This is a genomic window from Enterococcus sp. GPZ-007, from assembly GCF_059374735.1.
Window position 1 is genome coordinate 1 of record NZ_JCAFYN010000008.1, and the last position, 115343, is coordinate 115343.

Consider the following 115343-nt stretch of genomic DNA (forward strand, 5'->3'; position numbering starts at 1 on the left):
TATGGAGTCGCGACAAAGCAAAAGACAATCAAGCACCACGGAGACAATTAAGAACGTTGCTTATTTAATTATTAGATATAACGAATAGACTGTGCTCGAAAAAAGTGATTAACGGTCAAGTGATTATAATTCACTTTCTTTTTCGCTATATTCATCTTTTTTTCTAAAAAATTTTTAATGTTGATCTGATTAAATTTATGAAGATTATGGTACACTGATAGTAGTATACTGTTGGAATGAAGGTGAGAAGTTGGTTCACAAGATACACACGATCGAGCATCACAAAATTATTTCTGATTTCCGTCTCTTGTCAGGGCTAACCGTCTCAATTGAAGACTGTGCCAACCTGACGAAAGAGCTTCGAAAATATGGTGTAGAAGACTATTATATCAGCGATTACGAAGGAAATAGCTATCTGACACGCTACGTTGACTACTTTATCGATGGGATCCCTTGCTTGAAATATAAGAAACAGTATTTGGTTCCGTTGATTTTTCGTGATATGCCCGACACGCAGAAAATGTTCCGCGATACCTATCGCTGGAAAGCTTTTTTTATTCTTCTAGATTGGTATTTAGAATACAATCCTGAAAGGGTCATCATTCGATGTAAGAAGAAAAAGAAACGAATGGAAGTGATCGACACAGCCTTTTTAGTCTTCCGTTTGTGGGAGATTTGTGATGGCGCAGCATTTCCGATCGCTAATCTCAATAACCTCTCTGAATTTGAGCAATGGAATCAAATCTTCCATTTAATCGATACCGGGAAATCTTTTAAACGAACCAAGGAATTTGATGCGACCAAAGTTGAAGATTTAACCCAGCTAGAAGCGGTCATTACGATCATCAAAATGAAATATCAATCACTCTTGCAAAAACAAGGCTACCAGGTATAATCCGGTGGCCTTGTTTATTTGCGAGTCCAACTTTTCACAGTTTACTTTTGTTCGAGGAAAATAAAGATTAACGGATCAGGTAAGTTAGGTGCGCTTTCGTTGGATCGTATGCGTACGACAATAAAATTTTTTCTGGTTGTTAGAAAAAAAAGACCGTAGCAGGAGCTAGCTGTCAGTCGATCTTTTCGCAATGAGCGCATTTTTTCAGGAGAGATGGTAAAATGAAGATAAGAAATAGAATTCGTTTGTAGGTGATTAGAATGAAATATTTTATATCAGATACCCATTACTTTCACGAGAATCTTTTAGGCAATAATGATTTTGCGCCACGCTTATTTGATACGGTTGAAGAGATGAATCAGCAAATGATCAATGCCTGGAATGCCGTAGTGAATGAGAAGGATACGGTCTATCATATGGGCGATGTGGCGATGCATCCGTTATATGAGAAGGGCTTTCCAGATATCCTGGATCAGCTAGTACAGTTAAAAGGAAAGATCGTTTTTATCAAGGGCAATCATGATACGCGAACGTTTTTCAAATATTTAGCCGCGCATGATCCAAAGCTCGTAAATGGGGAGAATAAATTTGAATTCCATGATGTCGGAGCGATCGTCAAGTTCAATCATCATCAATACTATCTAACTCATTACCCGATGCTGCTGGGAAAAACAACGAATATTCGCAATATGCATGGACACATCCACAATTACAGTATGCCAATCGCAGAAGATATCAATGTTGGTGTGGACGCTCCCGAGCGAGACTTCTTGAAGACACCATTGCCATTTGGCACTCCAATCTCCGAGAATTTAATCGATGAGATTGCGGCTTATAAGGAAGCGGAGATAAAGAAATTGAAATAACGAGAGACATCGAGGAATCGATGTCTTATTTTTTAAAATCCTTGTGAAAAGTGAACTAGCGGTATTCACGATAGATTGACTGTGGTAAATTGAAAGTAAGCGATAACGGAAAATATTTAAAGGAGGATGAAAATGAAAGCGAAGGAAATAGCGAAAACAGTTCTTTTATACGTGGTCATGCTCTGTGCGGTGTTCGCGCTGCGTCATTATGTATTTACACCTGTTGAGGCAATCGGGGATTCCATGAAGCCGAATCTAAATGATGGAGAGCGGATGTTTGGGCTGAAGCATGCGGAGATCAATCGATTTGATGTCGTGACTTTTCCAGCACCCGATGATCCTGGCGCTGATTATGTGAAGCGTGTAATCGGCTTGCCGGGAGATACTGTGGCTTACAAAAATGATCAGCTGTATATTAACGGCAAGAAATATGATGAGCCTTATTTGGATGAGTACAAGGGAAAACTGACAGATGGACAGCCATTGACCTTTGATTTTGATCTGCAAGGGTTGTTTGGTTACGAGAAGGTCCCAGAAGGTCAGCTATTTGTTTTAGGTGATAATCGGCGCATTTCAAAGGATGGTCGAATCATCGGAATGATCAATCAAAAAGATATTTTGACCAATGTAAAATTTGTCTTTTGGCCGATCAATCGGATCGGTGTCGTAGATTAATAAGTCATCCCTCTTCAAATAGATGAAGAGGGATTTGTTTTTGTTATTGATGTGCTCGAACCTTTTGATAGACCTGTTTTGTTACAGAGGAATCTGTGTTGGTGTAATAGTAATCTCGTTCCTTCGTCTTAATCTGCAGGATCGGCTTCGATTGGTGATCCACGAAGAGGGAAGCGGACTTACCGTTAATTTTAAAGCTGCCGATGGCGTAATTCTCTGTTGCCATTCCGTTAGTCCTCAAACCAGAATCGGGGAGCTGATTTAGCAGAGCTACTTTTTCCATCTCATCGTATGGAATTTGTCGTTCTCTCGTAAAAGGACCGTCCAAGAGAAGAGAGTCGCTTTTTACTTCGTAGGTCAGTGGATCAGGGTGATAATCCAAAATGTACAAAGGAACAACCGTAATGATCATGGCAATGATCAAAATGATTGGCACAATGGCGAGAAAGATTTTGCCGCCGATCCTTCCTAGATTCACAGTGATGTTTAAACCAACACGATCAGGGATCATAAAACGATGGTCGTCTGGATTAATGTAAAAGCCATAGCGCCAGTAATAATCATCACCGGCATAACGAAAACTTGGTGTTTGCGCTAATAATTGGTCCTGTTTTTTTCGCAGCTGCAGTAACCACCAGACTGTGGCGCCGCAGAAAAGGAAAACCAATAAAAACTCTGCGATGACCAAACCGTTAAACAAGCGCGCACTCAGCTGCATCGTCAATAATGGAATGTAAATGATTAGGTTGATGACAAAGCTCGTGACTACCGCAAAGGCTGACCAGTAAAATTTTGTCAGGTCGTTGTATTGCTGATTGATTTTTTGATCGTCTGTCAAAGCACGAACCGGCAGTCGACGAATGATCCACCAAACAAAGACAAACAAGGCTAAAACAATTCCGGCAGTGATAGACAAGATCCACGCCACATTTTGCAGATCATTTTGAAAGAGCAAAAGCGAAAACAAAATGAGCGTCGCAAAAGAAAGAATAAACCACCAGGGCGAAACGATCTTTTTGTTTTTTTCCAGCACGAGCTTAGTATCAATCTGGATTGGCTGCTCCGTCAATTGCCAATCGTTGTCTACGATCAGCTGATGACCTTTACGAATATAGCGAATTTTCAGCAAATAGCCCGCACCAAGAGTGATATATAAAAGAATGAAGAAAAGAAGCATGAAGATCGAATCCTTCATCGGAATTAGCAAAATTAAATCTAAAACCGTCAAGATTCCAGCTAATTGAAATTGACGTTTGCGATAGTTTTTTCTAAAAGCCAGCACTTGCGGATCATCGATCCTATCCGCTGGAAAAGTATTTTCCACGATCACATAATTGTGGGGCTTAGCTGCCAGCGAGTTCGTAAATGCCATGATAAAATTGCAAAAAATTAAGATAATCAAAATAAATGGGGATAGCATCAGACATCATCCTTTCTGAAACTCGTCAAAATCGTTTGAACTTTTTCTTGAACTGCATTTTCATCAGGTTCGGCTAAGTAAAGTTCGGCCAATAGTAAAGTCAGGTTTTCTTCGCTGGTCTGTTTAGTAGTGACGGGTAAGGGCGCAACCAATGTTCCTTTGCGGCGATCGGTAATCAAGTAGCCTTCTTCCCGCAATTGCTGGTACCCCTTTGAGACCGTCATCGTATTAACACCCAGTTCATCCGCAAATTGCCGGACGGTTGGCAGCTGTTCGTTTGGTTTTAATTCGCCGCGAGCAATACCGATAATAATTTGCTTGCGTAGTTGTAAATAGATCGGTTCTTCCGAATGAGGATCAATTTCTAAGATCATGTATTCGCCCTCCTTTGTATTATTTATATTGATACAAACAATACAAAAAGACAATAAAAATTGGTCCTCAAAGAATTATCTATCGAAAATTTAAGATTTATGTTGTATAATGCGACATACTGAAAAGTTGCGACCTTCAAATCGTAGAGTTTTCGGAAATCTATTTTGAAATGATGGTGATACTGTGTCTAACAGCAACACAAGAGTCGTCGTAGGAATGAGCGGCGGCGTCGATTCATCTGTAACAGCTTTGTTGTTAAAGGAACAAGGCTATGATGTAGTCGGCATTTTTATGAAAAATTGGGACGACACTGATGAAAATGGTGTTTGTACCGCGACAGAAGATTATAAGGACGTGGCGAAAGTCGCTGCCCAAATTGGCATTCCTTATTACTCTGTCAACTTTGAGAAGGAATATTGGGACCGTGTCTTTGAATATTTCTTAGCGGAATACCGTGCAGGCCGCACGCCAAATCCAGATGTGATGTGTAACAAGGAAATCAAGTTCAAGGCTTTCTTAGATTATGCGATGGACTTAGGTGCGGACTATGTAGCTACCGGACATTATGCTCAAGTCGAAAAAGACGAAAATGGCGTGGTTCATATGCTGCGTGGTGTTGACAACAACAAGGATCAAACGTATTTCTTGAGTCAACTTTCACAAGAACAATTAGCTAAGACAATGTTTCCTTTAGGCGGCATGCAAAAACCAGAAGTTCGTGCAATTGCTGAACGCGCTGGCTTAGCCACTGCCAAGAAAAAGGATTCGACAGGCGTCTGCTTCATCGGCGAAAAGAACTTCAAGCAATTTCTAAGCAACTACTTGCCAGCGAAAAAAGGCAAGATGGTCACTTTAGACGGTGAAGAAAAGGGTACCCACGATGGGTTGATGTATTATACTATCGGCCAACGCCAAGGCTTGGGAATCGGCGGCGGTGGAAAAACCAATGATCCATGGTTCGTTGTTGGGAAAGATTTATCTACCAATACGTTATATGTCGGTCAAGGCTTCCATCACGAAGCGCTCTATGCGACAAGCTTAGATGCAAGTGAAATCCACTTCACGACGAACGAAGACCGACCAAAGAAATTCAAATGTACCGCAAAATTCCGTTATCGTCAGCAAGATGTCCCTGTAACGGTTCGTTTATTAGACGACGATCGGGCAGAAGTAATCTTCGACGATCCAGTTCGTGCTATTACGCCAGGACAAGCTGTTGTTTTCTATGATGGCATGGAATGTTTAGGCGGCGGCTTGATTGATCATGCTTATCAAGAAGCAAAAGAATTACAATATATCTAGATAGAATGACTGAGGCTGCTCTGCAAAGAGTGGTCTCTTTTTTATGAATAAGTATTCCTTGTGGTTACACTTAAAGAAAAGGGGAACGCTGACTCCTGATATTTTATTCTCTAATAATATAGATATAATTATCAGCGACCCGAATACTATAACATGCGTTATATAATTAATGTCAAACTTTATTTATAAATGCTTCTTGATTATAAATAAGAAATAGATTAGAATATTTTTTAATTAATATTACTTTTAATAGAGAGGAACTTGATCAAGACGTGAACACAAAATTAAAAAGAGAAATGTCGGCTGCTCAAAATTTAAAACGCTTTATCCCATTATGCGTCTGTGTATTAATGATAATCAATCTTACAACACCTACATTTGTCTATGCGCAGGAAAATCAAACAGTCGCTGTTGTAGCAGAGAATAATGTGAATAAAGCAGCAGAAAATGTTGCATCTGGAGTTTTGGGTACCTGTAACTGGCGAATCTCTTCAGATGGTATTCTGACTATTGATAGTGGGAATTTACCTAATAATTTCATTGCTTCTCCATGGGGACAGTATAGCAGCTTGATAAAGGAAGTAAGGCTTTCTGGCGAGATTATTGCGGGTGATTATCTTAATTACTTATTCGATGGACTAAGCAATGTTACAAATATTCAGAATTTAAACTATTTGAACACTTCTAAGACGACGAGAATGATGTACGTTTTTAGAAATTGTTCTTCATTACAAAGCTTGGATTTATCCTCTTGGGATACATCTAAGGTGGTAACCTTTACCGCTATGTTTAATGGCTGTAGAAGTATCTCTAATTTAGATTTATCTACGTTTGATACATCTAGTGCCAATTCATACTACATGATGTTTAATAATTGCCCGGCACTAAAGGTGCTTAATATTCAAAGCTTTGGGAAAAATGGAACAACTTCAGCCTATAATATGTTTGATGCTTCAAATGTAAATCTTTACAGTATTACAGTCGGCAACTTTACTCCCTTTAAGTCGGATAGCAGCGGGCTGCCTGAACATGCTGAATCAGGTGCAATTACAAAAGGGTGGATCGGAGTAAATTCAAAGAAATATTACTCAACGACTAGAGAATTCACTCGGACATATGATGGATCAAATCCAGATACCTATGTTTGGGCTGCTTTCGTGTCGGTAAATTATCATGACGAATTAGGAAACTCGATTCACAAAGAGAATAAATTGTTTGGTTCATTAGGAGAGACATACGATACTACAACAAGTGATTTAAAATTGGATATCCCTGGCTACCAGCTTGATACCAATCAACTTCCTATAAATGCTGTCGGAACATTTCAAAATGATCCACAAACAGTTACCTATATTTACAAAAAAGATTCAGTCAAAGCCAAGGACTTGACTGTTAACTATCAAGATACCGATGGCGAAACAATCGCCGAATCGAAAACTATTTCTGGTAGCATCGGGGAGGTCTTTGATGTCTCTACTGATGAATACAAGTTAGATATTGCGGGATATTCCTTCAAAGAAATAAAGGGAGAGCCCACAGGAAAGCTATCTGATGTTGAGCAAACAGTAACATTTGTGTATAGCAAAGATAAAAATTCGATCAAAGCCAAAGACCTGACCATTAACTATCAAGATACAGATGGCAAAACATTAGCCAAAACAAAAACGATTTCTGGAGATATCGGAGACAGTTATGATGTTTCAGGTGATGAATATAAACTAGCGATTGAAGGCTACACCTTCAAAGAAGTCCAAGGAGACTTGATAGGTGAGCTATCTGATATTGAACAGGCAGTAACATTTGTGTATAGCAAAGATAAAAATACGATCAAAGCCAAAGACCTGATTATTAACTATCAAGATACAGCTGGCAAAACATTAGCCAAAACAAAAATGATTTCTGGAGATATCGGAGACAGTTATGATGTTTCCGGTGACGAGTATAAGCTGACGATCGATGGCTATTCTTTCAAGGATGTTCAAGGAGAAATGGTAGGCGAGCTATCTGACACTGAACAGACGGTTACTTTCGTCTATATCAAGGATAAAAGTGTGATAAAAGCGAAAGACCTAACGATTAACTATCAAGATACAGAAGGAAGAACTATCGCAGAGTCGAAAACGATTTCTGGAAATGTTGGAGACAGCTATGATGTATCTGCTGCTGAGTACAAATTAACTATTGAAGGCTACACTTTTAAAGAAGTTCAAGGTGAAGCAATAGGCACTTTATCTGTTGTGGACCAGACAGTTACACTTGTCTACAGTAAAAATAAAACATCAATCAAAGCTAAAGATTTAACAGTAAATTACCAGGATGAAAATGGAAAGACCTTAGCCGAATCAAAAACAATATCTGGAAATATTGGCGATAAATATGATATTTCAGGTAGCGACTACAAATTAACCATCAAAGGCTATACTTTCAAAGAAGCTAAAGGTGAGCTTAAGGGAATGTTGTCTGACATTAACCAAACAACAACGTTTGTCTACAGTAAAGATATTGTCAAAGATTTGAATAAACCGGTCGACAAAGGCAACAGTAGCAATAAGACGAATATTAGTACTAAGAATAATCTAAATACTAAGAAAACTTTCCCTAGTTCAGCTCAAAAGATATTGCCTCGCACCGGCGAAGCAACGAATCAATGGTCCACGATTCTTGGGCTAGTCCTTGTTGCTCTTACAATCTTTATATGGTTTTTCAAAAACAAAAGTGGAAAAAGAACAAATTAGACGAATGACGAAAAATAGTCCTTAATAGGGCTATTTTTTTCTGCACAATACACAGTTAGAAAAATGTTCACTCAATCAATTTACAGAAAATTCTTGAAAATTAGAATGATTCTCTTTACATCCACATGTAGTTGTGGGAATATACTAATTAAATATTTATTATAAAATGAAGAGAGTTGGGTGAGTGTATGAATGGTGTTGTTCTTTTAGTATTTGCAATTATTTGTTTTATCGCTGCTTATTTTGTTTATTCTCGTTGGTTGGAAAAAAAGTGGGGAATTAATCCTAAGGCTGTGACACCAGCGATTGCCTTGGAGGACGGCGAGGCTTATGTTCCAGAACCGGCTTTTGTCGTGTTTAGTCATCAATTTTCATCGATTACGGGTGCGGGGCCTGTAACTGGTCCGATTATTGCGGCGATGTTTGGCTGGCTGCCGGCCTTTTTATGGATTCTGTTCGGCGGGATTTTTTTCGGAGCTGTACATGACTTTGGAGCGTTATACGCGTCGGTCAAAAATGAAGGAAAATCAATTGGTTTGATTATTGAAAAATACATTGGAAAAGTTGGGAAGAAGCTGTTTCTATTATTCTGCTGGTTGTTCGCTCTATTAGTTATTGCGGCATTTGGCGACATCGTTGCAACGACATTCAATGGATTGACGCCAGACGTTCCAGCAGCAGTAAATACAGCTAATGCCTCGGCGGCTTCGATCTCGATGTTGTTTATCATTTCCGCTGTAGCGGTCGGCTTCTTTATGAAGAAGGTTCATTTAAAGGGAATTCTGATGCATGTTTTTGGAATCGCTGTTCTGCTGGTGACACTGGCTATTGGGATTATGTTCCCAATTTTTGCCGACAAACAGACATGGCTTTTGATCGTATTCGCGTATTTGTTCTTAGCTTCTGTGATGCCGATTTGGCTGCTGATGGCGCCACGGGATTTTCTTAGCACCTACATGCTGCTGGGAATGATCATCGCCGCTGTTTTGGGGCTGTTGGTGGAAGCACCGATGGTCGAGTTGAATGCCTTCAATGGTTTTGCGGTTCAGGATGCAACCGGAAATGTGAAATACCTATTTCCGATTCTATTTATCACCGTTGCCTGTGGTGCGGTCTCAGGCTTCCATAGCTTGGTATCGTCAGGAACCTCATCTAAACAAGTAACCAATGAGAAACATATGCGTCCGATCAGCTATGGCGCAATGATGTGTGAGTGTGTATTGGCGGTGGTTGCTTTGGTAGTAGCAGGTGCTGTTGCGCAAAATGGGCAACTGCCAGCAGGAACGCCTTTCCAGATTTTTTCTGGATCAGTCGCTGGTTTCTTAACAAAATTTGGGCTGCCGCTGAATGTTGCGCAAGCCTTCATGACGATGTGCGTTTCGGCACTGGCTTTAACTTCTCTGGACTCAGTCGCACGTATTGGTCGGATGTCGCTGCAGGAATTCTTCTATGAAGAAGGGGTTGAGCAAAAGGGCTTGGCGAAATTATTGTCCAATAAATATGTTGCGACGGTAGTTACCTTGGGTGTAGGCTTTGTGTTGGCACTTGGCGGATACAACAGTGTTTGGCCGCTCTTTGGATCAGCGAATCAATTATTGGCTGCGATGGTTATGATCGCTGTGGCAGTCTATATGAAAACCTCAAAAAAATCGGGTGTTATGTTCTATATTCCAATGGGGATTATGTTGGCAGTCACCTTTACAGCATTAGGCATGTCGATCTACGGATTAGTAACAAAATTGATCAATGCGACGCAATACCTTGTAACGATCCCGGCAGCTCCTAAGGCAGGACAATTTGTCTTCTTGTCCGATGGGCTGCAGCTCGTTTTCGCCTTCCTGTTACTAGGTTTAGGAATCATGGTAGCGACTAAGTGTCTGCGTTCTTTATTTAATGTAGAAACGAAAAGCTCTGAGAAAATAGTAGCTGAATAACGATAAATTGTCTCAGAATTGAGGCACAAAAAAATCATCGTCGAGAAGTGACGATGATTTTTTTCTATGAAAGGCTTTGGGCAAAATGCGCCATAGCGACTTTCACTTCATTTAATTTTTCTGGTTTGATCAAAGGAAAAAGTCTTTCCTGAAGCTGTTTAAACTCCTGCAAGCTCAAAGCATCTGTTTTTTGATCAGCAAAGCTTTTGATCAAGATTTCCTTTGCCTCGTCTTCTTTTCCTTCTATCGTATTGTTAAGGAAAAAGTCGAGAAATTTTAATTGTCCATCAAGCATATTATTCACTTCTTTCATTAGAATCCTTTTCTAGTATAAAAAACTAACGAAAAACTTGCCATTAATAAGCCTTGGAAATTAATGGGCTTGTTGCGATTCCTGCAACTTCTCGTCAATTTCCTTCGTATTATGATGAACTAGCAGATAATTTGTCAACACGAGTGCGGAGGTAGAGATAAAGACACCACGATAACCAAAGATCGAAGACACGCTGGAGCCGATCATCGGACCGACAACATTTCCTGCTGCTTGGAAGGATTGATTGTAGCTGAAAATCCTGCCAGCCGCTTCTTGTGGTGAGTATTTTGTGATTAAGGCTTGCACAGCAGGTAATAGACAGGCATCTGAAATACCGACCAAGAACCGTAAAAAAGCTAGCTGCCAGACATTGGTAACGATCGACATGGGTAGAAAGACCAACATGGCAAAGATCAGGCCAATCCCTAGTACTTTTTCGCTGCCGATTTTATCACCAAGACGACCAAAGCGAGGTGCGGCGATCAAGGTAGCGATCCCAGGAATCGACGCGATGATCCCGCTGACCAAGGTAATGTTTCCGTGACCATGCATCAATTGCCGAATATAAAGGCTGATGATCGGACTGATCGAATTGTTTGAAGCTTGAATGATCAGAGTCGTAATGAACATACCGATCACAACATGCGGATATTTCAAACTATGAAAGATTTCCTTCGCAGGAAGCATATCCTTTTTCTCAACTGGGGTAAATTCTTCATGTACGAAGAAAAGACTTAGTAGAAAGACTAAAAACAAGATACTGCCGGTGATAAAGAAGGTTAGACGATAACCAAATATTGAAGCAGTGACACCGCCGACTAATGGGCCCAGCAGGTTTCCAGTGACAGCACCGGTTGCCAGAGTCCCAAGCACCTGTCCGCTTTTTTCTCGTGGAGTTCCTGTGGCTACGAGGGCAGTCGCATTACTGATGTACCCGGAAAAGACGCCTTGAAGCAAGCGCAGACCAATCAGTTGATAGACATTTCCAACAGTGCCCATCAAACTGATGACAATCGCCATACCAAGTGAAGCGCGCAGCAGCATGAGCTTTCGGCCCTTTTGGTCAGCCAATCGCCCCCATAAAGGTGAAACGATCGCGGTGATCAAAAAAGTCGAAGAAAAGGTAATCCCGCTCCAAAAGTTTAATTGCTGATTCGTGTAGCTGCCTAATGAATCAATGTATAGGGACATAAACGGCATGACCAGACTGAAGCCGATGCCAGCCATGAAAGTGCCAAACCATAAAACGATCAGATTCTTTTGCCAAGTGGGACGAGGTTGAAATAATTTATTTTTGATTTTACTCAAGCTAAAACATGCCTTCTTTCAATTTCTATGAAATTTTCAAAAACCGTTTTTCATTATAACTCTCTAAAGAGTCATATAAAATTCTTCCGCATTGTGGTACGATAGAATTAAGAAAAAATCAATTTTTTTCTGCAAAATTTTTGTAGATATCTGGATTTTTCTTGAATTTGTTTCAGCTGGAAACATTATTCTTGAATTTTTATTTCATGAAACTTATGATTGAGATGGAAAGAAGGGTAGCGGGATGTATCAAGTAATAACCATGTATGGCGATAATGAACCTTGGTGGTTCTTTGAAGAATGGCAAGAGGATATTCAAGAGACCGCGGCTTTTGAGGATTTTGACGCGGCTGTAGCATATTATGAACATCGTTGGAGCGAGCTCCAAAAGACTAATACATATAGCAATGCAAAACATAACTATTTAAGCGCATTTTGGAAAGAACAGGACGAACGCTGGTGTGAAGAGTGTGATGATTATTTGCAGCAGTATTGGGGACTGGCGCTATTAAGGGATGAGCAGCCATTAACGGTTGACAGCAGAAAGGAATTTTATGAAACAGCTAATTATAGCGGAAAAGCCAAGTGTTGCAAGAGACTTGAGCAAGGTGCTTAACGCCAATCAAAAGAATAAGAATTACTTTGAAGGACCCAATGTTGTTGTGACTTGGGCCCTTGGTCATTTATTGAGTCTAAAAATGCCAGAGGATCTGAATAAGGAGTGGCAAAGCTGGCAAATGGAAACTTTGCCGATGATACCAAAGCATATCGGAATCAAACCTTTGCCGAAGACACGTGGACAATTAAAATCAATTCAGCAGCTGGCTAAGCGCAAGGATATCTCAGAAGCGGTTATCGCCACCGATGCCGGACGTGAGGGAGAATTAGTTGCACGTTGGATCTTAGAATATGTCCGATTTGAAAAACCAGTTAAGCGGTTATGGATCTCTTCTCAAACTACGAAGGCGATCAAAGATGGCTTCAAAAATCTAAAGCCTGCTAAAGAGTATGACAATTTGTATTACTCTGCATTGGCGCGTGCAAAAGCGGACTGGCTAGTCGGACTGAATGTGACACGTGCATTAACGGTAAAATATGAAGACAGTCTGTCTGCTGGTCGGGTACAAACACCGACGCTTGCGATGGTCCGTCAGCAAGAGAAGAAGATTGAAAAATTCCGTCCGCAAAACTATTTCGTCATTTCTTTAGAAGTCGATGGACAGAAAGCTAAGCTCAATCAAAAAAATCCGTATGGCATCACAGATCGCGAAGCAGCTGAAAAGCTAGTCAAAGAACTGTCTCAGCAAAAAGGGACAGTCACTGACATTTCAGAAAAAGAAAAGACAGAACCAGCACCTTTGCCTTATGATTTAACTGAAATCCAACGGGAAGCGAATGCCCGTTATCAATTTTCTGCGAAAAAAACTTTGTCATTGGTTCAAAGCTTGTATGAAACGCATAAAATCGTGACCTATCCACGAACAGATAGTAAATATCTGACCAACGATATGAAGGCGACCATGAAGGAACGTTTGCAGGCAGTGATCGACTTTGCGCCAGAGGTCAAAACCTATATCAAGAACGGCGCACAAGTGAAGCAAAAACGCGTGTTTCAGGATAACAAGGTAACGGACCACCATGCCTTGATCCCAACAGAACAGCGCCCACGCTTTGAAAAGTTGTCGACCGATGAACAACGCATCTACAATATGATCGTGACTCGCTTCTTAGGGTTATTTGCTGATGCTCACAAAGAAAGTCAACAAAAAGTGACAGTAACATTCCAAAAGGAAACCTTCACCTTCCGCCAGAGCAAAGTCTTAGTGGCTGGCTGGAAACCGGTAGAAGAAGCGAAGAAAGCTGTTCAATGGACAGATGGGATGAAGATCGTACCGAATTTTACGATTGAAAAAGCCTTAACCACACCGCCGAAGCCATTAAATGAAGGAACATTGCTGGCTCAAATGGAAAAGCATAGCTTGGGTACCCCAGCGACTCGGGCGGAAATCATCGAGAAACTGATCAAATCAGAACTGATGGAACGGACGAATACAGGATTACTGGTTTCACCGAAAGGCAAGCAATTGCTGGAACTAGTGAATCCATCATTAGTAACGCCAGAGCTGACTGAAAAATGGGAAAAGCAATTAGAATCGATCGCCAATGGCAAATACAGCAGCAAGCAATTTCTTCAGGAGATCGAGGCGGATACCAAAAAATTAGTCAGTGAAGTCAAACACAGTGATAAAAAATATCAAGACTTCTCAATCACAGCCAAGAAATGTCCAGAGTGTGGTTCACCACTACGAGAAAAAAACACCCGCGATGGGAAAATCTACATTTGTACCAATCCAGAGTGTAATTATCGTCGCCGTAAAGATCCAAAAGTCTCGAATCATCGCTGTCCACAATGCCATCGCAAAATGGAGATCATTGATGGAAAGAACGGTTCTTACTTCCGTTGCAAGTATGACGGAACAACAGAAAAGATGTTAGACAAAAAGGAACGCTCGAAGAAAATGACGAAACACGAAGAACGTCGTTTATTGAAGAAGATTAATGATCAAGAAGAGCCACAAGAAAGTCCATTAGCTGCAGCGCTAAAAGCAGCAATGAAGGACCAAGACTAAATAGCAGCCGCCAAGCCCGAATGGACTTGGCGGTTTTACTCATTTATGAAGCCGAGGATACTTGTCCTTGGCTTTTTTCGTATTTTTCTTTTGCGGCTTGTAACACAGAGTCGAGTCTAGGGCTAGGCTCTATATGGTATTACTCAAAATTAATGATCAAATCATAGACTTCTTTAAAATTACCTTGAACCATTTTACTAATCGGCAAGCGATAATAGAGTGTGTAAAAGAGTTTGGCAAGAAGGGGATGTTGAAACATAGTATTTTGTCCCTTAGGCAAAATTTGAATCCCGGCAGCTTTTAAGTGTCCGATTCCTTCCTTTTGTATTTGAGAGAGTATCGAAAGGTCGGCACTTTTTCGAATAGCAACGGCTGAAAAATCATAAAGGTACTCAAAAGAATTCTGGACCATGACCATCGTCGCATGACTCTTCAACCAATCATCCATTTTTGGTTCAAAGCGCCAAGCATAATTCGTTCCATTAAACACTTCATCCAAAATTTGGGTAATATCGAACTTAGTGTGCAGCGAACCGATTTTCATCTGTCCCTTCCCAAAACGCAGAACAGTGATCCCTTTATCAGTATTCATTCCGCCAGTCAGTTGAAAGCCGAAATAGATTTCTTTTGGTTGTTTACTTTTTTGTTGTAACTCAGCTTCTAACCCAGTGGCGTCAATCTGATTGCCAATGAAAAGAATCGTTGAGCTGCAATTCTCTGCCAACGGTTCAATGATTGTCGGAAAATCGCTGTACTTCATCGTCACAAAGATCAAATCATAGTGATCATCAGGCTGAAGTGTTTCGATTACCTGTACTGTGTCTTTTGTTTGCTTACGTTGAAGGGAATGGTGCAATACCAATCCATCTTTTTGCAACTCTTTTTTTCTTTGACCTCGTGCTAAGAGTGTAATCTGATTGTTGCCTTTAATAAGCGAATGCGCGAGATAGCTTCCTTGAATACCAGCACCGTAAACGAGTATTTTCATATCTTCACTCCTTTCTTAATCAACAAGTGTTGATTAATCAACTTGTGTACATTATAATAAGAGGACTATTCAGAAGTTTCAATCAACAAAATGTCTTTTGTGTTGATAATTGAACAGAAATCAATAAATGATTGGAGTATAATGATGGATCGACGAAAACGCAAAACTCAAAACGCAATTACGGCAGTTTTCTATCAGCTTCTAATGAAAAAAAGCTATGAAGAAATATCAGTCAGCCAGATTTGTCAGGAAGCTGATATTAATCGCGGCACGTTCTATCTTCATTTTATTGATAAGGATGATTTGCTGGAGAAGAGTATCGCTTATGAAATGCAGGAGTTGTTCAATTATTGCGATCGAAATGACGAGGCTAGCAACCAGAGTAAATTAGAGAGAACCTTCGAATATATCTCGGCACATCACGATCGTCTAAAGCGACTTTTCAGCGCAGACAAGCAAGGCTTCTTCGCGCGTTTTCAAATTAATTATCTTATGGCGCAAATGACCGATCAATCTCAGCTGACAAGTATTTTCTTTGCCCATGGAGTTGTGGGTCTTCTGGAGCATTACTTAATGAATGATATTTCAGAAAAGGAAATCGCGCAGGAATTAGATAGAATCACCCATTCACTTCGTTAAACAAATCTAAATTTTTTTCACAGGTATTTAGTAGATATTCAAAAAGAAAAGGGTTACAATGTAAATGGTTTATACCACTTTCGGGAGGGATTTTTTTGAAATCAAGAAAAGATGAAGTATTAGAAGCATTGAGAGCAAATCCTAACGAACAGACGGCACAAGAGCTGGCAGATCAAATGGGGGTTGACCGTACCAACATCAGCCGCTATTTAAATGAATTAACGAAGGACGGAACAGTCAAGAAAATCGATGGCCGACCAGTCAAATTTCAAATTGCGACTGTGTCTACTGAAAAACATATTAACTTTGACAATTTAATCGGTCGCGAGGACTCTCTGAAGAGTCAGATTCAAAAATCAAAAGCGGCCATTTTATATCCGCCTCGCGGATTGCATACAATCATTTTTGGTGAGACCGGAACAGGGAAGACCATGTTTGCGGAGTGTATGTATCGTTTTGCTGTGTCAGCCAAAGTTTTAGATGAGAGTGCACCATTTATCACCTTCAACTGTGCTGATTACGCTCAAAATCCTCAACTGCTTTACGGCCATATTTTCGGTGTGAAGCGCGGTGCTTTTACTGGGGCTGAAGAAACTCGTGTAGGTTTGATGGAACAAGCAGATGGCGGGATTCTATTCTTGGATGAAATTCATCGCTTGCCGCCAGAAGGACAGGAGATGCTCTTTACCTTTATTGACAAAGGGACGTTTCGTTCTTTGGGTGATGGGGAAGAGAAGCAGGCTTCTGTACAAATTATTGGAGCAACGACAGAAACTAGCTCGATGTTTCTTTCTACGTTCAACCGACGGATTCCAATGCAGATCGAGCTGCCTTCCTTAGCCGAACGATCTTTGGATGAACGATTGGCGATTATCAAGGAATTTCTTCAACAAGAAGCCAATCGATTGATGCAGGAAATTGCGATCGATAAACGCAGCTTGTTGGCGTTTCTTCTATATAAGGCAGAAGGAAATATTGGTCAATTAAAACGGGATCTGAAACTCGTTTGTGCCAAAGCCTTCCTTCATCATCAAACCAGCAGCGAATCAGAAAAATTAATGATCGTTGAAGAAGATTTGCCGTTAGTCGTGCAAAAGGGTCTTCTACGCATGAATGAAGTTCAGGATAAATTAACTCCGTTTATGGATAAGAAAAATCTTTATTTAACTTTGAAGCCAGGTACAGAAGAAGTTGTTTGGGGGCAAGACCCGAATAAGGATATGGAAGTCTACCATTCAATTACCTATAAGTTGGAAAAGCTGGGTCGTGAAAACTTATCAGAGATCGATCTGGAAGAATTGATTTCGGATGATGTCGATCAGTATTTTGAAACCTATGTTGAAGAGCTTTCCCATAGCAACGCCTATCGCGAGATTATTTCCGATGATATGTGGAAGCTGGTGAATGAACTATATGATTTTGCTTCAAGTAAAATGAATCGTGAGTACGATGAAAAAGTTCGTTTTGCTTTTGCGCTCCATATCAATTCAACGATCGAGCGAATTCGCGGCAATCAGTTTATATCACATCCGAATTTAAATGATATCCGCCGCAACTACTCGAAGGAGTTCCAGTTAGCGATTGAATTCTCGAATCGCATCGAGGAAGCCTATAACATTATGATTCCGCTAGATGAGATCGGCTTTATCACCATGTTTCTGACGATGGATAATCAGGAAACACAGGAGGTTGATGAACGCCAAGTCGCCGTCTTAGTGGTTATGCATGGAAAATCAACGGCTTCAAGTATGTTGGAAACAGTCCAAGAACTTCTTGGTACAACGAACGGCATTGCCTTTAACATGCCCCTGACTTTGCGAACAGAGGCTATGTACGGACAAATCAAGAATTATATCCAAGGCAAACAGGAGGAGTTCTCCGAGGGGATCATCCTGTTGACGGACATGGGTTCACCGAATAATTTCGGTAATCTAATCTTTCATGAGATGGGTATCCGCACGCGAGTGATTTCGATGGCTAGCACGATGCTGGTGCTGGAAAGCTTACGTTTAGCGACATTAGGTCGTTCATTGGAAGAGATTTACACGAGTGTGATCTCGATGTTCCAAACGATGGTACGACTGGAAGAGCCCACCCAAAAGGATGAGAAGAAAGTTATTATCGTTGCTTGCTTCACTGGTGAAGGGGTCTCGAAGCGATTGAATGAAGTCGTTTCCCAGATCGTTAATCTGGAAGAATTTGAGATTATTCAGATGCAGTCATTGGAACGAGAGAGCTTCAAGCATCGGATCGATCAGCTGATCACTCATAAGGATATCGTAGCGATCGTCGGAACGATGGAGATCCATTATCAGAAGATTCCTTTTATCCCTGCAATGAATTTATTTAAACGAGATAAAATTTTAGAATTTCAGGATCTGCTAGGTAGTACGATCACACTGCCGGAGATGGTCGATTCATTGACCAAGAATTTTTCACCTGAACTAGATGTTAAGACTTTATTCTTATTAATAGATGATGTTTTGCAGCTGATCCGCAAAGATCAGGAACTAATCATTGAGAATACAGCGATGCAGGCGTTGAGCGTCCATATCGCCTTCTTAGTCGATAAAATAAAAAAAGGCGAAGAACGTCCGCCATTTGAGAACGTTAAGTATTTCCATCAGCAGCACCGGATTCGCTTTAATCAAACCGCTGCTAATCTAGCGTTGATTGAAAAACAATTTGGTGTCCGCTTTACAGAAGACGACATCGCTTACATCGTTAAGACTCTTGAGGATAATCGAGTTGAACTGGGATTGCACAGTGTGTAATCCTAGTTTTTTTGTGTGTAAGTTGAAAACCTTATCACAGCAGCTTCTGTGCGACAGAAAAGTTGGCACGCGACTTGCTTTATATAAAGTGTACATTAAAAAAATTAGGGAGTGTCACTTATGAAAAGAATTATGTTAGTTTGTGCAGCAGGAATGAGCACTAGTTTATTAGTAACAAAAATGGAAAAAGCAGCAGCTGATCAAGGATTAGAATCAGATATCTTCGCAGTTTCAGCTTCAGAAGCAGATGCAAAATTAGAGGACGCAAGTAAACCAGTTGATGTTTTACTATTAGGCCCACAAGTTCGTTTCATGAAGAGCCAGTTCGAAACAAAATTAGCTGACAAAGGAATTCCAGTTGATGTTATCGATATGAAAGATTACGGCATGATGAACGGTGAGGCTGTTTTAGGTACTGCACTGAAACTTATGGACTAAGAATTTAAAGGGGAGCTAAGCAAATGAGCGATACAATGAGTCAAGAACAATTGGAAGCAGTAATGGGATTGATCATCAATGCCGGCAACGCCAAGAGCGATGCAATGGAAGCGATTCAAGCAGCGAAAGACGGCAACTTTGATTTGGCGCAACAAAAGCTTGAAGCAGCTGATCAGGCATTGGTTGAAGCACATCATTCTCAAACAGGGCTGTTAACAGAAGAAGCTAGCGGAAATCCAATGACCGTGACACTTTTAGCCGTTCATAGTCAAGATCATTTAATGACTAGTATTACCTTCAACGATATGGCAAAAGAAGTCGTAGACCTTTACAAACGTATGGGGAATGAATAGGAAGTGATTCCATGAAATTAAGTCGTGATCATGAATCGTTGAAAGCGATCACAGGTTTAATTGAATACGCTTTTAGGAAGCAGCAAACGATCATCGATGATCCGCTTTTCTTATCCCGTTATGAACATGCTGATAGTTACGGTTTGTATCAAGACGGTGAGCTGACTAGTCTAGTCATGGCGAATCACTTTGAGATCCAACTTTTTCAACAAAGAGTCAAAATGGCCGGTGTTGGTTATGTTGGCAGTTATCCAGAATATCGAGGTCAAGGGGGCGTCAGCAGTATCATGCCCGAACTTTTGGCCGATCTTCATAAACAAGGTGTGGCAGTGTCTCAACTTGCCCCCTTCTCCGAAGATTTTTATCGACAATTTGGCTACGAGCCCACAAGTCGCAGAAAAACCTACCGTATACCAGCGCTAGCCTTTAATTATTTGTCAAGTGAAAGAAGGGGGAGTGTTAAACGCGGAACCTGGCAGCAGATGAAGCCGGTGATCCAATCGGTATATCAGCGCTTATTAATGCAACAGCAGGTCGGCACGGTCGTTCGTGAAGACTGGTGGTGGGAACGTCTAAATGAGTATTACCCACACCGCTTTTATGCAATTGTATACGATGATGCTGGTGAAGCGAAGGGCTACATTATCTATCGAATGCAAGGCAACACACTAGTAGTAGATGAACTCGCTTATGAAAATGAGTTCGCTCTGCGAAAATTATTAACGTACTTGAAATCCCATGTCTCATCATTTGAAGAATTTCTTTATTATGCACCTGTTCATGAGCTCATTGAAAAATGTTTTCGTGAACAAGAGCAGCTGACAATTACTCTAGAACCTTATATGATGAGTCGAATTATCGACATTGAGCAATTATTACCGAAACTTCCAATGAATCAAAAAGAAATTATTTTAGAAGTAACTGAAGATAAGGAATGTCCTTGGAATGTTGGTAGCTGGCTAGTTAGCCAAGGGAGTTGTCAAAAAGTACAACAAGCAGGCGATATCAAAGCGTCCATTCACGGATGGAGCGAGTTATTATTAGGAGAATTAACTTTAGCCGAAGGAGTTTTTCTCGGCAAGGTGACAGCAGTAAAAGGGTTTACAGCTGAAATTTTTCCTAAAGGTCGACAAAGTTTCTATGATTATTTCTAATTAAATAGGGGGAACACAAAAATGGATAAATTTATTGCTTTTATGGAGAAACACTTTATCCCGCATGCATCAAAGATCGGTAACCAACGTCACTTGGTAGCGATTCGGGATTCATTTACAACAACCATGCCGTTAATGATTTTAGGGGCACTAGCGGTAATGCTTAATAACTTGTCACTGAATTTCCCAGCTTTTGGTAAATTCATGGATGGTATTTTCGGGGGCGAGGCATGGAAAGGCTTTGGCGGCTCTGTTTGGAACGGAACATTTGGCGTTCTTTCAGTCTTTATCGCTTTCTTAGTAGCGTATAACTTAGCAAAACATTATGGTAAAGATCCAATTGGAACTGGTGTCGTTTCAGTTGCTTGTTTCTTTACATTAGGTGCAGCAACAAGTGGAATGAACTCTACTGGTCTGTTCGTTGCATTGATCGTGGGTATCGTCGTTGCTGAATTATTCACTCGCTTGGTTGGTAATGAAAAATTAGTCGTTAAAATGCCAGAAGGCGTGCCACCAGCAGTTGCACGTTCATTCGCATCTTTATTCCCAGCAATGATCACTATTTCTATCTTTGGTGTGATTGCAGCCATTATTGCCGGCTTCGGAATTGAAGACATGTTTGCTGAATTCTACGCACTAGTTCAAGAACCATTCATGGGCTTGGCTAACTCTTACGGTTCAGCATTGTTAATTGCATTTATTACGCCATTCTTATGGTTCTTCGGTTTGCACGGTGCAAACATGATCGACCCATTCATGCAAGCAATCAATGCACCAGCTATCGAAGCAAATGCAAATGCGCTTGCAGCAGGTAAAGTAGCTCCTTATATCGTTAACAAACCATTTGTTGACTCATTTGTAAACATGGGTGGTACTGGTGTAACGATTGGTTTAATCATCGCTATTTATTTAGTTGGACGCAAAAACAAACCATTTATGGTTATCAATAACTTGGCGGCAGCTCCTGGTATTTTCAATATCAATGAGCCATTGATGTTTGGTCTGCCTTTAGTATTGAATCCAATTATGTTCATACCATTTATTTTGACACCGATGGTTTGTATTTCAACTGCTTATTTTGCAACGAAGTTCGGCTGGGTGCCAGCAGCGACTGTAATGCCACCATGGGTAACACCACCGATTGTGGGTGGCTTCTTAGCAACTCAAAGCATCTCAGGCGCGATCCTAGCAGCAGTCAACTTAGTAATCTCAATCGCAATGTACGTACCATTCGTATCATTGGCAACTAGACAAGAACTTAAAAAAGTAACTGAAGCATAATAATTGATTTAAGGGGGTGCGGATCACTGGATTCCACCCCCTAAATTTTTGCAAAACAACTATTTATTAGAATGAGGTAGATCTACAATGAAAACTTTTCCAAATAACTTCTGGTGGGGAGCAGCCACTTCTGGTCCACAAAGTGAAGGGCGCTTTAACAAAAAACACGCAAATGTCTTCGATTATCATTTCGAGATCGAGCCAGAGAAATTCCATAATCAGGTAGGACCGGATGTGGCATCAAACTTTTATAATAGCTACAAAGAAGATATTCACATGATGCGTTCAATTGGTATGAATAGCTTGCGCACAAGCATCCAATGGAGCCGACTGATTGATGACTTGGAAACCAATACGGTCAATCAAGATGCTGTGGATTTTTATAACGATGTGATTGATTCAATGATTGCTGAAGGTATGACTCCAGTAATGAATCTGCATCACTTTGATTTGCCAGTAGAATTATATGATAAGTACGGAGGCTGGGAATCGAAAAAAGTCGTAGATCTATACGTTGGTTTTGCTCAAAAATGCTTTGAATTATTTGGCGATCGTGTCAAATTTTGGGCGACTCACAATGAACCAATGGTAGTTGTTGAGGGTGAGTATCTATTCCAATTCCATTATCCAAACATCGTAAATGGGAAAAAAGCGGTGCAGGTAGCTTACAACTTGAACTTAGCTTCAGCCAAAGCGATTCAAGCTTTTCGAAAATTAGCGATTGCTGATGCGCAAATTGGTACCATTTTAAATCTGACACCGACGTATGCAGCCTCTGATGCTCCTGAAGATCAGGAAGCAGCGCGAATTGCTGAACTTTGGAATAACAAAATGTTCTTGGAGCCAGCAGTTTATGGACATTTCCCAGCAGAATTGGAAGAGTTGCTAACGAAAGACAAAGTCTTGTGGGAAACGACTGACGAAGAGAAGGAAATCTTGAAAAACAACACGGTTGATTTCTTAGGCGTGAACTTCTACCATCCAAATCGGGTAAAAGCACCAGATGTAGCACCAAATTCGGTAGGTGAATGGATGCCGGATCGCTATTATGATGCGTATGATATGCCGGGCCGTCGGGTAAACTTGGACCGCGGTTGGGAAATTTATCCAAAAGCACTTTATGATATTGCAGTGAACATCAAAGAAAACTATAAAAACATTCCGTGGTACGTATCTGAAAATGGGATGGGTGTTTCAAATGAAGACCGCTTCAAAAATTCTGAAGGCATGATCGAAGACGATTATCGGATTGATTTTGTTCAAGAGCATTTGGAATGGCTGCACAAAGGAATCGAAGAAGGTTCAAATTGTTTTGGCTACCATATGTGGACACCAATTGATTGCTGGTCTTGGTTGAATTCATATAAAAACCGGTATGGTTTCATTTCAAACAATATCCATACGCAAATCAAAACAATCAAAAAATCAGGTTACTGGTTCAAAGAAGTGACTGATAGAAACGGCTTAGCAGATTAATCCAATTAGGAGGAAATTAAGTGAAACGTGAACTAGGAATTTCGGTTTATCCCGATCATAGTGATCCGCAGGCGGATCGTGACTACATCAAAAAAGCAGCAGAGCTTGGTTATACGCGGATTTTTATGAGCATGCTGGAAGTGACTGAGGGGAAAGAAAAAGTCAGTGAGAAATTCGGCAGTATCATTCATTACGCGAAGGATCTTGGCTTTGAAACGGTCTTGGATATTGCACCATCAATTTTTGACGATTTGGGCATTTCCTATGATGACTTAAGCTTCTTTGCCGAGCTGGGTGCGGAAGGGATTCGTTTAGATGAAGGCTTCGATGGCAATAAGGAAGCGATGCTGAGTTACAATCCTGAAGGCTTGGCGATTGAACTGAACATGAGTAACAATGTCGCTTACCTTGATAACATTTTATCTTATGAAGCGAACGAGCCATTTATCTATGGTTGTCATAATTTTTACCCGCAAGAAGGTTCAGCGTTGCCATATGATTTCTTCATCAGCTGCAGCGAGCGCTTCAAGGGTCATGGAATCAAAACGGCGGCTTTCATTACTAGTCATGATGCAAAATATGGTCCGTGGGATGTGAATGATGGACTGCCAACTTTAGAAATGCACCGTCATATACCGATTGATCTGCAAGCACGTCACATGTTTGCGACTGGCTTGATTGATACTGTAATTATTGGAAATGCCTATGCCTCCGATGAAGAGCTGGAGAAAGTGGCAGCTGTTGATCGCTACAAGTTAAGTCTAGGAATTGAGTTTGTGCCAGAAGCCACTGAAATTGAGCGTAAAATTGTCGCTGATCCAAAACATTTCCGTCGTGGAGATATAACATCTACAGCTGTTCGTTCAACGATGGTACGGGTAAAATACGCGGATGTCGCAAATCCAGTTCATGACAATACACAAGAATTCCAAATCGGCGATGTGGTAGTCGGCAATGATGAGTTTGGTAAATACAAAAACGAATTACAAATTGTTTTAGAACCCCATAGTGATTCAAGAAAAAATTTAGTTGGTAAGATTCCGCAAGAAGAATTGATCATGCTGGATTTCTTGAAGCCTTGGGCGAAGTTTCAGTTTGTTTCTAAAAACTAAATTTGAGATCGATTATAAAAAGATGAAGGTTCGTTATTGACAAACGCTGAAAAGGCGTGTAAAGTATGACTCAACTTAATCAAATGACAATGAAAAGAAGAGTAGCAGTTCATTTGTTCTCAGAGAGTCTCTGGTAGGTGAGAAGAGGCAGCAATGATTTGTGAACCACATCTTTGAGTCGGTCAGCTGAATCTAGTAGGTTGATCCGGGAGAGCCCGTTACAGCAGAGGTCAGATTGACCAGTTGAGATCGCTCGTTGTGAGACGACGATGAAAAAAGGTGGAACCACGTAATTACGTCCTTTAGCCCTAGCGGCTAAAGGACTTTTTTGTTTTTACCTGCTGGACACTACTGACTCGTAGAGGTTCTTTTTGCGAGAAAAGGACAAAGATGAGGTGGAACCGCGTATATAACGCCCTCTGGTATTTTTACCAGAGGGCGTTTTTGCCAGTCCAACTTTTCACAGTTTGCTAAGATAGGCGATGGGTAAAGATTGACACATCAAATAACTATAGAGAACCGTATAGTTGGATAGTATGCGTGATGAGAAGCGGGTTAACTTTTTAGTTTTTTAAAAAAGTTATTTCATTAAATTGAATTAGCTGTCAGTTACGCTTTTCGCAGTTCAATTTGATGGTAAGTAGTTCCAGAATTTTTAACTAAACAATAAATAGAACTGTTTAGCGGAATCGTATGCGTACGAAAATAAAATCATTTTTCACGGTTTTGAAAAATGAATTCTTCTATAATGAGCTAGCCGTCATTCAGTCAAACTCTAAAAACTAGGTGTCGACCGCTATTTTCATAGTTACTAGAACTACTTTAGTCACGATTAAGATCTTTCGAAAGGCCGTGCAACTTTCGAAAAAAATGGAGGGATATTGGGATGAATTACTTGATCGACGTCATGCCGCAATTATTACAAGGGGCAACGACAACACTGAAATTATTTGCTTTTACAATATTAGGCTCATTGCCGCTAGGGATTTTGCTATCTTTTGGACTGGCAAGTAAGTTTAAGCCGCTGCAATGGATCTTGCGTTTTTACGTTTGGATTATGCGCGGTACACCACTGCTTTTACAATTGATTTTTGTCTTTTATGGTCTGCCGTTAGTTGGTATTATCTTTGATCGCTTTGATGCGGCGCTTTTCGCGTTCGTCTTGAATTACGCCGCTTATTATGCCGAAATTTTTCGTGGTGGGATTCAATCCATCCCCGTTGGACAGTATGAAGCGTCAAAAGTTATCGGATTAACGCCTGTTCAAACAATCACCCGAATCATTATTCCGCAGGTAGTGAAGATTGTCTTGCCATCTGTAGGAAATGAAGTGATTAACCTGGTGAAAGATACCTCACTGGTATACATCCTAGGCCTATCAGACGTGATGCGTGCCGGAAAAATCGCGATGGAGCGTGACACCACATTGCTTCCATTATTCGGAGTAGCCATTATTTACTTAGCACTGACTGGTGTTACTTCAGTCATTCTGAAACAACTCGAAAATCGTTTGAATTATTATCGTTAGGCAGGTGGAAAAAATGATCGAATTAAAAAATGTAAATAAATCGTTTGGCAGTAAGAAAGTGATCAATAATTTAGATTTAGTCATTCCAGAGGGACAGATATTAGCGATCGTTGGACCATCTGGCGGTGGGAAAACGACTTTGTTACGAACGTTGGCTGGATTGGAGACCGCTGATAGCGGTACGTTTTTACTTGATGGAGAGCCTTTTGATCCGACTAGTTCGAAACAACAGGAACAAGTCGTCGGAGTTGTTTTCCAAGATTTTCAATTATTTCCACATTTGAGTGTACTGGAAAACATTACGATCGGCCCACGATTAGTTCTAAAGCAGGACAAAGAAACATATACGGAGAAAGCGAATCATCTAGCAAAACTGTTGGAAATCGAAGAGTTGTTAAATAATTACCCCTATCAGTTATCTGGTGGGCAAAAACAACGTTTAGCGATTGCTCGGGCGATGGCAATGAATCCTAAAGTTTTAGCGTACGATGAACCAACGAGTGCTTTAGATCCTGCCTTGCGTCAGCAGGTAGCGAGTTTGATCTTAGGTTTAAAAGCGGATGGTGTGACTCAGATCGTGGTTACCCATGATCTGGATTTTGCAGAAGAGATTGGTGACAAGGTATTGAAGGTAGAACCTATCAAATAAATAAAAACATTGGAGGAGTTAGTATGAAATTGAAAAAATTTGTTTTGGGAATGGTCGCTGTTTTAGCATTGGTAACGTTAACTGCTTGCGGAAAGAAAGAAGCCAGCGGTGACGACAGCTGGAAAACCATCGAGAAGGATAAAAAAATCACGATTGGTTTAGATGATACCTTTGTGCCAATGGGCTTCAAAGATGAAGATGGAGAGATCGTAGGTTTTGATATTGATTTAGCGAAAGCTGTCTTTGAACAATATGATATTAAAGCTGATTTCCAACCAATCGATTGGTCAATGAAGGAAAGTGAGCTAGAAAACGGAACGATTGATTTGATTTGGAATGGCTATACGGTGACGAAATCGCGGGAAAAGAAAGTGTTGTTTTCTGATCCGTATGCACAAAACGAACAAGTGTTAGTGACTAAAAAAGATAGCGGGATCACAAAAGCAGCAGACATGAAGGATAAAGTCTTAGGTGCTCAAGAGGGTTCTTCTGGTTACGAAGCCTTCAATAATGAAACTAAAACATTGAAGGATATCGTCAAAGATAACGATGCAACACTATACGCTAGCTTCAATGAAGCTATGATCGATTTAGAAAATGGTCGGATCGATGGCGTATTGATCGATAAAGTTTATGCGGATTACTATTTGAAGAAAGCAAATAAGCTAGATGATTACAATATCTTCAGTGTCGGATTCAAAAATGAAAACTTCGCGGTGGGTGCTCGTAAGGGTGATAAAGAGTTAGTAGAAAAAATTAACAGTGCCTTCAAAGAATTACAAGATGACGGCAAATATGCAGAAATCTCTAAGAAGTGGTTTGGTGAAGAATTGTCTTTACCAAAAGAGTAAGCAGAACAGCCTCTTAAATTTTAATTAACCAAAAAGAAAAGGCGAGCAAAACTTTTGTTCGCCTTCTTTTTTTTGTATAATGGTACAGAATGGAAAGAGGGATAACATGGCGCAAAAAAAGCGTACAAAGAAAAAAAGAAAAACGAAAAAGCAAAAACAACTTCAAGAACAGCGCCTGATCATCGGTCTTGGGCTTTTATTTATTTTATTTACTGTCTTTGCCATATTTAAATTAGGATTTTTAGGGAATCTGATTGCGAATGTCTTGCGAATGATCGGTGGCAACACCTATCAATTTTTGGCGCTGCTGTTGGGACTATACGGCGGATTGCTGGTAGCCAAAAATACGAAGCTGAGAATCAGCAAGCCGCGGCGATGGATTGGGATCGGTGTCTTTTACTTAGGAATCCTATTGATTCTTCATGCTCGTTTATTTATGAAGGTTGAAAGTCAGGATCCGAATATTTTGAAAACGACATGGGATCTTTTGATGATCGATTTTTTAGGAAATCAAATCAGCCAAAATGTCGGCGGCGGGATGTTGGGCGGTGCAATTTATAATTTAACCCACTTCCTAGTGTCGCAGGTCGGCAGCTATCTGATCGCTGGATTGTTATTGATCCTCGGCGTATTTTTGTTCAGCCAGTTGGAATTCAATCAAGTGACCGATTACTTAGCAAATTTTGTCGATACGATGAGGGAGAAATTCTCTGAATCAGATGAAAAAAAAGCCCTAAAAGCCGCTAAAAAAGAAGAGCGGCAAGCTCAAAAAGCCCAAGCCAAAGCGGAGAAACAAGCAGCTGAAAAGGCGAAGATAGAGGCAGAACTGGCAGAACGTGAGAAAAATAGAGTGCGTTCGTTAACACCAGGTGAACAGCTGGCAAAAGAGAGTCAAGAGCATTTAGAGAAAGAGCCGGAGCAAATGACCTTAGTGCCGATTGAAGGCTTCCAAGAAAATCTGGAGCCAACAACAACGCCGCTTGCCAAGACAAAACCCGAGGTTGATGAAGAGGAGATTGACGATCCTGGAGATTTGGAATTTGAAATCAATGCCGAACCGGAGGATCATGATTATCAATTACCGCCTTCAACTTTACTGGATTCGATACCTGCAGCGGATCAAAGTGACGAGTACAAAAAAATTGAACAAAATATCAAAGTACTGGAAAAAACCTTCAACAGCTTTGGCGTAGATGCAAAGGTCGTTAAAGCCAGCTTAGGTCCATCTGTTACGAAATTTGAAGTGCAGCCGGCAGTCGGTGTGAAAGTCAGCAAGATCGTCAACTTAACGGACGATATCGCTTTAGCTTTAGCCGCTAAAGATGTGCGGATGGAAGCACCAATTCCTGGTAAATCATTGATTGGGATCGAAGTACCAAATAGTACGATCAGCATGGTTTCGTTCCGAGACATCATCGAGGCTCAGCCAAACCATCCAGATAAATTGTTGGAAGTTCCATTAGGTCGAGATATTTCTGGTATGGTCCAAACAGCTGATCTATCGAAAATGCCTCACTTGCTAGTTGCAGGGTCAACTGGTAGTGGGAAGTCCGTCTCTATTAATGGGATCATCACAAGTATCTTGATGCGGGCGAAGCCGAATGAAGTAAAATTAATGATGATCGACCCAAAAATGGTCGAGTTAAATGTCTATAATGGGATTCCACATTTACTGACCCCGGTTGTAACGAATCCGCGAAAAGCGGCACAGGCGCTGCAAAAAGTGGTACAGGAAATGGAAGAACGTTATGAAAAATTCGCCGCAACTGGTGTGCGGAATATTTCTGGCTTCAATGAATTAGTCATTCAGAAAAACTTGGAGGATGGACAAAATCGTCCAATCTTGCCGTTTATTGTTGTTATCGTGGATGAATTAGCCGACTTGATGATGGTAGCAAGTAATGAAGTCGAAGATGCGATTACTCGCTTGGCCCAGATGGCTCGGGCGGCCGGTATCCATATGATTCTTGCTACTCAACGGCCAAGTGTTGACGTTATTACCGGGATCATTAAAGCCAATGTGCCGTCTCGGATCGCCTTTGCTGTATCTAGTGGTACAGACTCACGGACGATCATTGACAGCAATGGTGCTGAAAAACTTCTAGGTCGTGGGGATATGCTGTTCTTGCCAATGGGTGAAAATAAACCGATTCGAGTTCAGGGCGCGTTCATTTCTGATCACGAAGTAGAACGAGTGGTAGAATTCGTTTCCGATCAGCAGGAAGCCCATTACGAAGAAAAAATGATGCCAACAGAAGAAACTTCTTCCTCACCATCAGAAACACCACAAGACGAATTGTACGAGGAAGCGAAAGCATTGGTAGTCGAGATGCAGACCGCCAGCATTTCCTTGCTGCAACGCCGTTTCCGCATCGGATACAACCGTGCAGCTCGTATTGTTGATGAATTGGAAGAACGTGGAGTGATTGGGCCTTCTACCGGCAGCAAGCCGCGAGAGGTCTTCATAGAAAAAGCGGAAGAAGAACTAGAAAATCCATTAGATGAATAGTTAAGAATAGTAACAGTCTTGCCAAAAATCCGTTTGGCAAGACTGTTTTTTTCTATAAAACAGCAACGCAGAAAAAGATTCACCGTGTCGCAGCCTATTTTAAACTTTATATAGAATTGCACATATGTGCGAAACAATTGTAAGTTTTGATTGAAAAAGGTTCTTCTTCTGGTTTTTTATCTATTTAATCTCTTTGCGTAAAAGCGCGTCATTGTCAGCTTTGTGTGAAAAATAAGTCAACCTGTTTTGTTAGAAGGCGAACAGAATGAATAAATTTCAACATTAATGTGTAACTTTTATGTGTTATACAATAGAAAAAGTCTGTGCTATCTTTTTGTTAGATTGATAAGCGCTTACAATTGGAGGGCAAAAAAATGGAGGAGTTGAATCCACGTCAGAAAAAATTGATTCATTTACTTGTTCAGAATGAGCACTATTTACCAGTAGCCTTTTATTCTGAGAAGCTTGGAAAGTCGAGCCGAACGATTTATTCAGATCTAAAAAAAATCCAAACGGTTCTATCAAATGACTCACTTATTTTGGAAAAGAAGCCGCGAGTCGGGATACAACTATGCGGGACTGTCGCGGAAAAGCTAGTGGTATTGGAGCGGATCAATGGGCATTCGACAGAGCCGAAAGTAGGCACACAAGAACGGCAATGGTTGATCGCCAAACGATTACTGATTGACGAGGAGACAGTAACACAGCAAATGCTGGCGCAACACTTTCATGTGAGTCCCACTTCGATCGCCAGTGATTTAGAAAAACTGATTGAGAAATATCGCTTTACACTTTCTGCGTCAAAACGAGGAACAAAGATTAGTGGAAGTGAAGAGGAGATTCAACACGCGTTATTTCGTTTTTGTGAAGAGTATTTGGATTCTAATGAGATTATTTCAGAAGACTTGTTTCAAGAAACAACCAAAAAAACTTTGAGCAACCTGTTTCCGCAGCAGCTGATTACAGTCATTTTTGAACAGCTGAAAAAGGTAAAGCAGCAGCCGGAATTCTATTTTCCGGAACAATATATGAAATCATTACTTATTCGTTTAGTTGTCTTTTGCTTTCGATTAATGAAGGGCAATCACATCGAGGAGAAGGAGTTCCTATTCGATCAAATAAAAATGATCGATACGTATTTGATCGCCAATGAGCTGCTGAAAAAAGTTGCGGAATCAATTGTTATTGATTATGACGAAGAGGATATTTCCTATGTAAACCGCCAACTAGTTGGTTACGGTGTAAAGCTCCATACTAAAGAGCAAGAAGGTCATGAGCGGTACGCTGAAACGATTCATAAGGTTTTGAAAAATATGAGTGAGATCATGCAGGTGGACTTTTTATCAGACGTACAATTGTCCGAGCGATTTACCAGCCATTTTATTCCGATGATCTATCGACTGAAGATGGGTATTGTAATTACCAATCCGTTAGTAGAGGAGATCAGGACTCAATATGCGATTACCTTCAGTGCAACTTGGTACGCATTAGCCAATGCTGAGAAAAAATTGGGTGTTCATTTCAATGACGAAGAAGTCGCATTAGTGGCAATGTATTTTCAAGTTTCATTGGAAAAGAGTCAAAATGGCAAAAAGATTTTGATTGTTTGTCCAAACGGAATGGGGACTTCAGAATTGATTTTCAATAAGATCAAGCGTATTTTACCGGCTCAGGACATCGCTGAAATCACAACGATCGACAAGTTGTATAGGAAAAATCTTGATAATGTCGATCTGATTATTTCTTCAGTTAAGCTGGAAAATGTCAACAAACCCGTCATTAAGGTCTCGACTCTAGTTACACAAGAAGATATTAAAAATATCACATCGCTTTACTCAAACCTTTTTTATTCGGAAGAGCCAGATGAAGCAGAGATTTTGGACTTTCCCTATTTAAGAGATGTTATTGATCTAGATTTTATTTACACTCATAAATGCTTCTCGGATAAACAAGCTTGCTTGAACTGGCTAATCAATCAGTTGGAGAAAAAACAAGTCGTGACGAAAGAGTTTCGCAAAGAGGTATTTGCGCGCGAAGCGATCGGCGAGACGGCATTAGCAACAGGAGTAGCGATTCCGCATGCATCGCCGCAAAATGTTTTACAATCAAAAATTGCCATCGTCACATTGGCGCAGCCGATTATGTGGGACCAGCGAAAGATACACTATGTTTTATTGATGTGTATCGCAAAAAGTGATCGCAAACTGGTTCGGGGAGTCATCACAGATATTCATAAAATCGTCCAGTCAGAAAAAAAGTTAACGCGTTTCTTCTTTGAAAGAAATGCAACAGAAATATATCAAGCGATTAGCAGGAGGTAGAAAAAATGCAAGTGATTAACGAAGAATTAGTTGATTTAGCGATTGACGCCGATTCAAAAATGACAGCTATCAATGTCTTAGCGGATCGGATCAATCAAGCAGGACGGTTACATGACCACGCTGGTTATGTAGAAAGTGTCGTTGAGCGTGAAAATTTAACAACGACTGGAATTGGCTTTGGAATAGCGATTCCTCACGGAAAGAGTCCGCATGTCAAAGAGACAACCGTAGCTTTTGGTCGCTTAAACAATAAAGTCGATTGGCAAAGTTTAGACGGAGAAAATGTGGGACTGGTCTTTCTGCTGGCGGTACCTGAGGAATGCCAAGGAGACCAGCATCTAAGAATCATTGCCGGACTGTCAAGAAAATTAGTCCACCAAGAGTTTCGTGACACGCTGCAGCAAGCATCAAGTGATCAAGAAATTGTGAATTTACTAAACGATAGCCTAGCAGGCGTCGTAGCATAAAAAATACTAGGAGGAAATTACTATGAAATTAGTCGCAGTAACAGCATGTCCATCAGGAGTTGCCCATACGTATCTTGCCGCTGAAAGTTTAGAAGTTGCCGCAAAGAAAAACAGCGTGGATATTCACGTAGAGACTCAAGGTTCAATCGGGATTGAGAATGAATTGACAATGGATCAGATCAACGGTGCGGACGCAGTAATTTTGACTAATAATATCGGCATCAAAAATGAGGATCGCTTTAAAGGCAAGCCAGTAGTCCGTGTCAGTGCAGGAGATTGCATCAACAAAGGCGAAGCGATCGTTAAGAAGATCCAGCAAAAATTAGCGAAATAGACTGTTAACTCCGCTTGTCAGAGTAGAAAGGGCTATACTTTAGCGGAATGATGAACATAGTGAAAATGATTCTGAAGGATGAACTAGGAGGTACGGGAATGATTGAATTATTAAAAAATACAAGAAAAAACATGATGACAGGTGTCTCATACATGATTCCATTTGTTGTTGCTGGTGGGATTTTACTCGCATTAAGTGTCTTACTTTCAGGGAATGCATCTGTACCGGATAAAGGCTGGTTAGCAGATATCGCAAACATTGGGATCACAGGACTTGGCATGATGGTGCCGATTTTATCTGGCTATATTGCCTTCTCAATGGTGGACCGCCCAGGTCTAGCTCCAGGGATTATCGGCGGATTGATCGCCAGCAATATTGGAGCTGGTTTTCTAGGCGGGATATTGTCAGGGATCGTCGCCGGTATCGTGGTCTTTTACTTAAAGAAAATCAAATTGCCCTCCAGTTTACGTTCACTGGGTCCGATCTTTATTATTCCATTGTTTGGAACGCTGATCGTTGGAGTCCTGATGTATTGGGTGATTGGCCAGCCGATTGCTTCGATGATGACAGCATTAACAAAGTGGTTGGAGTCGATGGGAACAGGGAATCTGGTTGTTCTTGGATTGATTTTAGGTGCGATGATTGCTTCAGACATGGGCGGACCGATCAATAAAGTAGCTTTCAGTTTTGGCTCAGCAATGGTTGGAACGATCAATCCAGCAACTGGCTTGCCCAGTGATACAGCTTTGACGATTATGGCTGGGATTGGTGCGGCAATTTGTATCCCGCCGCTGGCAATGGGTCTGGCGACGATTGTTGCTCCCAAAAAGTTTACAGTTGAAGAAAGAAACTCTGGCAAGGCTGCAATTGTGATGGGAATGGTAGGAATCTCAGAAGGAGCGATCCCGTTTGCTGCGGCGGATCCGTTGCGTTGTATTCCGGCGAACATGATTGGTAGCGCGATCGGCGCAGCTATTGCCATGGTGCTCGGTGCAGGCAATCCAGCACCATGGGGTGGTTGGATCGTTGCACCTGTCGCACAGAATCCATTGGTTTATATTCTTGGAACATTGATTGGCTCGGTGATTACTGCTGGAATTGTAATTGTCCTGAAAAAACCAGTCATTGCGGAAGGCAGCCAAACTGTTGGACTTGATGATGACTTTGATTTAGATATTGAGATCATGTAAAAAGCTGTGCCGAATACATCTTCGGCACAGCTTTTTTAAACTAAAACCAATTTTGCATTTGCACGGATCATGCGTTCATAATCTAGCGGCAAACCTTTACTAGTAATAACGATATCAACTTCGGACCATGGAGCGACCTGTACAAGAGAGGTTCGCTCAAACTTCGTGTGATCCAGCAGCACGATTTTTTTGGTGGATTTTTTTAGCATTCGGCGTTTGGCTTCGGCATCAATTAAGGAAGAGGTACAAAAGCCTTTGCGATTTTTCACACCGCTTGAACCGAAAAAGCAGAGATCAAATTGGATATCAGGAAAAACCTCATTTCCACTATTGCGAAAAGCCATGTCGGCAGGTGAATATTCACCGCCAAAGCAAAAAAGTTTATGCTGGCTGATGGAAAGTTGAGTAATCGCCGCTAATGAGCTGGTAAAAATTTGTTTTTTTTCTAAGGAAAGCATCTTCTTGGCTAGCAGGGCTATAGTACTCCCGTGATCCAAACCGATCGTAAAATCTTCAGATGTGATGAAATCTAAAGCAGCATGGGTGATGCGATCCTTTTCGGCAAACTGAGTGGTTCGTTGGAAAACAGGGGCTAATTCCTTTTCTTTAACCAGTATTGCTTTGCCATGATGCTTCTCCAAAATACCTTCTTTGGCAAGATAGGTTAAGTCTTTACGAATAGTTTCATCAGAGACTTGAAATATTTTCACTAAGTCGCATACTTTAAGTTCGTTTTGTTGATACAAAAGCTCAGTAATCTCTTTTCGACGTTGAGCGATTTCAACAGCTTTCATTGTCAGTCCCCTTTTTTAAGGAATTATTTCAGCAATGCTAGTTCGGATTGAGTACTACCATTCTTCGCATTTTACAGGAGCAAGATAAACTGTCTAAGTTGGACAGACAGTCTTTTCATTTAAGTTAGCATGGGAATCCAACAAAAACAACAAAAAACTTGGGAAATATTGCGCAAATCCAATTTATTTGCGATATTTCAAAGAATCATATAGTTTCAAACGAAAAATCTTTCTATACTGAGAGTGAGCTGAAAAGGAGGAAATAAAATGGGATCAGGAGTCATAAATCAAGCGCAGAATATCGCCAATGTAGTAGTAAAAGGAAATTCACGGATTCAACAAATGAAGGATCATTTATTTAAGGAAAAACGCCAAATTTCTTTGGAGCGTGCGTTGCTTTATACGGAAAGCTATCGTCAGAATGAGGGAGAGCCAACGATTATTCGCAGGGCCAAAGCGGTGGCACATATTTTGGCAAAGGTTGAAATTAGTATTCGTGAAGGGGAATTATTAGTTGGTAATCGCACGATTCGTCCACGTTCAGGCATCCTTTCGCCGGAGATGGATCCATATTGGATCATGGAAGAGATCGATACGATCGCCACGCGGCCGCAGGATCAATTTGAGTTTACAGAAGCGGACAAAAAAATTTATCGCGAGGAGTTGTACCCCTATTGGGAAAAGCGTTCGATGAAAGATTTCATCAATGGGGAGCTGACAGAGGAAGTAAAAACTGCATTGAAGGATGAAGTCTTCAAGTTGAACCAAACTGATAAAGGGCAGGGCCACATTATTATGGATTTCCCGGGAATTTTATCGCAGGGAATCGGCAGCTATCTTGAGCTGTTGGATGAAAAAATTGCTGAGGAACCAGAAAATCATTTTTATGAAGCAGGAAGAATCGTTTTTGCCGCGATGGGAGATCATTTTTTACGCTATGGTAACCTGGCAGAGGAAATGAGTATAAAAGAAAAAGATTTAAAGCGCCAACAAGAATTAACAACGATTGCGAAAATGTGCCGCAAACTAAGCTCAGAAAAGCCTGACTCCTTCTATGAAGCCTTGCAGCTATTATGGATGACCAGTATCGTGGGTCAATATGAATCCAATGCTTCGTCACTTTCATTAGGCAGAATGGATCAGTATCTGTATCCATTCTACGAAGCATCATTACAGGCAGGGATTACGAAAGAATTTCTGTATGAAGTATTGGGAGATTTTTACATTAAGACGAACGATGTTGTGCTCCTGCGTTCTGAGAGCAGTGCCAAATGCTTCGCTGGATTTCCAACTGGTTACACAGTCGTATTGGGTGGACTAGATGAATTGGGTCATACGTCAGTGAATCCATTATCCTTTGTTATGTTAGAGCTTTATCATGAAATTTTGTTGCCTCAGCCCAATTTATCGGTACGCATGAATGAGTTGATCCCCCGTCGCTTCTTGCTAAAAACTGTTGAAACGATTCGTTTAGGAACGGGTATCCCGCAGCTGTTCAATGATGAAGTGTGTGTTCCAGCCTTTTTAAGCAAGGGAGTGTCACTTGATGATGCCCGAGATTATGCGACGGTTGGCTGTGTGGAAACTTCTATTCCGGGGAAAACCTATGGGCTGCATGACATCGCTCTTTTCAATTTATTACGAATCATGGAATTAAGCATATATGAGCTGCGTGATAAAGAAGATCTAACCTTTGAGGAACTTGTAGCAACGATCGAACAGAAAATCGATTATTATGTAGAGCTGGTGGTGAAAGGTTCTAACATTGTGGATTTAGGGCATCGCCATTATGCGCCAACACCATTCCTATCTGTTTTGATCAATGATTGTTTAGAAAATGGAAAGGATGTTACAGAAGGCGGCGCACGCTACAATTTTTCTGGTGTACAAGGAATCGGTGAAGCGAATCTAAGTGACTCACTCTACGTTATCAAAAAAATGATCTTCGAAAATAAAGAAATGACCTTTAGTCAGTTGGTCGATGCGCTGGAATCAAATTTCACTGGAGAATATGTCGGACTGCAAACACATGTGATCCAAGATTTTGAAAAATTCGGCAATGATGATGAAGAGTTGGATATCATCGCAGCGAGATTATTCCGCCACTATGCCAAAGAGTTGGAGAAATACGAAAACGTACGTGGAGGGAAATTTATTCCTGGAGCTTATACGGTTTCAGCACATATCCCATTGGGCGAAGCAGTAGGAGCAACACCAGATGGACGGAAAGCTCATGAACAGTTAGCCGATGGCGGATTATCACCGATGGTTGGTAGAGATCATTTAGGTCCAACCGCGGTATTGAAATCTGTCAGTAAATTAGACAATTACCTGACTGTCAACGGCAGCTTATTAAATCTGAAGTTCCAGCCAAATACCTTAAAGGGGCAACAGGGCTTAAGTAAATTCGCAGATTTTCTAATGGCATTTACGAAGCTAAAAATCCAACATGTCCAGTTTAATGTGCAATCAAAAGAAACGTTGTTAGAAGCGCAAAAGTATCCGGAAAAATATTCTGGTTTATTGGTCCGCGTAGCCGGATACAGTGCGTTCTTCGTTGATTTGAACAAACAGATTCAAGACGATATTATCGCACGGGTGGAACATCAATTATAGAATGAGGGATGAAAATGGATCAAGGATTAGTCTTTAACATTCAGCGCTATTCTGTACACGATGGCGGCGGAATTCGAACATTGATCTTCTTGAAGGGCTGCCCATTGCGCTGTCCATGGTGCTCTAATCCTGAGTCGCAAAAAAAAGTCGAGCCAGCTAGCTGGCGAAAGAATGGAAAAATTGAGCAGGTTGGAACATGGCGATCAACAGATGAATTACTTGATGAAGTGTTAAAGGATGACATATTTTATCGAACCTCTGGTGGTGGCGTGACATTATCTGGTGGCGAAGTATTGATGCAGGCAGAATTTGCCGGCGAATTTTTGAAGGAAGTAAAAAGTCTCGGCATTCATACAGCAATTGAGACGACTGGTTGTTTTCCAATTGAACGAATCGAAAAAATCGTGCCATATGTTGATCAAGTATTGTTTGATCTGAAGATCATGGATCAAAAGGAAGCAAAAAGAATCATCGGGATTGATCCAATGATCGTTGAAGGAAACTTCGATTATCTTTTGAGGAATAAAGAAATTCAAGTGATTCCGAGAATTCCGCTGATCCCAGAATACACTACAAACAAAAGAAATATTCAGCAGATTATCAATTTCCTAGTTGAGCGGCAAATAGAAGAGGTTCATTTACTACCATTTCATCAATATGGCAGTAGTAAGTATAACTATCTTGGTTGGGAATATCGCATGAAAAATGTCCCGACTCTGAATGAAGATGAAATCCAAGCAATCAAAGAACACTTCGAAAAATTCGAGATTTCTGCTAATATCGATGGATTAGAATGAGAGGCCAAGTGCCTGTCATTCTTTTCTTTTTTTCAAAGTTGATTGTTTTCTCTTTGTGAATCGGTTATAGTATGTAGCGAATGTGTCGAGCACATCGTGTGTTCGATGGTACTGAGTAGGAGGAAACACCTTGGAAAAAATCTCAATTTATGGATTAACCAGAGATGAATTGGTCGAATGGTTTTTGGAACACGGAGAGAAAAAATTTCGTGCGACGCAAGTTTGGGAATGGCTTTACCGTAGTCGTGTGACAGAATTTGCCGAAATGAGCAACCTTTCGAAGCAGACAATTGCTTTATTAGAAGAAAATTTTATCATCAACCCATTAAAACAACTGGTCGTTCAAGAAGCTAGTGACGGCACTGTTAAATACTTATTTGAATTGCCCGATCATTTGATGATCGAAACGGTTTTGATGCGTCAAGAATATGGCTTATCCGTCTGTGTAACAACACAAGTTGGCTGCAACATTGGCTGCACATTTTGTGCGTCAGGGTTATTGAAAAAACAACGTGATTTGACTGCTGGCGAAATCGTCGCACAAATCATGTTAGTCCAACATTATTTTGATGAACGTGGAGAAGACGAACGGGTGTCCCATGTTGTCGTAATGGGAATCGGGGAGCCATTTGATAATTACACGAACGTAATGAATTTTCTTCGTGTTATCAATGACGATAAAGGAATGGCGATCGGTGCCCGGCACATCACTGTTTCAACTAGTGGACTCGTTCCGAAGATCAAGAAATTTGCCGAAAATGGTCTGCAGGTCAACTTAGCGATCTCATTGCACGCGCCAAACAATGAAGTACGTTCATCAATCATGCGCATCAACCGCAGCTTCCCAATCGAAAAATTGATGGAAGCCGTGGACTATTATATAGAAGAAACGAATCGCCGCGTCACCTTTGAATACATCATGCTGTCAGGTGTAAACGATCGACCAGATCATGCGCAGCAACTCGCTGACTTAATGAAGAACAAGAAGAAGTTAGTCTATGTTAATTTGATTCCTTATAATCCAGTTAGCGAACATGACCAATATTCTCGCAGCAGCAAAGCAGATGTTTTACGCTTTTATGATGTCTTGAAGAAAAATGGCATCAATTGTGTGATCCGCAAAGAACACGGAACAGATATCGATGCAGCCTGCGGACAATTACGCAGTAAGCAAATGAAAAAAGCAGAAGCAAAATAAATTTCTCTCACTCTCTCAAATTTTTGAGAGAGTTTTTTTGTCAATCGAACTTTTACAGTACATTTTCACTACGTTCGTGAAGTCATATGCGAAAATACGTTCTCTATTTTTTACAGACTATGATACACTTAAAAGAAAGCGCTTTGGAAATAGAATTTAATGGTATGCATTACATTAATTGGAAGAAGGATCCCTATTTTACTTCTTTCTTGTTCAAGATTAGTAAAATGGTATACGGCTTGAACATCAGACTTGTTTTTCTGGAAAGAAAAAAAGACATTAATAGGAAAAAGGATGCCAGTTCTACTTCTTGCTTTAGCAAGACTAGTAGAATGGTATACGGCTTGAACATCAAATTATTTTTCTGGAAAGAAAAATAAATACATTAATAGGAAAAAGGATGCCAGTTCTACTTCTTGCTTTAGCAAGACTAGTAGAATGGTATACGGCTTGAACATCAAATTATTTTTCTGGAAAGAAAAATAAATACATTAATAGGAAAAAGGATGCCAGTTCTACTTCTTGCTTTAGCAAGACTAGTAGAATGGTATACGGCTTGAACATCAAACTTATTTTTCTGGAAAGAAAAATAAATACATTAATAGGAAAAAGGAGAATATAATGAACGAAGCAGACATTCAAACAATTCTAGAGCATCGCTACGATCAGGGATGGGACTATTGGACGACTGAAGACAGACGCCTTGGCAAAGGTGCACCCTTTTCTTGTTTAGAATCAGCGGAGTACTTATTGGAATTAGGGATGGATCCGCAAGAAGAGATTCTGCAGAAGGTTGCGGGGCTTTTATGGGAAAATTGGCGTGAGCCGGGGGAATTCAAGCTTTATCCCAAAGGAGCGGTCTTTCCATGCCAAACAATTCCGGCAGCAACATTATTGGTTCGTTTAGGTCATGGGGATGATCCGCGAATGAAGCAAACATTGGAACATTTAATAACCACTCGTTACAAAGATGGCGGCTGGTGGTGCAAAAAGTTTTATTTTGGGAAAGGGCCAGAAACCGAATTTTCCAATCCATTACCGACTTTGAATGCACTGGGGTTGTTCCGCAGGACGGAATTTGTTGAGGAAGCCGAGTTAGATGAGGCGGTCGAATTTTTGTTAAATCACTGGGAGACTAAATTACCGCTTGGCCCATGTCATTATGGAATTGGCACATTGTTTATGCAGGTAGAGTATCCATTCCGCGGTTATGACTTATTTTATTACCTCTATGTTTTGTCTTTTTATAAAAAGGCTCGGAAAGATTCTCGTTTCTTGGAGGCTTTTTCGGCTTTACAGAAAAAAACAATTGAAGGTCAGATCGTGGTGGAACGGGTCGTACCTAAATTGCGTAAATTGAACTTTTGCAAAAAAGATCAAGTGAGCGATTTAGCTACTCAGCGTTATCAGGAAATCCTTGCTAATTTAGCAGATTAAGAACTGATTTCAATTTTTTGCGTATCTTTTTGAAAAATAAGAAAGGTGGAGATGCGCAATGAAATTAATCGAAGTAAAGAATGCATATGAACTAAATCTAAACACATTTTACAGGTGGTTAAGGGAAAGTAAAATAATCGTCAAAGAAATAACCGGTTATGTTGTCGGTCCTAATGCTCTTGAGGGGATGGAAACCATCACAGATCGACGACTGACTGAGAATGGTGAGATTTTGATAAGTACTCAAGTTGGAATTGACAGTCAAAAAATTCCTCAACTTCTAGAACGTTATGAAGCATTAGGATTACCTAGATTATATTCTAGTCAAAGACAGAGAAGTGAACGAACAAGGAAATCCAATAGTGAATTAGAAAAACGAGTCGACATTCTTGAAAAACAGCTATCCATTTTAACGAATCAACTAGCGACTTATGCAAATCAAAACAGCAGAGAGCACATTTAAAAATGTGTTTTCTGCTGTTTTCGTATCATGCCAAAATCGTGCCTACAGGAAAAATTCTTCTGAAAACTTTTCGAACGAGTGAACCTGCAATGAATAATTGAAAGGGCAGAGCCATGACGACATTCTTCAAAATATTTACACCCCAAACGATAAACAGCTGACTCCAGTTTTGTGTATGGCTTAAGACTTCAACAGCACCATAAAGGGACATAAAGAAGACCATTGGCAAAACCATGCAGCAGGAAACAGTCAGGACTTTACGCAAAGGGCTTGCGAAAGTAGGCAAAATTTTGAACGCAATTTTTTTGGCTGGTCCAGATACCACAAACCAGTCAAGAAGCAAGGCGCAGCAATAACCTAATGGCAAACCAAGCCAAGCAGATTTTAAAACCTCTAAAGTGAAAGCACCTGAATGTAAATAAATATTATACAAACTCATCCAAAATACCATCACAAAACACATCATTATCGTATACACAAAACTTTCTCTTTTATTACTTGGCATAAAGATCCTCCTAAATTTTAGATGCAGCAAATTCATAATTTGTTTATGAATCTGCCAGATGCAAAAAAGTAGCAATCGTATAACTCGCTACGATTGCCACTCGGGATCTTCACTGCGTTATGGAAAGCTCTATTTTTGCTTTTTCCATTATATACAGATTTTTCAATTTCATGTAAGTAAAACTTTTATTTTTTTTCACCAATCTCGTCTTTTAGGCGATAAATCTTTGAAGGACGCCCGATACCGACTGGACGTTCGCCAATTTCATCAAAATATTGCAGCATTGCTTTTTTGAAATTCGAATGATCGACGGTCTTGAAATCGACTCCTAAGAATTTCGCAAACACCTTACGTGCTTCAGTGATGGTAAATTCCTCACCTAGAACTTGTAGAATTAGTGGTTCGTGATCCATTTTATTCAAAACTCGATTGAAGGCTTTACGAATGATTTCGTTGTGGTCAAAGGCTAAGGTATCTTTTCCGACCGATTTTCCAGCCTCTAACTCAATCTCTATTGAAATGTCATCGCTGGTTAAAGAGATCGTTTCACCATGACGCTCAAGATTGAACCAGCGAGCATCTTGTGTGTCATCACCAGCCGTTGGTGGTACTTGACCAATAAATGCTAAGTAGCTGACAGTAATTACCCAGCCTCGAGGATCACGGTTTGGTGTACTGAAGGTATGAAGCTGCTCGACACTTTTGCGACCAATAGTCAATCCAGTTTCTTCAGCGGTTTCGCGCCGAACACTGTCATTCGTTGATTCGTTGCGTTCAACGAATCCTCCTGGCAGAGCCCAGGAATTGCGGTAAGGATTGCCGCGGCGTTGGATCAGCAGAATCTTAAGCTGATCTTCTTCTTTGTTATAGCCCATAATAACAATGTCGACCGTGACTGAGGGCTTGTCATATTCTGGATGGTCTTGTTCTTTATACCAAGCGACGAATTCAGTTTCATCCGCTTCGTGTTCATAATAATCTTTTTCTGCTTCTTTTGAGGCAAATTCCTTCATGCATTGTTCACCTAATTTCTTATAAGTATTCGCTACCTTATTGTAGCATGAATCATAAAAAAAGGGGAACTCCGCCTGGAATTCCCTTAGTTCATTTGAAAATTATTTTGATGAGTCGGTTGCTTTTTTACTTGAGCTATTTGTTGTTAAGAAGTCAGACAAGATATTTTCGAATGAATCATCTTTGATCTTCACATTGGCTTTCTTCAATTCTTTTGCAATGACTTCAGAAGAGAAGGTTTGGTCAGCCATTTTTGTATCTTCAGCGATTTGTTTCAATTCTTTCTTGTATTTATCCATGTCATTGCCTTTAGATGAATTCTTTTCCATCTTCACAAGGTAGTAGCTTGATTGGTAAGTTGATGAATCCATTGCTGTGATTACATCAGAAACTTCGCCATTCTTCAACTTAAAGGCTGCTTCTTTAACCTCTGAAGGAACAGTTGTTGATTGTGAATCAAATTTGATTTCGCCGCCATCTTTTTTCGTTGTTGAATCTTGTGATTTTTCTTTAGCGATCTTCGCGAAATCACCTTTATCATCCAATTGCTTCTTAATTTCTTTTGCTTCGTCTTCGCTGCTAGCTAGGATAATACGGGCAGTGACTTCTGGATGGAAGGAATCCCAAGCCGCTTTTGTATCTTTATCGGTAATCTTCACATGTGCTTTCAGGCCTTCTTGGAAAGCTAGAGATTGTTTTAGATACTCTTTATAAGATTTCTTCGTGTAGCCAGCAGATTTTAATTGGCTTTCGAAGCTGTCGCCCAATGATTTTTCTTGTTTTGCATATTCTTTATCGATTTGCTTATCGGTTACTTTATCACCATAAGCATTCTCAAAAACTTTATAGATGATCATGTTACGAACTAAACTTTGGTTTGTTTGTTCTTTTTTTGCTTCATTATAAAAATCTTCGACGGTAATTTTTCCGCCTTTCATTGTTGCGATATCTTGATCAGAACCACCTGAACAAGCCCCCAATACAATTACACTAAGTAAGCCAGCAGTGGCTAAAAGAATCTTTTTCTTCATTTCTGTGCTACAACTCCTAATATTATAATTTGCATTCGTTTGTTATTCCTGTTCAACTATAACACACCTAAAAATACAAAAGAAAGGGGGTTAAAAATAGTTTCCGAGAAAATTCACAATAAAGGCACAATTAATTAAGTGGGACAAAAAAATTAATCTTTTGCCTCAGTGGGTCTTTCTAGTGAAAAACGGCCCTTTTTGATCACTGTTTTTTCTTCCGATTCAGGCAACGCTTGATTAATCTTATCCAATTGCGCTTGGATCTGCTGAATGCGCGGTTCTGCTTGAAAACGGAATTCTTCGATATCTTTTTCTACGCCAGATTTAAAAGCAGGGACTAACGTATCAAAGGTTTCTTTTAGGTTCGTGACAGATTCGCGAAAATCAGTCAGATTATCATTAAGTTCATCCGTTAATACGACGATTTCTCGCGTATTAGTGATCAGTCTTTCCCTTGTTTCTTCACCTTTACGCGGTGCTAATAGGAGTCCGCCCAGTGTCCCAATACCGGCACCAAATAGAAGTCCTTTAAAAAAGCTCATTTAGTTCACCTGCTCCTTGATCTTATCAGCGATCGCCTGCATTTCCTCGGGTGTCTGCTGATCTGTGTGATTGCCAAAATGAATCGAGAAATCATCCTTTTTGCTGTATCGTGGAACCAAATGAACATGAGAATGGAAGACAGATTGATAAGCTAATTCTTTATTATTATTTAAAATATTTAATCCTTCCATTTCAGGAAAAGCTTTTTCAATCGCCCGGGCAATTTTTGGAATGCGGGCAAAGACATCTGCTGCTAAATCTTCATCATATTCAAAAATATCATTCACATGTTGTTTGGGAACAACTAATGTGTGGCCTTTAGTTGCTTGTGAGATGTCTAAAAAGGCGTAGACTTTATCGTCCTCATAAATTTTGTAGCTAGGGATTTCTTGATCGATGATTTTACAAAATATACAATTTTCCATTGCAAGTATCCTTTCTAATTCACATTATTATTTATTTTGAGTCGCTGCTGCAAAAAGATAAGCAAGCTGTCGACCGTAAATTCTTCTTTTACTTTACCATAACTTGTTATACTTGTGCTGGAAAAGGTCAGGAGAAGATTAAATATTTGTTGGATTCTGCTATAATGTTAACTATGAAATTGGCTGATCCCTATTAAATGGAATAAAACAATTAGACATGGATATGAATCAAGATAATTTATCAGTTATTCAAATTTTTAGCAGATCAGAAGAATGATGAGTGTACACTTAAGGTGACTGTTTACGTTAAGAGAATCAGAATGTTTTTATTAAGATAGAAATCTTTATTACGAACTAGGAGGAAAATAATGAGCTTAGCAATTCAGCACGTTACAGGCGGTTATGGCCATTTGCCTGTTTTAAAAGATATTAGTTTTGATGTCCATAATGGAGAAATGATTGGTTTAATCGGTTTGAACGGGGCAGGAAAATCCACCACGATCAAAAATATCATTGGTTTGTTAACACCACAGAAGGGGACGATCACGGTCGATGAGCTGACCTTGCAGCATGATCCGGAAAATTACCGTAAAAAGATTGGGTATATTCCTGAAACACCTTCTTTATATGAAGAGTTAACATTGCGGGAGCATATTGAAGTCACCGCGATGGCTTATGGTATTCCTAAAGAAGAAGCGATGCAACGAGCAGAGTCGTTGTTAAACACCTTTCGTTTGGAAAATCGTTTAGACTGGTTTCCAGTGAATTTTTCTAAAGGAATGAAGCAGAAGGTGATGGTTCTGTGCGCCTTTTTGATTCAACCTAGTCTGTATATCATTGATGAACCATTCTTAGGGTTGGACCCTTTAGCGATTAATGCATTACTGGAATTAATGGTAACGATGAAGGAACAAGGCGCCGCGATCTTAATGTCCACCCATATCCTGGCAACAGCGGAAAAATATTGTGATCGCTTTGTCGTTTTGCATGAAGGAGAAGTTCGTGCACAAGGGACTTTGCAGGAGCTGCAAACGGAGTTCAATTTACCAGGTTCTTCCTTAGATGAAATCTATATCGCGCTGACAAAGGAGAAAGAACATGCATGATTTTTTTCTATTAAGGCGGCAACGCCACCAGAAAAAAATGATGAAATACATGCGTTATGTACTGAATGATCATTTTGTTTTGGTGTGCTTGTTCTTAGTTGGCGGGCTAGCCTTTTATTATTCAAATATCTTAAAACAATTACCGCCGGATTTTCCTTGGAGTCTGCCGATCGTTGGTATCGTCTGGTGGCTGATTTTACCGTTTGGTAAGTTAGCGACGTTAGTGGAGCCTGCCGATATGACCTTTTTATTGCCAAAGGAAAAAGAAATGGGTGGCTATCTGTCACGAGGCTTGCGCCATTCGCTGGCTTTTCCTTTCGTAGTAGAGCTGCTTATTTGCGGAGCGTTATTGCCGTTAGTTGTTCTAGCCAAACAGGTAAGTTTTATCAATTTTTTCTTCTATTTAGTTATGCTCTGGTGTTTGAAGCTGGGAAATCTGCGGATTCAACGCCTGGCTTGTTATCAAAAAACACATGAGGAAACGCGAAGATTGACCTTAATGTGGTTTATCGCAAGTGGTGTAACGATTTTTCTGAGTTTATATGTGACGGCTTGGCTCGGAACTATCCTAGCGTTGGCTTTGGCCTTTGGATTTATTACATTGACCCAAGAAAAGGAGCGCTTGCTGGACTGGAGCAGTATGATTGATCGTGAAAATGCTCGGTTACATCGCATCTATCAGTTCATTAATTTATTTACAGATGTTCCAGAAGTTGAAGCAAAGGTTCGCCGAAGAAAATATTTAGACGGCCTGTTGGCAAGAATTTCTTTCAAACAAGAAAATACCTATCTCTACTTATTTGCTCGCGGAGCGTTGCGTGGTGCAGAGTTCGGCGGATTATTCTTTCGGCTGTTGATCGTGGGGAGCGTCTTGCTTTTCTCACTAAATGATTTTCGTTTTGTCTTAGGGGTCAGTCTGCTGTTTATTTACCTGATCGGCTTTCAAATGATTCCATTATATAGTCAGTTTGATTATATTAGTGCGACGCAGCTTTATCCCGTTCAGAAAAAGTTTAAGAAAGCAGCTTTACAACGCTTAATAGTGATCTTACTGATTGCTGCAGCATTCATCTTTACATTGTGTAGTTTGGTGCATTTGTCAATCATTGGAAGTTTGGTCTTACTTGTGTTACTTTTAATCGAAATCGGTTTGTTTGCTTGGTTCTATCTCCCAGCAAGAATAAAGAAAATGGAGGATTAGTGGATGAAGGTATTGTGGAATGAAAAGATCGTAGATGAATCAGAAGTAAAAATTGATTTGGAAGATCGCGGCTACCAATTTGGCGACGGTATTTATGAAGTTATCCGTATTTATGATGGCTATATGTACACAGAAAAAGAACACTTGGACCGGCTGTGGACCAGCGCAGAAAAAATCCGCATGACACTTCCATTTACAAAGGAAGAACTGAGCCAACGCTTGCATCGTCTTGCAGATGAGGTTGGATTGAAAAATGCACGGGTCTATTTTCAAGTGACTCATGGTACAGCAAAACCACGTCTGCATAATTTTCCTGATCCTAAAGAAGTTCAGCCAGTTTTGGTGGCTGATATTCAACCAGCTTCACGGCCAAGCGCAAAACAAAATATTGGTATCCGCGCTGGTTTTGTAGAAGACAAACGCTGGCTGCATTGCGATATTAAATCAATCAGCCTCTTAGGAAATGTTTTAGCCTTGGATGAAGCGCAACAAAAAGGATATGAAGAAGCGATTTTGGTCCGGGATGGCAACGTAACGGAAGCCTCAGCATCAAACTTATGGATGGTGAAAGACGAGGTGCTTTACACACATCCAGACGGGAATTTGGTTTTGCCGGGAATCACGAAGATAAAAATTCGCGAATTGGTAAAGGCATTGGGTATCGAACTGAGAGAAGAAACCTTCACGAAAGAGGAATTATTGGCGGCAGACGAATGCTTTAAAACAAGTTCAGTAGCCGAGATCATGCCGATTATTGAGATTGATGATCATAAAATCGGTGATGGCATGCCAGGAAAAATGACGAAGAAAATCCTAAACGCCTATATCGAAGCAGTGAATTTAGCAGTACAGGCGCATCGTGATGAAAAATAATCAAAGAAGAACATACATGCCCTTGACGAAGCGACCTTCCCCGACTACAATAGTAAATACGTTTAAAATGCTAGGGGAGGGCCTTGGGAATGGAGTTTCAGTTAGATAGTGACTGGCGTGTGCAGCCGATCAAAGGCGATACGGGAAAAACGTATATCGGCTATCGTGACGAAGATCGCGTCTTCATTAAACGAAATACCACCCCAATGTTGGCGGCTTTATCTCGTGAAGGAATCGCACCAAAACTAGTCTGGATCAAACGGACAGGAAATGGTGATACTTTGACTGCTCAAGAATGGTTGGACGGTCGAATTCTTGAACCAGAAGAAATACCACGTCGGAATGATGTGGTGGATGTATTGTATCATTTGCATCACTCGCCTTCATTGAAAGTGATGTTAAAGAAAATGGGGGGACGTCAAGTTTCACCTCAGCAGCTGTTAGCTGATTACGAAGCAAATTTGCCGACAATGATCGAGCAAAATGCGTTTATAGAATTAGTCTATGATTATTTGAAGAAAAATATTCCGACTTACGCTAAGAAAAACTATACAGTCGTGCATGGCGATGTCAATCATCGAAACTGGTTAGTTTGTTCAAACTATCTGTATTTAGTCGATTGGGACTCGGTAATGTTTGCCGATCCGGCATTAGATATCGGCACGATCTTAGGTAACTATGTTCCGCTATCTAGCTGGAGCAAATGGCTCGTCCGTTACGGAATCCGTCCAACGGATGACAATATGGAACGAATTTATTGGTACGGTCTAATGAGTTTACTATTAGAGATTGCTCGTCAATACAAACGCCAAGAATTTCACCATATGAATCAATCAATTCTACAATTAAAACGAATTTTTGCTGGAAGCTGAACGTTTCGTTCAGCTTTTAGTTTGGATGGATATAAATGAATACTGCTGGCTAGAGCGGCTGTGAGCTTTATTGATTAACTTCTTATAATAATGAAAAAGATAAATAGATAATAGAATCGTTTTTTGGAGGAGAACTATGCGAGTTAGAAATCGTCCGGGTGCTGCAGAAATGCTGGCAGCTCGCCCAGAATATGTTGTACAAGAACCTGAAGCGTGGAAGGGACGCTGGGCTGAACGTTTTGGAAATGATCATCCAATTCATATTGAAATCGGCATGGGCAAAGGCCAGTTCATTACTGGTATGGCGAAGGCTCATCCTGATATCAACTATATCGGTGTAGAGATGCAAGTCAGTGTTCTCTCTCTGGCATTAGATAAACTGGTTGAAGCAGAATTACCTAATTTACAGCTGCTGCACGTCGATGGTTCAGAGTTAACGAATTATTTCGCTGATAGTGAAGTGGATCAGATTTATTTGAATTTCTCTGATCCGTGGCCTAAGAAGAAGCATGAAAAGCGTCGCCTAACATCACCAAGTTTTTTAGCGGTAGATGAAGAAATCTTACGTCCTGCTGGGGAGATTCATTTTAAAACGGATAATCAAGGACTATTCGAGTACTCATTAAGCAGCTTCTCGAAATACGGGATGATACTTGAACAAGTTTGGTTGGACCTACATGAGAGTACCTACGAAGGTAATATAATGACAGAATATGAAGAAAAATTTTCCAACAAAGGCCAACGGATTTATCGAGTGGAAGCACGATTTCAAGATAAAACAAAAAAATAATTATTGAGAAGATGAGCTGAATTTTTTTAGCTTATCTTCTTTTTTTTGATTATTTGGATTTCTTTTACGTATTTTATTTTAGAGGTGAAAGGAATGGAGATCGAACAGTTTTCAGACGAGTTGATTCAATATGGTTTCGAACATCAAATGCAGGATTTATATTTGTTACCTCGAGGAGAAAAGTACCGCTACTTTTTTCGGAGAGGCCCCTTCTATGAGCATAAAAACTCGAATCTATCCTATGTTAATAATGAATTGTGTGTGGTTACAGCTCTGCAGTTGATTAATCGGTTCAAATACTTGGGTCAAATGGATGTCAGTGAAAAAAGAAAAGCCCAACTTGGTGCGATTTCCTACTCCTTGCCTCATGGAGAACAACGATTACGGCTCTCTACTGTTGGAAATTATTTGCAGCAAGAAAGTTTAGTTGTTCGTTTTTTGCATCAATTTGGCCGTAGCTCTGAGGTTTATCATCTAGCTGAGCAACTTGAAATACTCCAAAAACATACGAAGAAACGGGGATTATATTTATTCTGCGGTCCTGTCGGTTCGGGGAAAACGACCTTGATGTATAAGCTGGCACGTGAGATGGATGGACAGGTAATCACGATTGAAGATCCTGTAGAAATTGAAGAACCGGACTTTTTACAGCTGCAAGTAAATGAAAAAATTTACCAGAGCTACGATGAATTAATCAAGCTGTCCTTAAGACATCATCCCGATGTTCTGATCATTGGAGAGATTCGTGATACGAAAACGATTCAGGGTGCGATCCGAGCAGCATTAACAGGTCATTGCGTTTATGCAACTTTGCATGCTTCTAGTTTGGAATCAGCCCATGCAAGGATTTATGAGTTAGGCGGTGAAGCTTCACTGCTAAAAGAGTGTTTGCAAGGTATCGTTTATCAAGAACTGAAGTCAGTTAATGACACAGTGGGGTTGTTGACTAGCTATCATTTTTATCAAGAGAACCTGCAGTTTACTTGGGAAGAAGGGTTAAGTCGTGTGGCGCAAAAACAAAATGACGAGAAAGCAACGGATTGATTTTGTCCATCTCTTAGGGGATCTGTTAGAAAATGGCTTTAGTTTGCAGCAGGCTTTTGAATTTTTTATTAACGCGAATCTTTTTGATTCGTCCATTTTGGATACGGTTCAACAAGATCTTCATGAAGGAAAAAGTTTAGCAGCGAGTTTCTCCCAAATGAATTATTCGAATGATCAAGTATTGCAGATTGAATTAGCAGAATCTCATGGAAATCTTTCCCAAACATTATTAGGAATCGCAGAACAAATGTGTCTGGTACAACGTCAACGGGAAAATTTTTTAAAGGCTGTATCGTATCCGCTGCTTTTACTCGTTTTTTTAATTGTCATTTTATTAGGAATGCGTTTTTTCTTGCTTCCTCAACTATTAGACAGCGGTATGATTCGAGCAGAAGATTTTTCAGTACAATTGATAAAATCCGTGCCATTAATTGGATTGGGCATGATCATTCTTTTGCTTTTCTTAGTTCTAGGGTGGCAAAGCTGGGGGAGACGACAGGATTATTTGGTACGCTTTCGTTTCTTAGCAAAAATACCGCTTATTGGCTCTTTGTTTAGCAATTATTATTCTGCATACTTTGCATTAGAGTGGGGAAAGCTTTTTCAACAGGGACTGGAGTTGCAACAGATCATCGAATGCTTGCTGGTGATTGATGGGAAATCCTTGATGCAGGAACTGGCAGCTGATCTAAAGGTGCGTTTAGGGCAAGGAAATACTTTGGCAGAGGAATTAAAACGATATCCTTTTTTAACCAAAGAATTCAGTCGGATCGTCTTTCAAGGAGAAGCTCGCGGAAATCTAGCAAAAGAATTACTAACCTATAGTCAATTAGTCTGGCGTCGCTTTTTTAATCAATTGGAATTTTTGTGTTCTTGGCTGCAGCCACTCGTCTTTTTGATCGTGGCTCTTTTGATTGTCAGTTTGTATTTAACGATGCTCCTGCCTTTAACAAACTTGGAGGGAATACTGTGAAGAAGAAGCTTTCAGGATTTACTTTGTTGGAAATGTTGGTTGTTCTATTTGTAATTAGCTTGCTTTTGTTGTTGTTTGTACCGAAAATTATGAGTCAAAAAGATAGCGCTAGCAAAAAAAGTGATGCAGCTATCGTTAAAGTTGTTCAGACTCAGATAGAGGTTTTTGAGTTAGATTATGGTCGAAAGCCAAACGAAGGTGAGCTAGTTGGTGAGGGATATGTTAGCCAAAAGCAATACGACATATATGAGAAAAATAAATAGCTTAAGTGGATTCACTTTGATCGAAACTTTAATCGTATTAGCATTGGTGTGTAGTTTCATCCTGCTTCCAACGATCGCACTAAAGAGTTGGCAGAGCCGACTTGAAAAAGCATTTTTTTATTATCAGTTTGAGAAATCAATTTTGCATTTGCAGCAAGTCGCTATCGCAGATCATAAATTAACTAGAATCTATCTTTATAATAGTTCCCAGTTGATTGTTTTTTATACCGGTCACACAGAATTACCTTGGAAAAACTTAGAAGTTCCTAAATCTATCAAGCTTGGCAGTAGCCATACGATCGATTTCAAAGCTGGGACTGGGAACATTTCAACGAATCAGCCTGGAAATGGGAATATCCCCAAAGTGGTATTTGTTGACGAAGGGCAGTCAATCACCTATCAATTTCAATTAGGAAGTGGTCGATTTGAAAGAAAATAAGGGGTACATCTTATTAGAAAGCTTGATCAGCTTAGCTATTTTATTGATTATTGTAACAGGCTATCTCTGGGTGACGACTAAAATGCAGAGAGAAAGTCAACAACGCTTAGCAAATCTCGAAAATTATCGTGATCTTTACACCGAAACTAGACGTTGCCGGCTACACTCAGTGGAGTCGGTGAAGCCGCAGATTGAAGTATCTTTGATAAATGGGGTGGCTACAAATCAGCAGGGAGGGATAGTGATTGCCAAGAAATAGTGGTTTCACTTTGTTAGAAAGCATGGTAGCACTTATGATGCTGAGTGGTACTCTACTATTGCTCTCGGGCCTGATTCAGCATGCACACAAAATGGAACAATCCCTCAGCGGCTATCATCAATTGGAGTGGGAAATTTTTTTATTGCAGTTGGATAATGAGTTAAATGATGTAGAATTTCTCAAAACTACGCCACAGGAAATTTTAACAAAGAGCAGAGATGGTAAAAAAACAATTACAATCAGAAAGTATCAGCAGCGGATAATAAAATCTGATGGCTACCAGCCTTTATTGACGGGAGTGAGCAAATTTGTTTGTCAAGAAAAAAACCATGGAGTGGACTTTGCCGTTACTTTTACTGACGGGAAAGAAAAAGAAGGTACGTGGATCTTTGAATAGCCAAGGCGGAGTGTTGCTATCCGTCTTATTGGCTATTTTTTTGTTTAGTTTTTTGCTCTTGAATCTAACCACTAGCTACCATCAAACCGCAGATTTAGTTTCACGTAGCGAACAATTGTATGAAGCTAAAATTGCTAAAGAGCTTTTTTTAGCCGATTATCCTGAGTTAAAAAACAAAAGCGGGATATGGAACTTTAACAAAGGTGAGCTAGTCTATGAAACTGAGGAGAATCGAGTGAAAATAGTTGTGAAAATGAAAGAGAAAACCTATCATTTTTATGAAAATATTGACACATCAAATTCATCTGATTGATATAGCTTGAATGATTGAGTGAATGAAGGATAATATAGTGATAATGATACTTTTATGAAGAATTATGAAATCGATGATAAAAGAAAGAAAGCGATTGATTAATTGGATTATGTTCGCTAAAATAGAACAGGTATCGTGAGTGTTATATTAGTATGTGAGGTGCAAGATGAATCCAGAAAAAATAGAGACAGCTTTTTCTTTAATGGAAGAAGCGATCATCACATTGCAGCATTCACTAGGAACTTCTTTTTTTGACGCTTACATCGAAAATACGGAGAACTTAGTTGACAATGCAAAAGTACGTGTGCTTGATCAACAACCAGATGCAGCTACAGTAGCAAAAGTCGAGAAACTTTATCACGAGTTACTAGAGCTGGGGTTAGAAAAAGAAGAATGGCGCAAGTTAACCCAATTGATTTTGCTTAAGGGATCAAAAACGGAAAGCTTACAGCCCAATCATCAATTGACTCCGGATAGTATCGGTTTCTTGTTTGTCTTTTTGATTGAACAGCTAACATTGAAAAAAGATCAAGCCATAGATATTTTAGATATCACTGTGGGGATGGGAAATTTACTGCTGACTACGCTAATTAATTTACAAGCAGCTAACTATTCTGTCAAAGGAGTTGGCGTGGATAATGATGAGACGTTACTAGCAATTGCCGCTTCAGACAGTTTGTTGATGGAAGAAGAAATAAAGTTATATCATCAAGATAGTTTGCAAGATTTATTGGTCTACCCCGTGGACTATGTAATTGGGGATCTTCCAGTAGGCTACTACCCGAACGATCAGCAAGCAGAGAAATTTGTGACACATTCTGAAAAAGAACACAGCTATGCCCATCATCTGCTGATGGAACAAGCCATGAAGTACGTGAAACCTGCTGGTTTTGGTTTGTTCTTAGTGCCGAGCAACTTCTTAGAGACCGAGCAAGGTCCATTGTTGCAGAAATGGTTAAAAGAGGAAGTGCTTTTGCAAGGAATCATCCAATTACCGGATGAATTATTTAAGTCCGAACATTCACGGAAAAGTATTTTACTCTTGCAGAAAAAGGGTGAGACAGCAGCGCAGGCGGAAAAAGTCTTACTCGTGCATTTACCTTCATTAAAAGACCCAGCGCAAGTAACAGAATTTTTCAAAAAATTCGAAGACTGGAAGTCTTCTAATTTATAAAACTGCTCTATGAGCGATAAGCAATTAAACCATAAAAAATATCAGTTCAAAAGAAGAAAAAAGGAGAGTCAAAATGTCAAAAACAATCGCAATCAATGCAGGTAGTTCAAGTCTTAAGTGGCAGCTTTATCAGATGCCTGAAGAATCAGTAATCGCAAAAGGAATCGTAGAACGGATTGGTTTGAATGATTCGATCTTCACGATTAAATATGGCGATGGACAAAAATTCGAACAGATTTTAGACATCAAAGACCACGAAGTTGCGGTTCAAATGTTATTAGATCAATTGATAGAATTAAAAATCATCGGATCATTTGATGAAATCACAGGTGTTGGGCATCGTGTTGTTGCCGGCGGAGAATATTTCAAGGATTCTGTTTTGATTGATGACGATGTTTTAGCGAAAATTGAAGAGTTAAGTGAGTTTGCACCGTTGCACAATCCAGCAAATGCAATGGGGATTAAAGCTTTCCGTCATATTTTACCAAACGTGACCAGCGTAGCAGTATTTGATACATCTTTCCATGCAACCATGCCAGCTACTAATTATTTGTATAGTATTCCAAAAGAATACTATGATAAATATGCTGCTCGTAAATATGGTTTCCATGGAACAAGTCATCGTTATGTTTCAGAACGCGCCGCAGAGTTATTAGGCAAACCAATTGAAGAAACGAAGATCATTACTGCTCATATCGGTAATGGTGGTTCAGTGACTGCTGTTGAAGGCGGAAAATCAGTCGATACCTCAATGGGCTTTACTCCATTGGCGGGTCTGACCATGGGGACACGTGCTGGTGATATCGATGCTTCTTTATTACCATACTTAATGGAAAAAGCAGGTATCAAAGATATCAATGAAATGATCGACGTGCTGAATAAAAAATCAGGCGTTTTGGGACTGACAGGTATCTCAAGTGACATGCGCGACATCGAAAACGGCGCTGAAGAAGGCAATGAAGATGCAATCTTGGCATTAGACATTTACTGTGATCGTATCCGTAAATACATTGCTCAATATATTTCAGTCATGAACGGTGTAGATGCGATTGTCTTCACTGCGGGTGTTGGTGAAAACGCTGATCCTGTTCGCCGCATGGTATTAGAAAATCTAACTTGGTTCGGCATCGAGATCGATGAAGAAATCAATAAGAGCATCCACGGAAAAGAAGCAGAACTTTCAACTGAAAATTCTCGCGTGAAAGTATATGTGATTCCGACCGATGAAGAAGTAATGATCGCTCGCGATGTAGAACGGTTAAGTAAATAGATAGTTTAGCCTTTGCCAATAAACCGGCAAAGGTTTTTTTATTTGATCAGATGAGAAATCTGAAAGCATAATTTTGTTGTATCAGAACAAAACTATGCTATTTTTTTGTGCTACACTTTTTATGAAAGTGAGAGTGACTGTCTATGAGCGAAAAAAGAAATATCGAACGTTCCATTCAAGAATACGTTCCCGGGAAACAGGTCACACTTGCTCATTTGATTCCTCATGCCAATCAGGAAGTCTTCGAAAAGCTTGGTCTTGAACATACTGGTGATGCGATCGGGATTTTAACGATTACTCCTAGTGAAGCATCGATTATTGGTGCAGATATTGCCAAAAAATCAGGAAATGTTTCGATTGGTTTTATGGATCGGTTCAGTGGGGCAGTGGTGATTATCGGGGAAGTATCGTCCGTTGAATTTGCGTTAAAGCAGGTAATAAGTTCGCTTGCAAACGTCTTAGATTTTGATATTCCAGAGATTACTAGGACTTAGCTATGAAACGAATCATTTTTATCGGAGAGACTGGATCAGGAAAAACCACTCTGATGCAGATCCTAAATGACTGGGAAGTAAAATATCATAAGACGCAGCAGGTCTATTTTACAGACAACGTGATCGATACACCGGGAGAATTCATGGAAAATCGTTTCTATTACAATGCTTTGGTAAGCTCGGCTGTCGGCGCTGATTGTATCGCGATCGTTCAGAGCATTCACAGCAGCCAGAATTATTTTCCACCATACTTTTCATCACGATTTACGAAGCCGATGATCGGGATTATTACAAAAACAGATTTAGAGCATAGTCAGGCCGATCTTGATTTGGCACAAAAAAGACTGCGTTTGGCTGGAGCCAGAAAAGTATTTTCATTATCTGCGATGAATAAAGAGGGTCTTACGAGCCTAAAAGATTTTTTATTAGCAGATGGTTTTTGACAGCGCATTCAATATGATGTATTATAAAAACGCATAGAATTGAATAAGAGCATTCGGGACAGGGAACAAGGTGTGAATCCTTGGCAGCCCCTTTCTACTGTATAAGCAGACAAAATCTCAAAAAGCCACTTTCGGGAAGGCGAGATGGAGGATGAAGCGAAGTCAGGATACCTGCCCTTTTGCTGAGATAATTGTATTGGGAGAGTTATTTCACCAAAAAAAGTCATAATGATGTTTATTTGGTGAGGTGTCTTTCAGGCACCTCACTTTTTTTGCGAGTGCTACTTTTCGCAGTTTGTATAGCATAAAAATTGATACTAGTGAAATCGGCTGGGAACATAGGCAAAAAAAACAGCCGTGAACCGGCTGTTTAGAATAATTACTTTATTTTTCGATAGTTGACGGGAGTCATGCCAACGAGTTCTTTGAAGATCTTGCAGAAATAGCTGGTTTGCGAGTATCCAATATTTTGCGAGATCGATTTGATACTCAAATTGGATTGGGTCAAAAGAACTTTTGCTTGTTCGATTCTTTGTTGATTCAAGTAGGTAATAAAGCTAACACCGATTTCCTTTTTGAATAAGCGGCTGAAATAGAACTGGCTTAGGTAAACATGATTCGCAACATCTTCAAGCGTTAAGTTCTTCGTTAAATTCGTATCAATATAAGAAATTGCTTTGCGGATCTCATCATTTTTTGAATTAATAGAATCTTTCGTTTCCTTCTTGGCAGTGTGAAAGTTAAATTTAATTTGATCACGAGATTCAGTGTCATTGAAGTGATAGTCGCCAATCGTTTTTAGTAGGGCAGCTGCTGATTCGATTTGAATAGTATTGACCATTTTGACTTTTTTTCGAGCTTGGCGCAATTCTGGAGAAGTCTCCCAATGAGTGACGATCGGGTGAATACGGGTATATGGATTTTTGGTGTCATCTGTGATCTCTACTTGACCAAATAAGGCGAATCCGATTAATTGATTATTGCTAATAATAGGTAATGAAATATCAGTGAGTCCAGCGTGACAACGATAAATACAAGGATTACCATTTTTGGAAGCCTCTAAACCACCAAATGCGTCACATTTCTGACAGAGTGATTTAAACTCTGGGTTGGATCGCATCAACTGGCAAAAAGGCGAGAAATTATAAAGGTCGGAAGTTTCCTTTCCATGTATATCAACAAGTACTGAGCCGAAATCTGCCGCAAGTGCAAAATCTTGGATGGTTTTGGAAAGTTGCAAGGAACTGTGCGAATTCAATGTACTAATATTTTCCATGTAAGCGCCTCCTAGTCATCTATCATTTTACCAGAACATAATTTTATTTTAAATCTTGTTTAGACCAATAACATTATTTTGACCAGCAGAAGACAAAATATTGACATTTTTTGAGCTTAATTGACCACTGATTAAGGCTTGTTTGATGATGTCTTGACACTTTTCTACAACAAAATTTTAACATTGCAATTAATCCGACTAAAAGATAGGACAAATTTGTTCTATCTTTTTTGTTTATCATTATAAATGTAAGTGCTATCAAAATAATTAGGAGGTATGTTTTATGCAACAGGAAGCGCTAGGAATGATAGAAACTAGGGGGTTGATTGGTGCGATCGAAGCTGCTGATGCGATGGTAAAAGCTGCAAATGTTTCCTTAGTTGGGACGGAAAAAATTGGCTCTGGATTAGTCACTGTTATGGTACGAGGAGATGTAGGAGCGGTCAAAGCAGCAGTTGATGCAGGTGTTTCTGCGGCGGACGCAGTAGGAGAAGTTGTTTCTAATTATGTTATTCCACGGCCACATACTGAAGTTGAAGGCTTGCTCCCTAAGTCAGAATAGAAAGGGTGGGATAGCTGATGGCAAACACAGATCAAAAGATCGATGAGATTATGAAGCGCGTGCTCGCAAAAATGGAAACAGGAAATGAGATGAAAACCACTAACGGAGGAGATCAAAAAATGATTGAAAAGCAATGTGCATTGACTGAATACGTAGGAGCTACAGAGTTTGGAGATACGATTGGGTTAGTAATTGCTAACGTAGATTCATCCTTATTAGAAACAATGAAACTAGAGAAAAAATATCGTTCAATCGGAATTGTTGGTGCCCGTACTGGTGCCGGACCTCATATTATGGCGGCTGATGAAGCTGTGAAAGCAACGAACACAGAAGTTATCCTTATCGAAATGCCTCGGGATACAAAAGGCGGAGCTGGTCATGGTTCGATCGTGATCTTTGGCGGCGATGATGTATCTGACGTGAAACGTGCAGTAGAAGTTACGTTGAAAGAAGTAGATACTCGTACGTTTGGCGATGTATATGGAAATGAAGCAGGGCATATCGAATGTCAATATACCGCACGTGCTAGTTTTGCATGTAATAAAGTATTTGGTGCCCCTGTTGGAAAAGCATTCGGAATTTTAGTTGGTGCTCCTGCCGCAATTGGTGTTGTAATGGCTGATACGGCATTGAAATCTGCCAATGTTGACGTAGTGTCTTACGCAACTCCGCAAAATGGACAAAGCTTCTCAAATGAGGTAACGATGACAATTACAGGTGACTCTGGGGCTGTTCGTCAAGCGATTATTTCAGCTCGCGACATTGGTTGCCAATTGTTGGGAACAATGGGAAGTACGCCTAAAAATGATCAACCATCATACATTTAAAAGTGGGAGTGAAAAATAGATGAAATCAAAACGATTTGAAGAACTAGAAAAAAGACCGGTCAATCAAGATGGTTTCGTAGATGAATGGGTAGAAGAAGGCTTAATTGCCATGCAAAGCCCTAATGACCCTAAGCCAAGTATCAAGATCGTTAATGGTGAAGTGGTTGAACTAGATGGAAAAGACAAAGCCGACTTTGATTTGATCGATTCATATATTGCTCAATACGGAATTGATTTGACCCGTACTGAAGAAGTAATGGCTATTCCTTCTAAAGAGTTAGCGAATAAAATCGTCGATCCAAACATCTCTCGGGAAGAAATCATTCAATTAACTACCGCAGCTACACCTGGTAAATTGAATGAAGTTGTGGGTTACATGAACGTAGTAGAAATGATGATGGCCGTTCAAAAAATGCGGGCACGTCGGCGTCCTACGACACAATCACACGTGACAAACGTGCGGGACAATCCTGTACAAATTGCGGCAGATGCGGCTGAGGGCGCTTTACGTGGCTTTGATGAACAAGAAACCACAGTTGCGGTGGCTCGTTATGCGCCATTTAACGCAGTGGCAATCATGGTTGGTTCGCAAACGGGTCGTCCAGGGGTTCTGACCCAATGTTCATTGGAAGAAGCGACTGAACTTGATTTAGGGATGCGCGGATTTACCGCTTATGCGGAAACAATTTCTGTATATGGGACTGAACAAGTATTTACCGATGGCGATGACACGCCATGGTCTAAAGGATTTTTGGCTTCTTGTTATGCTTCACGGGGATTGAAAATGCGCTTTACTTCGGGAACAGGATCTGAAGTACAAATGGGTTATGCAGAAGGCAAATCCATGCTTTATCTTGAAACACGCTGTATCTTCTTAACAAAAGCAGCAGGGGTTCAAGGATTACAGAATGGTTCGATCAGTTGTATCGGTGTTCCGGGGGCAGTTCCTTCAGGGATTCGAGCGATCTTAGCAGAAAACTTAATCGCAATGCTGCTTGACTTGGAAGTCGCTTCAGGGAATGACCAAACCTTCTCACATTCTGATATTCGTAGAACGGCTCGTCTGTTGATGCAGTTCTTACCGGGAACTGACTTCATTTCATCAGGATATTCAGCTACACCAAACTATGACAACATGTTTGCTGGATCAAACTTCGATGCGGATGACTTTGATGATTATAACGTTATCCAGCGTGATTTGAGAGTAGACGGGGGATTACGCCCAGTTAGTGAAGAAGATGTTGTTGCAATCAGAAATAAAGCAGCAAGAGCATTGCAAGGATTATTTGATAAATTAGGCTTGCCAACGATCACGGATGAAGAAGTAGAAGCTGCGACTTATGCTCGTGGATCACAAGACATGCCGGAACGTGACATGGTTCAAGATATCAAGGCGGCTCAAGAGTTGTTAACACAAGGTAAGACAGGTTTGGATCTTGTAAAAGCATTATCAGATAGTGGTTTCGAAGACGTAGCACAAAGTCTGCTTAGTCTGTTGAAACAACGTGTTGCTGGAGATTTCTTACAAACTTCTTCAATATTTGATGCGGATTGGAATGTAATCTCTGCTGTCAATGACAAGAATGATTATGCCGGACCAGGAACAGGTTACCGACTTGATGGTTCAGAATGGGAAAAAGTAAAAGCAATCCCTAAAGCAATCAATCCGAAAGATATTTAAGGAGGAGTAAAAATGACAGAACTGAATGAAAATCTTTTGCGCTCCATTATCAAAGAAGTATTAACTGAAATGGAAGCAAGTACAGGAGATCAACCTGTTGCGTTTGAACAAAAAGCAGAACCAGCTGCATCATCTGATTGGTTTAAATCTGTCGGTGTGGCTCAACCAGGAAATTCTCAGGATGAAGTAGTTATTGCTGTGGCTCCAGCCTTTGCAGAGTCACAAACAACCAATATTTTAGGCGTACCACATAAAGAAATTTTGAAGCAGGTTATTGCCGGAATTGAAGAAGAAGGGTTGAAGGCAAGGGTTGTCAAAGTATACCGTACTTCAGATGTCGCCTTTGCTGCTGTTGAAGGAGATAAACTATCAGGCTCAGGAATTTGTGTGTCGATTCAATCAAAAGGTACATCAATCATCCATCAAAAAGACTTACAGCCTTTATCAAATCTAGAGCTTTTCCCACAAGCGCCATTGATTGATTTAGAAACCTATCGTGCGATTGGTAAAAATGCTGCGAAGTATGCTAAGGGTGAGTCTCCAAATCCAGTACCAATGATGAATGACCAGATGGCTCGACCAAAATATCAAGCTTTATCAGCTTTGCTTCATATCAAAGAAACAAAGCATGTAGTAATCGGTAAACCAGCAGAAGAAATTTCTGTAACTTTATAGTGAGGTGACTAGAATGAATGAACAATCTATCGAGAGTTTGGTTCGAGGAATCTTAAAAGATATGAACAATGGTGCGAGCAGCGCAGCACCGGAAAATCCAGTTAATACTGGCACAGCAACTGTTGCTGATTATCCAATCGCAAAAAATCACCCGGATTGGATCAAAACAAATACTGGCAAAACATTAGACGATATTACATTAGAGAATGTTTTGAATGGATCACTAACACCAGATGATTTAAAAATTACTCCTCGTATTTTAAAAGCACAAGGGGAAATTGCGACTAGTGCGGGCAGAAAAACAATCGCGAATAACTTTGATCGCGCGTCTGAGTTGACTGCTGTTCCTGATGCACGAGTGTTAGAAATGTATAATGCGTTACGCCCTTACCGTTCAAGCAAACAAGAATTATTAGATATCGCAACTGAGTTGGAAACAAAATATAATGCAACAATCAGTGCCGGTTATATTCGTGAAGCGGCTGAGCATTATGAAAAACGGAAAAAACTTAAGGGCGATAACTAATTTCTAGTTCGGAATTTCAGGAAGAGGAGCAATGAATGATGAAACGTGTAATTGGGATTGATATTGGAAATTCCTCAACTGAAGTTGCTTTGGTTGAAATAGATGACCATCAACATGTCCGATTCCTAGAATCAGCAATTGCGGACACGACCGGAATAAAAGGGACGAAGAAAAATTTATTTGGAATCTATAAGGCGATCAATGAGGCTTGCTTCAAAAATCGTTTAAAGGTTGAAGACATCGATCTGATTCGAATCAATGAGGCAACTCCGGTTATCGGTGATGTGGCGATGGAAACAATTACAGAGACGATCATTACAGAATCAACCATGATCGGTCATAATCCTAAAACGCCAGGCGGTTTGGGACTGGGCGTTGGGACTACGCTGCGCTTTGGTGAATTTGAAAAGCTTGCCAAAAAGGGTACTCCTTATATTTTGATCATCAAGAAATCTTTTGATTTTGACGATGTGGCAAGCCAAATAAATCAATTTGCTGCAAATGGCTATCTCATTACTGCTGCAATCATGCAATCAGATGATGGTGTTTTAGTAAACAACCGCCTGAACAATAAGATTCCGATCGTTGATGAAGTTTCTTACATTGATAAGGTTCCTGTCAATATGCTGGCAGCAGTCGAAGTAGCTGAAACAGGCCGTGGTGTTTCACAATTATCAAATCCTTATGGGATTGCCACAGTCTTTGACCTTGATTCAGAGGCAACGAAAAACATCGTTCCAGTTGCACGTGCCTTAATTGGAAATCGTTCTGCAGTTGTGATTAAAACACCAAAAGGCGATGTCAAAGCACGTACAATTCCTGCTGGGAAAATTGAGATTACTGGCGGTAATCGCCGTAGCACTGTAGGAATTTCTGCTGGAGCTGAAAAGATTATGGAGGCCGTTTCGGCTTTCGAAGTGATCGATAATGTTACCGGAGAATCAGGCACAAATGTTGGCGGCATGTTAGAAAAAGTTCGTTTAACAATGGCAGAACTGACAGACCGCCCCGTGAATGAGATCTTTATTCAAGATTTATTAGCGGTAGATACTTTCGTGCCGATCAGCGTCAAGGGTGGTTTGGCTGGTGAATTTTCGATGGAACAAGCTGTTGGGATCGCATCAATGGTCAAATCAGATCATTTACAGATGTCAAAAATTGCGGATGAAATTCAACAGGATCTGGGAATAAAAGTTGAAATCGGCGGGGCAGAAGCTGAAGCAGCAATCTTAGGTGCGTTGACGACACCGGGAACTTCCGCCCCATTGGCAATTTTAGACCTAGGCGCTGGTTCGACAGATGCTTCTATTATTAAAAAGGATGAAAGGATCGTAGCGACTCATTTGGCTGGTGCTGGTGATATGGTTACGATGCTTATCCAGTCGGAATTAGGATTAGAAGATGTGTATTTGGCTGAGGATATCAAGAAATATCCATTAGCAAAAGTAGAAAATATTTTTTATATTCGACATGAGGATGGCTCTGTTCAATTCTTTGACGATCCACTAGATCCATCTTTGTTTGCCAAAGTGGTTGTGGTAACACCGGATGGTTATGTGCCAATTCCGGGGGATGATTCGATTGAAAAAATTCGCATCGTTCGCCAAACAGCAAAAGAACGGGTCTTTGTGACGAATGCGTTACGGGCATTGCGGCGAGTAAGTCCAACTGGCAGCATTCGAGACATTCCATTTGTGGTGATTGTTGGCGGATCCGCTTTAGACTTTGAAATACCTCAGATCGTCACGAATGCACTCTCTCATTATGGATTAGTCGCAGGACGTGGAAATATTCGTCAGATCGAAGGTCCACGAAATGCTGTGGCGACTGGATTGATTCTTTCCTATTTGAGGGAGGGATTCGATGGAGCTTGATTTAAATATTCGTCCAGTAATATTGATCTACCTTTCTAAAACGACTTCGGTGGATGATATTCAATATGTTCTTTATGGATTGGAAGAGGAAAAGATTCCTTTTTCCATCGAACAAAGAGATTTCTCAACAGCGATGGAGGCTGCTTATGTTGCGGCAAATACCTCTTCGTTAAATGTTGGAATCGGCTATGTAAACAATGAAGTAGCCCTTCATTATAAAAACTTGGCACCAGAAACTCCTTATCAATCGATTCAACGAGTTGTAACTTGTCCGCCATTGATTTTAAAAAGATTTGGCGGGAATGCGGCACGTTTAGTAAAGGGTGTGCCATTCAACTCAATTGATCCTATGGAGGTGAAAGTATGAAGCAAGCAATTGGCCTAGTTGAAGTAAAAGGCTTGGCTAGTGCGATTGAAGTATCAGATACGATGGTCAAAGTGGCAAACGTGGAGCTCTTAGGTGTCGAAAAGGCCAAAGGGTTCGGCTGGATGACTGTGAAGGTAGCTGGTGATGTTGGCGCTGTGAAGGCAGCGGTAGATGCTGGTAAAGCTAAAGCCGTCCAACATAACGTATTTCTATCTGCGCTGGTGATTCCTCGACCAGCCAATAATTTAGAGAATTTTTTCTTCAAGAAGGAGACCAAGGTTTCAGATACAACTGAACCTGCTGAGAAATCAGAGCCAGTGACTGAACCTGTTGTATCAGAACCGGAAAAAGTTGAAGAGAAACCACAACTAATCGAAAAACCGGAAGTCGAGAAGCCAACTAAGGAAGAGCCGGCTAAAGAAGAACCGGTCAAAGAAGAAACAGTCAAGGAAGAATCTGTGAAGGAAAAACCAGTCACAGAGGCACCGGTCAAGAAAGAACCAGCTAAAGAAGGACCTAAAAAGAAAAAGAGTCCGTCGAAAGGTTCAAAGAAATCTTCCGAGCCAAAAAAGAAGAAGTAACCAGAGATGTGATGAGCATGAGACTTATTTTTCGCTCTTTGAAAAATAATTTCATTGATACGAATTAGGAGGAATAGACATGAATGATGCATTAGGAATGATTGAAACAAAAGGATTAGTCGGTGCGGTAGAAGCAGCCGATGCAATGGTTAAGGCTGCGAATGTAACACTGGTTGGAACTGAAAAAATCGGTTCTGGACTCGTTACCGTGATGGTACGTGGAGATGTTGGTGCAGTTAAAGCCGCAGTAGATGCTGGCTGTGCAGCAGCTGAAAAAGTGGGAGAAGTGGTTTCCGTTCACGTGATCCCAAGACCGCATCGCGATGTGGACGATATTCTAGTACCTAAGCCAAAAGTAGGCAATGAATAATTACAGCATTGAGGAAATAAAAAAAATTGTTCGTGAAGTGTTATTGGAGATGCAAGCAGAAACATTTCCAATCGGCATCTCTAACCGACACATACATCTAACGGAAGAACATTTTACTATTTTATTTCCGAATGAGGTGATTGAGCCATTAAAGCCTTTGAAACAACCGGGAGAATTTGCCTCAAAACAGACGGTGACTTTGGTTGGATCAAAAGGAGAGATCAATAGAGTTCGTATTTTGGGACCACTCCGGAAACGTTCGCAAGTTGAGATTTCTAAGACCGATGCAAGAAATCTAGGGATTCAACCGCCGATACGCTTGTCAGGAAACCTGGATGATGCGGTTGAGATCACGATACGCAGTGAAGCAGCGGAACTAACAATTCCGGCAGCGATCGTGGCAAAACGTCACATCCATTTGAATGATCAGGACATGAAACGGATGAACCTAAAAAAAGGTCAAGTTGTCTCGGTCGAAATTTTTGAAGGGTCGCGAAAAACCATTTTTAACGATGTTGAATTGCGGCCGGGGAAGAATTTTGTTTTAGAAATGCATGTTGATACAGATGAAGCAAATGCAGCAGATATTAAGCCAAATACAAGAGGACGGATTATTTGTGAATAATCCAAAGGAGGAAGTATGGAATCGATCGAAAAAGCCAATCAATTATTAACATCTTTTCATGAACTTGTGACTACGAAGCAAGTGCGGGATTTTGATCCTGAAGATGGCTATAAAGTTGGAGTCGATTTGGGTACTTCCTCTATTGTATTGGTTGTTTTAGATGGGAAGGATCGACCAGTTTTTGGTGCCTTTGAATATGCGGATGTCATTCGGGATGGACTGGTTGTTGGTTATCAAAAATCTGTTCAAATCGTCAATCGATTAAGAATGCAAGCAGAGGAGACATTAGGATTCGCCTTAAAGGCGGCATCAGGTGCCGTTCCACCTGGAACTGTTGGAAACAACAAACGAGTGGTTGGCAATGTCATTGAGAGTGCCAATATGATGGCGGATCAGCTAGTCGATGAACCAACAGCTGCAGCATTAGTTTTAGGAGTAGATGAAGGTGCGGTAGTAGATGTTGGCGGTGGAACGACCGGTATCAGCATTTTTAAAAACGGTCAGCCCATCATCGTAGAGGATGAACCAACTGGCGGCACGCATATGACATTGGTGATCGCCGGGAATTATAAAATTTCGATCGAAGAAGCGGAGCTGATCAAGCGAGATCCAGCACGTGATCGAGAGAATTTTATTATTTGCCGACCGGTTATTCAACGAATGGCGAACATCACTGCGAATGTGTTACGAAAACACCCAACAGAACCGATCTATGTGGTCGGCGGGGCGTCTTATCTATCTGAATTTGAAAAGGAGTTTTCAAATTATCTGGATCAACCAGTTTATAAACCAAAATATCCTCAATTTGTAACACCAATTGGAATTGCGATGTCTTCTACTCCGATCATTGATTGACAAAGTAAGTATTGGGCATCATGTTTCAATTTAAATAGTAACTATGTCTGCAATAAGAATTGGGAGTAAGAATATGGACGAGTTAGTTGAGCGTATTATTTCAATCATCAATCAGCGAGAACAAAATACCTTATTTCTTTCTTGTCGCGCACCTTCCCATATTGATCAAGGAATCAGAGGCTTTTTATACAATAAACAGATTCATTTGACCGAGGTAGATATCCTATTTTTAGAGCGGTTCATAAGAAAAGATAGTGAAGATCCTTTAGTGAAATGGCTGTATCAAAGCTATGACTATGATTGTCACCTGACTTTTGAACTAGCTTTTTCAAACACGGATTTGATTCCAATCGAATTATTCAACGAATGTAGTGTGAAATTAATGAATAAGCAAGGAAAACAATACATTTCTTTTCCTCAAAAAATCATCACTTACCAAAAAGCAGCTATGTTGACGCAGGACCATATTCTTTTATTAACGTCAAAGCAGCTGATTACAGACTTGGCCAAGGACCGATTACAGGAAAAGAAAGTGGCTGTTGTAGAAAGGAGTTTGCCCAATGCTGATGGCTAAAGTAGTTGGAAGTGTCGTTTCGACGCAAAAGGATGAATCATTGGTAGGAAAGAAATTAATGATCATTCAGCCAATCAATTCCGAACAACAAAATATCCGCTTCCATCAAGTGGCTGCCGACACAGTGGGGGCCGGCATCGGAGATTATGTTTTAACGGCAAGCGGTTCTTCTGCCAGAAAAATGTTTTCGAACCCTTCAGATGCTGTTGATCTTGCAATCGTTGGAATTATTGACACGTTTGATCTATAGGGAGCTGAGGAAAACATATGGCGATTTATACAAAAACTGGAGATAAAGGAACGACAAGCCTTTTTGATGGTACAAGAGTGGATAAATCGGATCTGCGCGTGGATACTTATGGAACTTTTGATGAATGCTGCGCTCAAGTCAGTGTTGCACAGAAGTCGGCTGTCCATTCTGAGACGATCCAACACTTAGAATGGGTCCAGCATAAGCTCTTCCAATTAAACGCAGAAATCGCAACGAAGGAAAATATCGCGAAGCTGGAAGCGAAAAGTACACTGATCGCAGAATCTGATATTCACCAGATGGAAGAATGGATTGATCAATATACGAAGCGTTTACCAGAATTGCACAGCTTTATTTTACCGGGACAGACACTCCCATCCGCCCAGCTTCATGTGGCTCGAGCGATTTGCCGTCGTGGAGAACGACTACTAACGGAATTATCGAAATCAGAGGAGCTGCGGGAAGAGGTAAGAAAGTTCGTCAATCGACTATCCGATTGCCTTTACATTTTTGCTCGGATGGAGGATCAGGCTGAGACTGAAAAAAAGCTGATCAATGAGATCCTGCGGCGCTATCTCGAACGTAGCGGGGAGAAACGAGACCAGAGCTATTTGAAGCTCAATCACAAAATTTTCCAAGCTTGTGAAGAGCAAGCTATCGCAATGGGCGTTCCCGTTTCGATGGCGATCGTTAGTAAGAGTGGGAAGCTTCTAAGCTTTTATCATATGCCAGGAGCATTGCTAGTCAGTGAGTCTTTGGCGCAAAAAAAAGCGTATTCTGCTGTTGCGATGAAAACAGATACCCATGAGCTGAAAGGGCTGGTCCAACCTAACGGCGATCTATACCAACTAGAAACATTGACAGAAGGGCAAGTCGTGACCTTTGGTGGCGGATTTGTCATTAGAGGCGTGAATGGAGAAGTTCTAGCCGGTTTAGGAATCAGTGGGGGATCAGTCGAGGAAGATATGGCGATTGCTCAAAAAGGTTTAGAGAAGTTGAAGGAGATTTGACATGCGTGAAGAAGAAATAAAAGAAGTGATCAAAAAAATTCTTCAGGAAGCTCAAGCAACAACATCTCCAACAAAGGAATTTGGTGTTTTTGAGACCGTTGAAGAAGCCATTCATGCGGCAAAATTTGCCCAAGAATGTTATGAAAATCAAACACTAGAAACAAGGAGAAAAGTGATCAATGCAATCCGCTGCGGCATGCAGCCGCATATTGAAAAGATTGCTTGTGATACTTTAGAAGAAACAGGGATGGGGCGTTACGAAGACAAGCTCCAAAAACTGCAATTAGTTTTGGATAAAACCCCAGGTGTAGAAGATCTGAGAACGGAAGCCTTGACTGGTGATAATGGGATGACCTTGTACGAATTATCGCCTTATGGTGTGGTCGGAGCAGTGACACCAAGTACGAATCCAGCTGAGACCGTGATCTGCAATTCGATCGGGATGCTGGCGGCAGGTAACGCTGTTTACTTCAGTGTTCATCCTGGAGCAAAAAAGATTTCCCGCTGGGTCGTTAGCAAAATGAATGAACTGGTTTATGAAGCGTGCGGCATTCAAAACCTGATCGTTACAATTGCTGAACCTTCGATCGAAGCAGCTCAAGAAATGATGGTCCATCCGGATGTGCCATTATTGGCTATTACTGGCGGACCGGGCGTGGTAAGCCAAGCAATGAAGAGTGGGAAAAAAGTAATTGCGGCTGGTGAAGGAAATCCTCCATCCTTAGTCGATGAGACAGCAAATGTCGAAAAAGCAGCGAAAGATATCGTGATTGGCGCCTCATTCGACAATAATATTTTATGTACGGCTGAAAAAAGCGTCGTGGTTGTGGAACAGGTAGCAGACTATCTGATTCTGCAAATGGAAAAAAATGGTGCCTACCTCGTTCAAGATGAAGCCGTGATTCAAAAGATGGTAGATATGACAATCATGGAAAATGGCGCTCCGAGCCGTAAATTTATCGGGAAGGATGCCAACTATATTTTAGCTGAAGCGGGAATCAACGTTGATTTTGATGTTCGTGTGATCGTTTTACGGGCTGATAAGATTCATCCTTTTGTGGTGAAGGAAATGCTGATGCCGATTCTGCCAGTCGTAACAGTGAACGACTTTGATGAGGCACTAACGACTGCTTTACAAATCGAAAATCGGCGACATCATACGGCAACGATGCATTCTCAAAATGTTGGCCGGATGAATATTGCCGCTAAGAAATTCCAAACATCGATTTTTGTTAAAAATGGTTCTTCATTTGCGGGCTTAGGGTTCGGTGGTGAAGGTCCAACAACATTTACGATCGCAACACCAACAGGTGAGTGTACAACATCTGCCCGAGATTTTGCACGGAAACGTCGTTGTGTTCTGACTGATGGGTTTTCAATTCGTTAGAGAGGAGGATTCTTTTGAAAAAATGGTCAATGAAGCCAGAAATATATTCTGGATTTAACAGTCTGGAACGGCTGCAGCAATTTGAAAAAGAAAACCTCTGCTTTGTATGCGATCCCTATTTAGCTGAGTCGGATAGCTTAAAACGGATTTTGGGGTATGTAAAACGGACAAATACAGTAGAGATTTATTCCGATATCATCCCTGATCCTCCGATTGAAACGGTCGTGGATGGTATTGAAAGAATGACCCAACATCAACCAACTGTGGTCATCGCAGTTGGTGGAGGATCAGCGATCGATACAGCCAAGGCGATGTTGTTCTTCTACAAACGAACGACGGGCAATAAAGTGAAACGGTTTGTTGCCATTCCGACTACAAGCGGAACGGGTTCAGAAGTAACCAGCGCTTCGGTTATCACGGACACACAAAACAAAATAAAGTATCCGATTTTTCATGAGGCGATCATCCCTCATGAAGCAATCTTGGACGCTAGCCTAGTCATGTCTAGCCCACCTTCAGTTACAGCATTCAGTGGGCTAGATGTATTGACTCATGCGATCGAATCTATCGCTTCAATCAATCGAACGAATTATACAAATGCGTTAGCCGAAAAAGCAACGGAGCTGGTTTTTAAGTTTTTACCTACTTGTGTGAATCAGGGGCAGGAGCTGGATGCGCGAGTGCAAATGCATGAGGCATCTACCTTGGCTGGGTTGGCGTTTGATGCAGCTGGCTTGGGTGTCTGTCATGCGATCGCCCATCAAGTCGGAGCGAATTTTAAAGTTCCTCATGGGTTAGCCAATTCGATGCTGCTGCCATATGTGATTGAGGCGAATAGCAGGAATAAGGAGACAAGAAGAGAATATGCAAGAATTTCACGGAAACTAGGTATTTGTCCACCAAGTTTACCTGATCATCTGGCAGTTTCAAATCTGGCTCAAGCTGTTCAGCAGCTAGCAATTGAATGCAAAGCACCTATCAAGTTAAGCAGCTTTGGGATTCAAGAAGAAGCTGCTCTGTTGGCTGAAGATGTGATTGCGAACAATGCATTAAATGATACGACGTTTAAGACCAATCCGATTCAGTTTACAACGGAAGAAATTAAAGAGATTTATCGAAACATCATAAAATAATCATTTCACCTGACAATATTTTACTACTTTAAAGGCAGAAAAAACTTTATAATTGTAGATAAAGGGAGGAACAGATTGTCAGGTGTATGTCGCGAAAGTCAAATTGGTTTTTCTGCAAAAAGCACGATAAAAAGAATAAGGAGGTCTCATTATGAATAGTCCTGTATTTGGTGAATTTTTTGGTACGGTTGTTCTGATTCTTTTTGGTTCAGGTGTTGGTTGTTCAGTCAATTTAAAAGGTACCTTGGCAAAAGGTGTCGGAGCTAGCTGGTTGTATATTGCCATGGGCTGGGGTGTTGCGGTTATGCTGGGCGTTTTATCCAGCGGACATTTCGGTTCTCCAGGGCACTTGAATCCAGCGGTAACGATTGGTTTCGCCGTTGCCGGCTCCTTTGAGTGGGGGCAGGTAGCACCATTTATTTTAGCTCAAGTCGGCGGAGCGTTTGTGGGCGCGTTGATAGCAGCGATCCATTTCTGGCCGCATTTCCAAAACACTACGGTTGAAGAAGGAAACAGCGTTGGAATTTTTGCTACTGGACCAGCCATTCCAAGCACAGCATTAAACTTAGTTAGTGAAATCATTGCTACTTGTTTCTTCGTTATAGCGATTCAATTAATGCCAGCTGATATTCCTCCTGGTTTGCAACCATTGATGCTTGTCTTCGTCCTGATCGGTATTGGTCTGTCACTAGGATCAACTACAGGATATGCCATCAACCCTTGTCGTGACTTTGGCCCACGGTTGATGTACGCGTTGATGCCTATTCCAAATAAAGGCGACGCAAACTGGGGCTATGCATGGATCCCGATCGTTGGCCCAATCATTGGTGCGTGTATTGCGACCCTATTGGTGAAGGCTCTAGGATAAAATATCTAAAGAATGATTACCTTGAATTCGTCTGTCGCTTTATGAGACAGACGGATTTTCTATAAGTAAGGAGGAAAAATATGGCGAACAAAATCATGTCGATCAACGCCGGCAGCTCCTCATTAAAATTTCAATTATTTGGAATGCCGGAAGAAGAGTTGCTGGTAAAGGGCTTATTTGAGCGAATCGGATTAGAAGAGGAAATGGGTTTTTCTTATTCGATGAAGGATGAGAAAGTCAAAACAACCATTAAAGGAAAAACACACGAGGATGCCATTAATTTCCTACTACATTTTTTACTGGATAGAAAGATTTTAATGAGTTTACAGGAGCTTGCAGGCGTCGGGCATCGCGTTGCTCATGGCGGTGAAGATTTCAAAAAATCTAGCCTGGTCGATCAGGAAGCACTAAAAAAGATCAAGGATCTAGGGAAACTAGCGCCCTTGCACAATCCCGTAAACGTGGTTGGGATCGAAGCGCTGCAAAAGGAACTACCTGACTGTCCGCAGGTTGCCGTTTTTGATACGTCTTATCATCAGACGATGGAAGCAAAGAATTACGTGTATCCATTGCCTTATCATTTCTATGAAGAAGACAGTGTGCGACGCTATGGTTTCCATGGAACCAGTCATCAGTTTGTCGCTTCAGAAGCGGCCAGCTTTCTCGGCAAGTCTCTGGAGTCGCTAAAAATCGTTTCTTGTCATTTGGGAAATGGTGCGAGCATTTGCGGAATCAAAGACGGAAAATCGGTTATTACGTCAATGGGCTTCACGCCATTGGCTGGATTAATGATGGGGACACGTTGTGGTGATATTGATCCTTCAATCATTCCGTTTTTACAAAAGGAAAAAAATCTTTCGGCTGATGACATGGATAAGCTGATGAATGGCGAATCAGGCTTTAAAGGTGTTACAGAGTTCAGTAGTGATACGCGAGATATCATTCGTGAAGCTGAGAAAGGCAACGAAAGAGCGCAACTTGCTCTGGACATGTTTACTGGGCGGGTCAAGCAGACAATCGGGGCTTATGCTGCCGAGCTAGATGGGCTTGACGTACTAATTTTTACCGCTGGGATCGGGGAGAATTCTGCGATCATTCGCGAGAGGATTTGCGAGAATATGACCTTCTTTGGCATTCAGCTTGATGGAAGTCAGAATCAACAGGGCAGCATGAGGATCAGTACGGATGCGTCTAAAGTGGACGTATTAGTTGTCGAAACGAATGAAGAATTAATGATTGTTAGAGATACGTATCATTTGATTTAAATAAAAAAGGTTGGGAACTCAAATGTGAGTTCCCAGCCTTTTTTATTGTATCAAACTGTCGATCAACTCGGGACGAGGATTGGATAAGACAATCTTATTGATAAGCATCGCTTGATCACGAGCACCATTTGCTCCTGCTTCAACCGCCGCCTTTACTGCGGCGACATCGCCAGTTAGTACGACAAAAGATTTTCCAGCGATTCCGGTACCGAGCTGAATTGCTAAAAGCTCAACGTCGGCTGCTTTGACAGCAAAGTCAGCTGCGATGATTGATCCTGTTGCAGAATAGTATTCTAACACTCCGACTGCATGGACATTTTCTGGAACGGTCGCCATGTTAATCGCCTGTATTACCGCTGGATTGATCCGAGGAATCAGCAATTCACCGACGACATAACGTCCCCCCATCTCAACCCCGACTTCCATCGAACGTTCGATGGCTGCGACTTGTCCGCAGATCATGATGTAGTATTTACCAGGACAACTTGCCCGTGCCATGATTAGGGTTGCATCAGCGGCCTTCAGCATGTAGTCAACGACTTCGATTCCTTTAGCGATACTGTTTAACTCTAAAAATCCGATAGTATCCATTACTTTCATTAGTTGTCCCTTCTTTCAATAGTAATGCTGGCGGTCACTGCTGTCACAGTGCCATTGATACTGGCATGAATATCCGCGCCCAAAGTCTTTTCAGACTTTCTGCCGATCACATCACCGATCTTAACCTGGTCGCCGACTTGGATGACTGGCTCGCAAGGTGCTCCAATGTGCATTTTTAACGGAATCGTTACGCTGCTTGCTTCATGCTTTTGCAGCTCTTTGACTTTTAGATCAGCATATTGTTTTAGCCCGTCCTTCAGTAAAATTTTCACTGGCGGAACCTGTTGATATTCCCGCATTAACGTAGGAGTCAGCGGTTTGTCATCCTTTTGATAACGAATGCCTTTTTCTGCTAAGCGTTGTTTGACATATTTATTGACTTGCCGTGGTAACAGATTCATCGGACAAGCGATTGTTTCACAGATACCGCACTCACAGCACAGGAGCGCTTCTCTCCAAATAGGATCATCGTCAATATCATCTGGGACATCAGTGATCGTTAAATGGCGCATCACGCGATGAGGGTGGATCGGATGACCAATCTGATATCGTGGACAAAGTTCAGTACACAAACGACATTGAATGCAGGAAGAGCGGGCTTTGTTGATCATTTGCGGAATTTCTTTTTCAAGCAGCTCATAAATAAAATCGCGTTTTTCCATGATAATAATGCCGGAGGTTGTCTTAGTAACGACTTGTTGAGAAAAATCTTCTTTTGTTCCAGTTTTGCCCATCATGGGTCCGCCATTGATGAACATAAAATCATCGATCGTAGCGCCGCCTGCCAAGGCTAGACATTCATCAAAGGAGGTACCGATCGGAACTTCCAAGATTTTGGGCTCTTTGACCGCGCCAGTGATCGTTAACAGTTTGTGGGTGACATTTTCTCCTTGCTGCGCTTGATAAACATTCAGCATTGTCGCGATATTGGAAATGACACAGCCAACCTCGATCGGAATGCCCCCAGGCGGAACGGTTCGTCCAGTTACTTCAAATACCATGATCTGCTCATCACCTGCTGGATAAAAATTCTTCATTTTAAAGACCGTGACAGGGGCATTCTGTGCTTGGATGGCGTTTTCTAAAGCGTTGATTTCCTTTGTATAGTATTCTTTTGTAGCGATCACGATATGTTCTGCTTCTAATAATTTTCCTACAGCTGTGATCGCTTGCACACATTCATTTGCGTAGTGATTCATCACATAATGATCTGTTTTTAAAAGCGGCTCGCACTCCGCGGCATTGATGATAAAATACTCTGCTTTCGTATTGTACTTTACAGCAGTAGGGAAGCCCGCTCCGCCGCAGCCAACGATACCGGCCGATGTGATTTGATCCAATAGCATACTCGTTCCTCATTTCTTTAAGATAAAATAAGAGCGTTTTCATTCGTGGTGATCAGTTGTCGTAAAAAGTTATCCCGGGTGGTTGTAATCAATTCACAGACCTGTTCCGGTGTTGTTAATTGTAGCCGATTATTAAATAATTTCTGCGCCAACATCATGGAGACTCCTTTAGCTAAAAATTCAGCTTTAGAATTACCCAGACAATCAAAATCAGGAAACTCACCTAGATTCGAGACTCGATTGATATTGGCCATCGCTAAGTAACCTAAAGAGTCTTGCAGAATCTCTAAAAATCGTTCCTGATGATCACCAGGCATATGAGCAGAAAAATAACTGAAATAAGTTTTATACGTATCCTGAATGACCTGCAACAGGAAGGTACACATCGAGTCCTTTCCTCGAATACTAAAAGCTGCATACTGAGAAAGGATATTGGCTAAAAAGTAGCCGATATCATAGGAAAAAGGTCCCGTCATCGTATATTCCATATCGATCACTTTAAATGAGTTTTGCGAAACAAAAACATTGGAGGAATGGAAATCCCCATGGATCAAGCATTCATCCTTACTAGAAATGCGCGCAATCAAATTATCCCAATCGTGCTTGGTGGTGGGCTCCTGCAGAATAGTGTCTAAAATATCCCGCAGTGCTTTTTGATAAGGCGTTAGATCCTTAGCTAGCCCTTCTGGCGGCTTCAAAATGAAATCTGTGATAATCAGCCGCATATCAGTGTTTTTAAAATAACTTGTCAAGGCGCGCCAATAATCAGGCGGCAGTTTCATTTTAGAAGTTGCCACATGCGTTCGAGCCAGATATTCGCCCACCTGCTTGCCTAATCGTGGAAGCACATCACCACGGCACAACGAAAAACGCAAAACAGTCAGGTAGGAGAGATCCTCCATGATAAAAAGATGATCATTAGGATCGGCATAATATGTCTCAGGAACCATCTGAGGAGCTAAGCCAGCTCGTAATTGATAGGTCATATACTCTAAATAATTCCGTTTTGGATCGATTGGAGCCAGGGATATACCGCTGGAAATCGTCTTCTTAGAATGTTTCACAACGTATTTTCTATTTCCTTGTTTGAGTGTGTAAAGATAATTCAAATAGCCATCAACGTATTTGTCCTTTTCATTAGAAAGAGCAGTCACGATGAGGGGACTAGTTTTATCAAAAAGCGCGGTTCGCTGAAGTAGATATTCTGCGAGAGTATCTTCACTAATCTCCATCGTCTTCCTCCTGTTTGAAATAGCCTATTGGTTGATTCTGCTGGTGGGTGGAAAAACACACAAGAATCCTATCCTATCAATAATTTTATCGAATCCCCCGGTGAAAATATATAATAAAAATATGTACTTTCAAGTCCGCCGCGAGAAAGCCTTTGAGGGCTTGGTTTCAAGGAATAGTCGCAAAAAAAGTGCGCAAAAAAGTGCAATAAAAAACCGTTTTCGATGTGAAAACGGCTACAATTCATACATGGATTCTTCAAAATTTTCAACATAATAACGGAAATTTTTCCTGCCCCGACGAACGATCGTGTGTCCTTCAGCCTCGAGTTTTTCGATCTGAGCTTCTACCCCACCAGGGAATTTCGGATTGATCTCTCCCTTATTTTTTAGGGTTCGCCAATAAGGCGTTAAATCTGTGTCGCGCTGTTCACTGGCCCAAGCTGCAATGGAGATAAATGCGCCAGCTGTGATAGGCTCCGTGAAGTCGCCATCGTTTTGCTTGGCCAAATAATCTCTGATAGCACCAGTTGTGATGACCTTGCCATAAGGGATTTTTTTCATAAGTGCATCGTAATCCAAGGGGGGTGCAAAGTACATTTTTGTTCCGCCGTAGCGCTTGATCGTTGCTTCATCCGTCACGATCTGCATCTTCGGCATTCCTTTATCTTCGTTCATCATTGCGTTGAAATCTTTTTGATCCTCATTTGCCATGAGGGCCACCTCCTAACTTCATGATAAGGTAGTCATTACGCGCGCAATTCCTACTATTAGTTTACCCAGTTTAAAAATCGACTGCAATGAGACAGTTTATTTTTTATGAAAAAAAGTTGCGCAATTTTTATCTAATTTTTTCGCAGTCGAGACGATCAATAGTTCTTCGATTGATGATAAAAAACCGCTGCTTAGAAGAATAATGCCGAAAGGATTGATTGGCAGAATCAATAAGATGACCGGCGATAGAAATAGTAATAGACCAGTCAGTTTATTTAAATAGGTGTGTAGGCTGGCAAACTGTCGGAAGCGAAAAAAGCCGATCAAATACGTGATACAGCGAATAATGCCGACTGCGAGAGCACCCCAGAGCAGAAAGGCGGGTAGTGTGATTGACCGAATGATCTTTACCACCACCACAATAAAGAAAATCAAATCTGCGATGCTGTCTAACAGCGTTCCAAAGCTGCTTGTCCAATTCATTTTCCTAGCGAGCCAGCCATCAAGAATATCTGTCAGCCCAGCGAAAAAGTATAACGGAAAAAATAAAGAATCAGGCGTAAGAGGTATTAATAGTGAAGCTAAGATACGAAAAATTGTTATTATGTTGGGAATATAATTCATGTATTAGCTCCTTTTAGAAAGATAACTTAACTTTATCATGTTCTTAGCTTGTTTGAAATCAAACTGAAATCAAAATGCAATGAATTTGTGCTATTTTTGATAAAAAGGGTTAGAGGAGGTTGACATGGCAACGACATTGATTATTGATCATCCGTGGAAAGAAAGTTTCAATCATGGTATTCTGAACAAATTGACAGCAGGTTTGGAGCAGGATCAGAAAATTTATCAAGTGATCGATCTGAATAAAGACGGCTTTAATCCAGTCATGACCGAAGAAGAGCTGGCGGGATATCAAAGCGGATCGGTTTTAGATCCTTTGGTTTTGCACTACATGAATATCCTGCGGGAAACAACCCAGCTGGTCTTGATCTTTCCGATCTGGTGGTATTGTTCACCAGCAAGTTTAAAGGGCTTTCTTGATAAGGTGCTGTTAAATGAATTCGCTTTTTTCGATGGCGGCAACGGGATTCAGCCGTTGTTGTCGATTGAATCGGTCGTTGTCTTTACGACCTCTGACCAGCCAACGGAAAGCCTGGAAAAAAGGTGTACTCGCAGCTATAAGCACCAGCTGACGACCACTCTTGAAGATGTCGGCATGCGTAATATTTCGTGGCATCATTTAGGATACGTTAAGCATCTGACTGATGAAGAGAGAAATGAGTATTTAGAGTCAGTTTATGACAAAATTTAAAAAGGATTCGGAGTTCATCTGTTGCTGAGCTTCGAATCCCTTTTTTCTACTTAGCTGTTAACTTCGACAAAATATCATCGATTTGTTTTAATTCCTCTGTGCTAAAGGTTAAATTGTCTAAAGACTTCAAGTTGTCCTCCAATTGACTGACACGAGAAGCTCCGATTAAGACGCTGGTTACTGTGGGTTGCCGCAAATTCCACGCCAACGCCATTTCAGCCAACGTTTGCTCGCGTTTTTCAGCGATGCTGTTCAATTGTTTGACAACATCGATTGTTGATTGGACATTTTCTTCTGTCAGAAATGGACTGTCTGAACGATGTGCACGAGAATCCTCAGGAATACCGTTTAAGTATCGGTTGGTCAGCATTCCTTGTGCTAAAGGACTAAAGGTGATCGCGCCGATACCTTCTTCTGCTAAAACATCTGTCAGACCATCCTCGATCCAGCGGTCAAACATATTGTAGCGGGGCTGATGGATGACAAATGGTGTTTTCAGATCAGAGAAGATTTTTGCCATTTCAGCCGTTTGTTCAGCGGAATAATTTGATACACCGACATACAAGGCTTTTCCTTGGCGCACTAAGTGGTCTAGGGCTAAGGCGGTTTCTTCTAACGGTGTGTCGGGATCAGGACGATGAGAGTAGAAAATATCCACATAATCAAGTCCCATTCGTTTCAAGCTCTGCTCACAGCTGGCAATGATGTATTTTCTTGAGCCCCATTCACCATAAGGTCCCGGCCACATGTAGTAACCAGCCTTCGATGAGATGATCAGTTCATCACGATAAGGCAGCAGGTCTTCTTTTAAAATACGTCCGAAATTGATTTCAGCAGAACCAGCCGGTGGACCGTAATTGTTCGCTAAGTCAAAATGCGTGATCCCATGATCAAAAGCAGCTTGAACGATTGCTCGCTGGTTATCCAAATGATCGACATCACCAAAATTGTGCCACAGTCCCAAAGAAATTGCAGGGAGCTTCAGTCCGGAGTTGCCTAATCGACGATAAACCATTTTCTCATAACGATGTTCATTTGCTAAATACATAGATGACCTCCTAAAGAATTGATTTGCGCATGAAAACGCCTACCTAAATTATCCGCTTATCCTCAGGAAAGTAAAGTGAAACTGATTGGGTTACGCAGAAAAAATATAAATTCCATCAATCATTAAAAAGTAAGAAAAAATTCGTCAAATTCTCAAAACTTTCTTTAAGTTTTAGATGGATGCCCCTTGGATGGTCTTGCGCCGCTTTCTTTTTATCGTTACACTGGCTAAGGTAGTGCTGATTTGCTCTCTTTTTGAAGAGAGTCGATTGGCCTGAGAAGGATTCAATTTTTATTTATAAAATGGATTCTTTTGAAAAGAATTAGGAGGACTTATTTTTTTATGGAAAACGAAAAAGTTACACAGCCGAATAAAAGCGACTGGTTTTTACGCTTCATCAAAGGTATGTTCATCGGCTCAGGATTTATTTTGCCTGGTGTCAGCGGTGGGGCACTGGCAGCAGTGTTCGGTATTTATGAACGCATTATTTCATTTTTAGCCCACATCACGAAGAATTTTAAAGAAAACGTGTTATTTTTCATTCCCGTAGGATTAGGTGGATTAGCAGGTGTATTTGTTCTTTCATTCGCCGTCAGTTTCTTATTGGGTGAATTTGAAACAATTATGCTGTGGTTCTTTGTCGGTTGTATCATCGGAACCGTTCCTGCGTTATGGAAAGAGGCTGGAAAAAAAGGGCGGGGAACAAAGGATTATGTTATTATCGCTGTTAGTTTTGTCCTTGGTTTCTTATTCTTATGGAAAGGTTCAAGTCTCTTTGGCACCGTTGATCAAAATTTCTTTACTTGGATGATTGCTGGAGCTTTGATTGGGCTCGGCTTGATCGTGCCGGGACTTAGCCCTTCGAACTTTTTGGTTTACATGGGGATGTATAAGGCGATGGCAGACGGCTTCAAAACCATCGATATGGGTGTGATTATCCCGATCGGCATTGGCGGAGTAGTGACTGTACTAAGTTTATCGAAAGTGATGGACTGGGTATTCAGCCGTTACTATGCACCGATGTATCATTTTATTTTAGGGATTGTTTTTGCTTCAACGGTCATGATTGTACCGACTGATTATAGCGGAATCGGCATCCTTGGATTCCTTGGTTGCGGGGTTTTATGTATTCTTGGAGCAGCTCTAGGATGGTGGATGAGTCGCCTAGAAGAACGCTACGTCCCAGAAGATTAGAAAAGAATTTGAAATTAGGGCTTGCATTTTTGATGAGAAGTCTTTAATATGGTGTTAAGCATTTGGAATAGTAATAAATTTTATCGGCAGCAGAGAGTTGATTCACCGTCTGAAAGATCAACACGCCCTCTGAGATTTATGAACCTACCAAAGTTGATTGTTGTGAAAGCAGCACGCGACTCCAGCGTTATTGGAGCTGAAAGTTGGGTCAACAAAGATTGGCCAAGCAAGGTGGTACCGCGAAATTATCCGTTTCGTCCTTACAAGTTGTAGGGATGGAACGGTTTTTTTATTTTTATTTTTTTAGGAGGATGCATGAATGACAAACTTACAAAAAGAAGATTTTTCTAAATGGTATTTACAAACAATTCAAAAAGCTGACTTGATGGATTATTCACCTGTTCGTGGTTGTATCGTTTTTAAAGCTGATGGATACGAACTATGGGAACATATTCAAGAGGATTTTAACAAATGGTTGAAATCTCAAGATATCCGTAATGTTTACTTCCCAATGCTGATCCCTAAGCATTTCCTAGAAAAAGAAGAAGAACATGTTGAAGGATTTGCGCCAGAATTGCCATGGCTGACAAAAGTCGGAGATGAAGAGTTAGAAGAGCCTTATGCATTACGTCCGACATCTGAAACATTGATCGGAGATGCCTTCTCTAACTGGATCAATTCTTATCGTGATCTTCCTTATGAAATCAACCAATGGGCAAACGTTTTCCGTTGGGAGAAAAAGACGATGCCATTCTTACGTACCTCAGAATTCTTATGGCAAGAAGGACATACGGCTCATGAGTCTGAAGAAGATGCACGCGAACGTACAATGAGTGCGCTAGAAGCTTACGCAACATTGATTGAAGATACCTTAGCTATTCCAGTTTATCGCGGACAAAAAACACCGTCAGAACGCTTTGCCGGTGCCGTGGATACTTATTCTGTAGAGGCAATGATGCGTGACGGGAAAGCCGTCCAAGCAGGAACGTCTCATTACCTTGGTCAGAACTTTGCGGAAGCCTTTGATATCAAATTCTTGAATCGCAACAACGAACATGAACATGTGTATACAACTTCATGGGGAATTTCAACCCGTTTGCTTGGCTCATTGATCATGGTTCATGGGGATGAACAAGGATTAGTGTTACCGCCAAAAGTAGCACCAACACAAGTAATCTTGATTCCAGTTGGACCTTGGCAAAAGAACCCTGAAATTCTTGATCGTTTGAAAGAATTAAAAGCATCATTAGCAGCCAAAGATCTGCGTGTTCGTATTGATACCACTGATAATACACCAGGATACAAATTCAATGAGTGGGAACTAAAGGGAGCTCCATTACGAGTTGAATTCGGACCGCGTGACTTAGAAAATAATCAAGCCGTAATCAAAATGCGTGATCTAGATGACAAAGAATCAGTATCACTAGATGGCATTGAAGACTACATTACTGAGCAACTTGATGTTATGCAAAAACGTTTATTCGAAAGCGCACAAAAACGCTACGAAGCGAATGAACATACAGATATCGATACGTTGGATGAATTGAAAGCACACATCGAAAAATCAAAAGAAGCCGGCGAAATCCCAGGATTTGTATTGATTGGTTGGGATGGTACCGAAGAAACCGAAGCGAAGATCAAAGAAGAAACTGGCTTCACCACAAGAAACATTCCATTTAACCCGCCTGTTGAAAAAACAGTCGATATCGTTAGTGGAAAGCCTGCGAAACACACTGTTTGGATCGCACGCGCATATTAATTTGAGGAATCCGCTACAGCATCACTTTTATATAAATGAGTTTTTGCAATTACTGTTTAATCAATCAGCCACCAGTAAGCAGGACGGTCGGGAATCTGGTTTCCCAAAAAGGTTGATCTGTGCGGTTATATTCTTAGAGCCTGAACCAGTCAAAGACATTTGACCAGTTCAGGCTCGATTTGCGAGTTCCACTTTGCGCTTTAGCGCAATTAGTGGAATCGTATGCGTACGACGATGAAGTCATTTTTCTGGTTTTTAGAAAAATGCCATCCTTACTAGTGAGCTAGCTGGCAGTCCAACTTTTCGCAGTTGCTCAAAGTTGAACTGGCAATAAAATTATTTGTACCAGATATTAATAGAGACGTTTAGTTGGATGGTATGCGTACGACAGTAGAACCCTTTTTCCGGTCTTTGGAAAAAGGTTTTCCATATTTTGGAGCTAGCTGCCCCGCAAATTATGACAATATTAGTGTAGTGTGAACGTATGCGTACGACGATAGAAACCTTTTTCCGGTCTTTGGAAAAAGGATTTTCTTTAAGATAGTTGATTTTTTAAGCCATTAGGCCGATCATTTTTCAACGAACAGGTCTTGATGGCTTTTTCTGCGATCATTAGTAATTTGTTATCAAAAATTAATCTTTGTTAGCTTATTATTATTTTATCGTTTCTATTCCTCTGCCTGAATGACATTGCAATAGAAAGACTGCATTATCTATCCACTAATTTTAAAATAACTTTAATTTAAAGGATTTGTAATCTATTCAAGAAAGCGCTATCTTGGATTCGTCAAGATCACTAAAAATGAAAGGAGGAAAACCAGATGAATGACCAATTATTGAGCCCGCAAAAATTGTTTCGTTTGCAACGTAGAACTTTGGAAAAACGAATTCGCACTTATTATCAGCAAACCCGCGACGAAAAAGCGACGATTAAGTACCTGTTAGCGCTGCAGGTCCGTGATCAACTAACCAATGATGATTTTAGCTTTGTGCTGACAGAGCTAGTACACAAAATATTTCTTCAAGGAAAAACCTCTCGCGATTTACGCCGCTATTCTATTTACTTTCAAAACTACTTCGAGCAAAAAGACTGGTTATTAGTCATTCACAGATTATTTCCCATCAAAACATTTATCGCTGAAAAGCATACGCAATTATATACCCTATTTGTCGATGAGCCGTTAAAAGGTTTAGCAGGTTCATGACGAAGATGTGGGAAAAGACGGAAAAGAATCGTACAACTTTAAAAATCGAAAGGAAGATAAATATGCTAACTTTAGAAGCAGTATTTGAAAATAGCGAAGGCAGAAAACATACATGGAAATTGAAAGATCCAGATCGTAATAAACCAGCAGAGGAAATCAAAGCGTTGTTAGAGCAAATGACAACACTTGACCTCTTTAAAAAAGACGGAGTCAGTCTGTTCAAAAAAGTGATCAGTGCGAAATTCGTTGAAAAAATAGAAACGACAATCTTTGATAGGACCAAAGAGCCGACAGGGGAAGTATATAAGTCTGCCAATGTGTCAGAAGAAGCGGTCGCCGCTAGCGTTTTACCAGAAGAAGCAACAGCAGTGATGTCCGCAGCTGCTGAAATTCAGACAGAATCAGTGGAAAGCATCGAAAAACCGAATGAAGAGCAATCTGTTGAAATAATGATTGATCCTGCGACGATGTCTGAAGAAGAAATACTAGCGACACTTATGGCGAACTTGCCTGAAGGAGCGACATTAGAGGATATTCAATTCGAAGAGGTCGAAGAACAGCCTGATATTTCTGAAAATGAGCAGACAATCCGTGGACCCGAGGAGATACCCAAACCAATATTGGAAGAAATCAGTGAGGAACCGGAGATCGTATCAAAATCAGAGGGGAAACCTGGGGCGAAGAAAAAATACAGCAAGCAAAAGCGTAAGCTGCTGGAGCAGTTCAGCGTGAAGAAAAAAAGAAAGTAATATATAAATGACCTAATTTTACCCCATCAAAAATCCAACGTTGGTATGGGGAGAGAATTCACCGTGATCAATTATTTGAATAAAAACAATTTTGGTCTTAAAAATATACTCAGATAATTCGAGCTATCAGTCCTTCTTAATTTAATAAAGCTAATAAGCACCGATTTAAATGAAATGATTTTCTTTACAGCAACTGATTTCCAATGCTATTGTTTTATAAAAGCATCGGAAATGGAGGCAAACTATGAAAATTGTTGTACTAGATGGTTATGCACTAAATCCAGGAGATTTAAGCTGGCAAGGATTTGAAAAATATGGTGACGTGACGGTTTATGACCGGACTTCTTTTACAGACAAGCAGGAGATTATCTCGCGAATTGGTGAAGCGGAAGCTATTTTGACAAATAAAACTCCGATTGATGAAGAGGTGTTAGCGGCAGTTCCCAACTTGAAATACATCGGAGTCGTTGCGACTGGCTACAATGTTGTGGACGTTGAGGCGGCGGGCAAACGTGGGATTCCTGTCACGAACATTCCGGCTTATGGGACGGATGCAGTTGCTCAATTTACGTTTGCGCTTTTACTAGAAATTGCTAATCAAGTGGGTGTGCACAATGAGTCGGTTCATCAAGGTGATTGGCAACGCAGTGATGATTTCACCTATCAAAAAACACCTCTAATGGAATTACAGGGAAAAACAATGGGATTAATCGGGTATGGTGAGATAGCGCAAGCAACGGCTAAGATTGCCCATGCCTTTAACATGGAAGTGATTTATTGGAATCATCGTTCAAAGGAGCCTCAAGCTGAATGGGCACAGCAGGTATCTATAGATGAACTTTATCAAAGATCAGATGTTATTAGTTTGCATGTTCCACAAACAGCCGATACACAGGAAATGATCAATCGAGAATCGATTGCCAAGATGAAGGATGGGGTCATTTTGCTGAATACCGCACGCGGCGGTTTATTGGATGAGGCTGCAGTCGCAACTGCTTTAAATGAAGGAAAAATCTTCGCGGCAGGTGTTGATGTGGTTTCAAGCGAACCGATGGCGAAGAATAATCCTCTATTAGCTGCCAAGAACTGTTTCATCACACCACATATTGCTTGGCGACCACTAGAAACGCGGGAACGATTAATGGGAATTGCCGTTGATAACTTTGCCGCTTTCCTAAATGGTAATAACAAAAATGTTGTAAATGAAAGAGCATGACGTCCTTCGTCATGCTCTGTTTCTTCTATTTAAATAGTTGATCGATTATATTGTAATCTTCGGTAGACAATCGAATATCTACGGCCTTAGCATTTGCCTCTACTTGTTCTGGTCGTTTTGCCCCAGAAATGACAACATCGATTTGCGGATGTTTCATGTACCAAGCAAGAATCAATTGTGCTACAGTCGCGTCGTAATTTTTCGCGATTGGTTTTAATTGATCTACTTTTTCGACGATCTTTGTGAAGCGATCACCCTTGAAGTCCGGTCTTTTGCTTCTTGGATCTGATTCATCAAAGCGGTCTTCTTTCGTATATTTTCCAGTAAGTAAGCCAGAAGCCAGTGGGAAATAAGGAACAAAGCTGATTTTCTTTTCCTTTAGATAAGGGAAAAGCTCTTGTTCAAGTTCACGATGAATCAAGCTGTAGCGTTCCTCAACGATATCAACATAGCCATCTTGGTTGGCTTCTTTTAATTGCTCTAATGAGAAGTTTGAAACGCCAATTGCGCGGATTTTTCCTTCTTCTTTTAACTGATGTAATGCGGCCACCGCTTCGTTTTTCGGAGTGGTTTCATCTGGAAAATGGATATAAAAAATATCAATGTAATTGGTTTGCAGTCTTTGCAGAGCATCTTCAACGGATTTCCGCAAAAAGTCCGGTGAGTTATTAAAATTGTAATCATTTTCTGGATCATGAGCGGCTTTCGTTGCGATAATAATGCGTGAACGGTCAAATTCAGGCTCCTGCAACACTTCACCAATCAATTCCTCTGAGCGGCCATAACCATAAGCGAAGGCTGTATCCAACACGGTAATGCCATTGTTGATGGCTGTGCGTATCACTTCTTTTCCAGTTTCATCATCTAAATTTGGGAAGAGATTGTGTCCGCCAACAGCGTTCGTCCCTAACCCTAGATCACTCGCATAAACACGTGATTTTCCAATTCGTACATCTGACATTGTGCATTCGCTCCTTTAATAAATTGTCTCATGAAAAAGACACTTCTTACTTTTAAAGTGTAAGTGAAAGCTTTAAAAAAAGCGACTATTCAGTTTTGTTGATTTGTCGAAGGTGAAAAGAATGACTTCTTTCTTTTCATTGAATAGGACACCTTCTCCTTACAAACTATATTTTAAGTTCTCGATCTTGTTTTTAAACAGGAAATCACTTGACTTTCAAGGCTTTTTTTAGTAGCTTAATAAGAGATAAAACATCAATGAAATATCTATGAAGGAACCAGTAAATTACGAAAAAACGTACAGAAAAAATTGCCAAGGCTGAAAGCAATTTCGTGAAAAGTAATTGAAAGACAGTCTGGAGATGAGCGCGTGCAAAGCCGCTCCGTTACGCAAGCGTTAATTGCTAGAGAAAAAGAGGACAACTCTTTTAAAAAATAGGTGGTACCGCGACAATTTTCGCCCTTGTTCAGTTGAGCAAGGGCTTTTTGCGAGTTCTACTTCTTGCTTTAGCAAGATTAGTAGAATCGTATGCGTACGAAGATAAGCTCATTTTTCGCGGTTCTAGAAAAATGAACACACCAAAAATGAGCTAGCTGCCAATCAGATGCTTAACATCAAATGGAGCATACTTACCAGAACAGATTTCAAAACAAATTAAATACATCAATATGAAGGATTTCAGTTCCTCTTTTCCCAGTAATTATAGCTAGGAAAGAAATCAAAGATTTAGCAAAAAATAAGTTAGAAATGTTTAGAGGAATGACATACGGCTTGAAAATCGAATTTATTTTTCTGGTAAGAAAAATAAATACATTAATATGAAAAAGGAGATATACCATGAGTTATCAGCGACCAAAAGGGACCAATGATATTTTACCGGGAGAAAGTGAAAAATGGCAGTTTGTTGAAGAGACGGCTCGTCTAGTATTCAATGACTACCAATATCAAGAGATGCGTACACCAATTTTTGAACATTACGAAGTGATTGCCCGCAGTGTAGGGGATACGACAGATATCGTCTCGAAAGAAATGTACGACTTTCGTGATAAAGGTGATCGCCACGTGACTCTTCGTCCCGAAGGAACCGCACCAATCGTGCGTGCCTATGTGGAAAATAAATTGTTTGGACCAGAATTTAAGAAGCCTTACAAGGTCTATTACACAGGACCAATGTTCCGCTATGAACGTCCGCAAAAAGGTCGTTTGCGTCAATTCCACCAAATTGGTGTCGAAGCCTTTGGCAGTGAAAATCCAAGTCTTGACGTGGAAGTTATGGCGATGGCGATGGATTTCTTCAAGCAATTAGGAATCAATCAACTGCGCCTAGTCATCAACACCTTGGGAGATAAGGAAACGCGTTCAAACTATCGTCAAGCCTTAATCACTTATCTTGAAGCTCATGAAGAAGAATTGAGCGAGGATTCACGTCGTCGTTTACATGAGAATCCGTTGCGAGTGTTGGATAGTAAAGACCGTAAAGACCAACCGATCGTTGCGGATGCGCCAAGTATTTTGGATTACTTGAGTGACTATGCGAAGGAATACTTCGAAGGTGTAACGAAGACATTGGAGTATCTGGATATTTCCTATGAGATTGATCACCGTATGGTTCGTGGACTGGATTACTACAATCACACGATCTTTGAAATCATGAGCGATGCACCGGGTATGGGTGCGCAAACGACAATCTGCGGCGGCGGCCGTTATGATGGTCTAGTCGAAGAGCTTGGTGGACCAGAAACACCGGGGATCGGATTTGCGATGGGTATCGAACGTATCTTATTAACGCTGGAACAAGAAGATGTATTGATTCCTGATTCATCAAGTTTGGACGCGTATGTTGTCGGTCTTGGTGAAGCAACCAATATGGAAACGTTGAAGGTCGTACAAGCGATTCGCGGTTTTGGTTTTTCCGCTGATCGGGATTTCATGGGTAGAAAAGCGAAAGCCCAATTCAAAACCGCCGATAAGGAAGGCGCAAAGCTTGTCCTAACATTAGGTGAAGACGAACTGGAAAAAGGCGTGATCAATGTGAAGGATTCAGCGACACGGGAAGAAAAAGCCTTCCCATTAGCTGATATCTACGAAGATTTCGCGGCAATCTATGATGAAATGACGATGCCGAAGATTGATTAATCGAAATAAATCCTACTGATAAAAAGGTAGATTACTTAAAAAATGGAGGAATGGAAAAATGGCTAGACGTACAGTCTACTGCGGACGTGTGTCCGATGAGTATTTGGATCAGAAAGTAACGTTAAAAGGGTGGGTGCAAAAACGCCGTGATTTGGGCGGTTTGATCTTTATTGATCTACGTGACCGCGAAGGTGTTGTGCAAGTGGTCTTCAATCCTGAAGAATCAAAAACTGCTTGGGAAGTTGCGGATCAATGCCGCAGCGAATTCGTTGTTGAAATTACCGGAACTGTGATCCGTCGTGATGCAGGTGCCGTAAATAAAAAAATGAGCACTGGCGACTTTGAAGTAAAAGGTGAGGAAATCACTATTTTGAATAGTGCCAAAACACCGCCGTTTTCAATTGAAGATGACCAAAATATCAGCGATGAAGTTCGATTGAAATATCGTTACATGGACCTGCGTCGTCCGAAGATGACTCAAAACTTGATGATGCGTCATCGCTTGACTCAATCAGTTCGTCGTTTCTTAGATGACAATGATTTCTTAGATATTGAGACACCGTATTTAGCAAAATCTACGCCAGAAGGTGCCCGTGATTACTTGGTTCCTTCACGTGTTCATCCGGGACACTTCTATGCGTTGCCGCAATCGCCGCAAATTTTAAAACAGTTATTAATGACAGCTGGATTTGACCGTTATTATCAAATCGTTCGCTGTTTCCGTGACGAAGACTTGCGTGGCGACCGTCAGCCAGAATTTACACAAATTGATATTGAAACCAGCTTCTTATCAGCTGAAGAGATTCAAGAATATACTGAAGCAATGATCGCGCAAGTGATGAAGGATGTACGTGGGGTTGAAGTGACGTTGCCATTCCCACGAATCACTTGGGATGAAGCGATGGAACGCTATGGTTCAGATAAACCAGACACTCGTTTCGATATGGAATTGATCGATGTGACGGACATTGCATCTGCCACTGATTTCAAAGTGTTCCGTATGGCTTCAGATAATGGCGGTGTAGTTAAAGCCTTGAACGCGAAAGGTGCAGCGGACAAATATTCTCGTAAAGAATTGGATCGTTTAGGTCAGTTCGTAGGTCAATTTGGCGCGAAGGGATTAGCTTGGATCAAAGTTGACGAAAACGGTGAATTAACTGGACCGATCGCGAAATTCATGGGCGGTGTCAGTGACGACTTGAAGAAAGCGACCAATGCTGAAGCAGGCGATGTCTTGATGTTCGCTGCCGATCAATTCTTAACAGCTGTAACAGCGTTAGGTGCGGTTCGTTCGAAAGTCGGAAAAGAATTAGGCTTGATTGATGAAGATCGCTTTGACTATCTATGGGTCGTTGATTGGCCACAATTTGAATTTGACCAAGAATTAGGACGTTATGTGTCTGCTCACCATCCGTTTACCATGCCGATGGAAAAAGATATCCCTAACTTGAAGGCTCATCCGGAAAAAGTTTACGCGCAAGCCTACGATATCGTTTTGAACGGTTATGAATTAGGTGGCGGATCACTGCGTATCAATACTCGTGAGCTGCAAGAGCAAGTCTTTGAAACATTAGGCTTCACACGCGAAAGCGCCAATGAACAATTCGGCTTCTTATTAGAAGCATTGGATTATGGGTTCCCTCCAATCGGCGGGATCGCTCTTGGACTGGATCGTTTCGCGATGTTGCTAGCTAACGAAGACAATATTCGTGAAGTCATTGCCTTTCCTAAGAACGGTAAAGCAGCAGAACCAATGTCTGACGCTCCAAGTACGGTTTCGCCATTACAGCTTTATGAATTGAGTATTGATGTAACGAAAATTGAAGAGTAGTCTACTCGTTTCACGATCCGTTTTTTCATAACTCTAAGAATATGCTAAGAGAAGCACCTGCTATCGTGGTAGGTGCTTTCTTTTTTTCATGAAAATACGTATAATGTGAGTGAAATTTTGAAATGAGGCGGACATTACATGATGAAAAAGAAGATAGAGGGGTGGCCCCATCACGATTACGCCACTCGATTATCTGTCGCAGTTGTTTATGCATTTTTAGCGGCGATTGCCGTAAACTTTTTTTACCAACCAGGACACATTTATTCTAGTGGAGCAACCGGCTTTGCGCAAATTTTAACGACCTTGTCAAATCGAATCGTCGGTTTTACGATACCGGTATCGATCACTTTGTTTTTGATCAATGTGCCGTTGTTTTTCTTAGCATGGTTCAAAATTGGTCATAAGTTTACGATTTTCACCTTCATCACTGTTTTCCTAACATCTTTCTTCATTCATATTATTCCGGAGACGACCTTAACAAAAGACCCGATCATCTGTGCGATCTTCGGCGGAGCGATCATGGGAGTCGGTATCGGATTTGCGTTAAAAAATGGTCTGTCCTCTGGCGGCTTAGATATTTTGAGTATCGTGATCCGTAAACGAACAGGCTCTTCGGTGGGATCAATCTCGATCATTTTTAATGTGATGATCATGCTGATGGCTGGAATTTTATTCAGCTGGCAGTATATGTTCTATTCTGCTTTGGCAATCTTTATGAGCGGGAAATTGACCGATGCACTCTACACGAAACAGCGGAAGATGCAGGTCATGATCGTTACTAAATGTCCTGAGCGAGTGGTGAACGCGATTCAGGATCAGATGCGCCGCGGAATTACCATTATTAATGAAGCGGAAGGTGCGTATAAGCACGATAAACAGACGGTGCTTTTCACCGTGGTTACACGCTTTGAATTGCCTGTATTGGAATCAATCATGCGGGAAAATGATCCCGATGCATTCGTCAGTATTTCAGAAAACGTCCGAATCATGGGCCGTTTTTACGAAGAATCAATGGATTAAAGGTGCCAGTTCTGCTTCTTGTTTTAGCAAGATTAGCAGAATTGTAAGCGAAACGAGGATAAACTTTTTTCGTGGGTTTCGAAAAATGGATCCATCGAACCTGAGCTAGCTGTCAGCTCAGGTTCTCGTTGTTTCCGGGATGGACTTGAATTGGTCAAATCAGACATTCTCATTTAAATTTATCAAGTTAAAAACTCAAATATTTAGGAAATGCTTTTTTTATTGAGAAAATGTTGCAGTTTGTCAGAATTATACGTATAGTTAATTTGATATTCTATAGTAAAGTTGGAAAGTAAAATTATGGGAAAAAGACTAAAGCATAGCCGCTATATTACAGGGTTTGACGGGCTTCGATCCTTGGCGGTAATCGGTGTAATTCTATATCATTTGATGCCTGCTCAAATGCGCGGCGGATATTTAGGGGTTCCTGTTTTTTTTGTGGTCTCAGGTTATCTGATCACAGATTTGCTATTGCAGGAATGGAAGCAGACAGGACGTATTGACATTAAGCAGTTTTATTATCGCCGGATGAAACGTCTCTATCCAGCGTTAGTTACGATGCTGGTAGGAGCTTCAGCGTACATAACATTGTTTCAACGAAATCTTTTAAATAATTTACGCGGAAACGTCATCAGCAGTTTGTTCTATGTGAATAACTGGTGGCAGATCAATCATGGGATGTCCTATTTTGATCGATTTTCAGGTGAGTCGCCCTTCACACATATCTGGTCGTTAGCCGTTGAAACGCAAAACTACATTCTCTGGCCGATCGTCTTTGTTCTATTGATGAAGCTGTTGAAAAATAAGGGTAAGGTTTTTCTGGGAATTATTGGAGCGGCACTCGTCTCAGCGATTTTAATGGCTGTACTGTTTGTGCCCGGACAAGACCCAACTCGGGTTTATTATGGGACAGACACGCGTTTGTTCTCGATTCTATTAGGTGGAGCGTTAGCCTTCATTTGGCCAAGCACACGACTAAAGGCGCAGATACCGCCGCAGGCTAAGCGCATTTTGAATGGTATTGGACTTGGTTCGTTATTATTATTGGTCTTAGCATTCTTGTTCATGCGGGATGATCTATCATTCGTTTATTATGGCGGCATGTTTTTAGTCAGTCTGTTGTGTGTGTTACTGGTAGCTATCACAGCCCACCCAGGGGCAAGCTGGAATCGCTGGCTGACAAATCCGGTCTTTACTTGGATCGGCAAACGCAGCTATGGCATTTATTTGTACCAGTTTCCGGTAATGATTTTTTATGAAGCAAAAGTAAATGTAGCGAACCATACATTCCTGCATACGATTATGGAAGTTATTCTGATTCTTTTCGTTACAGAGCTTTCTTATCGTTATATTGAAAACCCATTGCGCACGTTTAATTACCGCAAAACATTCGCATCTTTAAAACAGTCATTCTGGGCACCAATCAAAAGCCGCAGAAAAATCGGATTTATCTTTTCTAGTTTGATGACTGTTATCGCGGTAGTTGGTTTGATCATTGCACCGACGAATAAGGTCGATGCGAATCAACAAGCATTGCAGAAGCAGATCGAACAAAACAAAAAAGTTGCAAACAAAACCGAGGTAAAAACGACGCCAAGTGATTCCAGCGGAACAGATGAAACAGCAGGAACGGCAGAAAGCTCCGAGGCACCAACAAGCTTAGCGGACAAATATAATCTAAGTAACCGTGAAGTGACTAAGGCTAAAAATCTAAAGGTAACAGCTTTTGGTGATTCAGTCTTATTGGCTGGCTCAAAAGGACTGACGGAGATTTTCCCTAACATGGTCGTTGACGGAGAAGTCGGACGACAGTTAAAAGACAGTCCGCCACTGCTCCAAGCCTTGAAGGATAAAGGTGAGTTGAAGGATACGATTCTACTGAGTCTGGGTACGAACGGCGCGTTTGGCAAGGATGATTTTGCGCAGATCATGAATGTTCTGGGGGATAAGCATCAAGTATTTATTATCAATACCCATGTACCAACGCGTCGTTGGCAAAATGATGTGAATGCGAATCTGGAGGCAGCTGCCAAGGATTACAAGAATGTCCATCTGATCGACTGGTACAATTTTAGTAAGGATCACCCGGATTGGTTCTATGACGATCAGGTTCATCCGAACGATGTCGGATCGATTCATTATTGTCATTTAATCGCGAAGGAAATGCTAAAGGGCGAATAGCCTGAGGGATGAAAAAACGTTTTGTGATCTCTCACAAAACGTTTTTTGCTTGGTTGTCCCGCAGGTATTTTTCTTTTTGCCTGCGAGGTAATTTTTTAAAAGCCGATTCAGCTTTCGTTGCTTCGCTGCGGGTGTCAAAGCGTTCGGCGTGGATCATCTGGACCGGTCGACGACTTTGCGGATGGGTGTATTTCGCACCTGTACCAGCATTGTGTTCCGTCAGTCGTCGGGGCAAGTCTGTCGTATATCCGCCGTAAAAAGAGTGGTCATTACAAAGTAAAACATAAAAAAATTGATCAGTTGCCATAAAGCATCTCCTGTAAGTCGGCAGAGTAGCTGCCGGATTGGTCATAAGTATATAATGGTGGAAGAAAACGCAGGCCTTCGCTTTTACCGTCCTTGATTCCTTCGATCAGCAGCGTATTGGCTTCTTTGCCCTGTTTTGGATAAACGAACTGGATTCTTTTTGGCGCGATTCGATGAGCACGCAAACAATCCACGATCTCCAGAAAACGATCGGGACGGTGGACCATTGCGAAACGGCCGTTCATTTTCAACAATTTTGCTGAAACATTGACCACATCCTCAAGAGTCGCATGAATCTCATGGCGGGCAATCGCCAGATGAGGATTGGGATTTTTAATGCTAGTCGGCAGCTCCTTAAAATAAGGCGGGTTGCAGACGACTAGATCAGCGGAATCAGGATTGAAAATGTCAAAGGTATTTTTCAAATCCAGTTCGTGCATTGTTAGCTGCTCTTCTAAGTGATTCAAAAGAATGCTGCGCTGGCCCATATCGGCTAAGCGGGGCTGGAGTTCGATCTGATCGATGGCAGCCGACGTTTTTCGACTGAGAAAAAGTCCGATCGCACCATTTCCGGCACAGAGGTCGATAATTTTACCGCGTTTCGGCACACGGGCGAAATTGGCTAAAAGAACAGCATCAACGGAAAAAGAAAAAACTTCCGAGCTTTGAATAATTTGGATGTCCTCAGCATAAAGCTGATCAATTCGTTCGCCTTTTTTTAACAATTTCTTTTGCCCCCTTAAAAAAATCATACCGTTGTATTATACTACGTTTAGTTAGTTAACTGAAAGGAAGAAAAAATGTTTTTTAAATTTATTCGCGTCATTGCCCGAACGATCTTGGCGGTCGTCAATGGTAATGCTCAATATCAAAATCAAGACAAATTACCCGAAGGAAATTATATCCTAGTTGCTCCCCATCGGACTTGGTGGGATCCAGTGTACATGGCCTTAGGAGCTTCACCAAAGCAATTTAGCTTTTTGGCAAAAGCCGAGTTGTTCAAGAATCCAATCTTGCGTTTTATCCTTGTTCATTTGAATGCTTTTCCGGTGGAACGCGATAAGCCTGGACCAAGCGTGATCAAACGTCCGGTTAAAATATTGAAGGAATCCGATAAAAGCTTGATTATGTTTCCTAGCGGAACGCGGCATTCATCAGAATTAAAGGGTGGGATGGCCTTGATCTCTCGTTTGTCGAAAAAGCCAATCGTCCCTTGTGTTTATCAAGGACCAACGAAATTCTCTCAATTATTCAAGCGAACACCGGTAATCACGCGCTTTGGTAATCCGATTGATATTTCTGATATCAAGAAAATGGACAAAGCCGGATTAGCCGAGGTTGAACGCCGTGTTCAAGGCGCGTTTGATCAGCTAGACCGTGAGATCAATCCAAACTTTAAATATGTTGCAAAAGAAAAAAAGGTGGATTAAATTCAGCAAATTTAAAATAGGCCCCGAGCTCAATAGTAGAGCTCGGGGCCTATTTTCAGCTGATTTTCACTACGGTTCTTTTAACAAGGCTGAAAATCCGGAACTTTCTGAAGCGACATCCACTTGCTAAGCAGAAAAAAATGCCGAATCATGTTATACTTTTGGGAAGGACTTAATTAGGAAAAGGGTGGATCAATGAAAGTTTTACATACTGCTGACTGGCATATCGGTAAGAAGCTGCATGGCTATGACTTGTTGCCAGATCAAGCATACATTCTTGATCAAATACTAAAAATCGCCAAAGAAGAAGCTGTGGATGCTATTGTCATCGCCGGTGATCTGTACGATCGCTCAGTGCCTTCTGAAGATAGTGTGCGGTTATTAAATCAAACGATCGCTGATTGGAATTTGACCGAACATTTTCCATTGTTCGCTATTTCTGGTAATCATGACAGTGCCACACGATTAGCGACAGGGGCGCCATGGTTCAATCAAGCGAATTTTCATTTGCATACGCGTTTGGAGGAGGCGTTTACTCCTGTAGAAATGGGGAATACTCAATTTTATCTATTGCCCTATTTTGAACCAGTCGATGCACGGATATATTTTGAAGATTCGGACTTGCGCACGATACAAGCGGCGATGCCGAAAGTGATCAAAAAAATGCAGGAAAGCTTTGATCCAATGAAAAAGCATATCTTAGTGAGTCATTTTTTTGTCGCCGGCAGCAGCAAGACAGATTCGGAAACCAAGATCGAAGTTGGCGGACTTGATGGTATCAATGGCAGCTTATTAGAAGATTTTGATTATGTAGCATTGGGCCATCTACATGGAAAAGATGCGTTGAAAATGGTGAACGCTCGATACAGCGGTTCGCCGCTAAAATATTCTTTATCGGAAAAGGATCAAACAAAAGGCGTTTGGATCGTGGATACATCAACGGCTGAGTTTTCCTTCCGTGAGCTGACCCCGCTTCATGAGATTCAGGAGCTGCAGGCTAGTTTCACGGAATTATTGGATCCAAAGTTTTATACTGAGGTCAATCGTGAAGACTATCTATCGATCTTGCTAGAGGATCGTGCGGTGATTCCTAACCTGATGAATCAATTGCGCCAAGTCTATCCGCGGATCATTCAAGTTGAACGGGCTAACGGCTTTGAGACTTCTGTCGAAACCCGTTTGAAATCAGAAAACATTAAAGAAAAATCACCTATTGCTTTAACCGAGGACTTCTTTATCGAGGTTTCGCAAAATGAATTGACCACCAAGCAAAAAACGTGGATTGAAGAAGGCTTGCACATGATCCTGAAAAAAGGAGGCGCCGAGTAATGCTTCCAAAGAAAATCATTATGGAAAATTTTGGTCCGTTTCTTCACGAAGAAGTGGACTTTGAAGAAATGTCTGAGGCACCGTTATTCCTGATCAGCGGGAAAACGGGTGCGGGGAAAACGACGATTTTTGATGCGATCACCTTTGCCTTGTATGGCGATGCCTCAGGAGGCGTACGCTCCTCCAACGAGATTCGCTCCTCCTTTGCCGAACCCACCGAAGAAACGCGCGTTCAGTTTATCTTTGAACATCAGGGGCGAAGCTATTCCATCGAACGGTGGCCGAAACAGACATTGGCCAAGAAAAACGGCAAAGGCGAGACGACAAAAAATCAGAAGGTCCAATTGAGTATTTTTGATGATGCTGGTCAAGAAGCGGAAGCCTATACGAAGGTGGATGCTGTCAATGAAGTGATTTATCAGATTCTGCACCTGCAAAAGGATCAGTTCCGCCAGATCGTGATGCTGCCGCAGGGAGAGTTTCGAACCTTTCTGAATGCCAATAGCACGGAAAAGGAAACCGTGCTGCGCAGCTTATTTGGAACCAACTTTTATCGGAATTTTACGGATGATTTGAAATTGCAGAAGATCGAGCTGGAAAAATCGGTCAGTGAATTAACCACCCGAATCGACCAGCTATTTCAACAAGTGACCGCTGAAAACGGGGCAACCTATGAGGAATCATTGAATCTTGCCCGCGAATATCTAGTAGCAGAAGAAAAAGAGCTTAAAAAAAGTCAGACCGAACTACTAGAAAAGCAAACCAAGCAAAAAGTACTTCAGCAGCAATTGCAAAAGGCACAAGATTTAGCTGAAAGTTTCCATCAAGCACGGGAAACAAACCAGCAGCTCCAGCAATTGGTAGAACGACAGCCGGAGCAGGAGGAAAAGAAGCAGCAATTAGCAAAAGCAAAAGAAATCGAAAAAATCCGTCCAGCTTATGAACGAACACAAGAACTAGAAGCGCAGCAGCTTCAACAGACGCGTGAAGCAAGTGAAAATCAACAGCGTTCAGAGGAGCTGGAGCGGCAATACTCAGACTGTCAAAAGCAGGTCGCTGAGTTTGAACAGCAAAGCACTGCTTGGCAGGCAAAAGAAAAAGAGCTTCAAAGCCTAGAAAATCTTTTACCATTAGTAAAACAAAAAGAACAACTAGTGAAGCAAAAAGCGGAATTAACAGAGAAGCAAACAACTCAGCAAACGCAATTATCACAGATTATCGAGCAAGTAAACGCGCATGAAAAAGAACAAAAAGCGCTAGAAACGAGACTAAGCACCGAAGAGACCTGGCAAAATCGTCGCTATGAAGAATTACAATTGCAACAACAAGTGGTGCAATTAGAGGATACAGCGAAAAAGATCTTTGATCAGCAGGAAGAGGAAGAAGAACAACAAATCAAATTGGCGCAGCTGGTGGAAAAATCCAGCCGCACAAGCAATCAATTAACAAGTGAGACAGCGGACTATAAAAAACTGAAAAGTCAGTGGGCTTCCGCTGAAATCGCACGCTTGAGTATGGATTTGCTGCCGGGGGAACCTTGTCCAGTCTGTGGTTCAAAGGAGCATCCGAATCCCGCTCAGCACAGCGAGCTGTCAACACATAACTTGGGGCAGCTGCAGGTGGCGCTTGAGACGCAAGAAGCGCGCATCAAGCAATTAGAATTGATTCGCGATCAAGCGGATGCTCAGTATGATGTTGCGATAAAAACCTTTGATAAATTGCAGGAAGAACGAGAAGCGGCACAAGCAGCGCAAGCACAGCGGATCAACGATCTTCAAACCATTATTAATGATTATTATCAGACAGAGATCGAAGCAGAATTATCGGAGCTTTCCGAGTTTCTCAAAGAACGTCAAAAAGAGACCGCCGATGCATTGGCTGAGCTCGCAGAAGCGAAGCAAGATCTACAAGTGATGACAGCAACGATTACGAATGATCAAGCGAAAAGAATTGAAATCGAGGCTGCGGTAAATGCTATAAAAGGTGAAATACAACTATTAGACGGTCGCTTAGCTGGTGTGGAGGAACAAACGGCGGATTGGCAGCTGCCGACATTAGAAATGCAGATTTCCGAACTAACGGAAGCACTCAAAGACTATCGTGAACGCCTGCAAGCACACCAAGCGGCTATGAAGGAACTAGAGCAGCAGCGAATTCGTTTACAGGAAAATCAAAAACTGTTGGCTAAACAGCAGCTTGAAACTGCTGAAAACGTGAAGAAATATCAAGGGCTGCTGGACAAACAACTGGTTGAAGCAGATTTGCACATTGAACAATTAACAGAAGCGCCGATTGATCTCTCATTGTTAGAAAAAGAGATCACTGATTTTGATCAACAACTTCTAGTTCTCAAAGATCGTCAAAAACGATTAGCAGAGACGATCAAGGATCAAGCGGAGCCAGAGCTGGAGCAACTACAGAATCAGACAGCAGAATGCGAAGCTGATGTAGCTGAATTTCAACAGCTGCATTACGCCAAAGAAAACCAGCTGAAGCAGCAACGTGAACTGATTGAAAAAATCGAAGCCTTGCAGGAGCAAAGCAAAGAACAGCTGGATGAATTGAGCCAAATGCTCCAGCTGTACCAAACACTAAATGGTGATAATCCACAAAAAATTAGTTTGGAACGTTATGTGCTGCAATGGTACTTAGCTGAGGTGCTACAAAGCGCCAATCAGCAGCTGAATCAATTAACCAAAGGGCGATATCGCTTTGAATTGAAGCAGGAAACAGGCCGTTCGAAAGGCAATACCGGATTAGAGATCAATGTCTATGATGACAACGCCGGAGCAACACGCAGTTCCCATACCTTATCTGGTGGTGAAAGCTTTATCGCTGCTCTATCTTTGGCATTGGGCTTGGCGGAAGTGATCCAGAATCAAGCGGGCGGCGTCGCGATTGAAGCCTTGTTTATCGATGAGGGCTTCGGCTCATTAGATGAGGAAGCGCTGGAGATGGCGATGGAAGCATTAGAAGGCATTGAGAATGCGGGGCGGATGATCGGCATTATCAGTCACGTACGAGAATTGAAAGAACGGATCCCACAACAAATCATTGTGGAAACTAGCGGGACGGGACGCAGCAGTATTCGTTACCAGCTAGAAGGATGGAGTGAAACGTAAATGAGATGGAGTATTCCAGAAAAAGTGATCGAACGCGGCAGAACCTATTTGAAAGAGGGGCGGGTCTTATCCGTTGAGGCAGATCCTGCTCGGCGTGTTTGGCATGGTGAAGTATTAGGCAGCGAACTTTATCTGGTTGATTTAGATGGCAGTGGAAAAGAAAATGATATTTGTGCTTGTCCCTATTGGGAAGAACATGGTTATTGCAAGCACACCGTCGCAGTCGAATTGTACTTGCGAGAAAAAGGGTTATCCCGGGTAATCAAACCTGAGACTGTGTTGCCGAAAAAAATGGAAAGCAGTGTTTCTTTTGCGGACCTGTTGAATCAAGGCTTCTCACGCTTGGAAAAAGAAGCTGAGCCGCTGCAATCCTTATTCGTAGAATTTGTGGTGGAGGCGATCCCGACGAATCCCTATCATCCTGAACTGGATGTGTTGGCAGTATCGTTGCGCATCGGCAGCAACCTGAACAAACGCAGCTACATCGTGAAAAACTTATACGACTTTTTACATGCGTATCAGACGGATTCAGCTTATACCGTCAATAAACAATACAAATTCCAAATCGAAGCCGGCGCTTTTGATCCAAAATGTCGTGATTTAATTGAGGATTTAGTCGGTGTTAGCGAGACCTATCAGTTATTAGGAAAAGCTGGGCTGCAAGTCAAAGGGAAATTGGACAAACGTTATCTCCTGCTGCCAGTTCATCGGATTCAAGAGCTGTTAGAGGCAATGGAGAAAACCGAAAATTTAAGCATCAAACTGGGCGATAAAACCTATTCGGAAGTTCATGAAGGACAAGAATTACCGTTATCTTTCAATTTGGAGAAACGTGGCGAAAATGACTTTGGTTTGACGATCGAGGATGGCTTTACGAACTATTACAGTAACTATTTCTTAGGTTTTGTCGAAAATTCCTACTATTTATTGACCCACGAACAACAGGATACGTATATCACCTTGAAGCAATTGATGAAACGACTAAAGGAACCAGTGATTGCTTATGAACAACGTCAGCTTTCACAATTATTTACCGATGTTTTCCCATACCTACGAAAAATCGGACGAGTGATTGTGTCAGACGATGTGGCCGAGATTATGAAGGAAGAACCTTTACGGGCGGTCGTCATATTCCGCAAGATCAAAGGCATGGTTAAGGCAGAAGCGGAGTTTCATTATGGCAATGCTTATTTCTCGACCAATGAAGCTCATCAGCCCAAGCTGCCAAATAATATTGAGATTCTCCGGGATCGAAAAAAAGAAAAACAGATTCTGGATCTATTTGACACCTATCGCTATCAAAAAATTGATACTGGCTTTGAAAAGAAGCTGCCAGTCAAAGATAATCTTTATTACTTCTTCAAAGTTGAAGTGGAAGAGTTCAGAAGATACGCGGAAGTTCGAATGGGGAAAAAACTGCGTCAGCTATTCTTAGATGGCGAAGAATTCCAACCAACGATCGAAGTTGATCAAGCAGGTTCATGGCTTGATATCAAATTCGACGTTACCGGAATCAATGATAATGAGATTGACCAAGTTCTAAATAGTCTGTTGCGGAAGGATCGTTTCTACACACTGGACAATGGAGAGGTGCTTTCTTTTGATTCGGAAGCCTTCCAACAAACCAGCGAAATGATCGGTCAATTACGGGAACGCATCAGCGCAAAAGATGGCTTGATCAGATTACCGAAGAGTCAAGGAATCATGCTGGAGCAACGCTTAAAGGATAATCCGCAGGCACAATTCAGCGAAAGCTTTACCGCGATGGTACAGGATTTGACACATCCTGACGATTATCAAGTAGCGATGCCGGATAATCTGCAAGCAACACTACGTCCGTATCAGGAAGCAGGCTTCCGTTGGTTGAAAATGCTAAGTGATTATGGCTTTGGCGGGATTTTGGCCGATGAAATGGGTCTTGGTAAAACAATTCAGGTCATCACCTTCTTATTAGCTGAAAAAGCGCAACAGCCGATCAAAGCACTGATCGTGACACCCGCAAGTTTAGTCTATAACTGGCAGGCGGAAATCAAAAAATTCGCTCCAAGCCTGAACTCTGCAGTCGTTTCAGGCAATCGCAGCGAACGCGAACAGCTGCTTGCGGACGCGGATGAGATCGTCATTACCTCTTACGCCAGCCTGCGTCAAGATATTGATTTGCATGAGGAACTAGGCTATCAATACATGATCCTAGATGAAGCACAAATGGTGAAGAATGCTTCGACTAAGACCTCTAGCGCTTTACGTAATTTGACGATTCCGCATCGCTTTGCCTTGAGCGGTACACCGATTGAAAATAATTTGGAAGAGCTGTGGTCATTATTCCAGACTGTTATGCCGGGCTTCTTCCCGCCGATTGGACGTTTTCGTCAGATGGCAGTCCCAGAGATCGCTAAGATGATTCAGCCGTTTGTTTTACGTCGTGACAAAGACACCGTGCTACAAGAACTGCCAGAACGGATTGAATCAAATGTTTTGAGCAGCTTGACTGAAGAGCAAAAGACGGTTTATCTGGCTTACTTAAAACGCATGAAGCAAGAAGTCGATCAAATGGATTCTGCGACATTCCGAAAACAACGGGTAAGCATTTTGGCTGGTTTAACTCGTCTGCGTCAGATCTGTGATGATCCACGTCTATTCATGGAAGGGTACGAAGGCGGCTCTGGCAAGCTGGATCAAGTCAAGGACCTGATTCAAGCAGCGAAGGAAAACGGTCGTCGTGTCTTGTTGTTCTCGCAATTTACCAGCATGCTTTCTATCATTGAAGAAGAGTTTGCGGAAGAAGGGATTACCAGCTTCTATTTGCGAGGCAGCACGAAAGTTTCAGATCGGCTGAAAATGGTGGATGCCTTCAACGCTGGCGAAAAGGATGTGTTCCTGATCTCATTGAAGGCCGGAGGAACTGGGTTGAACTTGACCGGCGCGGATACAGTCATTCTCTATGATCTATGGTGGAATCCTGCAGTAGAAGAACAGGCTGCCGGACGTGCTCATCGTATTGGACAGAAGAAGGTCGTTGAAGTGTGGCGGATGATTGCTGAAGGGACGATTGAGGAACGAATGAATCAGCTTCAGCAGGAAAAACGTGAACTGTTCCAAAAGGTCATTCAAGGCAATGAAGAACAAACCAATAAGCTTACCGAAGAAGATATTCGCATGATCTTGAGTTTAGGTGAGTAAGATCAAATAAAAACAGGTCCTCAGCTCAAAATGAACTGGGAGCCTGTTTTTTTAAGGATTTAATTCTGCAAACTATTTTTGATAGTAAGAGCCTCATTTAGTTCTTTGAAACTAGTGATTTCTTTGTCATAAATCGCTGTTTGGCCAGTTGGGATTTGTCGATTTTGATGATTGAACCACCAGACCGACCAGCCAGCCGCCTTGGCACCAATGACATCGTTGTCGAAGCTGTCACCGATGTATAAAAGGGATTCAGGCGCTAAGTCCAATCGTTTTTCCATCAGATGAAATATTTCTGGATCAGGCTTTTGAATTTCAACAGCATCAGAAATGATGATTTTTTCTGAAGTGATAAAACGCGTTAATTGTAAAGCATTGAGCTTATTTTGCTGACGCCTAACAGGCCCATTGGTAATTACTCCCAATGGAATTTTTTGCTGATTCAAGAAGTTCAGTGAAGCAACGATTTCTAAAGGCAAAGAAATCATCTGTAGCGCGCGATCATAAGCTGCTTGAAAGGAATCCAGCTCAGGATCGTCTGGAAGAAAGTTAAAGTCTTCCAATGCAAGGCGAATTCGTTCATAACGCATCTTTTCCAAGGTCCATTCTCCGGTGATCGATTTCATGTAATGGAGATCGCTGTAATGGCGAAAACGAATAAATAATGCATTCATCTTACTTTTTGGAAAGGCTGGAAATAGTTCACTGATTGCTGAAGCAAAGGGTGCTTGTTGTTCATATAAGGTATCATCTAAGTCAAATACGATTCCTTGAATCATTTACTCACTCCTAAATTTTGAATATACATATTATAGCAAAATTTTCTGATTTTTATTTAGGCGGAGCAAAATAGTAGCACGATTAGATAAAAGTTGTTATGTTATTCGTGCAGTAGAATAGTGAAAAAAACATAGAGATCAATCAATCAAAAATATTCCTGTAAAAAAAAATAATGATTGAAAAGACAAATGATCGCAAAAATCTAGGGACTACCTATTTTTTGATAGTCTATAAAATTTTTGGTTTCTTTTGAACATTTGAAAGCTGTATCTATTTTTAATGTGTTTTTCAAACAAAGGAATTGGTACAGAAAAATGACTAAGAGATTAAAATAAAATAACTATAAAATAATAACAAGCGTCCTTTAATTATGATCCTTTTTTAGAATAATTATAAAAATAACTTGATATACAAAGTTTTATGAATCCTTTTTTTAAATTACCAAACTTTATTTTCTCGATTTCTTTAAAAATAAAAAAATTCTTTATTTAGAATGAAATTAAAAATTTGGCCAAAATAGATTCGATATTAATACAGTTTTTCATTCTGTTATACTACTGGTTTAAATGAGGAATACGCCATTGTTTTCTCATCTTAATGAATTTGAATAGCCGTGAGGCTTCTATAACGACGATTTAAATTAAATAACACTAATATTTGCAAAAAAAAAGACAAGCAACTCTTTTTTTTGTTACCTTTTTTTTGTATAATAGAGACAGATAGAAGGAAGGCAGTATTACCTGTTACAAAAATTGAGAGTCAAGAAAAGGAGTGATATGCATGTTAACACTATATACTTCCCCTAGTTGTACATCATGTCGGAAAGCACGTGCTTGGCTACAGGAACATGAGATTCCTTATGTTGAACGAAATATCTTTTCTGAGCCATTGAACATTGATGAGTTGAAGGCCATTTTACAAATGACTGAGGATGGGACTGAAGAAATCATTTCAACCCGTTCAAAGGTTTTCCAAAAGTTGAACATGGATTTAGATGAACTGTCACTGAAGGAATTGCTAGACTTAGTAAAAGAGAACCCTGGATTGCTGCGTCGTCCGATCATGATCGATGAGAAACGTCTGCAAGTTGGTTTTAACGAAGATGAAATTCGTCGTTTCTTGCCTCGTGATGTTCGCCAATATGAATTACGTCAAGCCCAATTAATGGCTGGATTATAGAATGAATACCCCGTTCAGACGGGGTATTTTTTTTTGTCAGTTCCGCTTTTCGCAGTTCTACATTGCGTGAGGATTGATTTCAAGTTTTTTACTTTTCTATTGACCAAGATGTATAGTTGGAGCGTATGCGTACGAAGATAAAATCATTTTTCATAAATTTCAAAAAATGAATTCCTAAAACTTATAGATGCGACAGCGAATGAAGAACTTTTCTGAAGAAAACTTTTGGAAAAGTTTTTTACTGGGCTCATAAAGCTAAACAACTTCGAGTATGATGGGGTGACGGGGTTTAATGAAAACCATTGATTGCGGGGTTCTTATGAAAAGAAGGCCTTCACCTTTGTTTATAGGATTTTAATAAAATTCGTCGGCTTTCTTTACTTTTAGGCGGAATCAGTTACAATGAACATATAATCTATCTTTAAAGTGAGGTGTGCCAAGATGGAGATGGAACACATCAATGAGAATACGATCCGAGTCATTATCGAGAACGAAGATTTAGCCGAACGCGGGATTACTTTTTTAGATCTACTAGGAAATCATCGGGAGATCGAATCTTTCTTCTATAGTATCTTAGAGGAAGTCGATATCGAAGATGAGTTCAAGAGCAGCGAAGCGGTGACTTTCCAAGTTCTTCCGAAAAATGACGGATTAGAACTATTTATTAGTAAAAACCTGACGCCTGAAGACCTTAATAAAATGAATAATTCGACAGAGTTTGAATCAAGCGATTTTGATCAATTGATTCGTCAGCAAATTTTAGCCAACTCTGAAAGTCTTGAAGAAGATGATAAAGCTGATCGCTTACGGGTTTTTCAGTTGAATAGTTTTGAAGACATGATTGAATTAGCAAGCTATCACTTTTTAGATGAGGCCTGGTGTGATTTATATCTATTGAATGAGCGATACTATTTGCAGGTTTACTTTGATCCTGAGATTTTCGGCGAGTTTGGATTAGCCGATGTAATCGCGGAGATTTTAGAATATGCGCAAGATTCTTCTGTTTCAACAGAAATGTTGGAAGAGTACGGAAAACTTTTGATGCATCGGGATGCAATTGAAATTACCCGAGCTCATTTTAACTAAATAGTTCAACAGCCACCGTTCATTAATCTGACGGTGGTTTTTTCTCTGATTATATGTTGGTACAAGACGTTTAGCTGGTTGATATGCGAAACGAAAATAAGCCTCATTTTTCCGCTTTTTGGAAAAATGAACACCTTAATAAGAGCTAGCTGTCAGTTCAAGTCCGTTTTGTTTGAACATAATTATGAGCTTGAGCACTCGTTCATAGTTTTCTAAATCTTTAATTGCCGCTTTTTTAAACTAAACCAAAGTTATTCCCACCTCAGTTGCGTATCTTTTTACGAGGTGAGGAGAATGTTGTTTGCTTACACAGAGGAAAAAGAAATGATCAGTGCTTCGGAGATTGATGAGAATAAGAACTGCTTTTGCCCAGATTGTGGGGGGCGCTTGGTCCGAAAGGCTGGGAAGATCAAGATTCCCCATTTTGCTCATGTTCAAAACACAGAATGTCATGGTCTGAGTGAAGGAGAAACACCTGAACATTTGGCTCTGAAGCAACTCTTTTATCAATGGGGCAGTCGTTTTGAGAGGGACTGGCGAATCGAAGAACCATTATCAGATTTGCCGCAACGTCCAGACTTGTTGCTGGACCGGTTAGCGGTTGAAATCCAATGTTCACCGTTGAAAAGTTCTCGTCTGGAAGAGCGGATCGTTGGTTATTCTCAGAAAAATTATCAAGATTGGTGGTTGCTTGGAAAAAAGCTATGGCCCAAAGAGAAGTTCAGCCAGCTGCAAAAACAATTTTGCTCCTTTGATAAGGATCGTGGTTTGCATCTATGGTTGTTGGAAGAAAAGCAGCTTCGTTTGCTATACCATATCCATGAGATTGATGGTCTAGTATATTGTGAGGAACGGTGGACTAGCTTCTCGCAGCCATTGAAAGAAATTCTTCATTGCTCTGTTTCCAAACGCCCACCTCATCTTTTTCCTACTATTAAAAGTGTGACTGAAAGAAAGCAAACCTTGAGCCTCAAGCTGGTTCAAAGCAATGCAGGAATCCGCGATTTGCAGCATTATTTTTATCAAGAGCGGAGACACCTGTTATATTTGCCGGATTGGATGTATTTTCCCAGCCGTTACTTCTTTTTTTATCAAGAAGATCTTCTGGTCTTTCGCTATTTATTCGAAAAAGAGAGGAAGAATGCTTCGCTGATTTTCCAGAAATTTTTGGATTATCGTCAGGCGAATCAAAGAGAGTGGCTTTTTTATCGAATCGATCAGCGAGAGATTTTGGAGCGGCTTTATCTTGAAGCGATCTTTTGTCAAAGAAAGGCTAAAGTTTCATCAGCCTAGCTGCTTTTGAAAATACTTTTTTCTAAATTGTGGTAAGATTGAATGTGATTAACAGATGTTAGATCAATTATTCTAGAGAAAAATTACCTTAAAACGAGTTAGGAGTGTTTTTATGAGTGAAGCGAAACAATTGCCAAAACGCCAAGAAGTTCCTGTTGAACTGACTTGGGACTTAACGAAAATTTTTGCAGATGATGCTGCTTTTGAGGAGAAATTTCAAGACTTATCAAATGAATTAACCGAAGTCGATAAGATCAAAGGAACTCTAGGTCAGGGAGCAGCTGAATTTTTAACAGCGATCGAATATGTGTTAGATATTTATCGCAAGGCGGAAATCATTTATGTCTATGCCCATTTGAAAAATGATGAAGATACCGCAAATACAACGAATCAAGCACTTTATGCACGTGCTTCTAGCTTAATCGCCCAGGTCAGTGAAGCAGTCAGCTGGTTTGAACCGGAAATGCTGCAGCTTTCAGATCAAGAAATTTGGGCCTTTTTCGAGAATGAACCAAAGCTGGACTTATATCGTCATTTCGTAGAGCAGATTATTTCAGAAAGAGCGCATGTTTTACCAGCTGAACAGGAAGCTTTATTGGCAGGTGCTAGTGAAATATTTGGCAGCTCCGCGGACACATTCTCCGTTATGAACAATGCGGATCTAAAATTTCCAGTTGTGAAGAACGAAGAGGGTGAAGATGTCCAATTGACTCACGGTGTTTATGGACAATTATTGGAAAGTACGGATCGAACGGTTCGTGAACAAGCCTTTAAAGCGTTGTATTCTGTTTATCATCAATTCCGCAATACCTTTGCTTCGACATTGAGCACGCATATCAAAGGTCATAATTACAAAGCAAAGGTTCGCGGATATGGTTCTGCTCGTGAAGCGGCGTTAAGCGGAAATCATATTCCGGAAGATGTTTATGAAACACTGACGTTGGTAGTCAATCAATACTTGCCGTTGCTGCATCGCTATGTAGAATTGCGAAAAGAGCTACTGGGACTAGACGAGCTGCATATGTATGATCTATATACACCGCTTTTAGCTGAAGCTCCAATTAAATTTACCTACGAGGAAGCACAGGCTAAAGCCCTTGAGGCGCTAAAACCATTAGGTGAGGAATATCTAGAGGTTGTGAAAAAAGCATTCGCTGAACGTTGGATCGATGTTGTCGAAAATCAAGGCAAACGCAGTGGAGCCTATTCCTCTGGTGCCTATGATACCCAGCCGTATATTCTATTGAATTGGCATGATCGTTTGGATGAGCTTTATACCTTGGTTCATGAGATGGGACATAGTGTTCACAGCTATTTCACTCGCCATACCCAGTCATATGTTTATGGAGATTATTCGATTTTCTTAGCGGAAATTGCTTCGACGACCAATGAAAATCTGTTGACAAGTTACTTGCTGGAGACGGAAAAGGATCCAAAGATTCGCGCGTATATCATCAACCATTTCTTGGATGGGTTTAAGGGAACGATCTTCCGTCAAACACAATTTGCAGAGTTTGAACACTTTATCCATACTGAAGATGCCGCTGGAACACCATTGACCAGTGAATACCTCAGCAAGTTTTACGGGGAATTAAATGCGAAATATTATGGACCAATCGTTGTCAATGATGAAGAGATCAAAGATGAATGGTCAAGAATTCCGCATTTCTACTATAATTACTATGTTTATCAATATGCGACTGGCTTCTCAGCAGCGAGTGCATTGGCGAAACGAATCGTTGAAGCGGAACCAGATGCACTGGAAAAATACTTGGCTTACTTGAAATCAGGTAGCAGCGATTATCCGATCGAGGTCATGAAAAAAGCCGGCGTCGATATGACGCAGCCGACCTATATTGAAGACGCGATGGAAATATTTGCTCAACGCTTGGATGAACTAGAAGGATTAGTTGAAGAATTGAAGGGTTAGTCCCCTCATTAAATAGTTGAACGACCAACTGCTATCATCATAACGATAGTCAGCTGGTCGTTCTTTTTTGATCGTTGCGGACGTATAATCAGTTATTAATCATTCAATTATGTAATCACAAAAGAGCGAGTCATTCTTCACATTAAGTTAATAAAACATTTATTTTTATTAAAGTTTGATACTCTATAACTTTTTTTCAAAACTGACTGATGAAAATATAAAGTCTTCCATATGTGCATAGGACGGGGATTTGTTTTAGAAATCTTAATAATTTGGTCCCTAATATTCAAATAATTGAAAGAAATTTTACAATTGGAATTTCTCTTTTGATTATTATTATGCGAGAATTAGCATAAGTAGAGGGGGTGGATTCATAATGAGCAAACCGAACAAAAGAGACAAAATTGACTTGCTGTTAAAATTATCAATTGCTGTTATGTTTATTGTAGGTTTTCTAATTTTTATGTATCCATTCGTCGTTGATTCGATCAACAATTATATTGATCAGCAGCGCCTTGAAGAAGTTCAAGATAAGATGGAAGCTCGGTCAGAGGCGGAAAAGAAAAAACAACTGGCGAAGCTTGAAAAAGAAAATAAAAAATTGAAGACGATCATTCCAGGTGCCGGAAGCTTCGATGATCCATTTGAAACCTCTCTTCAGGGAACGAAGAGTCCCAAAAAAGAATACTTTGAAAAGCACATGATCGGTGCGGTCTTCATCCCTAAAATAAAGGTTAGTTTGCCAGTCTATGACGAGACAAATGATTTTTTGCTGGATAAGGGTGCGACTGTTTTACAGGGAACTTCATTTCCAGTGGGTGGAAAAGGGACCCATTCGGTAATCACGGGACATACCGGCTTACCGGAAAAGAAGCTTTTTACCGATTTGGACCAAATGAAAAAGAAGGACAAATTTTTCTTACATATAGAAGGGAAAAAATTAGCTTATCAGGTTGATCGAATCAAGATCGTTAAGCCTGATAAATTTGATGCGCTTAAAATCGAATTGGATCGTGATCAAGTTACATTGTTAACTTGTACTCCTTATGGGGTCAATAGTCATCGTTTATTAGTTACCGGACATCGAGTCGCTTATCCAGTCGAGGCGGCGAAGAAAATCAAAGAGACCGAAAAATACCATCGCCGACGTGTTTATTATTTAATTGCCGGCTGCGCCTTCTTCTCTATCATTTTCGCTTACTTTGTCTGGCGCAAGATCATCCTTTATCAATCGAAGAAACGCAACTATACATTTGTCTTTTATTTATACGAGAATGGGGAACCATTACCGGGTGTTCGGGCACTGCTTACTCAGAAGAAGGATGTTGTTCGATTTGATGGCAAACTTGTTCATACAGTCAGCGATGCATTCGGAAGGATCGAATTCAGAGACATTCCAGGCGGTGTCTATCGTGTAGAAACGGAAAACGGCTTGAGCGTCAAAGGAAAAGTCTGGCGGCTGAAGAATAAGAAATTTAAGATCCTGAATCGCCGTGGATACAAGAATATTAAACAAAAAATCAAACATTATATTATTGAAAGTAAGAAGGTGAGCTAGTGTGAAGAGATCACCTAAGCCTAAAAGCGCCAAAAGACAGATGCTCAGCAAAATTTTCATGATCTTAGTCTTCTTGGTTGGGGTACTCGTCATGATGTATCCTTTCTATATCAATGCGTTGAACGATTTCATCGACCAGAAGCGGATGGAAGAAGTTCAGCAGCAAAACAAGGAACAGAACAAAGAGCAGGTACGTGAAGCCAAAGAACGGATGAAAAAGCGAAATGAAGAGCTGAAAAAAAATGGTCTCGTACCTAAAGCACCGAAGTTTACAAATGATAATGAACGGAAAATTGTGAGCGATGACTATATCCGCAAGCATTTGATTGGTGCGATCAGTATTCCAACCATCGAGATCACCTTGCCTCTCTTTGATACCACCAATGAAAAGTTGCTGCAGGAAGGGGCGACTGTTTTACAAGGGACCTCTTTTCCGACAGGCGGGATGGATACCCATTCTGTTATTTCGGCTCACAGCGGGCTGCCTGAGAAAAAGCTTTTTACGGATCTGGAGGATGTGAAAAAGGGCGAGATCTTTGTCATTACGCTGTTTGAAGAGAAGCTGGCTTATGAAGTAGATAAGATTGATATTGTAGAACCAAAAGACACTTCAGTAATCAATATCGAACCCGGGCGCGACATCGTGACGCTGTTGACCTGTACGCCGTATATGATTAACAGTCATCGACTATTAGTGACTGGTCACCGAGTACCTTATACAGAGAAGATGGCGAAAGCTATTGAAAAAGCGGATGATGCACGGAAGCTGAAGCAGATATTGATCTTGGTCGGTATCGGATTGGCTATCCTATTACTCCTTTTTGGAATCTATCGTGCGATCCATGTGTATCTGTTGAGAAAACGGCTGTTCAATTTGAACCTACTGCGTACAGATGCTGAAGGAAATGTGTTGGCGGGGCATGAGTTTGCTATGTACACGAAAAACGGCAAACGACCCGTTCAAAGACATGGTATTCCGCTGATGGCAACCACGGATGAAGCAGGGCGTGCGCGGTTCGAAAAAATTCCAGGTGGCGTCTATTGCATCAAGGATAGTGAGGATGTAGGATTCAATGTCGGAATCAAGAAGCTGCGGCAAGACAAAATTAGTCTGTATTTGAAGAAAGAGCAGAGGAGTTATATCTTTACTAAAGATAATGTAGTTCAGATAAAAAAATAAGTTCATTGCCACTCGGCAATGAACTTTTTTAGATTAATGATAAATGATTGTCCATATCAGATTGTCTGATAGATGTATTTTTACTTTGTGATTCTAAAAAGGCTATCAATGATTCCTTCGTATTATATGTATTCAAGATATGATGGATCGTGTCGCAGCCTTCAATACGAATACCTGCGTCGCAATCTTTGCCGTAATTATAGATTACAGCGGAAGGGTGCGAAGTAATCTCCATATCATGTGCGATCTGCTGGTCGCTCAAGAATGCTTCCTGTACAAAAGCCGAATGCCGGTCTTCCAAAAACATTTCCAAGTCACCGCCAACTTTAGTAAACAGCTGGATCGCTAATTTTTTAGAATAAGGCTGCTTCTGCTCACCGACTGTTTTTTGCAGCTCGACTAAAAAGTCCCGTCCACGTTTTTTTCCTTGAAGCTGAGCTGCTTTGACATCAAGTGCTGCGGAATGAATCTCCTGAGATAACTCGGTTCGCAATTGCGTGTCCTTCTCGGAAGCACCGATGCGCTGCATAAATTCCGAGACTGTTTTCAAATTCATGATGGGTATCAAACGTAATTGAATTTTCATGTCATATTCTTGAATCAAATCGATAATTCGCCGTTCGATCGATAAACATTTTTTTCCGATCGGATTCACAAACAAATAAATCTCAATCACAAAAGTCCCTCCATTTCTTTATTCAGCTCTTGCTGGGCGGCTACAGCACGAACAATTTTATTTTGTGTTTTACGGTAAGGTAGATCAAACTTAGCCAGTAGCTGTATGAACGCTGTCTCATCAAAATGAGAGTTGGGCACTTCCAATTCCAATTCGAAATCGTGATGTTCGCTATACCAGCTTTCATCCAAAGCCAGTTTTCCTTCAGATATCATAAATTCTGCCCGCTTTGTGACTAGTTTCCCAATCAAGTGCAAGTCGGATAATGAGACGGTTAACGTTTTAAGCCGTTCCAAAATCTCAGCGGCTTGCTGGGCAAATCGATCTTTAGATAAAGCTTCATCTACTTCATTTAAAGTTAAGGGATCGGTGACTTCTAACAATCCGATGGTCTGAGGGATCTTCAATGTCGCCTCTGCTTTATCAGCGAAACGGCGAATCCTTAGCCCCATGCCATGTTGCTTCAATTGGAAATCAGCCGTATCAAAGTAAAGATTGGTTTGTGTTACAAATTGTTCATCTGAAACATTGTAGTAATGTAACAGTGTTCCGTACTCACTTTGTGTCAACATACTCTTGAATTCGATTTCAATTTCTTTGCTCAATCCTATTTTACCTCTGATCCTAGAAAATTCCTAACATAAGATATCCTCACATATAATAACCTATATAGTCAAACAATTAGAACGAATTCCATGAAAATGTTAGTATTTTGTAATATTTGATAAGGGACAAAAATGTGGCAATTCTTTCTATTGAAAGTTTATGATAAGATAAGTAAGGAATGGAAAAAGAAGCGAGGGATATGGAATGGAGAGAGACTGGGATACATTTCTTGCGCCTTATGAATTGGCAGTAGCTGAATTAAAAATTAAATTACGCGGATTACGCAAACAATACCGCACGAGCGGAGATCATGTGCCGATCGAATTCGTAACAGGACGCGTCAAGCCGGTTGAAAGTATTCTCAATAAGTCAGAGTTGCGGGGAATTTCGTTGGATCATTTAGAAGAAGAAATGTCTGACATGGCTGGCATGCGTATCATGTGTCAGTTTGTAGAGGATATTCCTTTAGTCGTAGAAATTTTGCGCAGACGAAATGACATGAAGATCATTCAAGAACGGGATTATATCACGAATCGTAAGGCTAGCGGATATCGTTCCTATCATTTGGTAATCGAATATCCGGTGCAGATGCTGGAAGGTGAGAAAAAACTACTGGCAGAGATTCAAATCAGAACACTTTCAATGAACTTTTGGGCGACGATCGAGCATTCGATGAATTACAAATATAAAGGACAAATTCCCGAAGATATTCAAGAAAGACTATTTCGTGCGGCCGAAGCAGCTTACCAATTAGATGAAGAAATGTCTAGTATACGCGGTGAAATTCAAGAAGCGCAGCATGTATTTAATCGCAAGGAACAGAAAAAGGAAGTGAAAAAGCATGGGGCTACGGATCGGAATCATCCATAATCAAGAAGAAAAATCAATTCGAGTATTGCAGCGTCTCAGAGGATTATTAGCAGAAAAGGATGATTTGGAAATCGTGGAGCGCGACCCGGAATTAGTGATCACTATCGGTGGTGACGGGACATTATTGTCAGCGTTCCATCGCTACAATCATCGACTAGATGAAGTACGTTTTCTAGGCGTACATACGGGGCACCTTGGTTTTTATACGGATTGGCGAGATTACGAACTGCCTGAACTGGTCAATAGTTTAAGTGCTGAACAAGGAAAAAGCGTCAGCTATCCGCTGTTGGATATTCTTTTGACCACAACAGATGGGGAGCAGAAACACTTTTTAGCGCTGAACGAATCCACGATCCG

The 115343-nt window shown here is 40.9% G+C and carries 109 protein-coding genes, 1 riboswitch and 2 other annotated features (1 of these 112 running past the window's edge); of the genes, 85 read left to right on the forward strand and 24 right to left on the reverse strand.

Features of this window, described 5'->3' with window-relative positions; all coding sequences use genetic code 11:
• Nucleotides 1-250: 250 nt before the first annotated feature.
• The 3 genes from AC4J95_RS06190 (at nt 251) to lepB (ending at nt 2436) form a co-directional block, all read left to right on the forward strand.
• Nucleotides 251-895: a hypothetical protein gene (locus AC4J95_RS06190; protein WP_494549089.1), complete on the forward strand. Its 645-nt coding sequence runs from the start codon at nt 251-253 to the stop codon at nt 893-895.
• Nucleotides 896-1155: 260 nt separating this feature from the next.
• A complete protein-coding gene (locus AC4J95_RS06195; protein WP_494549090.1) occupies nt 1156-1761 on the forward strand; it encodes a metallophosphoesterase in 606 nt (201 codons plus the stop codon).
• 132 nt (nt 1762-1893) lie between these two features.
• Nucleotides 1894-2436 (forward strand): signal peptidase I, encoded by a 543-nt coding sequence (gene lepB, locus AC4J95_RS06200; protein WP_494549091.1) that lies wholly within the window; start codon nt 1894-1896, stop codon nt 2434-2436.
• 43 nt (nt 2437-2479) lie between these two features.
• Here lepB and AC4J95_RS06205 read toward each other — a convergent pair whose 3' ends face one another.
• Together AC4J95_RS06205 and AC4J95_RS06210 are read right to left on the reverse strand one after the other, a co-directional pair.
• The gene (locus AC4J95_RS06205; RefSeq protein WP_494549092.1) at nt 2480-3856 is read right to left on the reverse strand and encodes a PH domain-containing protein; all 1377 of its coding nucleotides are present in this window, start codon (nt 3854-3856) and stop codon (nt 2480-2482) included.
• Nucleotides 3856-4230: a GntR family transcriptional regulator gene (locus AC4J95_RS06210; RefSeq protein WP_494549093.1), complete on the reverse strand. Its 375-nt coding sequence runs from the start codon at nt 4228-4230 to the stop codon at nt 3856-3858. The genes AC4J95_RS06205 and AC4J95_RS06210 overlap by 1 nt, the downstream gene beginning before the upstream one ends.
• A 184-nt stretch (nt 4231-4414) precedes the next feature.
• On the opposite strand from AC4J95_RS06210, the gene mnmA reads away from it, so the two are divergent.
• The 3 genes from mnmA (at nt 4415) to AC4J95_RS06225 (ending at nt 10202) form a co-directional block, all read left to right on the forward strand.
• Nucleotides 4415-5533 carry a tRNA 2-thiouridine(34) synthase MnmA gene (gene mnmA, locus AC4J95_RS06215; protein ID WP_494549094.1) on the forward strand — a complete coding sequence of 373 codons (1119 nt, stop codon included), beginning with the start codon at nt 4415-4417 and terminating at the stop codon, nt 5531-5533.
• Between the two features lie 272 nt (nt 5534-5805).
• Nucleotides 5806-8268 (forward strand): MucBP domain-containing protein, encoded by a 2463-nt coding sequence (locus tag AC4J95_RS06220; RefSeq protein ID WP_494549095.1) that lies wholly within the window; start codon nt 5806-5808, stop codon nt 8266-8268.
• A 188-nt stretch (nt 8269-8456) separates the two neighbouring features.
• Nucleotides 8457-10202: a carbon starvation CstA family protein gene (locus AC4J95_RS06225; protein ID WP_494549096.1), complete on the forward strand. Its 1746-nt coding sequence runs from the start codon at nt 8457-8459 to the stop codon at nt 10200-10202.
• A 64-nt stretch (nt 10203-10266) separates the two neighbouring features.
• Here the strand turns inward: AC4J95_RS06225 and AC4J95_RS06230 are convergent, their stop codons facing one another.
• Both AC4J95_RS06230 and AC4J95_RS06235 read right to left on the reverse strand, forming a co-directional pair.
• The gene (locus AC4J95_RS06230; RefSeq protein ID WP_494549097.1) at nt 10267-10515 is read right to left on the reverse strand and encodes a hypothetical protein; all 249 of its coding nucleotides are present in this window, start codon (nt 10513-10515) and stop codon (nt 10267-10269) included.
• A gap of 60 nt (nt 10516-10575) precedes the next feature.
• On the reverse strand, nt 10576-11823 hold the full coding sequence (locus AC4J95_RS06235; RefSeq protein WP_316402589.1) for a multidrug efflux MFS transporter: 1248 nt from the start codon (nt 11821-11823) through the stop codon (nt 10576-10578).
• 244 nt (nt 11824-12067) lie between these two features.
• Here AC4J95_RS06235 and AC4J95_RS06240 point away from each other — a divergent pair, with 244 nt between their 5' ends.
• Nucleotides 12068-12439 carry a DUF1033 family protein gene (locus tag AC4J95_RS06240; protein WP_494549098.1) on the forward strand — a complete coding sequence of 124 codons (372 nt, stop codon included), beginning with the start codon at nt 12068-12070 and terminating at the stop codon, nt 12437-12439.
• Nucleotides 12378-14453 (forward strand): DNA topoisomerase III, encoded by a 2076-nt coding sequence (locus AC4J95_RS06245; RefSeq protein WP_494549099.1) that lies wholly within the window; start codon nt 12378-12380, stop codon nt 14451-14453. The genes AC4J95_RS06240 and AC4J95_RS06245 overlap by 62 nt, the downstream gene beginning before the upstream one ends.
• 139 nt (nt 14454-14592) lie before the next feature.
• Here the strand turns inward: AC4J95_RS06245 and AC4J95_RS06250 are convergent, their stop codons facing one another.
• Nucleotides 14593-15441: a ketopantoate reductase family protein gene (locus tag AC4J95_RS06250; protein WP_494549100.1), complete on the reverse strand. Its 849-nt coding sequence runs from the start codon at nt 15439-15441 to the stop codon at nt 14593-14595.
• Between the two features lie 144 nt (nt 15442-15585).
• Between AC4J95_RS06250 and AC4J95_RS06255 the strand changes: the two genes are divergently transcribed.
• From AC4J95_RS06255 to AC4J95_RS06330, 16 genes are all read left to right on the forward strand, one after another.
• Nucleotides 15586-16080, forward strand: coding sequence for a TetR/AcrR family transcriptional regulator (locus AC4J95_RS06255; RefSeq protein WP_494549101.1), 495 nt, complete (start codon nt 15586-15588; stop codon nt 16078-16080).
• A gap of 95 nt (nt 16081-16175) precedes the next feature.
• Nucleotides 16176-18854, forward strand: a complete 2679-nt coding sequence (locus AC4J95_RS06260; RefSeq protein ID WP_494549102.1) for a sigma-54-dependent transcriptional regulator — start codon at nt 16176-16178, stop codon at nt 18852-18854.
• A gap of 120 nt (nt 18855-18974) precedes the next feature.
• Nucleotides 18975-19292, forward strand: coding sequence for a PTS sugar transporter subunit IIB (locus tag AC4J95_RS06265; RefSeq protein ID WP_316402583.1), 318 nt, complete (start codon nt 18975-18977; stop codon nt 19290-19292).
• Nucleotides 19293-19315: 23 nt separating this feature from the next.
• Nucleotides 19316-19645 carry a PTS lactose/cellobiose transporter subunit IIA gene (locus AC4J95_RS06270; protein ID WP_316402582.1) on the forward strand — a complete coding sequence of 110 codons (330 nt, stop codon included), beginning with the start codon at nt 19316-19318 and terminating at the stop codon, nt 19643-19645.
• Between the two features lie 11 nt (nt 19646-19656).
• Entirely contained in the window at nt 19657-20799 is a 1143-nt protein-coding gene (locus AC4J95_RS06275) for a GNAT family N-acetyltransferase (RefSeq protein ID WP_494549103.1), read from the forward strand.
• A gap of 21 nt (nt 20800-20820) precedes the next feature.
• On the forward strand, nt 20821-22080 hold the full coding sequence (locus AC4J95_RS06280; RefSeq protein WP_316402580.1) for a PTS sugar transporter subunit IIC: 1260 nt from the start codon (nt 20821-20823) through the stop codon (nt 22078-22080).
• 87 nt (nt 22081-22167) lie between these two features.
• The gene (locus tag AC4J95_RS06285; protein ID WP_316402579.1) at nt 22168-23556 is read left to right on the forward strand and encodes a glycoside hydrolase family 1 protein; all 1389 of its coding nucleotides are present in this window, start codon (nt 22168-22170) and stop codon (nt 23554-23556) included.
• Nucleotides 23557-23576: 20 nt separating this feature from the next.
• Nucleotides 23577-24668, forward strand: a complete 1092-nt coding sequence (locus tag AC4J95_RS06290) for a DUF871 domain-containing protein (RefSeq protein ID WP_494549104.1) — start codon at nt 23577-23579, stop codon at nt 24666-24668.
• Between the two features lie 80 nt (nt 24669-24748).
• Nucleotides 24749-24974 (forward strand) — a binding site (T-box leader).
• Nucleotides 24975-25554: 580 nt separating this feature from the next.
• Entirely contained in the window at nt 25555-26196 is a 642-nt protein-coding gene (locus AC4J95_RS06295) for an amino acid ABC transporter permease (RefSeq protein WP_016181425.1), read from the forward strand.
• A gap of 13 nt (nt 26197-26209) precedes the next feature.
• The gene (locus AC4J95_RS06300) at nt 26210-26845 is read left to right on the forward strand and encodes an amino acid ABC transporter ATP-binding protein (protein WP_494549105.1); all 636 of its coding nucleotides are present in this window, start codon (nt 26210-26212) and stop codon (nt 26843-26845) included.
• 23 nt (nt 26846-26868) lie between these two features.
• Complete coding sequence (locus AC4J95_RS06305) at nt 26869-27696, forward strand: amino acid ABC transporter substrate-binding protein (RefSeq protein WP_494549106.1); 828 nt, start codon at nt 26869-26871, stop codon at nt 27694-27696.
• Nucleotides 27697-27802: 106 nt separating this feature from the next.
• Complete coding sequence (locus tag AC4J95_RS06310; RefSeq protein WP_494549107.1) at nt 27803-30205, forward strand: DNA translocase FtsK; 2403 nt, start codon at nt 27803-27805, stop codon at nt 30203-30205.
• Nucleotides 30206-30579: 374 nt separating this feature from the next.
• A complete protein-coding gene (locus tag AC4J95_RS06315) occupies nt 30580-32526 on the forward strand; it encodes a BglG family transcription antiterminator (protein ID WP_494549108.1) in 1947 nt (648 codons plus the stop codon).
• Between the two features lie 5 nt (nt 32527-32531).
• Nucleotides 32532-32993 (forward strand): PTS sugar transporter subunit IIA, encoded by a 462-nt coding sequence (locus AC4J95_RS06320; protein WP_316402573.1) that lies wholly within the window; start codon nt 32532-32534, stop codon nt 32991-32993.
• Nucleotides 32994-33015: 22 nt separating this feature from the next.
• Nucleotides 33016-33327 (forward strand): PTS fructose-like transporter subunit IIB, encoded by a 312-nt coding sequence (locus tag AC4J95_RS06325; protein WP_316402572.1) that lies wholly within the window; start codon nt 33016-33018, stop codon nt 33325-33327.
• Nucleotides 33328-33425: 98 nt separating this feature from the next.
• Nucleotides 33426-34517, forward strand: coding sequence for a PTS fructose transporter subunit EIIC (locus tag AC4J95_RS06330; RefSeq protein ID WP_494549109.1), 1092 nt, complete (start codon nt 33426-33428; stop codon nt 34515-34517).
• Between the two features lie 35 nt (nt 34518-34552).
• Here AC4J95_RS06330 and AC4J95_RS06335 read toward each other — a convergent pair whose 3' ends face one another.
• Nucleotides 34553-35311 (reverse strand): DeoR/GlpR family DNA-binding transcription regulator, encoded by a 759-nt coding sequence (locus tag AC4J95_RS06335; protein WP_494549110.1) that lies wholly within the window; start codon nt 35309-35311, stop codon nt 34553-34555.
• 267 nt (nt 35312-35578) lie between these two features.
• Between AC4J95_RS06335 and AC4J95_RS06340 the strand changes: the two genes are divergently transcribed.
• The 5 genes from AC4J95_RS06340 (at nt 35579) to AC4J95_RS06360 (ending at nt 41822) form a co-directional block, all read left to right on the forward strand.
• Nucleotides 35579-37927: a formate C-acetyltransferase gene (locus AC4J95_RS06340; RefSeq protein ID WP_494549111.1), complete on the forward strand. Its 2349-nt coding sequence runs from the start codon at nt 35579-35581 to the stop codon at nt 37925-37927.
• Between the two features lie 14 nt (nt 37928-37941).
• Nucleotides 37942-38724, forward strand: a complete 783-nt coding sequence (locus tag AC4J95_RS06345; protein WP_494549112.1) for a glycyl-radical enzyme activating protein — start codon at nt 37942-37944, stop codon at nt 38722-38724.
• Between the two features lie 130 nt (nt 38725-38854).
• Nucleotides 38855-39922, forward strand: coding sequence for a dual-specificity RNA methyltransferase RlmN (rlmN, locus tag AC4J95_RS06350; RefSeq protein WP_316402567.1), 1068 nt, complete (start codon nt 38855-38857; stop codon nt 39920-39922).
• A gap of 621 nt (nt 39923-40543) precedes the next feature.
• Nucleotides 40544-41359 (forward strand): prenyltransferase, encoded by an 816-nt coding sequence (locus tag AC4J95_RS06355; protein ID WP_494549113.1) that lies wholly within the window; start codon nt 40544-40546, stop codon nt 41357-41359.
• 58 nt (nt 41360-41417) lie between these two features.
• A complete protein-coding gene (locus AC4J95_RS06360; RefSeq protein ID WP_494549114.1) occupies nt 41418-41822 on the forward strand; it encodes a hypothetical protein in 405 nt (134 codons plus the stop codon).
• 25 nt (nt 41823-41847) lie between these two features.
• On the opposite strand, the gene AC4J95_RS06365 is transcribed toward AC4J95_RS06360, so the two are convergent.
• The 5 genes from AC4J95_RS06365 to AC4J95_RS06385 form a co-directional block, all read right to left on the reverse strand.
• The gene (locus AC4J95_RS06365; protein ID WP_494549115.1) at nt 41848-42327 is read right to left on the reverse strand and encodes a DUF2798 domain-containing protein; all 480 of its coding nucleotides are present in this window, start codon (nt 42325-42327) and stop codon (nt 41848-41850) included.
• Between the two features lie 185 nt (nt 42328-42512).
• The gene (locus AC4J95_RS06370) at nt 42513-43340 is read right to left on the reverse strand and encodes an NUDIX hydrolase (RefSeq protein ID WP_494549116.1); all 828 of its coding nucleotides are present in this window, start codon (nt 43338-43340) and stop codon (nt 42513-42515) included.
• Between the two features lie 102 nt (nt 43341-43442).
• Complete coding sequence (locus AC4J95_RS06375) at nt 43443-44372, reverse strand: peptidylprolyl isomerase (RefSeq protein ID WP_494549117.1); 930 nt, start codon at nt 44370-44372, stop codon at nt 43443-43445.
• Nucleotides 44373-44524: 152 nt separating this feature from the next.
• Nucleotides 44525-44914 (reverse strand): YtxH domain-containing protein, encoded by a 390-nt coding sequence (locus tag AC4J95_RS06380; protein WP_494549118.1) that lies wholly within the window; start codon nt 44912-44914, stop codon nt 44525-44527.
• The gene (locus AC4J95_RS06385; RefSeq protein ID WP_494549119.1) at nt 44915-45340 is read right to left on the reverse strand and encodes an HIT family protein; all 426 of its coding nucleotides are present in this window, start codon (nt 45338-45340) and stop codon (nt 44915-44917) included.
• A gap of 368 nt (nt 45341-45708) precedes the next feature.
• Between AC4J95_RS06385 and AC4J95_RS06390 the strand changes: the two genes are divergently transcribed.
• The 16 genes from AC4J95_RS06390 to AC4J95_RS06465 all read left to right on the forward strand — a co-directional run bounded on the left by AC4J95_RS06390 (nt 45709) and on the right by AC4J95_RS06465 (nt 57251).
• Nucleotides 45709-46446 (forward strand): ABC transporter ATP-binding protein, encoded by a 738-nt coding sequence (locus tag AC4J95_RS06390; protein WP_494549120.1) that lies wholly within the window; start codon nt 45709-45711, stop codon nt 46444-46446.
• Nucleotides 46439-47647: an ABC transporter permease gene (locus tag AC4J95_RS06395; protein WP_494549121.1), complete on the forward strand. Its 1209-nt coding sequence runs from the start codon at nt 46439-46441 to the stop codon at nt 47645-47647. The genes AC4J95_RS06390 and AC4J95_RS06395 overlap by 8 nt, the downstream gene beginning before the upstream one ends.
• A 3-nt stretch (nt 47648-47650) precedes the next feature.
• Entirely contained in the window at nt 47651-48520 is an 870-nt protein-coding gene (dat, locus tag AC4J95_RS06400) for a D-amino-acid transaminase (protein WP_494549122.1), read from the forward strand.
• Nucleotides 48521-48609: 89 nt separating this feature from the next.
• Entirely contained in the window at nt 48610-49392 is a 783-nt protein-coding gene (locus tag AC4J95_RS06405; RefSeq protein WP_316402556.1) for a phosphotransferase family protein, read from the forward strand.
• 136 nt (nt 49393-49528) lie between these two features.
• Nucleotides 49529-50182 carry a tRNA (guanosine(46)-N7)-methyltransferase TrmB gene (gene trmB, locus AC4J95_RS06410; protein ID WP_494549123.1) on the forward strand — a complete coding sequence of 218 codons (654 nt, stop codon included), beginning with the start codon at nt 49529-49531 and terminating at the stop codon, nt 50180-50182.
• Nucleotides 50183-50275: 93 nt separating this feature from the next.
• A complete protein-coding gene (gene comGA, locus AC4J95_RS06415; protein WP_494549124.1) occupies nt 50276-51226 on the forward strand; it encodes a competence type IV pilus ATPase ComGA in 951 nt (316 codons plus the stop codon).
• A complete protein-coding gene (comGB, locus tag AC4J95_RS06420) occupies nt 51204-52199 on the forward strand; it encodes a competence type IV pilus assembly protein ComGB (protein ID WP_494549125.1) in 996 nt (331 codons plus the stop codon). Before comGA ends, comGB begins: the two co-directional genes overlap by 23 nt.
• Complete coding sequence (comGC, locus tag AC4J95_RS06425; protein ID WP_494549126.1) at nt 52196-52462, forward strand: competence type IV pilus major pilin ComGC; 267 nt, start codon at nt 52196-52198, stop codon at nt 52460-52462. Before comGB ends, comGC begins: the two co-directional genes overlap by 4 nt.
• Nucleotides 52446-52901 (forward strand): competence type IV pilus minor pilin ComGD, encoded by a 456-nt coding sequence (gene comGD, locus AC4J95_RS06430; protein WP_494549127.1) that lies wholly within the window; start codon nt 52446-52448, stop codon nt 52899-52901. The genes comGC and comGD overlap by 17 nt, the downstream gene beginning before the upstream one ends.
• On the forward strand, nt 52879-53160 hold the full coding sequence (gene comGE / locus AC4J95_RS06435) for a competence type IV pilus minor pilin ComGE (RefSeq protein WP_494549128.1): 282 nt from the start codon (nt 52879-52881) through the stop codon (nt 53158-53160). The genes comGD and comGE overlap by 23 nt, the downstream gene beginning before the upstream one ends.
• Complete coding sequence (comGF, locus tag AC4J95_RS06440) at nt 53147-53557, forward strand: competence type IV pilus minor pilin ComGF (protein WP_494549129.1); 411 nt, start codon at nt 53147-53149, stop codon at nt 53555-53557. Before comGE ends, comGF begins: the two co-directional genes overlap by 14 nt.
• Nucleotides 53550-53870, forward strand: a complete 321-nt coding sequence (comGG, locus tag AC4J95_RS06445; protein WP_494549130.1) for a competence type IV pilus minor pilin ComGG — start codon at nt 53550-53552, stop codon at nt 53868-53870. The genes comGF and comGG overlap by 8 nt, the downstream gene beginning before the upstream one ends.
• Before the next feature lie 166 nt (nt 53871-54036).
• Nucleotides 54037-55044 (forward strand): class I SAM-dependent methyltransferase, encoded by a 1008-nt coding sequence (locus tag AC4J95_RS06450; RefSeq protein WP_494549131.1) that lies wholly within the window; start codon nt 54037-54039, stop codon nt 55042-55044.
• A gap of 73 nt (nt 55045-55117) precedes the next feature.
• Nucleotides 55118-56314 (forward strand): acetate kinase, encoded by a 1197-nt coding sequence (locus AC4J95_RS06455; protein WP_494549132.1) that lies wholly within the window; start codon nt 55118-55120, stop codon nt 56312-56314.
• Between the two features lie 143 nt (nt 56315-56457).
• Nucleotides 56458-56808 (forward strand): BMC domain-containing protein, encoded by a 351-nt coding sequence (locus tag AC4J95_RS06460; protein ID WP_494549133.1) that lies wholly within the window; start codon nt 56458-56460, stop codon nt 56806-56808.
• A gap of 2 nt (nt 56809-56810) precedes the next feature.
• Nucleotides 56811-57251 carry a EutP/PduV family microcompartment system protein gene (locus tag AC4J95_RS06465; protein WP_494549134.1) on the forward strand — a complete coding sequence of 147 codons (441 nt, stop codon included), beginning with the start codon at nt 56811-56813 and terminating at the stop codon, nt 57249-57251.
• 13 nt (nt 57252-57264) lie between these two features.
• Nucleotides 57265-57444, forward strand: a riboswitch (cobalamin riboswitch).
• A 186-nt stretch (nt 57445-57630) separates the two neighbouring features.
• Here the strand turns inward: AC4J95_RS06465 and AC4J95_RS06470 are convergent.
• The gene (locus tag AC4J95_RS06470) at nt 57631-58527 is read right to left on the reverse strand and encodes a PocR ligand-binding domain-containing protein (RefSeq protein WP_494549135.1); all 897 of its coding nucleotides are present in this window, start codon (nt 58525-58527) and stop codon (nt 57631-57633) included.
• A 283-nt stretch (nt 58528-58810) separates the two neighbouring features.
• Here AC4J95_RS06470 and AC4J95_RS06475 point away from each other — a divergent pair, with 283 nt between their 5' ends.
• The 18 genes from AC4J95_RS06475 (at nt 58811) to AC4J95_RS06560 (ending at nt 73957) form a co-directional block, all read left to right on the forward strand.
• Entirely contained in the window at nt 58811-59089 is a 279-nt protein-coding gene (locus tag AC4J95_RS06475) for a BMC domain-containing protein (RefSeq protein WP_316402542.1), read from the forward strand.
• A gap of 17 nt (nt 59090-59106) precedes the next feature.
• Nucleotides 59107-59916 (forward strand): propanediol utilization microcompartment protein PduB, encoded by an 810-nt coding sequence (pduB, locus tag AC4J95_RS06480; protein WP_316402541.1) that lies wholly within the window; start codon nt 59107-59109, stop codon nt 59914-59916.
• Nucleotides 59917-59935: 19 nt separating this feature from the next.
• The gene (locus AC4J95_RS06485; protein WP_494549136.1) at nt 59936-61597 is read left to right on the forward strand and encodes a propanediol/glycerol family dehydratase large subunit; all 1662 of its coding nucleotides are present in this window, start codon (nt 59936-59938) and stop codon (nt 61595-61597) included.
• A 12-nt stretch (nt 61598-61609) separates the two neighbouring features.
• On the forward strand, nt 61610-62272 hold the full coding sequence (locus tag AC4J95_RS06490; protein ID WP_494549137.1) for a propanediol/glycerol family dehydratase medium subunit: 663 nt from the start codon (nt 61610-61612) through the stop codon (nt 62270-62272).
• A gap of 13 nt (nt 62273-62285) precedes the next feature.
• A complete protein-coding gene (locus AC4J95_RS06495) occupies nt 62286-62798 on the forward strand; it encodes a diol dehydratase small subunit (protein WP_494549138.1) in 513 nt (170 codons plus the stop codon).
• A 38-nt stretch (nt 62799-62836) separates the two neighbouring features.
• Nucleotides 62837-64672, forward strand: a complete 1836-nt coding sequence (locus AC4J95_RS06500) for a diol dehydratase reactivase subunit alpha (protein ID WP_494549139.1) — start codon at nt 62837-62839, stop codon at nt 64670-64672.
• Nucleotides 64662-65039 (forward strand): glycerol dehydratase reactivase beta/small subunit family protein, encoded by a 378-nt coding sequence (locus AC4J95_RS06505; protein ID WP_494549140.1) that lies wholly within the window; start codon nt 64662-64664, stop codon nt 65037-65039. Before AC4J95_RS06500 ends, AC4J95_RS06505 begins: the two co-directional genes overlap by 11 nt.
• On the forward strand, nt 65036-65620 hold the full coding sequence (locus tag AC4J95_RS06510) for a BMC domain-containing protein (RefSeq protein WP_494549141.1): 585 nt from the start codon (nt 65036-65038) through the stop codon (nt 65618-65620). Before AC4J95_RS06505 ends, AC4J95_RS06510 begins: the two co-directional genes overlap by 4 nt.
• Nucleotides 65621-65699: 79 nt before the next feature.
• Nucleotides 65700-65990: a BMC domain-containing protein gene (locus tag AC4J95_RS06515; RefSeq protein ID WP_316402534.1), complete on the forward strand. Its 291-nt coding sequence runs from the start codon at nt 65700-65702 to the stop codon at nt 65988-65990.
• A complete protein-coding gene (pduL, locus tag AC4J95_RS06520) occupies nt 65983-66615 on the forward strand; it encodes a phosphate propanoyltransferase (RefSeq protein WP_316402533.1) in 633 nt (210 codons plus the stop codon). The genes AC4J95_RS06515 and pduL overlap by 8 nt, the downstream gene beginning before the upstream one ends.
• A 15-nt stretch (nt 66616-66630) precedes the next feature.
• On the forward strand, nt 66631-67470 hold the full coding sequence (gene eutJ / locus AC4J95_RS06525; RefSeq protein ID WP_494549142.1) for an ethanolamine utilization protein EutJ: 840 nt from the start codon (nt 66631-66633) through the stop codon (nt 67468-67470).
• A 73-nt stretch (nt 67471-67543) separates the two neighbouring features.
• Nucleotides 67544-68044 (forward strand): PduM family microcompartment protein, encoded by a 501-nt coding sequence (pduM, locus tag AC4J95_RS06530; protein WP_494549143.1) that lies wholly within the window; start codon nt 67544-67546, stop codon nt 68042-68044.
• Entirely contained in the window at nt 68031-68294 is a 264-nt protein-coding gene (locus AC4J95_RS06535; RefSeq protein WP_316402530.1) for a EutN/CcmL family microcompartment protein, read from the forward strand. Before pduM ends, AC4J95_RS06535 begins: the two co-directional genes overlap by 14 nt.
• A gap of 17 nt (nt 68295-68311) precedes the next feature.
• Complete coding sequence (locus AC4J95_RS06540; protein ID WP_494549144.1) at nt 68312-69304, forward strand: cob(I)yrinic acid a,c-diamide adenosyltransferase; 993 nt, start codon at nt 68312-68314, stop codon at nt 69302-69304.
• Between the two features lies 1 nt (nt 69305).
• Nucleotides 69306-70691 carry an aldehyde dehydrogenase family protein gene (locus AC4J95_RS06545; RefSeq protein ID WP_494549145.1) on the forward strand — a complete coding sequence of 462 codons (1386 nt, stop codon included), beginning with the start codon at nt 69306-69308 and terminating at the stop codon, nt 70689-70691.
• 14 nt (nt 70692-70705) lie between these two features.
• Complete coding sequence (locus AC4J95_RS06550) at nt 70706-71824, forward strand: 1-propanol dehydrogenase PduQ (protein ID WP_494549146.1); 1119 nt, start codon at nt 70706-70708, stop codon at nt 71822-71824.
• Between the two features lie 151 nt (nt 71825-71975).
• Nucleotides 71976-72692 (forward strand): MIP/aquaporin family protein, encoded by a 717-nt coding sequence (locus AC4J95_RS06555; protein ID WP_494549147.1) that lies wholly within the window; start codon nt 71976-71978, stop codon nt 72690-72692.
• Nucleotides 72693-72772: 80 nt separating this feature from the next.
• The gene (locus tag AC4J95_RS06560) at nt 72773-73957 is read left to right on the forward strand and encodes an acetate/propionate family kinase (protein WP_494549148.1); all 1185 of its coding nucleotides are present in this window, start codon (nt 72773-72775) and stop codon (nt 73955-73957) included.
• A 42-nt stretch (nt 73958-73999) separates the two neighbouring features.
• Here AC4J95_RS06560 and AC4J95_RS06565 read toward each other — a convergent pair whose 3' ends face one another.
• The 5 genes from AC4J95_RS06565 to AC4J95_RS06585 form a co-directional block, all read right to left on the reverse strand.
• Entirely contained in the window at nt 74000-74557 is a 558-nt protein-coding gene (locus AC4J95_RS06565) for a BMC domain-containing protein (protein WP_494549149.1), read from the reverse strand.
• On the reverse strand, nt 74557-75903 hold the full coding sequence (locus tag AC4J95_RS06570) for a 4Fe-4S dicluster domain-containing protein (protein WP_494549150.1): 1347 nt from the start codon (nt 75901-75903) through the stop codon (nt 74557-74559). The genes AC4J95_RS06565 and AC4J95_RS06570 overlap by 1 nt, the downstream gene beginning before the upstream one ends.
• 17 nt (nt 75904-75920) lie before the next feature.
• Nucleotides 75921-77135 (reverse strand): phosphotransferase, encoded by a 1215-nt coding sequence (locus tag AC4J95_RS06575; RefSeq protein WP_494549151.1) that lies wholly within the window; start codon nt 77133-77135, stop codon nt 75921-75923.
• 234 nt (nt 77136-77369) lie between these two features.
• Nucleotides 77370-77846, reverse strand: coding sequence for an MGMT family protein (locus AC4J95_RS06580; protein WP_494549152.1), 477 nt, complete (start codon nt 77844-77846; stop codon nt 77370-77372).
• A gap of 96 nt (nt 77847-77942) precedes the next feature.
• The gene (locus AC4J95_RS06585) at nt 77943-78470 is read right to left on the reverse strand and encodes a CDP-alcohol phosphatidyltransferase family protein (RefSeq protein WP_494549153.1); all 528 of its coding nucleotides are present in this window, start codon (nt 78468-78470) and stop codon (nt 77943-77945) included.
• A gap of 124 nt (nt 78471-78594) precedes the next feature.
• Here AC4J95_RS06585 and AC4J95_RS06590 point away from each other — a divergent pair, with 124 nt between their 5' ends.
• Nucleotides 78595-79161 (forward strand): NAD(P)H-dependent oxidoreductase, encoded by a 567-nt coding sequence (locus AC4J95_RS06590; RefSeq protein WP_494549154.1) that lies wholly within the window; start codon nt 78595-78597, stop codon nt 79159-79161.
• A 46-nt stretch (nt 79162-79207) separates the two neighbouring features.
• Here AC4J95_RS06590 and mgrA read toward each other — a convergent pair whose 3' ends face one another.
• Nucleotides 79208-80209 carry an L-glyceraldehyde 3-phosphate reductase gene (gene mgrA / locus AC4J95_RS06595; protein ID WP_494549155.1) on the reverse strand — a complete coding sequence of 334 codons (1002 nt, stop codon included), beginning with the start codon at nt 80207-80209 and terminating at the stop codon, nt 79208-79210.
• A 342-nt stretch (nt 80210-80551) separates the two neighbouring features.
• Here mgrA and AC4J95_RS06600 point away from each other — a divergent pair, with 342 nt between their 5' ends.
• From AC4J95_RS06600 to AC4J95_RS06620, 5 genes are all read left to right on the forward strand, one after another.
• Nucleotides 80552-81403 carry a DUF368 domain-containing protein gene (locus AC4J95_RS06600; protein ID WP_494549156.1) on the forward strand — a complete coding sequence of 284 codons (852 nt, stop codon included), beginning with the start codon at nt 80552-80554 and terminating at the stop codon, nt 81401-81403.
• Between the two features lie 319 nt (nt 81404-81722).
• Nucleotides 81723-83162 carry a proline--tRNA ligase gene (proS, locus tag AC4J95_RS06605; protein WP_494549157.1) on the forward strand — a complete coding sequence of 480 codons (1440 nt, stop codon included), beginning with the start codon at nt 81723-81725 and terminating at the stop codon, nt 83160-83162.
• Between the two features lie 821 nt (nt 83163-83983).
• Nucleotides 83984-84367, forward strand: a complete 384-nt coding sequence (locus AC4J95_RS06610) for a hypothetical protein (RefSeq protein ID WP_494549158.1) — start codon at nt 83984-83986, stop codon at nt 84365-84367.
• A 62-nt stretch (nt 84368-84429) separates the two neighbouring features.
• Nucleotides 84430-85116, forward strand: coding sequence for a DUF2922 domain-containing protein (locus AC4J95_RS06615; RefSeq protein ID WP_494549159.1), 687 nt, complete (start codon nt 84430-84432; stop codon nt 85114-85116).
• A 244-nt stretch (nt 85117-85360) separates the two neighbouring features.
• Nucleotides 85361-86332, forward strand: a complete 972-nt coding sequence (locus AC4J95_RS06620; RefSeq protein WP_494549160.1) for a D-2-hydroxyacid dehydrogenase — start codon at nt 85361-85363, stop codon at nt 86330-86332.
• 25 nt (nt 86333-86357) lie between these two features.
• Here the strand turns inward: AC4J95_RS06620 and AC4J95_RS06625 are convergent, their stop codons facing one another.
• Nucleotides 86358-87293, reverse strand: coding sequence for an aldo/keto reductase (locus tag AC4J95_RS06625; protein ID WP_494549161.1), 936 nt, complete (start codon nt 87291-87293; stop codon nt 86358-86360).
• 259 nt (nt 87294-87552) lie between these two features.
• Nucleotides 87553-87760, forward strand: a binding site (T-box leader).
• A gap of 370 nt (nt 87761-88130) precedes the next feature.
• Between AC4J95_RS06625 and hisS the strand changes: the two genes are divergently transcribed.
• From hisS to AC4J95_RS06645, 4 genes are all read left to right on the forward strand, one after another.
• On the forward strand, nt 88131-89429 hold the full coding sequence (gene hisS, locus AC4J95_RS06630; RefSeq protein WP_494549162.1) for a histidine--tRNA ligase: 1299 nt from the start codon (nt 88131-88133) through the stop codon (nt 89427-89429).
• A 58-nt stretch (nt 89430-89487) separates the two neighbouring features.
• Entirely contained in the window at nt 89488-91260 is a 1773-nt protein-coding gene (aspS, locus tag AC4J95_RS06635; RefSeq protein ID WP_494549163.1) for an aspartate--tRNA ligase, read from the forward strand.
• A 141-nt stretch (nt 91261-91401) separates the two neighbouring features.
• Entirely contained in the window at nt 91402-92280 is an 879-nt protein-coding gene (locus AC4J95_RS06640) for a YitT family protein (RefSeq protein ID WP_494549184.1), read from the forward strand.
• 300 nt (nt 92281-92580) lie between these two features.
• Nucleotides 92581-94461: an acyltransferase family protein gene (locus AC4J95_RS06645; RefSeq protein ID WP_494549164.1), complete on the forward strand. Its 1881-nt coding sequence runs from the start codon at nt 92581-92583 to the stop codon at nt 94459-94461.
• A 31-nt stretch (nt 94462-94492) separates the two neighbouring features.
• On the opposite strand, the gene AC4J95_RS06650 is transcribed toward AC4J95_RS06645, so the two are convergent.
• Nucleotides 94493-94768 carry a GIY-YIG nuclease family protein gene (locus tag AC4J95_RS06650; protein WP_494549165.1) on the reverse strand — a complete coding sequence of 92 codons (276 nt, stop codon included), beginning with the start codon at nt 94766-94768 and terminating at the stop codon, nt 94493-94495.
• Nucleotides 94758-95492: a tRNA1(Val) (adenine(37)-N6)-methyltransferase gene (locus AC4J95_RS06655; protein WP_494549166.1), complete on the reverse strand. Its 735-nt coding sequence runs from the start codon at nt 95490-95492 to the stop codon at nt 94758-94760. The genes AC4J95_RS06650 and AC4J95_RS06655 overlap by 11 nt, the downstream gene beginning before the upstream one ends.
• A gap of 75 nt (nt 95493-95567) precedes the next feature.
• On the opposite strand from AC4J95_RS06655, the gene AC4J95_RS06660 reads away from it, so the two are divergent.
• The 4 genes from AC4J95_RS06660 to AC4J95_RS06675 all read left to right on the forward strand — a co-directional run bounded on the left by AC4J95_RS06660 (nt 95568) and on the right by AC4J95_RS06675 (nt 103828).
• Nucleotides 95568-96197 carry a lysophospholipid acyltransferase family protein gene (locus AC4J95_RS06660; protein ID WP_494549167.1) on the forward strand — a complete coding sequence of 210 codons (630 nt, stop codon included), beginning with the start codon at nt 95568-95570 and terminating at the stop codon, nt 96195-96197.
• Nucleotides 96198-96392: 195 nt separating this feature from the next.
• Nucleotides 96393-97526 (forward strand): exonuclease SbcCD subunit D, encoded by a 1134-nt coding sequence (locus AC4J95_RS06665; protein WP_494549168.1) that lies wholly within the window; start codon nt 96393-96395, stop codon nt 97524-97526.
• On the forward strand, nt 97526-100648 hold the full coding sequence (locus AC4J95_RS06670; protein WP_494549169.1) for an AAA family ATPase: 3123 nt from the start codon (nt 97526-97528) through the stop codon (nt 100646-100648). Before AC4J95_RS06665 ends, AC4J95_RS06670 begins: the two co-directional genes overlap by 1 nt.
• Nucleotides 100649-103828: an SNF2 helicase associated domain-containing protein gene (locus AC4J95_RS06675; protein WP_494549170.1), complete on the forward strand. Its 3180-nt coding sequence runs from the start codon at nt 100649-100651 to the stop codon at nt 103826-103828. It abuts the gene before it with no gap.
• 59 nt (nt 103829-103887) lie between these two features.
• Here AC4J95_RS06675 and AC4J95_RS06680 read toward each other — a convergent pair whose 3' ends face one another.
• Nucleotides 103888-104607 (reverse strand): HAD family hydrolase, encoded by a 720-nt coding sequence (locus tag AC4J95_RS06680; RefSeq protein ID WP_494549171.1) that lies wholly within the window; start codon nt 104605-104607, stop codon nt 103888-103890.
• A 781-nt stretch (nt 104608-105388) separates the two neighbouring features.
• Between AC4J95_RS06680 and spxA the strand changes: the two genes are divergently transcribed.
• The 6 genes from spxA (at nt 105389) to AC4J95_RS06710 (ending at nt 112834) form a co-directional block, all read left to right on the forward strand.
• Nucleotides 105389-105787: a transcriptional regulator SpxA gene (gene spxA, locus AC4J95_RS06685; protein ID WP_010739854.1), complete on the forward strand. Its 399-nt coding sequence runs from the start codon at nt 105389-105391 to the stop codon at nt 105785-105787.
• 441 nt (nt 105788-106228) lie between these two features.
• Entirely contained in the window at nt 106229-106873 is a 645-nt protein-coding gene (locus tag AC4J95_RS06690) for an adaptor protein MecA (protein WP_316402498.1), read from the forward strand.
• A 294-nt stretch (nt 106874-107167) separates the two neighbouring features.
• On the forward strand, nt 107168-108166 hold the full coding sequence (locus AC4J95_RS06695; RefSeq protein WP_494549172.1) for a competence protein CoiA: 999 nt from the start codon (nt 107168-107170) through the stop codon (nt 108164-108166).
• Nucleotides 108167-108278: 112 nt separating this feature from the next.
• Nucleotides 108279-110096 (forward strand): oligoendopeptidase F, encoded by a 1818-nt coding sequence (gene pepF, locus AC4J95_RS06700; RefSeq protein ID WP_494549173.1) that lies wholly within the window; start codon nt 108279-108281, stop codon nt 110094-110096.
• 376 nt (nt 110097-110472) lie between these two features.
• The gene (locus AC4J95_RS06705) at nt 110473-111654 is read left to right on the forward strand and encodes a class C sortase (protein ID WP_494549174.1); all 1182 of its coding nucleotides are present in this window, start codon (nt 110473-110475) and stop codon (nt 111652-111654) included.
• 1 nt (nt 111655) lies between these two features.
• Complete coding sequence (locus tag AC4J95_RS06710; RefSeq protein ID WP_494549175.1) at nt 111656-112834, forward strand: class C sortase; 1179 nt, start codon at nt 111656-111658, stop codon at nt 112832-112834.
• A 28-nt stretch (nt 112835-112862) separates the two neighbouring features.
• Here the strand turns inward: AC4J95_RS06710 and AC4J95_RS06715 are convergent, their stop codons facing one another.
• On the reverse strand, nt 112863-113510 hold the full coding sequence (locus tag AC4J95_RS06715) for a DsbA family protein (protein ID WP_494549176.1): 648 nt from the start codon (nt 113508-113510) through the stop codon (nt 112863-112865).
• Nucleotides 113507-114115 carry a CYTH domain-containing protein gene (locus AC4J95_RS06720; protein WP_494549177.1) on the reverse strand — a complete coding sequence of 203 codons (609 nt, stop codon included), beginning with the start codon at nt 114113-114115 and terminating at the stop codon, nt 113507-113509. Before AC4J95_RS06720 ends, AC4J95_RS06715 begins: the two co-directional genes overlap by 4 nt.
• Before the next feature lie 205 nt (nt 114116-114320).
• Here AC4J95_RS06720 and yjbM point away from each other — a divergent pair, with 205 nt between their 5' ends.
• Complete coding sequence (gene yjbM, locus AC4J95_RS06725) at nt 114321-114986, forward strand: GTP diphosphokinase (protein WP_494549178.1); 666 nt, start codon at nt 114321-114323, stop codon at nt 114984-114986.
• A protein-coding gene (locus AC4J95_RS06730) for an NAD kinase (protein ID WP_494549179.1) crosses the window boundary here: on the forward strand, nt 114958-115343 show its start. It continues 418 nt past the right edge of the window; the window shows 386 of its 804 coding nt (coding positions 1-386); it begins with the start codon at nt 114958-114960; the stop codon falls past the right edge of the window. Before yjbM ends, AC4J95_RS06730 begins: the two co-directional genes overlap by 29 nt.

Bases quoted from the DNA above. Each gene is read 5' to 3' on its own strand.
- AC4J95_RS06195 (WP_494549090.1), top strand. From the start codon at position 1,156: ATGAAATATTTTATATCAGATACCCATTACTTTCACGAGAATCTTTTA.
- lepB (WP_494549091.1), top strand. From the start codon at position 1,894: ATGAAAGCGAAGGAAATAGCGAAAACAGTTCTTTTATACGTGGTCATG.
- AC4J95_RS06205 (WP_494549092.1), bottom strand. From the start codon at position 3,856: ATGCTATCCCCATTTATTTTGATTATCTTAATTTTTTGCAATTTTATC.
- AC4J95_RS06210 (WP_494549093.1), bottom strand. From the start codon at position 4,230: ATGATCTTAGAAATTGATCCTCATTCGGAAGAACCGATCTATTTACAA.
- AC4J95_RS06225 (WP_494549096.1), top strand. From the start codon at position 8,457: ATGAATGGTGTTGTTCTTTTAGTATTTGCAATTATTTGTTTTATCGCT.
- AC4J95_RS06230 (WP_494549097.1), bottom strand. From the start codon at position 10,515: ATGAAAGAAGTGAATAATATGCTTGATGGACAATTAAAATTTCTCGAC.
- AC4J95_RS06240 (WP_494549098.1), top strand. From the start codon at position 12,068: ATGTATCAAGTAATAACCATGTATGGCGATAATGAACCTTGGTGGTTC.
- AC4J95_RS06245 (WP_494549099.1), top strand. From the start codon at position 12,378: ATGAAACAGCTAATTATAGCGGAAAAGCCAAGTGTTGCAAGAGACTTG.
- AC4J95_RS06250 (WP_494549100.1), bottom strand. From the start codon at position 15,441: ATGAAAATACTCGTTTACGGTGCTGGTATTCAAGGAAGCTATCTCGCG.
- AC4J95_RS06255 (WP_494549101.1), top strand. From the start codon at position 15,586: ATGGATCGACGAAAACGCAAAACTCAAAACGCAATTACGGCAGTTTTC.
- AC4J95_RS06265 (WP_316402583.1), top strand. From the start codon at position 18,975: ATGAAAAGAATTATGTTAGTTTGTGCAGCAGGAATGAGCACTAGTTTA.
- AC4J95_RS06270 (WP_316402582.1), top strand. From the start codon at position 19,316: ATGAGCGATACAATGAGTCAAGAACAATTGGAAGCAGTAATGGGATTG.
- AC4J95_RS06275 (WP_494549103.1), top strand. From the start codon at position 19,657: ATGAAATTAAGTCGTGATCATGAATCGTTGAAAGCGATCACAGGTTTA.
- AC4J95_RS06280 (WP_316402580.1), top strand. From the start codon at position 20,821: ATGGATAAATTTATTGCTTTTATGGAGAAACACTTTATCCCGCATGCA.
- AC4J95_RS06285 (WP_316402579.1), top strand. From the start codon at position 22,168: ATGAAAACTTTTCCAAATAACTTCTGGTGGGGAGCAGCCACTTCTGGT.
- AC4J95_RS06295 (WP_016181425.1), top strand. From the start codon at position 25,555: ATGAATTACTTGATCGACGTCATGCCGCAATTATTACAAGGGGCAACG.
- AC4J95_RS06300 (WP_494549105.1), top strand. From the start codon at position 26,210: ATGATCGAATTAAAAAATGTAAATAAATCGTTTGGCAGTAAGAAAGTG.
- AC4J95_RS06305 (WP_494549106.1), top strand. From the start codon at position 26,869: ATGAAATTGAAAAAATTTGTTTTGGGAATGGTCGCTGTTTTAGCATTG.
- AC4J95_RS06310 (WP_494549107.1), top strand. From the start codon at position 27,803: ATGGCGCAAAAAAAGCGTACAAAGAAAAAAAGAAAAACGAAAAAGCAA.
- AC4J95_RS06315 (WP_494549108.1), top strand. From the start codon at position 30,580: ATGGAGGAGTTGAATCCACGTCAGAAAAAATTGATTCATTTACTTGTT.
- AC4J95_RS06320 (WP_316402573.1), top strand. From the start codon at position 32,532: ATGCAAGTGATTAACGAAGAATTAGTTGATTTAGCGATTGACGCCGAT.
- AC4J95_RS06325 (WP_316402572.1), top strand. From the start codon at position 33,016: ATGAAATTAGTCGCAGTAACAGCATGTCCATCAGGAGTTGCCCATACG.
- AC4J95_RS06330 (WP_494549109.1), top strand. From the start codon at position 33,426: ATGATTGAATTATTAAAAAATACAAGAAAAAACATGATGACAGGTGTC.
- AC4J95_RS06335 (WP_494549110.1), bottom strand. From the start codon at position 35,311: ATGAAAGCTGTTGAAATCGCTCAACGTCGAAAAGAGATTACTGAGCTT.
- AC4J95_RS06340 (WP_494549111.1), top strand. From the start codon at position 35,579: ATGGGATCAGGAGTCATAAATCAAGCGCAGAATATCGCCAATGTAGTA.
- AC4J95_RS06345 (WP_494549112.1), top strand. From the start codon at position 37,942: ATGGATCAAGGATTAGTCTTTAACATTCAGCGCTATTCTGTACACGAT.
- AC4J95_RS06355 (WP_494549113.1), top strand. From the start codon at position 40,544: ATGAACGAAGCAGACATTCAAACAATTCTAGAGCATCGCTACGATCAG.
- AC4J95_RS06360 (WP_494549114.1), top strand. From the start codon at position 41,418: ATGAAATTAATCGAAGTAAAGAATGCATATGAACTAAATCTAAACACA.
- AC4J95_RS06365 (WP_494549115.1), bottom strand. From the start codon at position 42,327: ATGCCAAGTAATAAAAGAGAAAGTTTTGTGTATACGATAATGATGTGT.
- AC4J95_RS06370 (WP_494549116.1), bottom strand. From the start codon at position 43,340: ATGAAGGAATTTGCCTCAAAAGAAGCAGAAAAAGATTATTATGAACAC.
- AC4J95_RS06375 (WP_494549117.1), bottom strand. From the start codon at position 44,372: ATGAAGAAAAAGATTCTTTTAGCCACTGCTGGCTTACTTAGTGTAATT.
- AC4J95_RS06380 (WP_494549118.1), bottom strand. From the start codon at position 44,914: ATGAGCTTTTTTAAAGGACTTCTATTTGGTGCCGGTATTGGGACACTG.
- AC4J95_RS06385 (WP_494549119.1), bottom strand. From the start codon at position 45,340: ATGGAAAATTGTATATTTTGTAAAATCATCGATCAAGAAATCCCTAGC.
- AC4J95_RS06390 (WP_494549120.1), top strand. From the start codon at position 45,709: ATGAGCTTAGCAATTCAGCACGTTACAGGCGGTTATGGCCATTTGCCT.
- AC4J95_RS06395 (WP_494549121.1), top strand. From the start codon at position 46,439: ATGCATGATTTTTTTCTATTAAGGCGGCAACGCCACCAGAAAAAAATG.
- dat (WP_494549122.1), top strand. From the start codon at position 47,651: ATGAAGGTATTGTGGAATGAAAAGATCGTAGATGAATCAGAAGTAAAA.
- AC4J95_RS06405 (WP_316402556.1), top strand. From the start codon at position 48,610: ATGGAGTTTCAGTTAGATAGTGACTGGCGTGTGCAGCCGATCAAAGGC.
- trmB (WP_494549123.1), top strand. From the start codon at position 49,529: ATGCGAGTTAGAAATCGTCCGGGTGCTGCAGAAATGCTGGCAGCTCGC.
- comGA (WP_494549124.1), top strand. From the start codon at position 50,276: ATGGAGATCGAACAGTTTTCAGACGAGTTGATTCAATATGGTTTCGAA.
- comGB (WP_494549125.1), top strand. From the start codon at position 51,204: ATGACGAGAAAGCAACGGATTGATTTTGTCCATCTCTTAGGGGATCTG.
- comGD (WP_494549127.1), top strand. From the start codon at position 52,446: ATGAGAAAAATAAATAGCTTAAGTGGATTCACTTTGATCGAAACTTTA.
- AC4J95_RS06450 (WP_494549131.1), top strand. From the start codon at position 54,037: ATGAATCCAGAAAAAATAGAGACAGCTTTTTCTTTAATGGAAGAAGCG.
- AC4J95_RS06455 (WP_494549132.1), top strand. From the start codon at position 55,118: ATGTCAAAAACAATCGCAATCAATGCAGGTAGTTCAAGTCTTAAGTGG.
- AC4J95_RS06460 (WP_494549133.1), top strand. From the start codon at position 56,458: ATGAGCGAAAAAAGAAATATCGAACGTTCCATTCAAGAATACGTTCCC.
- AC4J95_RS06465 (WP_494549134.1), top strand. From the start codon at position 56,811: ATGAAACGAATCATTTTTATCGGAGAGACTGGATCAGGAAAAACCACT.
- AC4J95_RS06470 (WP_494549135.1), bottom strand. From the start codon at position 58,527: ATGGAAAATATTAGTACATTGAATTCGCACAGTTCCTTGCAACTTTCC.
- AC4J95_RS06475 (WP_316402542.1), top strand. From the start codon at position 58,811: ATGCAACAGGAAGCGCTAGGAATGATAGAAACTAGGGGGTTGATTGGT.
- pduB (WP_316402541.1), top strand. From the start codon at position 59,107: ATGGCAAACACAGATCAAAAGATCGATGAGATTATGAAGCGCGTGCTC.
- AC4J95_RS06485 (WP_494549136.1), top strand. From the start codon at position 59,936: ATGAAATCAAAACGATTTGAAGAACTAGAAAAAAGACCGGTCAATCAA.
- AC4J95_RS06490 (WP_494549137.1), top strand. From the start codon at position 61,610: ATGACAGAACTGAATGAAAATCTTTTGCGCTCCATTATCAAAGAAGTA.
- AC4J95_RS06495 (WP_494549138.1), top strand. From the start codon at position 62,286: ATGAATGAACAATCTATCGAGAGTTTGGTTCGAGGAATCTTAAAAGAT.
- AC4J95_RS06500 (WP_494549139.1), top strand. From the start codon at position 62,837: ATGAAACGTGTAATTGGGATTGATATTGGAAATTCCTCAACTGAAGTT.
- AC4J95_RS06505 (WP_494549140.1), top strand. From the start codon at position 64,662: ATGGAGCTTGATTTAAATATTCGTCCAGTAATATTGATCTACCTTTCT.
- AC4J95_RS06510 (WP_494549141.1), top strand. From the start codon at position 65,036: ATGAAGCAAGCAATTGGCCTAGTTGAAGTAAAAGGCTTGGCTAGTGCG.
- AC4J95_RS06515 (WP_316402534.1), top strand. From the start codon at position 65,700: ATGAATGATGCATTAGGAATGATTGAAACAAAAGGATTAGTCGGTGCG.
- pduL (WP_316402533.1), top strand. From the start codon at position 65,983: ATGAATAATTACAGCATTGAGGAAATAAAAAAAATTGTTCGTGAAGTG.
- eutJ (WP_494549142.1), top strand. From the start codon at position 66,631: ATGGAATCGATCGAAAAAGCCAATCAATTATTAACATCTTTTCATGAA.
- pduM (WP_494549143.1), top strand. From the start codon at position 67,544: ATGGACGAGTTAGTTGAGCGTATTATTTCAATCATCAATCAGCGAGAA.
- AC4J95_RS06535 (WP_316402530.1), top strand. From the start codon at position 68,031: ATGCTGATGGCTAAAGTAGTTGGAAGTGTCGTTTCGACGCAAAAGGAT.
- AC4J95_RS06540 (WP_494549144.1), top strand. From the start codon at position 68,312: ATGGCGATTTATACAAAAACTGGAGATAAAGGAACGACAAGCCTTTTT.
- AC4J95_RS06545 (WP_494549145.1), top strand. From the start codon at position 69,306: ATGCGTGAAGAAGAAATAAAAGAAGTGATCAAAAAAATTCTTCAGGAA.
- AC4J95_RS06555 (WP_494549147.1), top strand. From the start codon at position 71,976: ATGAATAGTCCTGTATTTGGTGAATTTTTTGGTACGGTTGTTCTGATT.
- AC4J95_RS06560 (WP_494549148.1), top strand. From the start codon at position 72,773: ATGGCGAACAAAATCATGTCGATCAACGCCGGCAGCTCCTCATTAAAA.
- AC4J95_RS06565 (WP_494549149.1), bottom strand. From the start codon at position 74,557: ATGAAAGTAATGGATACTATCGGATTTTTAGAGTTAAACAGTATCGCT.
- AC4J95_RS06570 (WP_494549150.1), bottom strand. From the start codon at position 75,903: ATGCTATTGGATCAAATCACATCGGCCGGTATCGTTGGCTGCGGCGGA.
- AC4J95_RS06575 (WP_494549151.1), bottom strand. From the start codon at position 77,135: ATGGAGATTAGTGAAGATACTCTCGCAGAATATCTACTTCAGCGAACC.
- AC4J95_RS06580 (WP_494549152.1), bottom strand. From the start codon at position 77,846: ATGGCAAATGAGGATCAAAAAGATTTCAACGCAATGATGAACGAAGAT.
- AC4J95_RS06585 (WP_494549153.1), bottom strand. From the start codon at position 78,470: ATGAATTATATTCCCAACATAATAACAATTTTTCGTATCTTAGCTTCA.
- AC4J95_RS06590 (WP_494549154.1), top strand. From the start codon at position 78,595: ATGGCAACGACATTGATTATTGATCATCCGTGGAAAGAAAGTTTCAAT.
- mgrA (WP_494549155.1), bottom strand. From the start codon at position 80,209: ATGTATTTAGCAAATGAACATCGTTATGAGAAAATGGTTTATCGTCGA.
- AC4J95_RS06600 (WP_494549156.1), top strand. From the start codon at position 80,552: ATGGAAAACGAAAAAGTTACACAGCCGAATAAAAGCGACTGGTTTTTA.
- proS (WP_494549157.1), top strand. From the start codon at position 81,723: ATGACAAACTTACAAAAAGAAGATTTTTCTAAATGGTATTTACAAACA.
- AC4J95_RS06610 (WP_494549158.1), top strand. From the start codon at position 83,984: ATGAATGACCAATTATTGAGCCCGCAAAAATTGTTTCGTTTGCAACGT.
- AC4J95_RS06615 (WP_494549159.1), top strand. From the start codon at position 84,430: ATGCTAACTTTAGAAGCAGTATTTGAAAATAGCGAAGGCAGAAAACAT.
- AC4J95_RS06620 (WP_494549160.1), top strand. From the start codon at position 85,361: ATGAAAATTGTTGTACTAGATGGTTATGCACTAAATCCAGGAGATTTA.
- AC4J95_RS06625 (WP_494549161.1), bottom strand. From the start codon at position 87,293: ATGTCAGATGTACGAATTGGAAAATCACGTGTTTATGCGAGTGATCTA.
- hisS (WP_494549162.1), top strand. From the start codon at position 88,131: ATGAGTTATCAGCGACCAAAAGGGACCAATGATATTTTACCGGGAGAA.
- aspS (WP_494549163.1), top strand. From the start codon at position 89,488: ATGGCTAGACGTACAGTCTACTGCGGACGTGTGTCCGATGAGTATTTG.
- AC4J95_RS06640 (WP_494549184.1), top strand. From the start codon at position 91,402: ATGAAAAAGAAGATAGAGGGGTGGCCCCATCACGATTACGCCACTCGA.
- AC4J95_RS06645 (WP_494549164.1), top strand. From the start codon at position 92,581: ATGGGAAAAAGACTAAAGCATAGCCGCTATATTACAGGGTTTGACGGG.
- AC4J95_RS06650 (WP_494549165.1), bottom strand. From the start codon at position 94,768: ATGGCAACTGATCAATTTTTTTATGTTTTACTTTGTAATGACCACTCT.
- AC4J95_RS06660 (WP_494549167.1), top strand. From the start codon at position 95,568: ATGTTTTTTAAATTTATTCGCGTCATTGCCCGAACGATCTTGGCGGTC.
- AC4J95_RS06665 (WP_494549168.1), top strand. From the start codon at position 96,393: ATGAAAGTTTTACATACTGCTGACTGGCATATCGGTAAGAAGCTGCAT.
- AC4J95_RS06670 (WP_494549169.1), top strand. From the start codon at position 97,526: ATGCTTCCAAAGAAAATCATTATGGAAAATTTTGGTCCGTTTCTTCAC.
- AC4J95_RS06675 (WP_494549170.1), top strand. From the start codon at position 100,649: ATGAGATGGAGTATTCCAGAAAAAGTGATCGAACGCGGCAGAACCTAT.
- AC4J95_RS06680 (WP_494549171.1), bottom strand. From the start codon at position 104,607: ATGATTCAAGGAATCGTATTTGACTTAGATGATACCTTATATGAACAA.
- spxA (WP_010739854.1), top strand. From the start codon at position 105,389: ATGTTAACACTATATACTTCCCCTAGTTGTACATCATGTCGGAAAGCA.
- AC4J95_RS06690 (WP_316402498.1), top strand. From the start codon at position 106,229: ATGGAGATGGAACACATCAATGAGAATACGATCCGAGTCATTATCGAG.
- AC4J95_RS06695 (WP_494549172.1), top strand. From the start codon at position 107,168: ATGTTGTTTGCTTACACAGAGGAAAAAGAAATGATCAGTGCTTCGGAG.
- pepF (WP_494549173.1), top strand. From the start codon at position 108,279: ATGAGTGAAGCGAAACAATTGCCAAAACGCCAAGAAGTTCCTGTTGAA.
- AC4J95_RS06705 (WP_494549174.1), top strand. From the start codon at position 110,473: ATGAGCAAACCGAACAAAAGAGACAAAATTGACTTGCTGTTAAAATTA.
- yjbM (WP_494549178.1), top strand. From the start codon at position 114,321: ATGGAGAGAGACTGGGATACATTTCTTGCGCCTTATGAATTGGCAGTA.